This is a genomic window from Ruegeria sp. BG3, assembly GCF_056538485.1.
This window is the reverse complement of sequence record NZ_JBQFTE010000006.1, coordinates 169,449-281,270: the sequence shown is the minus strand read 5'-3', so window position 1 is coordinate 281,270 and position 111,822 is coordinate 169,449. Positions and strand designations below refer to the sequence as shown.

At 58.8% G+C, this 111,822-nt stretch carries 112 protein-coding genes, 2 tRNA genes, 1 pseudogene and 2 riboswitches (2 of these 117 running past the window's edge); of the genes and pseudogenes, 75 read left to right on the top strand and 40 right to left on the bottom strand.

Features of this window, described 5'->3' with window-relative positions:
* Positions 1 to 6,223, bottom strand: the 5' portion of a protein-coding gene (locus ACR0AI_RS11805) for a hypothetical protein (protein ID WP_480673832.1). The gene continues 4,796 nt to the left of window position 1, outside the view; 6,223 of the gene's 11,019 nt are visible here — the first part of the coding sequence; its start codon is at positions 6,221 to 6,223; its stop codon lies off the left edge, out of view.
* 638 nt (positions 6,224 to 6,861) lie between these two features.
* Between ACR0AI_RS11805 and ACR0AI_RS11800 the strand changes: the two genes are divergently transcribed.
* Positions 6,862 to 7,164, top strand: a complete 303-nt coding sequence (locus tag ACR0AI_RS11800) for a hypothetical protein (protein ID WP_480673834.1) — start codon at positions 6,862 to 6,864, stop codon at positions 7,162 to 7,164.
* Between the two features lie 140 nt (positions 7,165 to 7,304).
* On the opposite strand, the pseudogene ACR0AI_RS11795 reads toward ACR0AI_RS11800, so the two are convergent.
* Positions 7,305 to 7,559: pseudogene (locus ACR0AI_RS11795) on the bottom strand (integrase core domain-containing protein); the annotation flags it as partial.
* 242 nt (positions 7,560 to 7,801) lie between these two features.
* Here ACR0AI_RS11795 and ACR0AI_RS11790 point away from each other — a divergent pair.
* Positions 7,802 to 7,876, top strand: a tRNA-Gln gene (locus ACR0AI_RS11790).
* A 206-nt stretch (positions 7,877 to 8,082) separates the two neighbouring features.
* On the opposite strand, the gene ACR0AI_RS11785 is transcribed toward ACR0AI_RS11790, so the two are convergent.
* The 3 genes from ACR0AI_RS11785 to ACR0AI_RS11775 all read right to left on the bottom strand — a co-directional run bounded on the left by ACR0AI_RS11785 (position 8,083) and on the right by ACR0AI_RS11775 (position 9,093).
* A complete protein-coding gene (locus tag ACR0AI_RS11785; RefSeq protein WP_480673836.1) occupies positions 8,083 to 8,292 on the bottom strand; it encodes a DUF1194 domain-containing protein in 210 nt (69 codons plus the stop codon).
* A 258-nt stretch (positions 8,293 to 8,550) separates the two neighbouring features.
* Positions 8,551 to 8,626: transfer RNA gene (locus ACR0AI_RS11780), tRNA-Ala, on the bottom strand.
* A 140-nt stretch (positions 8,627 to 8,766) separates the two neighbouring features.
* Positions 8,767 to 9,093: a TIGR02300 family protein gene (locus ACR0AI_RS11775; RefSeq protein ID WP_170377607.1), complete on the bottom strand. Its 327-nt coding sequence runs from the start codon at positions 9,091 to 9,093 to the stop codon at positions 8,767 to 8,769.
* A 100-nt stretch (positions 9,094 to 9,193) separates the two neighbouring features.
* Between ACR0AI_RS11775 and ACR0AI_RS11770 the strand changes: the two genes are divergently transcribed.
* The 3 genes from ACR0AI_RS11770 (at position 9,194) to ACR0AI_RS11760 (ending at position 11,908) form a co-directional block, all read left to right on the top strand.
* Entirely contained in the window at positions 9,194 to 9,889 is a 696-nt protein-coding gene (locus ACR0AI_RS11770) for a M48 family metallopeptidase (RefSeq protein WP_480673838.1), read from the top strand.
* 30 nt (positions 9,890 to 9,919) lie between these two features.
* Complete coding sequence (locus tag ACR0AI_RS11765; protein ID WP_170377611.1) at positions 9,920 to 10,567, top strand: GntR family transcriptional regulator; 648 nt, start codon at positions 9,920 to 9,922, stop codon at positions 10,565 to 10,567.
* Between the two features lie 210 nt (positions 10,568 to 10,777).
* Positions 10,778 to 11,908 carry a lytic murein transglycosylase gene (locus ACR0AI_RS11760; protein ID WP_480673840.1) on the top strand — a complete coding sequence of 377 codons (1,131 nt, stop codon included), beginning with the start codon at positions 10,778 to 10,780 and terminating at the stop codon, positions 11,906 to 11,908.
* Between the two features lie 4 nt (positions 11,909 to 11,912).
* On the opposite strand, the gene ACR0AI_RS11755 is transcribed toward ACR0AI_RS11760, so the two are convergent.
* Complete coding sequence (locus ACR0AI_RS11755) at positions 11,913 to 12,875, bottom strand: acetyl-CoA carboxylase carboxyltransferase subunit alpha (RefSeq protein WP_170659867.1); 963 nt, start codon at positions 12,873 to 12,875, stop codon at positions 11,913 to 11,915.
* 123 nt (positions 12,876 to 12,998) lie between these two features.
* On the opposite strand from ACR0AI_RS11755, the gene ACR0AI_RS11750 reads away from it, so the two are divergent.
* Entirely contained in the window at positions 12,999 to 13,832 is an 834-nt protein-coding gene (locus tag ACR0AI_RS11750; protein WP_480673842.1) for an AraC family transcriptional regulator, read from the top strand.
* On the opposite strand, the gene ACR0AI_RS11745 is transcribed toward ACR0AI_RS11750, so the two are convergent.
* Entirely contained in the window at positions 13,833 to 14,429 is a 597-nt protein-coding gene (locus ACR0AI_RS11745; RefSeq protein ID WP_480673844.1) for a LysE family translocator, read from the bottom strand.
* A gap of 73 nt (positions 14,430 to 14,502) precedes the next feature.
* Here ACR0AI_RS11745 and ACR0AI_RS11740 point away from each other — a divergent pair, with 73 nt between their 5' ends.
* Together ACR0AI_RS11740 and ACR0AI_RS11735 are read left to right on the top strand one after the other, a co-directional pair.
* Positions 14,503 to 14,955 carry an Lrp/AsnC family transcriptional regulator gene (locus ACR0AI_RS11740; RefSeq protein WP_480673846.1) on the top strand — a complete coding sequence of 151 codons (453 nt, stop codon included), beginning with the start codon at positions 14,503 to 14,505 and terminating at the stop codon, positions 14,953 to 14,955.
* A gap of 107 nt (positions 14,956 to 15,062) precedes the next feature.
* Positions 15,063 to 15,641, top strand: coding sequence for a PA14 domain-containing protein (locus ACR0AI_RS11735; RefSeq protein ID WP_480673848.1), 579 nt, complete (start codon positions 15,063 to 15,065; stop codon positions 15,639 to 15,641).
* 53 nt (positions 15,642 to 15,694) lie between these two features.
* On the opposite strand, the gene ACR0AI_RS11730 is transcribed toward ACR0AI_RS11735, so the two are convergent.
* Entirely contained in the window at positions 15,695 to 16,657 is a 963-nt protein-coding gene (locus ACR0AI_RS11730) for an L-malyl-CoA/beta-methylmalyl-CoA lyase (protein ID WP_170377624.1), read from the bottom strand.
* Between the two features lie 296 nt (positions 16,658 to 16,953).
* Here ACR0AI_RS11730 and dgcN point away from each other — a divergent pair, with 296 nt between their 5' ends.
* The 11 genes from dgcN to rplQ all read left to right on the top strand — a co-directional run bounded on the left by dgcN (position 16,954) and on the right by rplQ (position 25,797).
* Positions 16,954 to 17,955, top strand: coding sequence for an N-acetyltransferase DgcN (gene dgcN / locus ACR0AI_RS11725; RefSeq protein WP_170691032.1), 1,002 nt, complete (start codon positions 16,954 to 16,956; stop codon positions 17,953 to 17,955).
* A gap of 66 nt (positions 17,956 to 18,021) precedes the next feature.
* A complete protein-coding gene (dgcA, locus tag ACR0AI_RS11720) occupies positions 18,022 to 18,987 on the top strand; it encodes an N-acetyl-D-Glu racemase DgcA (RefSeq protein ID WP_480673851.1) in 966 nt (321 codons plus the stop codon).
* Between the two features lie 10 nt (positions 18,988 to 18,997).
* A complete protein-coding gene (locus tag ACR0AI_RS11715) occupies positions 18,998 to 19,858 on the top strand; it encodes a D-amino-acid transaminase (RefSeq protein ID WP_480673853.1) in 861 nt (286 codons plus the stop codon).
* A 355-nt stretch (positions 19,859 to 20,213) separates the two neighbouring features.
* Positions 20,214 to 20,429 (top strand): DUF1127 domain-containing protein, encoded by a 216-nt coding sequence (locus ACR0AI_RS11710; RefSeq protein WP_480673855.1) that lies wholly within the window; start codon positions 20,214 to 20,216, stop codon positions 20,427 to 20,429.
* Positions 20,430 to 20,634: 205 nt separating this feature from the next.
* A complete protein-coding gene (gene rplO, locus ACR0AI_RS11705) occupies positions 20,635 to 21,108 on the top strand; it encodes a 50S ribosomal protein L15 (RefSeq protein ID WP_170377635.1) in 474 nt (157 codons plus the stop codon).
* 109 nt (positions 21,109 to 21,217) lie between these two features.
* On the top strand, positions 21,218 to 22,582 hold the full coding sequence (gene secY / locus ACR0AI_RS11700) for a preprotein translocase subunit SecY (protein ID WP_170555668.1): 1,365 nt from the start codon (positions 21,218 to 21,220) through the stop codon (positions 22,580 to 22,582).
* The gene (locus ACR0AI_RS11695) at positions 22,579 to 23,154 is read left to right on the top strand and encodes an adenylate kinase (RefSeq protein WP_480673857.1); all 576 of its coding nucleotides are present in this window, start codon (positions 22,579 to 22,581) and stop codon (positions 23,152 to 23,154) included. Before secY ends, ACR0AI_RS11695 begins: the two co-directional genes overlap by 4 nt.
* Before the next feature lie 201 nt (positions 23,155 to 23,355).
* Positions 23,356 to 23,724 carry a 30S ribosomal protein S13 gene (gene rpsM, locus ACR0AI_RS11690; RefSeq protein WP_170377641.1) on the top strand — a complete coding sequence of 123 codons (369 nt, stop codon included), beginning with the start codon at positions 23,356 to 23,358 and terminating at the stop codon, positions 23,722 to 23,724.
* A 15-nt stretch (positions 23,725 to 23,739) separates the two neighbouring features.
* On the top strand, positions 23,740 to 24,129 hold the full coding sequence (rpsK, locus tag ACR0AI_RS11685; RefSeq protein ID WP_008757289.1) for a 30S ribosomal protein S11: 390 nt from the start codon (positions 23,740 to 23,742) through the stop codon (positions 24,127 to 24,129).
* A 114-nt stretch (positions 24,130 to 24,243) separates the two neighbouring features.
* On the top strand, positions 24,244 to 25,260 hold the full coding sequence (locus ACR0AI_RS11680; protein ID WP_170377644.1) for a DNA-directed RNA polymerase subunit alpha: 1,017 nt from the start codon (positions 24,244 to 24,246) through the stop codon (positions 25,258 to 25,260).
* Positions 25,261 to 25,377: 117 nt separating this feature from the next.
* Positions 25,378 to 25,797 (top strand): 50S ribosomal protein L17, encoded by a 420-nt coding sequence (gene rplQ, locus ACR0AI_RS11675; protein WP_170334079.1) that lies wholly within the window; start codon positions 25,378 to 25,380, stop codon positions 25,795 to 25,797.
* Between the two features lie 103 nt (positions 25,798 to 25,900).
* On the opposite strand, the gene ACR0AI_RS11670 is transcribed toward rplQ, so the two are convergent.
* Genes ACR0AI_RS11670 through ACR0AI_RS11650 form a run of 5 tightly spaced genes read right to left on the bottom strand, consistent with a single transcriptional unit; the run spans position 25,901 to position 29,308 of the window.
* Positions 25,901 to 26,551, bottom strand: coding sequence for an energy-coupling factor ABC transporter ATP-binding protein (locus ACR0AI_RS11670; RefSeq protein ID WP_480673859.1), 651 nt, complete (start codon positions 26,549 to 26,551; stop codon positions 25,901 to 25,903).
* Positions 26,548 to 27,330, bottom strand: coding sequence for a cobalt ECF transporter T component CbiQ (gene cbiQ, locus ACR0AI_RS11665; protein ID WP_480673861.1), 783 nt, complete (start codon positions 27,328 to 27,330; stop codon positions 26,548 to 26,550). Before cbiQ ends, ACR0AI_RS11670 begins: the two co-directional genes overlap by 4 nt.
* Entirely contained in the window at positions 27,330 to 27,908 is a 579-nt protein-coding gene (locus tag ACR0AI_RS11660) for a cobalt ABC transporter permease (RefSeq protein WP_480540146.1), read from the bottom strand. Before ACR0AI_RS11660 ends, cbiQ begins: the two co-directional genes overlap by 1 nt.
* Positions 27,905 to 28,516, bottom strand: a complete 612-nt coding sequence (gene cbiM, locus ACR0AI_RS11655; RefSeq protein ID WP_170477725.1) for a cobalt transporter CbiM — start codon at positions 28,514 to 28,516, stop codon at positions 27,905 to 27,907. The genes ACR0AI_RS11660 and cbiM overlap by 4 nt, the downstream gene beginning before the upstream one ends.
* A gap of 6 nt (positions 28,517 to 28,522) precedes the next feature.
* Positions 28,523 to 29,308, bottom strand: a complete 786-nt coding sequence (locus ACR0AI_RS11650; protein WP_480673864.1) for a DUF4198 domain-containing protein — start codon at positions 29,306 to 29,308, stop codon at positions 28,523 to 28,525.
* A gap of 128 nt (positions 29,309 to 29,436) precedes the next feature.
* Positions 29,437 to 29,638, bottom strand: a riboswitch (cobalamin riboswitch).
* A 249-nt stretch (positions 29,639 to 29,887) separates the two neighbouring features.
* Here ACR0AI_RS11650 and ACR0AI_RS11645 point away from each other — a divergent pair.
* Positions 29,888 to 30,316, top strand: a complete 429-nt coding sequence (locus tag ACR0AI_RS11645; RefSeq protein WP_170377657.1) for an FKBP-type peptidyl-prolyl cis-trans isomerase — start codon at positions 29,888 to 29,890, stop codon at positions 30,314 to 30,316.
* 12 nt (positions 30,317 to 30,328) lie between these two features.
* On the opposite strand, the gene ACR0AI_RS11640 is transcribed toward ACR0AI_RS11645, so the two are convergent.
* Genes ACR0AI_RS11640 through fabA form a run of 4 tightly spaced genes read right to left on the bottom strand, consistent with a single transcriptional unit; the run spans position 30,329 to position 33,151 of the window.
* Positions 30,329 to 30,508 (bottom strand): hypothetical protein, encoded by a 180-nt coding sequence (locus ACR0AI_RS11640; protein ID WP_170640503.1) that lies wholly within the window; start codon positions 30,506 to 30,508, stop codon positions 30,329 to 30,331.
* A 59-nt stretch (positions 30,509 to 30,567) separates the two neighbouring features.
* Positions 30,568 to 31,359, bottom strand: a complete 792-nt coding sequence (locus tag ACR0AI_RS11635; RefSeq protein WP_170377661.1) for an enoyl-ACP reductase FabI — start codon at positions 31,357 to 31,359, stop codon at positions 30,568 to 30,570.
* A gap of 5 nt (positions 31,360 to 31,364) precedes the next feature.
* Positions 31,365 to 32,594 (bottom strand): beta-ketoacyl-ACP synthase I, encoded by a 1,230-nt coding sequence (gene fabB / locus ACR0AI_RS11630; RefSeq protein ID WP_480673866.1) that lies wholly within the window; start codon positions 32,592 to 32,594, stop codon positions 31,365 to 31,367.
* Between the two features lie 47 nt (positions 32,595 to 32,641).
* On the bottom strand, positions 32,642 to 33,151 hold the full coding sequence (gene fabA / locus ACR0AI_RS11625; RefSeq protein WP_170378117.1) for a bifunctional 3-hydroxydecanoyl-ACP dehydratase/trans-2-decenoyl-ACP isomerase: 510 nt from the start codon (positions 33,149 to 33,151) through the stop codon (positions 32,642 to 32,644).
* 187 nt (positions 33,152 to 33,338) lie between these two features.
* On the opposite strand from fabA, the gene irrA reads away from it, so the two are divergent.
* Entirely contained in the window at positions 33,339 to 33,758 is a 420-nt protein-coding gene (gene irrA / locus ACR0AI_RS11620; RefSeq protein ID WP_170477982.1) for an iron response transcriptional regulator IrrA, read from the top strand.
* Here the strand turns inward: irrA and ACR0AI_RS11615 are convergent.
* A complete protein-coding gene (locus ACR0AI_RS11615; RefSeq protein WP_480673868.1) occupies positions 33,733 to 34,656 on the bottom strand; it encodes a LysR family transcriptional regulator in 924 nt (307 codons plus the stop codon). The two genes, irrA and ACR0AI_RS11615, sit on opposite strands and share 26 nt — an antisense overlap.
* Positions 34,657 to 34,739: 83 nt before the next feature.
* On the opposite strand from ACR0AI_RS11615, the gene ACR0AI_RS11610 reads away from it, so the two are divergent.
* Positions 34,740 to 35,537: a phytanoyl-CoA dioxygenase family protein gene (locus tag ACR0AI_RS11610; RefSeq protein ID WP_480673870.1), complete on the top strand. Its 798-nt coding sequence runs from the start codon at positions 34,740 to 34,742 to the stop codon at positions 35,535 to 35,537.
* A 64-nt stretch (positions 35,538 to 35,601) separates the two neighbouring features.
* Here the strand turns inward: ACR0AI_RS11610 and ACR0AI_RS11605 are convergent, their stop codons facing one another.
* Positions 35,602 to 36,465 carry a hypothetical protein gene (locus ACR0AI_RS11605; RefSeq protein WP_480673872.1) on the bottom strand — a complete coding sequence of 288 codons (864 nt, stop codon included), beginning with the start codon at positions 36,463 to 36,465 and terminating at the stop codon, positions 35,602 to 35,604.
* A gap of 122 nt (positions 36,466 to 36,587) precedes the next feature.
* Between ACR0AI_RS11605 and miaB the strand changes: the two genes are divergently transcribed.
* The 11 genes from miaB to cmk all read left to right on the top strand — a co-directional run bounded on the left by miaB (position 36,588) and on the right by cmk (position 48,246).
* Positions 36,588 to 37,910: a tRNA (N6-isopentenyl adenosine(37)-C2)-methylthiotransferase MiaB gene (gene miaB, locus ACR0AI_RS11600; protein ID WP_480673874.1), complete on the top strand. Its 1,323-nt coding sequence runs from the start codon at positions 36,588 to 36,590 to the stop codon at positions 37,908 to 37,910.
* A gap of 284 nt (positions 37,911 to 38,194) precedes the next feature.
* A complete protein-coding gene (locus ACR0AI_RS11595; protein ID WP_480673876.1) occupies positions 38,195 to 38,833 on the top strand; it encodes an outer membrane protein in 639 nt (212 codons plus the stop codon).
* Between the two features lie 122 nt (positions 38,834 to 38,955).
* The gene (locus ACR0AI_RS11590; protein WP_170462382.1) at positions 38,956 to 39,978 is read left to right on the top strand and encodes a PhoH family protein; all 1,023 of its coding nucleotides are present in this window, start codon (positions 38,956 to 38,958) and stop codon (positions 39,976 to 39,978) included.
* 34 nt (positions 39,979 to 40,012) lie between these two features.
* The gene (gene ybeY, locus ACR0AI_RS11585; protein WP_480673878.1) at positions 40,013 to 40,507 is read left to right on the top strand and encodes an rRNA maturation RNase YbeY; all 495 of its coding nucleotides are present in this window, start codon (positions 40,013 to 40,015) and stop codon (positions 40,505 to 40,507) included.
* Between the two features lie 36 nt (positions 40,508 to 40,543).
* Complete coding sequence (locus ACR0AI_RS11580; RefSeq protein WP_170640489.1) at positions 40,544 to 41,425, top strand: hemolysin family protein; 882 nt, start codon at positions 40,544 to 40,546, stop codon at positions 41,423 to 41,425.
* On the top strand, positions 41,422 to 42,927 hold the full coding sequence (lnt, locus tag ACR0AI_RS11575) for an apolipoprotein N-acyltransferase (RefSeq protein WP_480673881.1): 1,506 nt from the start codon (positions 41,422 to 41,424) through the stop codon (positions 42,925 to 42,927). The genes ACR0AI_RS11580 and lnt overlap by 4 nt, the downstream gene beginning before the upstream one ends.
* A 41-nt stretch (positions 42,928 to 42,968) precedes the next feature.
* Positions 42,969 to 43,017: riboswitch (SAM-SAH riboswitch) on the top strand.
* Positions 43,018 to 43,022: 5 nt separating this feature from the next.
* Positions 43,023 to 44,204 carry a methionine adenosyltransferase gene (metK, locus tag ACR0AI_RS11570; protein ID WP_170707489.1) on the top strand — a complete coding sequence of 394 codons (1,182 nt, stop codon included), beginning with the start codon at positions 43,023 to 43,025 and terminating at the stop codon, positions 44,202 to 44,204.
* Positions 44,205 to 44,330: 126 nt separating this feature from the next.
* Positions 44,331 to 45,044: a tRNA (guanosine(46)-N7)-methyltransferase TrmB gene (trmB, locus tag ACR0AI_RS11565; protein WP_480673883.1), complete on the top strand. Its 714-nt coding sequence runs from the start codon at positions 44,331 to 44,333 to the stop codon at positions 45,042 to 45,044.
* A gap of 85 nt (positions 45,045 to 45,129) precedes the next feature.
* Entirely contained in the window at positions 45,130 to 46,203 is a 1,074-nt protein-coding gene (locus ACR0AI_RS11560; protein WP_480673885.1) for an amidohydrolase family protein, read from the top strand.
* A gap of 85 nt (positions 46,204 to 46,288) precedes the next feature.
* On the top strand, positions 46,289 to 47,635 hold the full coding sequence (aroA, locus tag ACR0AI_RS11555) for a 3-phosphoshikimate 1-carboxyvinyltransferase (RefSeq protein WP_480673887.1): 1,347 nt from the start codon (positions 46,289 to 46,291) through the stop codon (positions 47,633 to 47,635).
* Positions 47,632 to 48,246 carry a (d)CMP kinase gene (gene cmk / locus ACR0AI_RS11550; protein ID WP_480673889.1) on the top strand — a complete coding sequence of 205 codons (615 nt, stop codon included), beginning with the start codon at positions 47,632 to 47,634 and terminating at the stop codon, positions 48,244 to 48,246. Before aroA ends, cmk begins: the two co-directional genes overlap by 4 nt.
* Before the next feature lie 23 nt (positions 48,247 to 48,269).
* On the opposite strand, the gene ACR0AI_RS11545 is transcribed toward cmk, so the two are convergent.
* On the bottom strand, positions 48,270 to 48,746 hold the full coding sequence (locus tag ACR0AI_RS11545) for a YHS domain-containing (seleno)protein (RefSeq protein WP_480540131.1): 477 nt from the start codon (positions 48,744 to 48,746) through the stop codon (positions 48,270 to 48,272).
* A gap of 218 nt (positions 48,747 to 48,964) precedes the next feature.
* Here ACR0AI_RS11545 and ACR0AI_RS11540 point away from each other — a divergent pair, with 218 nt between their 5' ends.
* From ACR0AI_RS11540 to trpB, 9 genes are all read left to right on the top strand, one after another.
* Positions 48,965 to 49,501, top strand: a complete 537-nt coding sequence (locus ACR0AI_RS11540; protein ID WP_170659897.1) for a hypothetical protein — start codon at positions 48,965 to 48,967, stop codon at positions 49,499 to 49,501.
* A 262-nt stretch (positions 49,502 to 49,763) separates the two neighbouring features.
* Positions 49,764 to 51,449 carry a tryptophan halogenase family protein gene (locus ACR0AI_RS11535; protein WP_480673892.1) on the top strand — a complete coding sequence of 562 codons (1,686 nt, stop codon included), beginning with the start codon at positions 49,764 to 49,766 and terminating at the stop codon, positions 51,447 to 51,449.
* A gap of 290 nt (positions 51,450 to 51,739) precedes the next feature.
* Complete coding sequence (locus tag ACR0AI_RS11530; RefSeq protein ID WP_480701329.1) at positions 51,740 to 52,636, top strand: hypothetical protein; 897 nt, start codon at positions 51,740 to 51,742, stop codon at positions 52,634 to 52,636.
* A 230-nt stretch (positions 52,637 to 52,866) separates the two neighbouring features.
* Positions 52,867 to 54,543 carry a 30S ribosomal protein S1 gene (gene rpsA / locus ACR0AI_RS11525; RefSeq protein ID WP_170377709.1) on the top strand — a complete coding sequence of 559 codons (1,677 nt, stop codon included), beginning with the start codon at positions 52,867 to 52,869 and terminating at the stop codon, positions 54,541 to 54,543.
* A 269-nt stretch (positions 54,544 to 54,812) separates the two neighbouring features.
* Positions 54,813 to 55,097: an integration host factor subunit beta gene (ihfB, locus tag ACR0AI_RS11520; RefSeq protein ID WP_008758048.1), complete on the top strand. Its 285-nt coding sequence runs from the start codon at positions 54,813 to 54,815 to the stop codon at positions 55,095 to 55,097.
* Between the two features lie 7 nt (positions 55,098 to 55,104).
* Entirely contained in the window at positions 55,105 to 55,455 is a 351-nt protein-coding gene (locus ACR0AI_RS11515; RefSeq protein ID WP_170378121.1) for a lipopolysaccharide assembly protein LapA domain-containing protein, read from the top strand.
* A gap of 9 nt (positions 55,456 to 55,464) precedes the next feature.
* Positions 55,465 to 56,106, top strand: coding sequence for a phosphoribosylanthranilate isomerase (locus ACR0AI_RS11510; protein WP_480673896.1), 642 nt, complete (start codon positions 55,465 to 55,467; stop codon positions 56,104 to 56,106).
* Between the two features lie 47 nt (positions 56,107 to 56,153).
* Positions 56,154 to 56,489, top strand: a complete 336-nt coding sequence (locus tag ACR0AI_RS11505; RefSeq protein ID WP_480673898.1) for a hypothetical protein — start codon at positions 56,154 to 56,156, stop codon at positions 56,487 to 56,489.
* Positions 56,490 to 56,557: 68 nt separating this feature from the next.
* On the top strand, positions 56,558 to 57,805 hold the full coding sequence (gene trpB / locus ACR0AI_RS11500; protein ID WP_480673900.1) for a tryptophan synthase subunit beta: 1,248 nt from the start codon (positions 56,558 to 56,560) through the stop codon (positions 57,803 to 57,805).
* 49 nt (positions 57,806 to 57,854) lie between these two features.
* Here trpB and hmuQ read toward each other — a convergent pair whose 3' ends face one another.
* The 8 genes from hmuQ to ACR0AI_RS11460 all read right to left on the bottom strand — a co-directional run bounded on the left by hmuQ (position 57,855) and on the right by ACR0AI_RS11460 (position 64,262).
* Positions 57,855 to 58,175 carry a heme-degrading protein HmuQ gene (gene hmuQ, locus ACR0AI_RS11495; protein WP_480673902.1) on the bottom strand — a complete coding sequence of 107 codons (321 nt, stop codon included), beginning with the start codon at positions 58,173 to 58,175 and terminating at the stop codon, positions 57,855 to 57,857.
* 84 nt (positions 58,176 to 58,259) lie between these two features.
* The gene (locus tag ACR0AI_RS11490) at positions 58,260 to 58,637 is read right to left on the bottom strand and encodes a DUF2237 family protein (RefSeq protein ID WP_480673904.1); all 378 of its coding nucleotides are present in this window, start codon (positions 58,635 to 58,637) and stop codon (positions 58,260 to 58,262) included.
* Positions 58,638 to 58,647: 10 nt separating this feature from the next.
* Positions 58,648 to 59,811 (bottom strand): serine hydrolase domain-containing protein, encoded by a 1,164-nt coding sequence (locus ACR0AI_RS11485; protein ID WP_480673906.1) that lies wholly within the window; start codon positions 59,809 to 59,811, stop codon positions 58,648 to 58,650.
* An 81-nt stretch (positions 59,812 to 59,892) separates the two neighbouring features.
* Complete coding sequence (gene pth / locus ACR0AI_RS11480) at positions 59,893 to 60,576, bottom strand: aminoacyl-tRNA hydrolase (protein WP_480673908.1); 684 nt, start codon at positions 60,574 to 60,576, stop codon at positions 59,893 to 59,895.
* Between the two features lie 137 nt (positions 60,577 to 60,713).
* On the bottom strand, positions 60,714 to 61,367 hold the full coding sequence (locus tag ACR0AI_RS11475) for a 50S ribosomal protein L25/general stress protein Ctc (protein ID WP_170472082.1): 654 nt from the start codon (positions 61,365 to 61,367) through the stop codon (positions 60,714 to 60,716).
* 235 nt (positions 61,368 to 61,602) lie between these two features.
* Entirely contained in the window at positions 61,603 to 62,769 is a 1,167-nt protein-coding gene (locus tag ACR0AI_RS11470) for an alpha-hydroxy acid oxidase (RefSeq protein WP_480673911.1), read from the bottom strand.
* Between the two features lie 133 nt (positions 62,770 to 62,902).
* Positions 62,903 to 63,694: a tryptophan synthase subunit alpha gene (trpA, locus tag ACR0AI_RS11465; RefSeq protein ID WP_480673913.1), complete on the bottom strand. Its 792-nt coding sequence runs from the start codon at positions 63,692 to 63,694 to the stop codon at positions 62,903 to 62,905.
* A gap of 79 nt (positions 63,695 to 63,773) precedes the next feature.
* Positions 63,774 to 64,262, bottom strand: coding sequence for an acyloxyacyl hydrolase (locus tag ACR0AI_RS11460; RefSeq protein ID WP_480673915.1), 489 nt, complete (start codon positions 64,260 to 64,262; stop codon positions 63,774 to 63,776).
* Positions 64,263 to 64,461: 199 nt separating this feature from the next.
* Between ACR0AI_RS11460 and ychF the strand changes: the two genes are divergently transcribed.
* Entirely contained in the window at positions 64,462 to 65,559 is a 1,098-nt protein-coding gene (gene ychF, locus ACR0AI_RS11455; RefSeq protein WP_480673917.1) for a redox-regulated ATPase YchF, read from the top strand.
* A gap of 22 nt (positions 65,560 to 65,581) precedes the next feature.
* Here the strand turns inward: ychF and ACR0AI_RS11450 are convergent, their stop codons facing one another.
* On the bottom strand, positions 65,582 to 65,938 hold the full coding sequence (locus ACR0AI_RS11450; protein WP_480673919.1) for a YybH family protein: 357 nt from the start codon (positions 65,936 to 65,938) through the stop codon (positions 65,582 to 65,584).
* 160 nt (positions 65,939 to 66,098) lie between these two features.
* Here ACR0AI_RS11450 and ACR0AI_RS11445 point away from each other — a divergent pair, with 160 nt between their 5' ends.
* The 5 genes from ACR0AI_RS11445 (at position 66,099) to ACR0AI_RS11425 (ending at position 73,000) form a co-directional block, all read left to right on the top strand.
* The gene (locus ACR0AI_RS11445) at positions 66,099 to 66,980 is read left to right on the top strand and encodes a LysR family transcriptional regulator (protein WP_209254424.1); all 882 of its coding nucleotides are present in this window, start codon (positions 66,099 to 66,101) and stop codon (positions 66,978 to 66,980) included.
* Positions 66,981 to 67,065: 85 nt separating this feature from the next.
* A complete protein-coding gene (locus ACR0AI_RS11440) occupies positions 67,066 to 68,769 on the top strand; it encodes an NAD(P)H-dependent oxidoreductase subunit E (RefSeq protein ID WP_480673921.1) in 1,704 nt (567 codons plus the stop codon).
* Between the two features lie 14 nt (positions 68,770 to 68,783).
* Positions 68,784 to 71,570 carry a formate dehydrogenase subunit alpha gene (gene fdhF, locus ACR0AI_RS11435; protein ID WP_480673923.1) on the top strand — a complete coding sequence of 929 codons (2,787 nt, stop codon included), beginning with the start codon at positions 68,784 to 68,786 and terminating at the stop codon, positions 71,568 to 71,570.
* A 111-nt stretch (positions 71,571 to 71,681) separates the two neighbouring features.
* Entirely contained in the window at positions 71,682 to 72,467 is a 786-nt protein-coding gene (locus ACR0AI_RS11430; RefSeq protein WP_480673924.1) for a cyclase family protein, read from the top strand.
* Positions 72,464 to 73,000, top strand: a complete 537-nt coding sequence (locus ACR0AI_RS11425; protein WP_480673926.1) for a thioesterase family protein — start codon at positions 72,464 to 72,466, stop codon at positions 72,998 to 73,000. Before ACR0AI_RS11430 ends, ACR0AI_RS11425 begins: the two co-directional genes overlap by 4 nt.
* Positions 73,001 to 73,005: 5 nt before the next feature.
* On the opposite strand, the gene ACR0AI_RS11420 is transcribed toward ACR0AI_RS11425, so the two are convergent.
* The 4 genes from ACR0AI_RS11420 to ACR0AI_RS11405 all read right to left on the bottom strand — a co-directional run bounded on the left by ACR0AI_RS11420 (position 73,006) and on the right by ACR0AI_RS11405 (position 80,505).
* Positions 73,006 to 77,085, bottom strand: coding sequence for a translocation/assembly module TamB domain-containing protein (locus tag ACR0AI_RS11420; protein ID WP_480673928.1), 4,080 nt, complete (start codon positions 77,083 to 77,085; stop codon positions 73,006 to 73,008).
* Positions 77,082 to 78,887: an autotransporter assembly complex protein TamA gene (locus tag ACR0AI_RS11415; RefSeq protein WP_480673930.1), complete on the bottom strand. Its 1,806-nt coding sequence runs from the start codon at positions 78,885 to 78,887 to the stop codon at positions 77,082 to 77,084. The genes ACR0AI_RS11420 and ACR0AI_RS11415 overlap by 4 nt, the downstream gene beginning before the upstream one ends.
* 253 nt (positions 78,888 to 79,140) lie before the next feature.
* Positions 79,141 to 80,127 (bottom strand): type I glyceraldehyde-3-phosphate dehydrogenase, encoded by a 987-nt coding sequence (locus ACR0AI_RS11410; protein WP_480673932.1) that lies wholly within the window; start codon positions 80,125 to 80,127, stop codon positions 79,141 to 79,143.
* A 54-nt stretch (positions 80,128 to 80,181) separates the two neighbouring features.
* Positions 80,182 to 80,505, bottom strand: a complete 324-nt coding sequence (locus tag ACR0AI_RS11405) for a hypothetical protein (protein WP_480673934.1) — start codon at positions 80,503 to 80,505, stop codon at positions 80,182 to 80,184.
* Between the two features lie 210 nt (positions 80,506 to 80,715).
* On the opposite strand from ACR0AI_RS11405, the gene ACR0AI_RS11400 reads away from it, so the two are divergent.
* Entirely contained in the window at positions 80,716 to 81,066 is a 351-nt protein-coding gene (locus ACR0AI_RS11400) for a hypothetical protein (RefSeq protein WP_480673936.1), read from the top strand.
* A 6-nt stretch (positions 81,067 to 81,072) separates the two neighbouring features.
* Here the strand turns inward: ACR0AI_RS11400 and ACR0AI_RS11395 are convergent, their stop codons facing one another.
* Entirely contained in the window at positions 81,073 to 82,008 is a 936-nt protein-coding gene (locus ACR0AI_RS11395) for a 2-hydroxyacid dehydrogenase (RefSeq protein ID WP_480673939.1), read from the bottom strand.
* A 126-nt stretch (positions 82,009 to 82,134) separates the two neighbouring features.
* Here ACR0AI_RS11395 and ACR0AI_RS11390 point away from each other — a divergent pair, with 126 nt between their 5' ends.
* The 4 genes from ACR0AI_RS11390 to ACR0AI_RS11375 are packed head-to-tail and all read left to right on the top strand — an operon-like array spanning position 82,135 to position 85,850.
* Positions 82,135 to 83,370 (top strand): acyl-CoA dehydrogenase family protein, encoded by a 1,236-nt coding sequence (locus ACR0AI_RS11390; RefSeq protein ID WP_480673941.1) that lies wholly within the window; start codon positions 82,135 to 82,137, stop codon positions 83,368 to 83,370.
* An 8-nt stretch (positions 83,371 to 83,378) separates the two neighbouring features.
* Positions 83,379 to 84,182: a thioesterase family protein gene (locus ACR0AI_RS11385; RefSeq protein WP_480673943.1), complete on the top strand. Its 804-nt coding sequence runs from the start codon at positions 83,379 to 83,381 to the stop codon at positions 84,180 to 84,182.
* On the top strand, positions 84,121 to 84,903 hold the full coding sequence (locus ACR0AI_RS11380) for a DUF1007 family protein (protein WP_480701327.1): 783 nt from the start codon (positions 84,121 to 84,123) through the stop codon (positions 84,901 to 84,903). Before ACR0AI_RS11385 ends, ACR0AI_RS11380 begins: the two co-directional genes overlap by 62 nt.
* Entirely contained in the window at positions 84,888 to 85,850 is a 963-nt protein-coding gene (locus ACR0AI_RS11375; protein ID WP_480673947.1) for a nickel/cobalt transporter, read from the top strand. Before ACR0AI_RS11380 ends, ACR0AI_RS11375 begins: the two co-directional genes overlap by 16 nt.
* A 6-nt stretch (positions 85,851 to 85,856) precedes the next feature.
* On the opposite strand, the gene truA is transcribed toward ACR0AI_RS11375, so the two are convergent.
* Positions 85,857 to 86,621 carry a tRNA pseudouridine(38-40) synthase TruA gene (gene truA / locus ACR0AI_RS11370; protein ID WP_480673949.1) on the bottom strand — a complete coding sequence of 255 codons (765 nt, stop codon included), beginning with the start codon at positions 86,619 to 86,621 and terminating at the stop codon, positions 85,857 to 85,859.
* 107 nt (positions 86,622 to 86,728) lie between these two features.
* Between truA and ACR0AI_RS11365 the strand changes: the two genes are divergently transcribed.
* From ACR0AI_RS11365 to ACR0AI_RS11335, 7 genes are all read left to right on the top strand, one after another.
* On the top strand, positions 86,729 to 88,144 hold the full coding sequence (locus ACR0AI_RS11365) for a YcjX family GTP-binding protein (RefSeq protein ID WP_480673951.1): 1,416 nt from the start codon (positions 86,729 to 86,731) through the stop codon (positions 88,142 to 88,144).
* Positions 88,141 to 88,596, top strand: coding sequence for an N-acetyltransferase family protein (locus tag ACR0AI_RS11360; protein ID WP_480673953.1), 456 nt, complete (start codon positions 88,141 to 88,143; stop codon positions 88,594 to 88,596). The genes ACR0AI_RS11365 and ACR0AI_RS11360 overlap by 4 nt, the downstream gene beginning before the upstream one ends.
* The gene (locus tag ACR0AI_RS11355; RefSeq protein ID WP_480673955.1) at positions 88,589 to 89,578 is read left to right on the top strand and encodes a YcjF family protein; all 990 of its coding nucleotides are present in this window, start codon (positions 88,589 to 88,591) and stop codon (positions 89,576 to 89,578) included. The genes ACR0AI_RS11360 and ACR0AI_RS11355 overlap by 8 nt, the downstream gene beginning before the upstream one ends.
* A gap of 59 nt (positions 89,579 to 89,637) precedes the next feature.
* The gene (locus ACR0AI_RS11350) at positions 89,638 to 90,348 is read left to right on the top strand and encodes a VIT1/CCC1 transporter family protein (protein WP_480673957.1); all 711 of its coding nucleotides are present in this window, start codon (positions 89,638 to 89,640) and stop codon (positions 90,346 to 90,348) included.
* 216 nt (positions 90,349 to 90,564) lie between these two features.
* Positions 90,565 to 93,477 (top strand): isoleucine--tRNA ligase, encoded by a 2,913-nt coding sequence (gene ileS, locus ACR0AI_RS11345; RefSeq protein ID WP_480673959.1) that lies wholly within the window; start codon positions 90,565 to 90,567, stop codon positions 93,475 to 93,477.
* Between the two features lie 137 nt (positions 93,478 to 93,614).
* Complete coding sequence (locus tag ACR0AI_RS11340) at positions 93,615 to 94,070, top strand: methylated-DNA--[protein]-cysteine S-methyltransferase (protein WP_480673961.1); 456 nt, start codon at positions 93,615 to 93,617, stop codon at positions 94,068 to 94,070.
* A 76-nt stretch (positions 94,071 to 94,146) separates the two neighbouring features.
* The gene (locus ACR0AI_RS11335; protein ID WP_170377775.1) at positions 94,147 to 94,614 is read left to right on the top strand and encodes a hypothetical protein; all 468 of its coding nucleotides are present in this window, start codon (positions 94,147 to 94,149) and stop codon (positions 94,612 to 94,614) included.
* Here ACR0AI_RS11335 and ACR0AI_RS11330 read toward each other — a convergent pair.
* The 4 genes from ACR0AI_RS11330 to fsa form a co-directional block, all read right to left on the bottom strand.
* Positions 94,599 to 95,312, bottom strand: a complete 714-nt coding sequence (locus ACR0AI_RS11330) for a CDP-alcohol phosphatidyltransferase family protein (protein ID WP_480673963.1) — start codon at positions 95,310 to 95,312, stop codon at positions 94,599 to 94,601. The genes ACR0AI_RS11335 and ACR0AI_RS11330 overlap by 16 nt on opposite strands.
* Before the next feature lie 88 nt (positions 95,313 to 95,400).
* Positions 95,401 to 96,321, bottom strand: coding sequence for a tyrosine recombinase XerC (locus tag ACR0AI_RS11325; RefSeq protein ID WP_480673965.1), 921 nt, complete (start codon positions 96,319 to 96,321; stop codon positions 95,401 to 95,403).
* On the bottom strand, positions 96,318 to 97,025 hold the full coding sequence (locus ACR0AI_RS11320) for a DUF484 family protein (protein WP_480673967.1): 708 nt from the start codon (positions 97,023 to 97,025) through the stop codon (positions 96,318 to 96,320). Before ACR0AI_RS11320 ends, ACR0AI_RS11325 begins: the two co-directional genes overlap by 4 nt.
* A 198-nt stretch (positions 97,026 to 97,223) precedes the next feature.
* Complete coding sequence (gene fsa, locus ACR0AI_RS11315) at positions 97,224 to 97,877, bottom strand: fructose-6-phosphate aldolase (protein WP_050603155.1); 654 nt, start codon at positions 97,875 to 97,877, stop codon at positions 97,224 to 97,226.
* An 88-nt stretch (positions 97,878 to 97,965) separates the two neighbouring features.
* Between fsa and ACR0AI_RS11310 the strand changes: the two genes are divergently transcribed.
* From ACR0AI_RS11310 to ACR0AI_RS11295, 4 genes are all read left to right on the top strand, one after another.
* A complete protein-coding gene (locus ACR0AI_RS11310) occupies positions 97,966 to 100,161 on the top strand; it encodes a primosomal protein N' (protein WP_480673970.1) in 2,196 nt (731 codons plus the stop codon).
* 80 nt (positions 100,162 to 100,241) lie between these two features.
* The gene (locus tag ACR0AI_RS11305; RefSeq protein WP_170477551.1) at positions 100,242 to 101,474 is read left to right on the top strand and encodes an MFS transporter; all 1,233 of its coding nucleotides are present in this window, start codon (positions 100,242 to 100,244) and stop codon (positions 101,472 to 101,474) included.
* Positions 101,475 to 101,540: 66 nt separating this feature from the next.
* Positions 101,541 to 102,413, top strand: a complete 873-nt coding sequence (locus ACR0AI_RS11300; protein WP_170377786.1) for a 50S ribosomal protein L11 methyltransferase — start codon at positions 101,541 to 101,543, stop codon at positions 102,411 to 102,413.
* 108 nt (positions 102,414 to 102,521) lie between these two features.
* Complete coding sequence (locus ACR0AI_RS11295) at positions 102,522 to 102,866, top strand: hypothetical protein (RefSeq protein ID WP_480673972.1); 345 nt, start codon at positions 102,522 to 102,524, stop codon at positions 102,864 to 102,866.
* A 97-nt stretch (positions 102,867 to 102,963) separates the two neighbouring features.
* Here ACR0AI_RS11295 and ACR0AI_RS11290 read toward each other — a convergent pair whose 3' ends face one another.
* Positions 102,964 to 103,179, bottom strand: a complete 216-nt coding sequence (locus ACR0AI_RS11290; RefSeq protein WP_170472013.1) for a DUF1127 domain-containing protein — start codon at positions 103,177 to 103,179, stop codon at positions 102,964 to 102,966.
* A 332-nt stretch (positions 103,180 to 103,511) separates the two neighbouring features.
* Here ACR0AI_RS11290 and ruvC point away from each other — a divergent pair, with 332 nt between their 5' ends.
* The 11 genes from ruvC to ybgF form a co-directional block, all read left to right on the top strand.
* A complete protein-coding gene (ruvC, locus tag ACR0AI_RS11285; RefSeq protein WP_480673974.1) occupies positions 103,512 to 104,009 on the top strand; it encodes a crossover junction endodeoxyribonuclease RuvC in 498 nt (165 codons plus the stop codon).
* Positions 104,006 to 104,683, top strand: a complete 678-nt coding sequence (gene ruvA, locus ACR0AI_RS11280) for a Holliday junction branch migration protein RuvA (protein ID WP_480673976.1) — start codon at positions 104,006 to 104,008, stop codon at positions 104,681 to 104,683. Before ruvC ends, ruvA begins: the two co-directional genes overlap by 4 nt.
* Positions 104,684 to 104,687: 4 nt before the next feature.
* Positions 104,688 to 105,707 (top strand): Holliday junction branch migration DNA helicase RuvB, encoded by a 1,020-nt coding sequence (ruvB, locus tag ACR0AI_RS11275; protein ID WP_170462271.1) that lies wholly within the window; start codon positions 104,688 to 104,690, stop codon positions 105,705 to 105,707.
* A 63-nt stretch (positions 105,708 to 105,770) separates the two neighbouring features.
* Positions 105,771 to 106,394, top strand: a complete 624-nt coding sequence (locus tag ACR0AI_RS11270) for a hypothetical protein (protein WP_480673978.1) — start codon at positions 105,771 to 105,773, stop codon at positions 106,392 to 106,394.
* Entirely contained in the window at positions 106,391 to 106,774 is a 384-nt protein-coding gene (gene ybgC, locus ACR0AI_RS11265) for a tol-pal system-associated acyl-CoA thioesterase (RefSeq protein ID WP_170472006.1), read from the top strand. The genes ACR0AI_RS11270 and ybgC overlap by 4 nt, the downstream gene beginning before the upstream one ends.
* A 107-nt stretch (positions 106,775 to 106,881) precedes the next feature.
* Complete coding sequence (gene tolQ / locus ACR0AI_RS11260) at positions 106,882 to 107,577, top strand: protein TolQ (RefSeq protein ID WP_480673981.1); 696 nt, start codon at positions 106,882 to 106,884, stop codon at positions 107,575 to 107,577.
* Between the two features lie 2 nt (positions 107,578 to 107,579).
* Positions 107,580 to 108,050 (top strand): protein TolR, encoded by a 471-nt coding sequence (gene tolR / locus ACR0AI_RS11255; RefSeq protein ID WP_480673983.1) that lies wholly within the window; start codon positions 107,580 to 107,582, stop codon positions 108,048 to 108,050.
* Between the two features lie 15 nt (positions 108,051 to 108,065).
* Complete coding sequence (locus ACR0AI_RS11250; RefSeq protein WP_480673985.1) at positions 108,066 to 109,169, top strand: energy transducer TonB; 1,104 nt, start codon at positions 108,066 to 108,068, stop codon at positions 109,167 to 109,169.
* Positions 109,166 to 110,485: a Tol-Pal system beta propeller repeat protein TolB gene (tolB, locus tag ACR0AI_RS11245; protein WP_170377809.1), complete on the top strand. Its 1,320-nt coding sequence runs from the start codon at positions 109,166 to 109,168 to the stop codon at positions 110,483 to 110,485. Before ACR0AI_RS11250 ends, tolB begins: the two co-directional genes overlap by 4 nt.
* A gap of 84 nt (positions 110,486 to 110,569) precedes the next feature.
* Positions 110,570 to 111,076: a peptidoglycan-associated lipoprotein Pal gene (gene pal, locus ACR0AI_RS11240; RefSeq protein WP_170462258.1), complete on the top strand. Its 507-nt coding sequence runs from the start codon at positions 110,570 to 110,572 to the stop codon at positions 111,074 to 111,076.
* Positions 111,077 to 111,080: 4 nt separating this feature from the next.
* Positions 111,081 to 111,822, top strand: the 5' portion of a protein-coding gene (ybgF, locus tag ACR0AI_RS11235; protein WP_480673987.1) for a tol-pal system protein YbgF. It continues 83 nt past the right edge of the window; only the first 742 of its 825 coding nucleotides appear in the window; its start codon is at positions 111,081 to 111,083; its stop codon lies beyond the right edge, outside the window.

Below are 111,822 nucleotides of genomic sequence, written 5' to 3'. Positions count from 1 at the left end.
GCAAAGTCACGATCACGGCAAAGTTGTTAACCGGATCGACATCGACATCAAATGTCGCGTCGGATGCCTGATTGTCCGTGGTGACAGTATTGGTGTCTAGTGTGGTCAAGGTGATCGTCAGATCATTGCCAAAGAAATCCCCGGCAGAGGTAAAAGGATCCGTGTTGGTGCGGTCGATATCGTAGTCTTCATAGAGTGTTGGCTGAAGCTGCAGGGCTCCCTCAAAACTGGTCACATCGGGTACGAATGTGATCGTCAACTCACCCGTCGCCGTGTCGTAAGTCGCGCTGTCAATCTTGTCCAACTCCGACTGTGCCAATGGGCCAGTACCGTCAGAGGCGAAGAAGGCGGCAGGATCGACGTCGGCTCCATTTAGGAAATCCGCAATCCAGTCAGTTGGCACATTGCCGATGACCAATGTGCTGAACTCTTCGGACCCATCACTGTCGGGTGTCGAGGCATCCAGACCCACAAACAACTCGACCTGCCCGGGGCCCGAGCCGTCAGCGGTGCTTTCAAGCAGCGTCAAGATCTCGGACCCACTGACGGACCCGTCTTCGACACTGGCTGAGACCGATGTCGGGCTGCCCGACGCAACTTCAGCCGCCGTCAACACAAACACCGAGGCCGTCAGGTCAGCTTCGGCCCTTGGGTTTACAGTTTGGGTGATCTGGAAGGTGCCGGTGTTAAAATTGTCGGACGTGTCATCCTCGACATCACCCGTTGTGGTCTCGTTCCACGCCAGCGTGCCGTCTAGTGTCAGAACTCCGCTGAAATGCTGTGGCACAACCGTCTGCAAAGACTCGATGGCAGAGGTGAATTGCGCCTGCGTCGCTCCAGACGCGGGGCTCAGGCTGTAAGACACACTGTCTGCGGTCGATCCGGTCTGCGTGATCGTTACGAAGCCAGCCAAGGCTGAGTCGCTGACGCGCAGTTGCAGTTGGCTGGTGTCTGAAGGGTCGAATACGTCGCTCGCCGTGACAACGCTGATCGTCAGATCGAGCGCTGATATAGTTTCGGACCCATCGTTGTCCTCAAACGCTGTGCCTGAAATGTCGACATCAATCCGACGTCGACCATTGACGTTCTCACGTGCTGTGATGTCAGCTACCGCAAAGCTCAGATCGTCAACAATTGCGTCTACGTCTACGTCAACGCTGTCTGTTGCCGTTTGTGTATCTGTTGGCAGTGTCGCCGCCTGATCCACGGACGTTACCGTCGCTGTCAATTCCCCTGCGACGATGGTTTCGACATCTCTGTCGTCATTCTCCAATGGAGTGACCCGCAAGGCCCCATCGAAATCTGTAACGCCCGGTGCCAGCGCTATTGTCAGCGTCGTCCCCGACAGCGTAGCCGAGGTGATCTGGCCCGCACCCTGTTCGAACAACGCAAGATCGACCACCCCTCCGGTGTCAGCAACCCATCCAGTGGGCATGTTTTCGATCACGATCTGAGTCAACGCCTCGGAGCCATCTTGGTCCGGCGTTTCCGCGTCGATCAAAAGAAGGAACGAGCTGTCCTCATCAACAATGAAATTGTCCGGCCCAAGCTCGTCCACGTTCAGCGTGCTGTCGTCAACCGACAGGATGATTGTTGGCTCGGCAACGGGGGTCACGTTCAGTTGGAAGCTTTCGGTCGTGACGTTGGGATCACCTTCGTCGGTGTCTACGGTGACAGTAATGTCAATGACGCCGGAATAGTGCGTTGGCAGGCCGATTACGGCCAAGCTCTGCAGCTCGGCCACTGTTCCGGTCCACTGAGTGTTGCCCGCATTTAGAACCGTGCCATCGCTGAGCACGGTATCTCCGCTGGGCAGATTGGCGAAATCCAGTGTCAAAGAGGTGATCGATTCAGACAAGTCGATATCCGTAATATCAACGTCGAGATTGAGCGGGATCGGCGCGCCCAGATCCTCAATTACAGTGATGTCCTGAGCGGTGATTTCAACGTCCTGCTCAGAGTTTACCGTGACCGTGAAGGTTCCCGTTTCGATCCCGTCATCTGGGCCAGTATCCGTTTCACCGGCCAGCAAAGCCTCATCCGTAGTGAAGGTCGCACTGCCGGTGATTGGGGTTGTGGTTGAAAAATCATCGGGCAACCGGACGACCAGGTTTTCATAGTCGGCCAAGCTGAGACCCGTGAGAGTAAGATCCGGACCCGGCAGCGCCGCAAGGAACGACACTCCATTGTTGATGGAGTACTGTGTTCCAGGCGGTATGCCATTCAGTGTAACATCGACAGTCGCAACCGACTCAGATCCGTCTGCATCTGTTGCCTGCCCGGTAACGGCGTCGGCCAACCGAAACTCTAGTGGGGCAGAGGTCGTACTGTCTTCGTCAGTATCGCCGGGCGCGTCGTTTTCGTCCAGGACCAACGCTCCGGGACCGGTTAACTCAAGATCACCCTCGGCAGACAGGTTGATGACCAATATCCCGTCGTCGACCCCGCCTTCATTGGTGACCGCAACGATTAGAGCCTCAAGAGATGAAGCAGGGTTCTGTGTCGAATAATCAGCAGGAAGTTCGATCACTAGATTCTGATAGGTCGCCAGATCGCCAGAAAAGTTCAGTGTCGGGGACGCAGGTCCGAATGTTGAACCACCGTCGGTTGATACGCGCGCCCCCGTCGGCAGCACGTTGAAGACAACCAGTACCTGTTCGACCGTTTCCGACAGGTCGATATCCGTGGCGCGCGGCAGGATGAAACTGGCAGGCGTGACCAGCACAATGTCATCGGTTTCCGCCAGATCGACCGTAGCATCATCAACCTCGACATCGCCTTCGAAATTAACCGTGACCGGGATAAGGCCATTTGTAGTGCCTTGATTGGTCACGATATCCAGTGATGCCACAAGACTCACCAGCGGGCTTGTCGTAGAGTAGTCGGTCGGAAAGATCAGACGCACATCGCGGGGGTCTGTCCCGGTTCCGTCAAATTCGAACAGAAAGTCCACCGTCCCGTCGGGGTTGGTTGTAAACGAACCAACCGGATTGCCTGCTCCGTCAACTGCTTGCGTGCCGCTCGGCAGGCCGCCCAGCGAGAAATCCAGCGTTTGGATAGTCTCATCGCTTGGAATCTGTACGTCTATGAAAGCAGACAGCAGCACCTCTACTGGCGCATCAGTTTCGGTGGCAATGACCTCACCGCTGATAACGACATCCGAAACAGGCTCAACCACAATGATCTGCGGTGTAGCGACCTGGCCTTCAGGCGTTGTAACGGTGATCGTGCTGGTGATCGTGCCGTTGTAGTTTCCGGGCAGGCCGAGGCTTAGGGCTTCGGCATCGGCAACTGTACCTGTCCAGATACCTGTCCCTGTATCGTAGGCACCCGTTGTAAAGGTCGTGCTTGCTGGGATGCCCGTAAATGAAATCGAAACACTGGCCGAGAATGTGCTCCCGGGTGTCTCGGTTTCGGACCCATCTATGTCAGTGATGTCGATGTTGATCTGCAAGTCCACGTCAACACCGGCAGAGCTGTCGGGGACGCCACCATCTTCCTGAGCTTCAATCAGCAGAGGAGCGTTCAGCTCTGCGTCCAGTTCAAAGTCGATATCGACGACGCGGGTCGCGGTTGCTGTGCCGTCGATGGCTGTATCAGAACCGGGATCCTGATCTTCGTCCGTTTGCACATCCAGCGTGAAGGTCAGTGGCAAGGTGTTCGAGCCGTTGGTCAGATCGGCCCGGTTCGCAGTTGAGAAGTCCTGCGGCAAAGTCAATTCGAACGCGTCATACGCGGCCAGAATATCCGCGATAGAGGCCGAGCTCATCGTGAGCGTCAGCGTGGCTGCGCCAGTTGCCGGATCATCTGAAATCGCCAACACCGCCCCGGCCGGGGGTGTGATCGCCAACGAGGCCACAGTTGATCCTGCCGGAAGACCTTCGATTGTCAGGACCAATTCTTCCAGATCTTCCGAACCGTCCGCATCCGTTACAACTGGTTCTAGCAGGTCGGACGGAGTGATTAGAGTGGGAGAGTCTGTTTCATCTGGTACGGTGTCTGGCTGTGTGTCATCTATGAACACGTCCCCTTCGGCGCCGATGATAATATCGAACGTATCCGAAACCGGGTTGGTCAGAAGTCCGCCTTCCCGCGTGGTTACAGTCAGGTCGGCTGTTAACGTTGTTGGCGGGCTTTCGGTTGAGAAATCCGTCGGGAAGATCAAGCGTACGCCGGCAGGATCAAACGCCGACGTATCGACATCGTAGTTCAGTACCAAATCCTCGGTCGCACCAGCACCCGGCGTGATAGTTCCGATGTCATTGCCGTTCTCATCGACAAGGCGAGTACCTGTTGGCAGGCCGTTGATGCTCAATTCAAACTGCGCCAGATCCTCGTCGGGGTCATCAATGCGAATTTCGACAAAATCCGAAATTCTGACGTCCAAAGGCGCATCTGTTTCCTGGGTAATGATGTCGCCGACAATTTCCACATCCGAGGTCGGAGTGACCACGATCTCTTGGTCTATGGTTTCGCTACCCTCGCGCGTCGTCACAGTGACCTGAGTATTGATCTGACCCGAATAGTCAGGCGGAAGCGAAAGGATCAACGCTTCGGCTTCGGGGACTGTTCCAGTCCAAACTGTTCCGTTCAAAACGCCGCCGTTGACCGTTGTGCCCGGAGGCAGAGTGTCAAACCTCACTTCGACTGTTGCACCGAAGACTGGGTCAGTGGGGTCTTCAGTTTCCGAGCCATCCTGATCGTCGATCGTAATTTCGATCCCAAGATCCACATCAACGCCGACACTTGCATTCGGGTTGCCGTCGTCTTCCTCGGCATCAATGCGCGCTGGGCCCGACAGATCGATATCTTCCTCGAACCCGATATCGACGACTCGCGTGGCCGAAACAGTCCCGTCATTTGGGCCGTCAATCGCCGCCGAGATGTCTTCATCCGTCTGAATATTAAGCGTTAGACTGATCGGCAACTGCGTGCCAGCGGTCAGATCGGACCTGTTGTCAGTGGAAAAATCCCCCGGAACGGTGATGTCCAACGCCTCATACGCGGTTTGGATATCGGCAACTTGAGTGGCGTCCATCGTGATCGTCAGGGTCGAAGACCCATCAGTCGCGGCGGCGATCGACGCGGTGGCGCCAGCAGGGACCACGATCCCCAAGCCGGCAAGCGTGGACCCGCCTGGCAAACCAGTCACGATCAGCTCAAGCGTCTCGTAGTCTTCCGAGCCATCGATGTCGGTGACTTGAGGTGCAAGAAGATCAGCAGGACGGAACGTTATTGGATCGTCGGTTTCGTCGGGAACGGTGTCAGGCAGCGTGTCGTCGATGATCGCATCGCCCTCGGAAACGACGGTGATCTCAAAGCTGAGCTGTGCCGACCCCAGAAAATTGGTTTCAATAGCAACCGAGGCCGGTAGAGGACCCGGAGCCGTATCCGTACGGCTTTGCGTTGAAAAGTCAGTCGGATAGGTCAAAATAAGTGAATTGAATTCTGCTTCAGACCCGGAAAATGTCAGCGTTGCCAACCCACCGGAGGCTGAGACCTGTCCCACATTCGAGGTTGTACCCGCTGGCAGGTTGGTGACTTGAAATGTGACTAGCGTGACCGCCTCGCCCAAATTGGCCTGTTCAATATTGAACTGTATGAACGAGGATGGTCGCATATCAACCGGGGCATCGGTTTCTCGGGCTATCGGCAGGCCGGATAGCGTAATCGTGTTGTTCCCGGGTTCAGGAACGCCACCATCGTCGAATACTTCAGCGGCAAAGAACCTCTCATCCCGGCGCAACTCGGGCGGGTAGTCGGTCGGCGGCAAAAGCGGATTGTATTCTAGCCCGATCAGCGGATCACCAACGCGCACTGGCTCCTGCTCTCCGGTACCGGGACGAGCGCCGCCGAGGTTGATGATCTGGTCCAGCGTCAAGCTCGGAACGTCGCCCAGCTGAGTCCATTCACCCAAGGCTTCAATAGAGTCTTGCAATCGCGCCGCGCTGAAGGGAAAGCCGTCTGAAAGAATGACAAAGCCGTTATTGGCCCCTGACAACAGAGCTACAGCTTGTCCGTCTTCCGAGATCAGAAACAGATTTCCATCAATAACCACAAACCGCGTCGCGATGAATCCGTCTGGCAGGTTCACCGCCGTTAGGTCATTCGTATCGATGACAAGACGAAACAGGTCTGGCGTATCGACCAAAGCGGATGAAAGCTGCGCCGCCGTCGTTTCGTCGGCGAACTGGTGAGATTGCTCAATCGTGTCCTTGGCCATCGATACGCACCATCTTCAAAAAACACTACGCTATGAGCCGACTATAGTCTCAATCGAACTCAATTATCATTATGTTTATGTTTATTTGATCTCGGACGACGGTTTGGCTGGGCGCGTAACCCTAGGTCAAGATGCCGACCCGCAGAGCGAGGCGCTGCGGCGCGTATTATTTTGGAACGCCTAGAGTAGCCGGGTTCTGTCGTAAATTTCTTTGAGAACCGCATAGACGCAAATGGAGAGGCGGTTGTCCTAGCAGCTAGACAAACTGCTGAAACGGACGGAGGTTTACTACAGGCCCATCTGGTGCGGTTCTAGGATCGCATCCCAGTGCTTGCGAGCGGGTGTGTCCTCCGTAGCGCTAGCCATTTTCTTGGTGTCGAAAAGGTGGGGCGTCAGTTCATTGATAGCGGCGACGGCCAAGACCTTACCGATCATTCCGACAACGCTCGGCCGTATCTATCCGGGCGCGATAGTCCTCGGTGCTTTTGCGGTCCACTATCGCGTTGGCGAACTGCATGATGTCGAGCGGCTGAATAGGGCATCCCTAGATACCCTCAAAGAGCAATCCAAGCATTCGCGTTGGCGTTTGTCGGATGTAGTGGCGGTCGTTCGCGGCCCGCAGGAGGAGGCCGCTCGACGTGTTATATGCACCTTTAGGCAACTGCGAAACCGTTGCTGCGGATAACCGTCAGCTTCTTCGCTTTCTAGCTGAAATGCCTACACTGCAGCGGAGTTCGGGGTTGATGCCTCGTGCATCTGCCAAAAGTTTCTTCAAGTCAAAAATAATTGAAAACCCTGACAAGAAACCAACGGCAACCCAAACTGAAGTAGCTGAAAAGGTCAAAGCAAGGTTCAACATCCATTCGTCCCTCAATTTTCATTGCGCATTTCGGCCATCAGACTTTTTGGGCAAGGAATCAAAAGAAAGTGTTAGAGAGTAAGGTTGAACACGCGGAAAACAGGCTTTTCACATTCGGTTCACGGGTCCGTATCCGCAACCACGCTGCTTCTTACGCTGCATGGCCCTTGAAGCCGTCCGGAAAGGGCGCCACTGTTTAGTAAGCAGCGCCATCTGACTTGTCTAAATTGATTGTAGGTACATTTTTGGTCTGAGTTCCATCGGTTTGATTGTTTCGGGCGATGGCCCAAACGCACTGTGAAGGCGTTTTGTGTTGTAGTGTCTCCTCCGTTGTTCGATCAGGATTTGTGCATTGCGCAGGCTTTAGACGATTTCGCCGTTGAGTGGCTCGCCCCTAAATCGGCCATTGAAGCTTTCGCAATATCCGTTCTCCCGTGGGCTCCTAAGTTCAATGGAAGCCGCCTGCTCTCCGACGGCAGTATAGGTGACATTGTCAGAACGAATTTGCATTCAAAGGTTCTATGAGCCTAGGGGCCTTCGTGCCTTGGCTTGTTCAATCCGGTAAAGATACGTGGCAATATCGGTATCGAAAACAGGCCAAAGGAATCCCGCCGCAGACGCAGCAGCAAGCGCGGCCAAAATTTTTTCAAGAGGGCCCACTTTTTTAGCTGAAACCTCTTGAACCCTGTCTGCAACAATCGTAGACAGCCGCTCATCGATGGGGTGTAGCCAAGTGGTAAGGCAGCGGTTTTTGGTACCGTGTATCGTAGGTTCGAATCCTACCACCCCAGCCACCTTTTCCGGATGCTAATTAACCATAAGCGTGCAAATTTCATTCGGTTTGTGCAAATCGATGTCAATAAGTTTGTCTACTCACGCTGTGTCGAAGATCTACCATCATTTGTGCATTTCTATTGAAAGCGCAGAACACTAGCTTTCCTCAGATAATTGCTGCTGGCTTTTTGTGTCGAGCCTCGGGTGGTTAATGCAAAGGCCGCCTCTAGGGTTCGCTCCAGATTTGTTGGATCCGTTCGCAGATCTTCTCGCCAATCAGGTAGTCATAGTCTGAGGGTGAGGTGTACTGCGCCTTCATAACCTCTCCTGTTGCTGGCGCTGACCCAATTTCCAGTACCATTTTTCGACGTACGGCTTCGGCAAAGCCTTGCCAGTCAAGCACCGGGATTACGAACGACCCAAGTCCACCCGTCACACAGTTCTCGTACTAGACATCAAGATCATCGAGGTGCCACTGACTCCCCTTAGGGCATCTTGTACGCAAAGACACCCGAAGGGTCCTACGTGTGGTGCTTGGTCTAGTGTGGGGTTTTGGTCTTGTGTCGGGCAGTGGCCAACGGAAGTAGTAGATGCCGTGTCGGGACAGTGAGCGATACGCATGCAGCTTCATTTTGTGTCACACCTGTGTGTCACACCGCTCCAATGCTTGCTATCTAGTTGTATTGTTAGGTTTTGGTGGAGCCTAGGGGAGTCGAACCCCTGACCTCTTGCATGCCATGCAAGCGCTCTCCCAACTGAGCTAAGGCCCCTTCCAGGTACTGCCGAAGCAGTGGGCGGACGTTTATGAGACAGCGCGCATGAGTGCAAGAGCAAATTTTGAAATCTACAAAAAACTATGCGTCGCCTCGCGCAACGAAAAAGGGCGGCCACTGGCCGCCCCCGTTTCGGATCAGTTTTCGTCTTCTGACGACATGTCCTTGATGTCGTCCAGCGAAACATCATCGTTGCCATCGTCGTCATCATCCAGCAGATCATCATCCAGATCGACGTCGACATTGTCGTCATCATCCAGAACCAGATCATCCTCGGATGCGTTTTCGCGCGCTTTCTTGGTCGCTGCGTCCTCGGCATCGGCGGCGATCATCCGGCTCTTGCCGGTTTCAAGTTCCACGATCTCGCCCGTGTAGGGGCTGACGATCGGGTCTTTGTTCAGGTCATAAAACCGCTTACCGGTGGTCGGACAAACGCGCTTTACGCCCCATTCTTCCTTGGGCATGTCAAATCCCCTTGATATCAGGTGAGTCGTCTAAAAGATTCAGTTCACCTGCCACAGGCGGCGGGTGCTGTCAAAGCCTTTGCGCGGAAGAGGACGGGATATGGGGGAACACGCTTTGCCGGGCAGGCCGCCAGTGCCGCTGACGCTGCGCAAATCCGCGCGGGCGCGGCGGATCAGTCTGCGGATTTCTCAATTGGACGGGCGGGTTACCCTGACTTATCCAAACGGCGTGCCCGAGGTTGAGGCGTTGAACTTCGCGCGCAGCAAGGAAGATTGGATCCGCCAGAATCTGGCGGGCCAGCCTGAGAGGGAAGACGTTCGCGTCGGCGGCCTGATCCCGGTCGAAGGCGTTGAACGCCGAATCGTCCCGGCAACCGGTCGGCGCGTTCAGTTGGGCGCGGACACGGTGGCCGTCCCGGCCGGGGCTGAGGGACGTCGATTGGCTCGCTTCCTCAAGGAACTTGCGCGGGATCGTCTGAGCGGGGCCTGTGATGACTACGCGGCCATTCTGGGCCGGTCCTACACGACCCTGTCGCTGCGGGACACGCGGTCGCGCTGGGGGTCGTGCAGTTCCCACGGCAGGTTGATGTTCTCATGGCGCTTGATTCTCGCCCCGCCCGAGGTTCTGCATTATGTCGCTGCGCATGAGGTGGCGCATCTGGCCGAGATGAACCACTCTCCGGCCTTCTGGGCGCAGGTGGAGCGTATTTTTGGCCCCTACGATACCCCGCGTCGCTGGCTGAGAGACAACGGAGCTGTGTTACATCGGTTCCGATTTGACGGGTCAGCGAGTTGACGTCACCGAATTTTGTGATCACATGAGGGCATGATAACGACACGGCCCACGGACTCGAGTATCGCGACGCATGATCGGGTCTATCGCACCCTGAGATCGCGTATTCTGCACGGAGAGATTGCGCCGGGCGAAGCTTTGACCCTCAGGGGGATCGGCAAGGAATTCGGTGTCTCGATGACGCCTGCGCGCGAAGCGGTGCGCCGACTGGCGGCAGAGGGCGCATTGTTTTTGTCGTCATCGGGGCGCGTCTCGACGCCTGAGTTGACAAATGACCGAATTGAAGAGCTGGCAGCCCTGAGGGCGCTGTTGGAGGTTGAACTGGCTAGCCGTGCCTTGCCTCGGGCGCATATGGCGCTGATCGACCGATTGCAAAGCATCAATATGAACGTCGCCGAGATGGTGACCAAGCGCGATGCGGTGGGCTATATCCGAACGAACCTGGAATTTCATCGAACGCTTTACCTGCGTGCGCAGGCGCCTGCGATGCTGGCCATGGCGGAAACTGTTTGGCTGCAGCTTGGCCCGACCATGCGCGCGCTTTATGGTCGTCTTCGGCGTACCGAGCCACCGCATTACCACAAACTGATCATCGCTGCGCTGAAGGCGGGCGACGAGCCGGGCCTGCGCCTCGCGGTCCGTTCGGACGTGACACAGGGCTTGCGGTTGCTGGTCAGTTAGATCGCTTTGCGTTGATTTGAATCGAAATACGTTGCCTCGCCCTAGGGTCGACGCGCAATTCGATGGTCCTTCCTAAAGTGAAACGCAAAATGCTTTAGGCGGCCAATTGCCGACCTGCCCAGTCGGCGACCGAAGGGGTCAGTCGTTCTGGTTTGCGGGCGCGGACTGCGTTACGCTGGGGCAAATCACAAACCAGAGCAGATTTCAGTCATGATCAATAGACGCAGTTTTTCACTCGGCCTCGGTGCGGCGTTTTTGGCGGCGTGCAGTGATGCGACCATTCCGGCGCGCGCGCCTGCATCCCGAATGCAGCCGGTTTCCAATGCGGGTTACGATGCCTGGGTGGCGGGTTTCAAATCCCGCGCTTCTTCGCAGGGCATCTCACAATCCACGCTGAACCGCGCTTTTCAGGGGGCAGGCTATCTGCCCGGCGTGATCGAACGGGACCGCAATCAGGTCGAGTTCAAACGCTCGCTTGAGGACTATTTGGCCATCGCTGCCTCGGATGAGCGGATCAGTACCGGTAAAAAGATGCTGCAACGCCATAACGGTGTTCTGTCGCAGATCGAGGCGCAATATGGCGTCGACAAAGAGGTCGTCGTGGCCGTATGGGGGCTGGAAAGCCGCTATGGCGCGCGCCGCGGTGATGTGCCGGTGATCTCGGCAACCTCGACCTTGGCCTATGACGGGCGGCGCGGTGCGTTTTTCGAAAAGCAATTGATCGCGGCCTTACAGATTATTCAGGCGGGCGACACCTCGGCGGACAACATGACCGGCAGCTGGGCGGGCGCGATGGGGCATACGCAGTTCATTCCGACCTCGTATCTGGCTTATGCGGTCGATTTCACCGGTGATGGGCGACGCGATATCTGGTCCGAGGATCCGTCGGACTCACTGGCTTCAACCGCTGCCTATCTGTCGCGCGCGGGTTGGGTGCGTGGTCAGCCCTGGGGCGGAGAGGTCGGCACCGTTTCCGGCACGCCCGTCGCGGTCTTGCAGCCGCAGGTTCCCGGCCCAAAGATCGCCGTGTTCCGCAATTTCAACGTGATTAAACGCTATAACAACTCGGACAGCTACGCGATCGGCGTGGGCCATCTTTCCGACAGGATCGCCGGCGGCGTGCCGTTCAAGGCATCGTTCGGACCGGATGAAACAGGGCTCACTCTGGAAGACCGCAAAGAGCTGCAACGCCGCCTGACCTCGGCCGGATTCGATACCGAGGGCGCAGACGGGGTGATCGGCAAGAAATCTGAGGCCGCGATCAGCGGCTATCAGCGCGCCAATGGCTTGGCCGTAACCGGAAAGCCTTCGGTCGAGCTGTTGCGCCAATTGGGCGGCTAACGGTTTACGCCGCCAGCCCTTTTGAGCCGATATCCAGGAACTTCTGACGGCGATCCTTGATCAGGGCCGCCGCATCCTTACCGTCCAGCTCTTTCAGCATGGCCGCAATGGCGGAACGGACCGATTCAATTGCAGCCGGACGATCGCGATGGGCGCCGCCTTTTGGTTCGGTGATGATGCGATCGCAGACACCCAAATTGTAAAGGTCCTGCGCGGTCAGGCGCAGTGCCTCGGCGGCCTCACGCATCTTCTCGGCGTCTTTCCAAAGAATCGAGGCACAGCCTTCGGGTGAGATCACCGAATAGACTGAATGCTCCAGCATCGCGACGCGGTTCGCGGTGGCAAAGGCCACAGCCCCGCCAGAGCCACCTTCACCGATGATGACCGAAACCAGAGGCACTCCGATTTTCAGGCACATCTCGGTCGACCGGGCAATCGCTTCGGACTGACCGCGCTCCTCTGCGCCCTTGCCGGGGTAGGCCCCTGCGGTGTCGATCAGGGTCACGACCGGCAGACCAAACCGCCCGGCCATCTCCATCAGGCGGACGGCTTTGCGGTAGCCTTCAGGGCGGGCCATGCCGAAATTCCGCTCGATACGCGATTTGGTGTCAGAGCCTTTCTCATGTCCGATCACCATCACCGGCTGATCGTTAAACCGGGCCAACCCGCCGATCACAGCCAGATCGTCGGCGAAGTTGCGATCCCCGGCCAGCGGCGTGAACTCGGTGAAAAGCTCTTTGACATAGTCCTGACAATGGGGGCGCTCGGGGTGACGCGCGACCTGACATTTCCGCCATGGGGTCAGATCGGCATAAAGCTCATCCAGCAGCTTGGCGGCTTTAGCATCCAGAGCTGAGGCTTCTTCGGCCACATCCATCTCTTCATTGGCGCGGGCCAAGGCGCGCAGCTCTTCTGCTTTGCCTTCGATCTCGGCCAGCGGTTTTTCGAAATCCAGATACTGGGTCATGACGCCTCTCAACGCGGAAGTTCCCTGCTATATGACGCGTGGTCGCTTGGGATGCAACTCAGCAAGATTTGTGAGAGCCGATTATGCGACCACGATTGGGCAGAGAGAAGGAAGGGATGCCAAATGGCAACCAGTTACGAGGACCGCATCCTGCGGGTGCTGACCTATATCCACGATCACCCCGATGGGGATTTGTCACTGGATGCGCTGGCTGATATCGCCGCGATGTCGCGGTTCCATTGGCACCGCGTTTTCCGCGCATTGACGGGCGAGACCTGCGCCCAGGCGGTGCGTCGGATACGGCTGCACCGTGCGGCGGTCCAACTGGTCCGGTCAGACACTTCGGTGTCGCAGGTTGCGCATTCCGTTGGCTACCCCAACCCGAACTCTTTCATCCGGGCCTTTACCGAGGCCTATGGCAGCAGCCCCGCGGCCTTTCGCAAAGCCGGTCAGTTTCTGCCAGCCCATCCAAACTTCAAAACCGGAGGATATCCGATGCATCCCGTGACCACCCGAACCGAACCCGCCCGCCGCGTGATCGCCTTGCCGCACAAAGGCGCATATTCCGAAATTGGCAAAAGCTTTGAAGCGTTCGGCGCACTGTGCGAATCCCGTCAGCTTTGGCCGCAGGTTGGCCCTGTGCTTGGTATCTACTTTGACAGCCCGGATGAGGTGCCAGAGGATCAGTTGCGCAGCTATGCCGGGGCCGAATTCCGTGGGGAAGGTACCCCCGATGGGATGGTGGACGTGCAGATCGCCGGGGGAAAGACGGCGGTGTTAACTTACAAGGGACCCTATTCTGGCTTGGAGGCCGCCTACCACAGTCTTTTTGGAAACTGGCTGCCTGAATCAGGGGAAGAGCCCGCAGATCAACCCTGCTATGAGATCTACCTCAACGATCCGCGCGAAACTGCGCCCGAGGATCTGTTGACCGAGATCTGCCTGCCGTTGAAGTGATCAGCTCGGCCACAATACCGGATAGAGCGAGGCCACAAGCAGGGCTGCCATTGTCCAGTTGAACACCACCAACCGGCGCGGATTCGTCAGGAGCCGCGCCATTTGCTGCCCCAGGACCGTCCAGGTGCTGACTGAGGGCAAGTTGACCGCTCCGAACACAAGCGCAACGATGATGATGACATTGAGAGTCTGACCCGGCGCATAAGCCGTTGTCGCGGTCAGCGCCATAGCCCAGGCCTTTGGGTTGACCCATTGAAAGGCGGCGGCCTGTAGAAAACTCATCGGCGTGCCCACGTCAGCGCCATTCTCGGCCGGTGCGGCATGCGCAATCTTCCATGCCAGATACAACAGATACGCGACCGAGGCCGCCTTCAGCACCGTGTAGCTGACGGGGTATTGGTTGAAAACCTGCACCAGACCCGCGCCAACCAGCAGCACCATGAAGGTGAAGCCAAGCCCGATACCCAACATATGGGGAATTGTACGCCGAAAGCCGAAATTGGCGCCAGATGCCATCAGCATCAGGTTGTTCGGTCCCGGCGTAATGGACGAGACGAAGGCAAAGGCGATCAGGGCCAGAAGGATGTCGTAGGTCATGCGGGGGATGTTTACCCCACATGGCGCAAATGAAATTGCGTTATTGTGCGTGAATGATCTATTTTGGCAATTAATGACTAAGATTGATCGAATAAACCGCGAAATATTGCGCGAACTCTCGACGGACGGGCGCATCAGCAATCTTGAACTGGCAGATCGTGTTGGGCTATCTCCCTCGGCCTGTTTGCGCCGCGTGCAAGAGTTGGAGAAGGCCGGGGTCATCACCGGTTACCGCGCTGTTCTGGACCCGAACGCGCTGGGCAAGGGGTTTGTCGCCTATATCGGCGTTGGTCTGGGAGAACATACAAAGGCTGCTCAGGAAGGCTTTGAACGGGCCTTGCAGCGCGCGCCCGAAGTGGTGGAATGCCACAATATCACCGGTAAGATCGAATATCTGTTGCGTGTGGAGTGCGCGGACCTTCCTTCGTACAAGGTGTTTCACACCGATGTGCTGGGAACACTGCCCCATGTCACGTCGATCACGTCATATGTGGTGATGGGGTCACCCAAGGATTTGAGAGCGTAGCTTGCCTTTCGCGCTGGCATCACACCCTTGCGAGGTAAAAGCTCAGGTCTTAGGGTCTTTGGCAAAGACGCCCAAGACAAAATGGGCGCGTATACTGGGAGACCACTATGAACCATCTTCAAATTGGGTTGATCGCGTCCGCGCTCACCATTCTTGCTGGATACGTCGGGGCGGCGCCGCTCAAGCTGGAACCGGCTAACCCGCAACCTGGCAATGTGCAATCCGGCCTTAATGTGAAATATGCATGGAACGGAACGCAGCGCAAAATTCGCGATCTGAGCCACGCCAAGTCCCTATTGCCTAACGCTGAGGTCGGCACACCTCTGCTTGGATTGGACTACCGAGACACTAACAAGGGTGACCCTGTTCTGACTTTCGGTGAATCCGTCAACGTCGTGGCTGATATCAACGGCTACATTCGCTTTGATTCCCCAGGCATTTATGAGCTTGAAACCTGGTCCAATGATGGGCTCGAGGCATTTGTCGGGGGGCAACAAATCGGGTTTGTAAGGGGCATTCAGGGTTGCGAGGCCAACCAAAGAACCGAAGTCGAGGTTCCAAAAGCCGGATGGTATCCACTTAACATCGTCTACTTCCAGAAGCTCGGCACCTCTTGTTTGATGATGAAATGGGGCAAGCAGGGCGAAGACTTTACTTGGACACCTGATAGCGCATTCGGCCGCTGAAGGCAGAAACTGCGGTAGGAAGAGCGCCAAATTGGCGCTCTTTCATTTTTGGTTTAGCCGTTCGCTGCGATCAATTCGGATTGCGCTACGATGACCTCGGCTTGCTTGATCGACGCGATGTCTACCAGACGGCCTTTGTAGACAGTGGCCCCTTCACCATTGGCCTTGGCCTGTTCCATCGCGGCCAGGATTTCGCGGGCCTCGGAGACAGCCTCGTCCGACGGGGTGAAGACCTGATTGGCCAGCGCGATCTGCTTGGGATGAATCGCCCATTTGCCGACCATACCCAAAGTGGCCGAGCGTTTGGCCTGTGCGATATAGCCCTCATCGTCGCTGAAGTCACCAAAGGGTCCGTCGACCGGCAGAACGCCATGGGTGCGGCACGCTGCGACGATGGCCGCTTGCGCCCAATGCCATGGGTCTGACCAATGCTTTTCACCTTCGCGTAGCATGTAGTAATTCTCTTGAGTGCCGCCGATCCCAGTGGTCTGCATGCCCATGGAAGCGGCGAAATCCGCAGCACCCAAGCTCATCGCCTGCATCCGGGGCGATGAGGCTGCAATTTCCTCGACATGGGCAATACCAGCAGCGGATTCGATGATCACTTCGAACGAGATCGGCTTGCTCCGACCCTTGGCGCGCTCGATCGCGGTGACCAGAGCGTCGACGGCGTAGACATCTGCTGCGCAGCCGACCTTGGGGATCATGATCTGGTCAAGGCGGTCTCCGGCCTGTTCCAGTACGTCCACCACATCGCGGTACCAATAGGGCGTATCCAACCCGTTGATCCGCACGGACATGTATTTGTTGCCCCAATCGACGGTGTTCAGCGCCTCGATGACATTGGCGCGGGCGATGTCCTTGTCAGAGGGTGCAACCGAATCCTCAAGGTCCAGATTGATCACATCCGCAGCGGAGGCCGCCATTTTGGGGAACAGCTTTGTGTTCGAGCCGGGGCCGAACAACTGGCAACGGTTTGGCCGCGCCGGAGCGGCGGGTTGGATGCGGAAACTCATCGGGACCTCGCAAGAGTAATGAAGTTACGTTTTGGTTCTCGTTCGGGATATTAAATTGCGCAATGCGGCGCAAGGGTCATTGTGCAGATGCGGCAATGCGCACGCAGCATTTCTTGCGCAAGGCGCAGTTCGCGGGTGCTTAAAGTTTGTTCAGTTTAAAAACTTCGAAGAATTTTGCGACCAAACGTCAAAACGCGCGAAAAAATATTGGTGAGAGGACGTATGTAGTGAAAATTCGCGAAACGCTCGTTCACGTGGTTCTTTAGTTTGGCGCGGTATCAAAGGAGTGCGATGCAATGATCGAGACACCGTATCTGTTGTTTTTGGGCGATGCGCCTGACCAGTTGGCTGCCAAAGTTGCCATCGGCATCCGTGACTGGCGTCCGGAAAACGCTGTAGGCCAGTACCGCATGGAAGGCTGCAAGGCCGATCTGGGTATGACCGACATGACCTTGGCCGAGGCCAAAGAGGCCGGCGCGAAGACGCTGGTTATCGGTGTCGCCAATCGCGGCGGCGTGATCAGCGAGGCCTGGAAAACCGTTCTGATCGAGGCGCTCGAAATGGGCTACGACATCGCGTCTGGCCTGCACAACCTGCTGCGAGACGAAGGCGATCTGGTTGCGGCGGCCCAGACCCACGGTTGCACTCTGCACGATGTGCGGGTGCCAACCGTTGGATACCCAATCGCAAACGGCAAGAAACGCAGCGGCAAGCGTTGCCTGGCTGTCGGCACCGATTGCTCAGCGGGTAAGATGTATACGGCGATGTCGATGGATGCCGAGATGCGCAAGCGCGGCATGAAATCCACCTTCCGCGCCACGGGTCAGACCGGTATTCTGATCACCGGCCAAGGTGTTCCGCTCGACGCAGTTGTTGCGGATTTCATGGCAGGTGCGGTCGAATACCTGACGCCCGATAATGATGAAGATCACTGGGATCACATTGAGGGGCAGGGCTCTTTGTATCACGTGTCCTATTCGGGCGTCACCATGGCGCTGGTCCATGGCGGTCAGCCCGATGCGCTGATCCTGTGCCATGAGCCGACACGGACCCATATGCGCGGCCTGCCCGAGTATTCGCTGCCGACGCTGCAGCAGCTGCGCGACACGGCCCTGCCGCTTGCACGGGTTGGCAATCCGGCGTGTCAGGTTGTTGGCGTTTCGGTCAACACCCAGCACCTCAGCGAGGATGAGGCCACGGCCTACCTGGCCAAGGTCGAGGAAGAGATGGGCCTGCCCACTACTGACCCTTACCGCTTCGGTGCCGGAAAACTGGTGGATGCTCTGTCCGCTCTGTGATCAAAGAAACCCGCCGGAGGATCGCCTCCGGCGGGCGTATTTTTGAAAAGATGAAGGAGCGGGCGCGTGCAGGTTGAGGTCTCTCGTGATGTGTTTCGGCTGGCGCAGGTGTTCACCATCTCGCGCGGGTCGCGGACCGAAGCAAAAGTTCTGACGGTTCGAGTCTCGGACGGAACTCATCAGGGCTGGGGCGAATGCGTGCCTTATGCGCGCTATGATGAGACGCTTGAGTCGGTCGAAGCTGAAATCGCGGCGCTGCCTGCCGAGTTCACGCGGCAATCGCTGATGGACCTGCTGTCCGCCGGGGCCGCGCGGAACGCCGTGGACTGCGCTCTTTGGGATCTGGAGTGTAAGCGAGCGGGCAAACGCGTTTGGGACCTGGCCGGTCTGCCGGTTCCGGGGCCTGAAATCACCGCCTATACCCTGTCTTTGGCGACGCCCGAGGCGATGCGGAAGCAGGCAGAAGAAAACGCGCATCGGCCGCTTTTGAAGATCAAGCTGGGCACACCGGACGACATGCCCCGGTTGGAGGCCGTGCGTGCAGGCGCGCCAAAATCCAAGATTATTGTTGATGCCAACGAAGGTTGGTCGGCTGAGGTCTATTCGGATCTGGCACCTCATCTGGTGCGGCTGGGTGTTGAACTGGTCGAACAACCGCTGCCCGCAGGCGAGGACGACGCGCTGGTCGGTATGGAACGTCCGGTGCCTGTCTGTGCTGACGAATCCTGCCATGACCGGGCCAGCCTGCCCAAATTGAAGGGCAAATATGATGTGGTGAACATCAAGCTCGACAAGACCGGTGGTCTGACTGAGGCTTTGCTGCTGCGTGAGGCGGCGTTGGCTGAGGGCTACAAAGTCATGGTCGGCTGTATGGTCGGCAGCTCTCTGGCCATGGCCCCTGCTACATTGCTGGCGCAGGGTGCGATGGTGACAGACCTTGACGGCCCGCTTCTGTTGGCCGAAGACCGCAACAACCCGCTGATTTTTGACGACGCCGGAGTGCATCCGCCCAGTGCGGCACTTTGGGGCTGAGGAGAGTGACATGACCCGCACCGTTTATGTGAATGGCGAATACCTGCCCGAGACCGAGGCCAAGGTATCCATTTTTGACCGTGGTTTCCTGATGGCAGATGCCGTCTATGAGGTGACCAGCGTTCTGGATGGCAAGCTGATTGACTTTGAGGGCCACGCGGTGCGCCTGAAACGTTCGTTGGACGAACTGCAGATGGCTGAGCCCTGCACCAAGGATGAACTGCTGGAGATCCACCGCAAGCTGGTCGAGTTGAACGGGATTGACGAAGGTCTGGTCTATCTGCAGGTCTCGCGCGGCAGCGATGGGGACCGGGATTTTGTGTTCCCCTCCGCCGACACCAAGCCGACGCTGGTTCTGTTCACACAGAACAAGCCAGGTCTGGCGGATAGCCCTGCGGCGCAAAAAGGCGCCAAGATCATCTCGATCGAGGACATCCGTTGGGGGCGCCGTGACATTAAGACCGTGCAGCTGCTCTACCCGTCGATGGGCAAGATGATGGCCAAGGCTGCCGGGTGTGATGATGCGTGGATGATCGAAGGCGGTTATGTCACCGAGGGCACCAGCAACAACGCCTATTTCGTGAAGAACGGCAAGATCGTCACCCGCCCGCTGTCGAATGAGATCCTGCATGGTATCACCCGCAAGGCCGTTCTGCGCATGGCTGCCGAGGCGCAGATGGAGGTCGAGGAACGCCTATTCACTATCGACGAAGCGAAAGAGGCAGATGAGGCCTTCACCACCTCGGCCAGCGCCTTTGTCATGCCGGTGGTTGAGATTGATGGCGTGGCGCTGGGCGATGGCACCCCTGGCCCAATCGCCAAACGTCTGCGCGAGATCTATCTGGACGAAAGCCGCAAGGCAGCCATTTAAGCGCGCTGTATCAGGGCCTTTTGGGTAAGGCTCTGAATAATACACATTGGTTGGCCGTAGGTCGGGCCAACCAATCCGTGCAAGAGCTTTAATCGCTCTGAGTTCTGACCCGATCCACGATTTCCCTGTACTCTGAAGCTATCCTGCGCGAATTGCATGGTTAGTAAGGTCGGCTGGTCATTTCAGGGGTTTTTGCGCCGAACGCTTTCCAATCTGTGTCGGATATGTCCGCCTTGCATAGCGGCTAGACCGTAACTGGCGTTGTTGGCCGCATGACCTCTTCCTATCTGCTCGCTGTATCCAAAAGGAACACAAAATTTGCCGGGGAATACGCTTCGGTCTGAAAGGAAAGAAAATGGCACATACTGCAACACTCACCCCCTCGACCTTCAATTTCGGCGCACGCATTTCCGCACTTATTGAACGCATCAAAGTCGCGCGGGCTCGCGCGGCGGAATACCAGCGGACCTACTCCGAACTGCAGCGGCTCAGCAATCGCGAGCTGGACGATATCGGAGTCCGTCGCTGCGATATCGCTGATATTGCGCACAAGCACGCTTACTGCGGCTGAACTACCCCACCACTCACACGCGAAGAGGCGCCCTTTGGGGCGTCTCTTTTGCGTTTGGCGGGCTGCGCATTCACGCGCCACTTGCAACGAGAGCCACAAAGCTGTAGAGCGCCCCGGTGGCATTGCGTCCACGAGAATCAAAACCAAGAAACGCCGTGTTTGGCCCATCACGCTTCGGGGTCACATCCGGCTTAGGAGAAGCGATATGAAACTGAACGAATTGCGCGATAACCCAGGCGCCGCACCGAAACGGACCCGCGTTGGCCGTGGTCCGGGCTCCGGCAAGGGTAAAATGGGTGGCCGTGGTATCAAAGGTCAGAAATCCCGTTCGGGTGTGGCCATCAACGGCTACGAAGGCGGCCAGATGCCGCTGTACCAGCGTCTTCCCAAGCGTGGCTTCAACAAGCCGAACCGCAAGGAATTCGCCGTTATCAACCTGGGCCTGATCCAGAAATTCGTCGACGCCGGCAAGCTGGACGCCAAAGCTGCGATCACCGAGGACGCACTGGTTGCCTCGGGGCTGGTTCGTCGCAAGCTGGACGGTATCCGCGTTCTGGCCAAAGGCGAAGTTAGCGCCAAGCTGAACCTCGAAGTGACCGGTGCTTCGAAAGCTGCCGTTGAGGCAGTTGAAAAAGCGGGCGGCTCTCTGACGGTCACAAAAGCTGCTGCGGCAGAGTAAGCGCTTGTGAGCGGGCGAAGACCCGCTTACATAGAGCACTAAGTTTTCCCAGACGCCGCCCGAGCCGGAAAACGGTTCTGGGCGGTGTTTTCATAAGAGAGACCGATTTATGGTATCAGCAGCAGAACAAATGGCAGCCAACACAAGCTGGTCTGCCCTTGGCAAAGCCACCGATCTGCGCAACCGCATCCTGTTTACACTGGGTTTGTTGATCGTTTATCGCCTGGGCACCTTCATTCCGGTGCCGGGGATTGACGGACAAGCCCTGCGTGAATTTATGGAGCAAGCGGGGCAAGGCATCGGCGGTATGGTTTCGATGTTCACCGGCGGGGCGCTGGGTCGGATGGGTATCTTTGCCCTCGGCATCATGCCTTATATCTCTGCCTCGATCATTGTGCAGCTGCTGACTTCTATGGTTCCCGCTCTCGAGCAACTCAAGAAGGAGGGCGAGCAGGGCCGCAAGAAGATCAACCAATACACTCGTTTCGGTACTGTGGCGCTGGCCACCGTGCAGGCCTATGGTCTGGCCGTTTCGTTGGAATCGGGTGATCTGGCGACCGATCCGGGCTTGTTCTTCCGCATGTCGACCATGATTACTCTGGTCGGCGGCACCATGTTCCTGATGTGGCTGGGTGAGCAGATCACCGCGCGCGGCATTGGCAACGGTATCTCTCTGATCATCTTCGTCGGCATCATCGCCGAGGTTCCGGCCGCTCTGGCGCAGTTCTTTGCTTCGGGTCGTTCGGGTGCAATCAGCCCAGCCGTGATCGTTGGTGTGATCCTCATGGTCATCGTCGTGATCACCTTTGTGGTGTTCATGGAACGGGCCCTGCGAAAGATCCACATTCAATACCCGCGCCGTCAGGCCGGTATGAAGGTTTACGAAGGCGGCTCGAGCCACCTGCCGGTCAAGGTCAACCCGTCGGGCGTTATCCCTGCGATCTTTGCAAGCTCGCTGCTGTTGCTGCCGGTGACGATCTCGACTTTCTCGTCGGGTGCGGCAAACGGTCCGGTCATGTCGTGGCTGCTGGCGAACTTTGGCCCGGGACAGCCGCTCTATCTGCTGTTCTTCGCGTCGATGATCGTGTTCTTCGCGTATTTCTATACGTTCAACGTATCTTTCAAACCCGACGACGTTGCGGACAACCTGAAAAAGCAGAACGGTTTTGTGCCCGGCATCCGCCCCGGCAAGAAAACCGCCGAGTATCTGGAATACGTGGTCAATCGCGTTCTGGTTCTGGGTTCGGCCTACCTTGCGCTGGTCTGTCTGTTGCCCGAAATCGTTCGGAACCAGTTCGCCATCCCGTTCTACTTCGGTGGCACCTCGGTACTAATTATCGTCTCTGTAACCATGGACACGATCCAACAGGTTCAGAGCCACCTGCTGGCGCACCAATATGAAGGGCTTATCGAAAAGTCCCAACTGCGCGGCAAAGGCAAGAAACGCGGCAGAAAGGGAGCTGCTCGTCGATGAATATCATTCTGCTTGGCCCCCCGGGCGCCGGTAAAGGAACGCAAGCCGGTCATCTGGTTGAAACACGCGGCATGGTGCAGCTAAGCACCGGTGACATGCTGCGCGAAGCCAAGACTTCGGGCACCGAAATGGGCCAGAAGGTTGCGGCGATCATGGATGCTGGCAAGCTGGTCACCGATGAGATCGTGATCGGTCTGATCCGCGAAAAGCTGGAGCAGGGGGCCGAAGGCGGTTTCATCTTTGATGGCTTCCCGCGCACGTTGGCGCAAGCGGATGCGCTGGGTGAATTGCTTGCCGAAAAGGGCGAGACGCTGGATTGTGTCGTCGAGCTGCAGGTTGACGATGAGACGCTGGTCAAGCGTATCGTCAATCGCGCCGAAGAAGCGCGCGCTGCGGGTCAGCCTGTTCGGGCCGACGACAACGAAGACAGCGTTCGCATTCGCCTGATGGAGTACTACAAAAAGACTGCTCCGCTGATTGGCTACTATCATGCCAAAGGCAATCTGAAGCCTGTCGATGGCTTGGCAGAGATTGCGGATGTGAGATCGGCGATCAAGTCAATTCTTGGCTGACTCAAGGTTGGGGCTTGACGGCCCTACCAAAAGCCCATATCGACCCCCATCCCTATTGGGAATCAAGTCTGCGTGAGGGATTCGTCCCAAACGCCCCGACCACCTCGAATGATGCTGAACCCTCTGGCGACACTGCCACGGTTAGGCGTTGTGAAAAAAGGTTCTGGAGTTACGGAACCGCAACGAAAAGGAAAGTGACACGTGGCACGTATTGCCGGCGTAAACATCCCGACTGCAAAGCGGGTACCAATCGCCCTCACATATATCACCGGAATCGGCAACACCTCGGCCAAAGCGATCTGCGAAGCCGTGGGCATCGAAGCGACCCGTCGCGTCAACGAGCTGTCCGACGCCGAAGTTCTGAAAATCCGCGAATTCATCGACGAAAACTTCACCGTCGAAGGTGACCTGCGTCGTGAAGTTCAGATGAACGTCAAGCGCCTGATGGATCTGGGCTGCTACCGCGGTCTGCGTCACCGCCGCAACCTGCCGGTTCGCGGTCAGCGCACCCACACCAACGCTCGTACCCGCAAAGGCCCCGCAAAGGCCATCGCTGGTAAGAAGAAATAAGGGAGGGTCTGACTGATGGCACGTGATAAGACTCGCGTTAAGCGCAAAGAGCGTAAGAACATCGCATCGGGCGTCGCCCATGTGAACTCGACCTTCAACAACACCAAGATCCTGATCTCGGACGTACAGGGCAACGCCATCTCGTGGTCGTCTGCCGGTACCATGGGCTTCAAAGGGTCGCGGAAATCGACACCCTACGCCGCTCAGATGGCTGCAGAAGATGCAGGCAAGAAGGCGCAGGAACATGGCGTCAAGACGCTGGAAGTCGAAGTTCAGGGCCCCGGTTCGGGTCGTGAATCGGCTCTGCGTGCACTGGCTGCCGTGGGCTTCAACATCACGTCGATCCGTGACGTGACTCCGATCGCTCACAACGGCTGCCGCCCGCCGAAGCGCCGCCGCGTCTAAGCGATTTTGAATTCAGCTGGGGCTGCGTTTTTGCGCGGCCCCAGCATGTCATTTTGAACCTCGGGCGTCTGCACCTTGTTGGTCATGGGGCGCGGACAGGAATGGAGGGATTACATGATCCACAAGAATTGGGCAGAATTGATCAAGCCGACCCAGCTGGACGGCAAGCCGGGCAACGACCCTGCGCGTCAGGCAACCCTGGTTGCTGAACCGCTGGAGCGTGGCTTTGGTCTGACACTGGGCAACGCGCTGCGCCGCGTTCTGATGAGCTCGCTGCAAGGTGCGGCCATCACCAGTGTTCAGATTGACAACGTCCTGCACGAGTTCTCGAGCGTGGCGGGCGTGCGTGAAGACGTCACCGACATCATCCTGAACCTCAAAGGCGTGTCGCTGCGCATGGAAGTCGAAGGCCCCAAGCGCCTGTCGATCAATGCCAAAGGCCCCGCAGTTGTCACCGCAGGTGACATCAGCGAAAGCGCGGGCATCGAGGTTCTGAACCGCGATCACGTCATCTGCCACCTGGATGATGGCGCCGACCTGTTCATGGAACTGACCGTCAACACCGGCAAGGGCTACGTCTCGGCTGAGAAGAACAAGCCTGAAGATGCACCCATAGGCCTGATCCCGATCGACGCAATCTACTCGCCGGTCAAAAAGGTTGCCTATGACGTTCAGCCGACCCGTGAAGGTCAGGTTCTGGACTATGACAAGCTGACCCTGAAGATCGAAACTGATGGCTCGATCACTCCGGAAGATGCACTGGCCTATGCGGCTCGTATCCTGCAGGATCAGCTGTCGATTTTCGTCAACTTCGACGAGCCGGAATCGGCTGGCCGCCAGGACGAAGACGATGGTCTGGAGTTCAACCCGCTGCTGTTGAAGAAAGTCGACGAGCTGGAGCTGTCGGTCCGTTCGGCAAACTGCCTGAAGAACGACAATATCGTTTACATCGGCGATCTGATCCAGAAGACCGAAGCCGAGATGCTGCGCACCCCGAACTTCGGCCGCAAGTCGCTGAACGAGATCAAAGAAGTGCTGTCCGGTATGGGTCTTCACCTTGGCATGGATGTCGAGGATTGGCCGCCCGACAACATCGAAGATCTGGCAAAGAAATTCGAAGACGCGTTCTAAGCGCGTCTTCACAAATGCCCGGGCGTCCGGGGACTATACGGGCACTTCCGCCCCAAGGAGAGCCGGTGACACGCATCGCCGGCCAGACAAAGCAAAACGCAAGATAGGAACTGAAAAATGCGTCACGCACGTGGTTACCGCCGCCTGAACCGTACTCATGAGCACCGCAAGGCTCTGTTTGCAAACATGGCTGGCTCGCTCATCGAGCATGAGCAAATCAAAACAACTCTGCCCAAGGCAAAAGAACTGCGCCCGATCATCGAAAAGCTGGTCACTCTGGGCAAGCGCGGCGACCTGCACGCACGTCGCCAGGCCGCAGCACAGCTGAAAGAAGACAAAGACGTCGCAAAGCTGTTCGAAGTTCTGGGTCCGCGCTACGCCGAGCGTCAGGGCGGTTATGTCCGCATCCTGAAAGCTGGCTTCCGTTATGGCGATATGGCCCCGATGGCGATCATCGAATTCGTTGATCGTGACGTCGACGCCAAAGGCGCGGCTGACAAAGCCCGCGTTGCAGCCGAAGAGGCCGCAGAAGAATAAGAAAGCCTAGAGCTTTCAAAAAAGAACCCCGTGTCCTCGACGCGGGGTTCTTCTTTGCGCAGTTGCAAACTGCTTGCATCGGCGCGACCAAAAATAAGCTTTCTCACACAGAGACAAGCTTACCGTCTTGCAATTCCAGCCTGTCCGGGGCCAGCGCATCGCGAAATGCAGGAGAATGGCTGACCAGAAGGATAGCCTGAGGCAGCGACTGAAGGATCTCGAGCAATCGCGCCTCGTTCTTGGTGTCCAGCGCATTGGTCGGTTCATCCAGCAGCAGGGCTTGCGGCTCCATCGACAACACAGTTGCCAGCGTGATCAGGCGTTTTTCGCCGCCTGATAGCTTATGCGTGGTCCGATCCTTCAGATGCATGAGGTCGAGATCACCCAATACTCGATCCACAATTGCTAAGGCCTCGGCGCGCGTCTTGCCGAGGTTCAACGGACCAAAGGCAATGTCCTCGGCCACGGTGGGGCAGAACAGCTGGTCGTCGGGGTCCTGAAAGACAAGCCCGATATGGCGGCGCACTTCATGGAAATCTGCCTCAGCCTGTCTTGGTTTGCCAAAAACGGACACCGCACCCGAAGACGGCCGCTGCAACCCAAGTGTGATATGCAGAAGCGTGGATTTCCCAGCCCCGTTCGGGCCGGTCAATGACAGGCGTTGTCCGGCCTCCAGCCGCAGGTTTGCGCCGTTCAGAACCGGTGCTTGTCCGGGATAGGCAAAGCAGATGTCGTCCAGCGCGATAAGTGTCATGCGAATTCCACTAGGATCAGGGCTAGGCAAAGGGCTCCAAACCCGGCAGCGAAGACAATATCTCGTCGGGTGAGGCTATAGTCTTGCAGCAACAGCATCTTGCCTGAAAACCCCCGACATTTCATCGCGCCGAGGATGCGCTCGGACCGTTCGATTGCCCGGACCAGCATCATCCCGACCAGGTAGCCGAAGCTACGGTAGGTGTGCCAGTTGGTGCCGGGGCGGAAGCCTCGGACTTTCATCGCGGCGCGGAGGCGTTGATATTCCTCATGTAGGACATCGATGTAGCGGATGGTGAACATCAAAAGATGCACGAGTGTTTCCGGGCAGCGCAGCCGGTGCAGGGCGTGGCCCAGAGTGACAGGCTCCATTGTGCCGACCAGAACCATTACGGTCAGGATCACGGCGTTGGCGGTCAGCGCGATTTCCACAGCTTTCCAGAGCCCCTGCCAGCTGGCTGGAAACCCCCAGATGGTAAACATCGGGTCGCCGGGCATCGTGAAGGGCAGGAGGACCAGCATGAAGATGATGAAACTGTCCATCATCGCCATCCGCTTGAGCGTTTTGCGCCAAGGCAGTCGGGATAGCACCAGTAGAGCCAGCGCGATCATCAACGCCGCCGCAAGCGCGGGCAGGGAGGATAGGGAGACCACAACGACCGCAAACAAAACAGACATGACGATGCGCACGCGCGGATCAAGCGAGGTAATCAACCCTTGTTGACCGATCGTGCCAGCCTCGGCCAGCGTCCGTTCCTGTGGTTCCAGTACGTGTGCCATCAGCCTGCGAGTTTCCTCCGCGCCGCGAGGTAGAAGCCCAGCCCGAAGAGGCCAAAGATGTATCCGATGCCGCCCAGAATGGTCTGGAGGTCGTTATGTTCGCGATAGGCGGCGATTTCCCGGCGCAGGGGGCGTATTTCGTCACGAACGGCTGCTGCGATAGCTTGACGCTCCTTATCACTGAGAGAGGCCACTGTGACGCCCTCCGAGGAGGGCGTAGGCGTGGGTGACGCTGCAGGCTTGTTCTTGATGGCGACGCCCATGATCTTGGCAACGTCATCGGCGGGCATGGTGACCTCGGCCACGTGACCGGCGCCGAGGTCGGCAAAGAAGGTATGGGCGACGGCTGTGGTGGGCGTGTAGATGAAGAACCCGTCTGCGTTGGTCGTGGCCCGGCCCAGCTCGACCCCGTTTGGATCGGTCACGACAACCTCGGTATCGGTCGCCATGGTGCCGTTGGAGAAGCCGATTTCCCCTTCGATCGCATCGCTGGATGCAAAAACACCGGCAATCACCTTGTGGGCCAACGCGGGCAGAGGGGCCGCGCATAGGGCCAGGATGAGGGCAATCTTTCTCATGTGGCGGGCCTTGTCAGGAACAGTTCAGGTTTGACTTTTCGTGCCAGTAGAACGGCAAATCCGGTCAGAACGGCCTCGATGATCATCACGGGGATATGCGCAAAGAAGACCAGCTTGGCAGCGGGGAGGAATTCGTCCCCTGACAGGGCCAGTGAGATGCCCACCATGACGGTCGTGGCCGCAATGGCAAAGGCGCCGCCTATGCCGCCCCAGATCGCGCCATGAACAGGTGAGCCGCGACCGATCAGGGGTCGGAACAGCAGCCCCGCCAGTACGGCCGGAAAGGCGATGTTGAGCGTGTTGATCCCCAGTACCGTCAGCCCGCCGAAGCCGAAGAAAACGGCTTGCAGGAGCAGGCCCACAAACAGGGCCGGGAAGGCGGCCCAGCCGAGCAGCAGCCCGGCCAGACCGTTGAGGATCAGATGCACCGACGACGGCCCGATCGGAACATGGATCAGCGAGGCCACGAAGAAACTGGCCGCCAGCACCCCTGCTGTGGGGATGCGGTCCAGATCCAGCGACCTGAGGCCCATTGCGACCCCACCAGCGGCGGCAACGGCTCCGCCGATGACGACCGGGTTGGACAGGGCTCCGTCGACGATGTGCATCGGGGGTTACTCCATGTCCCAGGCGCGGATCCAAATCACCGCGTCCTGGCTCAGCTCTTTGCCTTCATGTTCGGTTTCAGGACCAGCACCGAGGGCGGCAAAGCCCCAGTAACCAGCTTTCGGCACACCGAAGGAAAAATAGCCATTGGCGTCAGAAATTGCGACAACAGCACCACCCGGCATCGGCGAAACGGTAGGCTCGGACGAGGCTTGGTTGTCAAAACTGGGCTTGGCGGCCATGTATTCGATCTCGATCTCAGCGCCGGCAACCGGTTCGCCATTTGCCAGAACCTGACCGGTGAAGGTCGAGCCAGCGATGATGTTGTAGGGCTTGTGCAGAGGCACGATCTCGGTCGCCAGACCCGCGGGGTTCATCCAGTCGGTCGGCAGTTCGTTGCGGTTCAGGAACGCCTTCGTGATCTGTTGGATATAGATATCCTCGGCCTCTTCGTAATAGGGCTGAGGCACCGTGACCATCACGTAGTCGCCCGAACGCTTGACCGGAACAGATCCCTGAAAGGCCGCGCCTTCGTTTTCGGGGCTCGAAAACCGGATGGGCTCCAGCGTGTCCAGCAGGTCGGTCTTTTCGCCATTGTGGATCACGTAGAATTCCTGCGGCTTTTCCAGATCCATGACATGGCCGTTTTCAAACGGGTGCCAGAAGATCAGCTTGACCGGCACGTCGCCCGGCGCCTCGATCAGTGTGTCGGTGGTGTATTCCAGCAGAAAATGTGCGTGCGCCATCGCTGGAATCGCCAGCGCAGCCGCAGCCGTGCAAAATAGTTTCTTCACAAGGTCTTTCCTTAGTCCTTCGTGCCAACCCCGGCACGTTTCTTGCTTGATATCGGGGCGAACGAGACCATGTACCCGAAATAAGGGCATCGGCCCAATGCACACCCCGGCATCGGTGACACACCCCTTCCGAGGGTGCATATCCGGCAGGTCTCCTGACTTGCGGGTCAAAGCATCGGGCTGGCCTTCCCGGGTGGAACCCAGTGGCGTGTCAGCCCTGCTCACCGCCTACAGTTGCGGGGGCAGTTGCGGCATTGGGTGGATCAGAATTCCCCGCACCGCATTCCCTTTTCTCCGGGCGAACCCGGAACCGGACATGAAGACGCTGATGGCAGAGATTCCCATCACCGGTCAATCTCTATTTAAGACTGTAGCGATAACATCTTGTCGATAGGATCGGATGTTCCTGTTCTGCCCGCTCGGTATTGAAGGCGCGCGTGTAAGCGACGACCAGAGGACGCGCACGCCTGCACCGTAATCTGGACATCAGAATCAGATGCATGCATCCTGCACTGCGTCAGACTCCGGCGTGGCGCGCTTGTGTTCGGCGCCTAATTTCCCACAAGCCCCGGAGGCCCAATGTCTGAGATCAAACAAGGCGACACAGTTCGCATCCACTATACCGGCACGCTGTTGGACGAGACCGTCTTTGACAGCTCAGACGGGCGCGATCCGTTAGAGTTTGTTGTCGGTTCGGGCCAGATCATACCCGGCCTGGACAGCGCGATGCCAGGATTGGCGGTTGGCGACAAGAAGCGGGTCGAGATTGCCTGTGTCGACGCCTATGGTCCGATCAACCCGGCGATGCGGCAGGACATCCCGCGTGAGGGTATTCCGGATGACATCCCACTAGAGCCGGGAACCCAGTTGCAGATGCAGACCCCGGACGGTCAGGCGCTGCCGGTAACGGTTGTCGAGGCGAACGAGGCCACGGTGACGCTAGACGCCAATCACCCGCTGGCTGGTCAGGACCTGATTTTCGATATTGAGGTTGTCTCGGTGAACTGAAGGCTTGGGGTTTTAGCCCCAAAGCCCGTCAAGCGCTGCACGGACCTGCGGTTGCGTGAAGAACACGAACAACACCAGCAATGTGGTGAGCGTCAAAAGCAGAACACGGGCGCGGGGGCTTAGAAATCCCGTTTTCCGTTTGGTCTGGGTGCCGCGCGTATTGCTGGCAAGGATCTGGTCAGTTTTGCTCATGCCCATATCCCTGACGCCGAAAGATGGTCAAATCTTGGCGGCGTCAGGGAAAGATATGGTCACATGAAATCCGGCTGTGGCATTCCAAGCACGTGGAAACCGCCATCCACGCGGATGATCTCGCCCGAGGTGCATGCCCCGGCGTCCGAGGTCAGGTAAACCGCTGTGCCGCCAACGGCCTCAAGCGTAGCGTTCGAGCGCATCGGCGCATTCTGGTCGCAGAACTTGTAGGTCTTGCGCGCACCGCCGATTGCAGCCCCGGCCAGGGTCTTCATCGGACCGGGCGAGATTGCGTTCACACGGATGCCTTCGGGGCCGAGGTCGTTGGCCAGATAGCGTGTCGCCGATTCCAGAGCGGCTTTGGCAACGCCCATAACGTTGTAATTCGGAACTACACGATTCGAGCCTTGGTAGGTCAGCGTCAGCAGCGAGCCACCATTGTCCTTCATCAGCGGATAGGCACGGCGGGCGACCTCGATGAACGAGTAGGCCGACACATCCATCGAGTGCTTGAAATTGGCTCGTGTGGTGTTCAGGAACCGACCCGTCAGCTCGTTCTTGTCCGAATAGGCGATTGCATGGACAACAAAGTCGATGGTTGGCCAGCGTTCACCCAACTCGCCAAAGGCGCGGTCCAGCGAGGCGTCATCGGTGACATCCGCATCCACCATGAAGTCGCTGCCGAGGCTTTCCGCCAACGGCTGCAGACGTTTCCCGAACGCATCGCCCTGATAGGTGAAAGCCAGCTCAGCCCCTGCTTCGTGCATCGCTTTCGAGATACCCCAGGCAATCGACCGGTCATTGGCGACACCCATGATCAGGCCGCGTTTCCCTTTTAGAACTTCCGACATCTCGTTCACCCGTTATACTTTGACAGGATCATGGATCCGTTCGTGCCACCAAAGCCGAAGCTGTTGGTCATGACCGAATCCAAACCTGCATTTTCAACCACTTGAGTTGCAATTTCACCGGGCTGGATGCCTTCGGCTAGTGTGTCGACATTGATCGACGGTGTTATGAAATCATTGTCCAGCATGAGCAGGCAGAAGATCGCCTCGAGCGCGCCAGCCGCGCCCTGTGCGTGCCCGGTCATCGACTTGGTGGATGAGATCGGGGGCACCTGACCTTCGCCGAAGATGCGACGCACGGCTTCAACTTCGCCCACATCTCCGACCGGGGTCGAGGTGCCGTGCGCGTTGATGTAACCAACCTTGCGGCCTTCTGGCAGGGTCGACAGAGCCAGACGCATCGCGCGCTCACCGCCTTCGCCGGACGGCGCCACCATGTCATGACCGTCCGAGGTCGCAGCATAGCCGGTCACCTCGGCGTAGATCTTGGCACCGCGCGCCAGCGCATGGTCCAGATCCTCAAGCACGACAATGCCGCCGCCACCCGAAATCACGAAGCCGTCGCGGTCCTGATCGAACGCGCGCGATGCTTTCTGCGGAGTGTCGTTATACTTGGACGACATCGCGCCCATCGCGTCGAACAGGCAGGACAGGGTCCAGTCCAGCTCCTCGCCGCCACCTGCGAACATCACGTTCTGTTTGCCCAGCATGATCTGTTCCGCCGCGTTGCCGATGCAATGCAGAGAGGTCGAGCAGGCCGAGGTGATCGAGTAATTGATACCCTTGATCTTATAGGCGGTGGCAAGGTTCGCGGAAATCGTGGAGCACATGCATTTCGGCACGGCAAAAGGCCCGATCCGCTTGGTGGCGCCGTTCTTCAGCACCGTCTGGTGCGCGGTCAGCATCGCGCTGGTGGACGGTCCGCCAGAACCAGCGACTAGTCCGGTGCGCGGATTGACGACCTGATCCTCGGTCAGCCCCGAATCTGCAATAGCCTGTCCCATCGCGATATGCGCGTAGGCCGCACCCGGTCCCATGAAACGCAGGGTACGTTTGTCAACGTGTTCGGACACGTCAATCTTGAGCGACCCGGCGATCTGGCTGCGAAAGCCATGTTCGACCATCTGCTCATTGGCCTCGATGCCGGATTTACCTGCTTTGAGCGAGGCGAGAACCTCTTCGGCATTGTTCCCGATCGAGGAGACGATCCCCAAACCGGTGACGACGACGCGACGCATATGCGTTCTCCTGTGTTCCGTTCCTGTTGGCGTAATGTCCGCTGGCGTCAGCTTTCGGACAGTGCAACCTTCATATCTTTGACTTGGTAAATCACTTCACCATCCGCTTCGACACGGCCATCCGCGACCCCCATGGTCAGACGGCGTGTCTGTACGGCTTTGGTAAAATCAACATAATAGGTCAGCATCTTACGGTCCGGACGCACCATGCCGGTTAGCTTGACTTCGCCCACGCCCAACGCATAGCCGCGCCCCTGCCAGCCGCGCCAGCCCAGGTTGAAGCCCGTCAGCTGCCACAGACCATCCAGACCCAAGCAGCCCGGCATGATCGGGTTGCCGGGGAAATGGCAGTCAAAGAACCAAAGATCAGGCGTGATGTCGAATTCTGCGACAACATGGCCTTTGCCATGGGCGCCTCCGTCACCCGAAACGTCGGTGATCCGGTCCATCATCAGCATCGGAGGGGCAGGCAATTGCGCATTGCCGGGGCCAAAAAGTTCGCCTCGCGCGCATTTCAGCAGATCCTCTTTGTCAAAACTGCTTGGGAATTGGGCCATTCTTGCCGCCTCTTCTGCCTTGGGTCCGTTCATTACATTTGGCCTCACCTAGCACCCGTATGCAAGGTCCTGCAAGAGCGGCGGTCAGATGATGTTGCGTCCCGACGGTCTTTGCGAATGAATTTCATTTGAAATTGGTATCCCTGCGCCCCTATATATAAAAGCAGCAAAAATGGGTATCGGATTCATGACACCTCAGAGCCGTAAGATAGCTACAGACTGGTTGGAGAGCGCCGGATTGCGCCCGACGCGACAGCGTGTTGCGCTGGCCGAGTTGCTTGTGGGCGATGGTCGTCACCGGCATGTCACAGCGGAAAGCCTGTTTGACTCGGCCAAGACCAAGGGTGATGCTGTTTCGCTTGCGACCGTCTACAATACGCTGCGCGCGTTCTGCGATGCGGGCGTCCTGCAAGAGATCACGGTGGATGGGTCGAAAAGCTATTTTGACACCAACACCCATGATCACCCACATTTCTACTGGGAAGACGAAAGCCGGCTGAGCGACGCTCCGTCCGAAGAGTTGGTGATCCAGCGCCTCCCGCAGGCACCGGAAGGGGTCGAGATCGCCTCGGTCGACGTGGTTATCCGTCTTCGCAAGAAACCTTAGTTCTATCCTCGGACAACGCATCAAAGAGGATACGCTCCGCTGAGGTCAATGTGGCTTCGACGGGGCCGGTTCCGTGGCGCGCCAAGACGACAGGCTCAGTAGCGTCCTTGTCTAGGATCGGCAGGCGGGTCAGCATACGATTGTCGTAACTCATCGAATTGTTTGGGCTGGCATAGCTGATCGCGATTCCCTCGCCATGGGCTGCGAGGCTGCGCTGAATCTCAAGCGTAGCGGCCCTGTGGGCGACCGTTGGGTTAAGGCCCTTGCGCCGAAACAGGTTCAAGACGTGCTGCGCCGACAGCCCCTCTTTTGACAGGATCAGGGGTTCCTGTTCCAGATCGGTCAAAGTCACACTGTGGGCTGTTGCAAGCGGGTGATCAGGTGGGACCAAAGCGTGCGGGACACTGTCGAACAGCGCTTGCCGGGTATACCCTGCATCCATGCCAAGGTCATATGTGATCGCGATATCCGTCTGACCGTTGATCAGACCGTCCAGCAACCCCTCGAAACTGTCCACGTGATAGGTGATGGTCACATCGGGCAGGGCAGTTTGCAGACTGCGCAAGGCCGAGGCCAGATGAAACGGCGCCAGATCAATGAAACAGCCCAACCGCAGGTGTGAAGACCCGTGCGGCGCATCTGTCGGATTTTCGATCTGCGCGGCAGAGTGCAACAGCTTTTCCGCCTGTTCGATGAAAAGGCGCCCCTGAGGGGTTGTGGTCATCGCCGCCCCGCGTCGACGCATGAACAGCGGATATCCCAGAAGCGACTCAACCCGCGTCAGGGCCGTCGATAGGGCAGGTTGCGAAACGTTCAGCGCATGGGCTGCAGCAGACAAGCTGCCATGGCGGCCGATGGCGCAGACATATTCGTATTGGCGCAGTGAGATATATAACATCAGGTTAATTATTACTTCGAAAGATATGATTTGAATAGATGGCTTTGTTGTCCTTTAAACGGGTCAAGCACAAGGAGAACGCCATGCCACACCCTCTTGTTTCTCAGGACATGATCGACACCTATCAGACTGACGGGGTTGTCCTGATCAAAGGGCTTTTTGCCGACCACGTGGACGCGCTGCGCCACGGGGTTGCCGCCAATATGGCTGAGCCGGGACCCTATGCCTCGGACAACAAAAAAGAGGGGCAGACCGGGCTGTTCTTTGATGACTACTGCAACTGGACCCGTATCCCGCAGTTCCGCGAGGTGATCGAGACCTCTCCGGCGGCTGAGGTCGCAGCGGATCTCATGCAGTCGAAAACCGTGCAGATGTTTCACGACCATGTACTGGTGAAAGAGCCGGGCACTTCGATGTCGACGCCCTGGCATCAGGACGGGCCGTATTACTTTGTCGAAGGGCAGCAGACGATCAGCTTCTGGTCGCCCTTGGACCCGGTGAAACAGGCCACCTTGCGCTGTGTTGCGGGATCGCACAGGTGGGAGAAAGAGGTGCTGCCGACCCGCTGGGTAAGCGAAGAGGGGTTCTTTGCTGATGAAGGTCAGTACATTCCGGTCCCCGATCCGGATGCGGAAGGGATGAAAGTGGTCGAGTTCGAAATGGAACCCGGCGACGCGGTCGCGTTCAACTACCGTACCCTGCACGGGGCGCGAGGGAATCACTCGGACAGTCGTCGCCGGGCGTTTTCACTAAGGCTGGTCGGGGATGATGCGCGCTATGTCGAGCGTCCGGGCCGCACGTCGCCTCCGTTTCCGGGGCATGATATGGTCCCCGGTCAGCGTTTGCGGGAAGACTGGTTCCCGATACTGCTGCAGCGATAGGGGGCTCTGCCCCCGCCGCCTGCGGCGCCTGCCCCGGGATATTTTCAGCCAGATGAAGAGCGGATCAGAACCACTGGCCGGGCTCGATCAATCCCAGATCGAGCAATTGGCGCGATGTCCATTCGAACGAGACGGAATTGTGCCAACGGAAGCTGGAGATGTCGAAGGCCGAACCTGCGTTGCTTTTCAGAGCTTTTGCCGCCCGGAATGAGCAGATCGCAGCCGTTAGATTGTGATGCCATGGGCAGGCATAGGTGTTGTATTCGGCCTCGTTGAACGTGTGGTCGGGCTGCAGGATCAGGTCTTTGCGGGAATTGAAGAGCGCGATTCTGTCAATACGGCGGCGTTCATAGGGGATGTGATCTTCGAACCGCCAGCGCAGGCCGCCGGACATGTCCAATTGGCGCTCGACCGGGCGGCCCGTGGGGTCGTGGCGGGTGTGGGCATAGTAACCGGTGCTGTCCAGCATGGCCTGGTCAGGGGCTACGCCGTTCGGGAACTGGGTCAGATCACCGGCATAGAGGTCGATCACGTGACACAACATTGCGTTTCGGCGTTCCTCGGTGTGGAAGGCCAGCAATTCCCCTATGCTGCGCGTTTCACAGAAAGGGTAGAACAGGTACTCGGCGTTGTAGCAGTAGTACATCCAGACGCTGGGTGCGACTTTTGTGATGCGGTTGATCGCGTCGAACACCACGGTCCGGGGCGCGCATCTGAGTGTCACGCGATGTATCCGCGCGGTCAGGTCCTCGCTGAGGGTGAACTCGGCGGGCATGAAAGCCACGACGGACTTGAAGCCGAGGTTTAGATGGTGGTGTAGCGTACTTTCAACCTCGGTCTTGTCTTCGGCGAAAATCAGGGCCACGGGACCTTTGAACAGGGCGGATTGGCCTGAATTCAGAAAGCTGTCGAGGGATTCGTACTGCATCGCCGGTTTTCATTCGCGTCTTGCTGGAAAGTTTCGCCAAATTCGGGTAATTGCGCCGGCATTGCAAGCGGCGTTCGAAGCATATAGATGACGCCGATCCAGCGACTGCAAAGGCCCGATCCATGTCTGAACCTAAAAAGCTGTTTATCAAGACCTATGGCTGTCAGATGAATGTCTACGACAGCGAGCGTATGGCCGAGGCCTTGGGCGGGCAGGGATATGTCGAGACCAAGTCGCCGGACGATGCGGATATGATCCTGCTGAACACCTGCCATATCCGCGAAAAAGCCGCCGAAAAGGTTTATTCCGAGCTTGGCCGGTTCAAGGGATTGAAAGCGGAAAAGCCCGATCTCAAGATCGGGGTGGCGGGTTGTGTTGCGCAGGCCGAGGGTGAAGAGATCATGCGCCGTCAGCCTCTGGTCGATCTGGTGGTTGGACCACAAAGCTATCACCGTTTGCCGGAGATGGAGGCCAAGACCCGTGAAGGGGCCAAAGCTTTAGACACGGATTTCCCCGAAGAGGACAAGTTCGAAAAGCTCAAGAACCGTCCCAAGGCCAAACGCGGCCCGACGGCGTTTTTGACGGTACAGGAGGGTTGCGACAAGTTCTGCGCCTTCTGCGTTGTGCCCTATACCCGCGGGGCCGAGGTCAGCCGCCCGGCCGACCGCATCATTCGTGAAGCGCAGGATCTGGTCGAACGCGGCGTGCGCGAGATCACTCTGCTTGGTCAGAACGTCAACGCCTATCACGGTGCCGGTCCCAATGGCGACATGACGCTGGCCGGGCTGATCTGGGAGTTGAACAAGGTCGACGGGCTGGAGCGTATCCGTTTTACCACCTCGCATCCCAATGACATGGCAGATGATCTGATTGAGGCGCATGGTACCTGTGACAAGCTGATGCCTTACTTGCATTTGCCCGTGCAGGCGGGGTCGGATCGGATTCTCAAGCGGATGAACCGCAGCCACACGGCGGACAGCTATTTGCGCCTGGTCGACCGTATCCGCGCTGCGCGTCCGGATATCGTGATGTCGGGGGATTTCATCGTCGGCTTCCCGGAAGAAACCGAAGAGGATTTCCAGGCGACTTTGGATTTGGTCGAGCAAGTCAAATACGGCTATGCCTACTCGTTCAAGTACTCGACCCGTCCGGGCACTCCGGCGGCGGAGCGCGCCCAGGTTGACCCGGCGGCGGCGGATGACCGCTTACAACGCTTGCAAGCTCTGATCACCAAGCATCAGCGCGAGATTCAGGATTCTATGGTCGGTCGCACAGTCGGTGTTCTGTTTGAGAAACCCGGGCGGCTCGAAGGGCAAATGGTTGGAAAATCAGACTATCTTCACTCGGTGCACGTGGTTGGGTCTGACCTGAACGTGGGAGACCTGCGGAAGGTGCGTATCGTGAAGTCTGGCGCGAACTCTTTGGCCGGGGAACTGTTGCAATAAGGTGGTTCTTTGCGGGCACGTCGTGCCCGTACGAATATATCTAAAATTTACCCTTGATTTATGAATTGGAACTATGTTCCGAGAGGAGCCAAGTTTTCTGATGGGCCTCGACCGCTTGCGGAAGGTTTGTTTTTGCCGATCACGAAAGTGGCGTCGATGGAGGGTATTGAGTGGTAGTTCTGAAGTGCAGAGGTCTCTGGTCTGTGTCGGTCGCAACTTTGGTGGCTTTTGGAGCCAGCGCGACGTGGGCGAGTGATCAAACGGGGGACATATCTGATCCCGAGGTGATCAGTAATAAGCGCTTCAGCGACGATGTCAGTGCTTTTTATCTCGGTTTGACAGCAGGTTATGGCGGCGGAGGCGATGACCGGTTCGGTCTGACCACACCAACCGATACTTTTGCAATTGGCGATCAGGACATCAGCGGAAGTTATGGCGGTGTGCGTGGTGGCTGGCGCGGTGTCCTGCCGGCTCGGGGCGGTCGTGACTATGTATACGGATTTGAGCTGGGATATGATTTTGGATCTCTTGACGACAGTGTATCCACCGTAGTCGGCTCTGAGACGGTTCAGGGTGGTTCAGAAGTCTCGGATATTGTCACCTTGCGGTTTCGGAATGGCCTGACCAACCGCAGCGGGCGAATCCTTTATTTCGTCAGTGTCGGTTACCTTTGGGGTGACGTAGAGACGACAAACAGTATTTCGTCCACCACTGGCACACAGTCGTTTGAGGCCTCGGATCGCCGCAACGGGTTCTCGCTAAGTATTGGTGCGGAACACTATCTGACGGAAGACTGGTCGATCACAGGTGAGTTTGAATATGTCCAGTTCGACTCCAAGGATATTGAATTCTCTTCGGGTTTTTCGACAAAATCCACACCGAACTATCGCGGTCTGAGGTTCGGTTTGAACTACAAGTTCTAAACCGGGGCAAAGCGCCCGATCGGCGCTTTTGTCATCGCCGTGCGAATTTTTGAAACTGTGGCTTGCACCTGGTCCGAGTTCTTGTCTACGCTCAACGTGAAACGCCAAGACAGGAGAACGGATTGGCCATCGGTGCCCTGACCCCACCGCAAGATGAGATGCCCCAGCGCGAGGCATTTGTAGAATTCCCCGACAACCGCTTGTTGATTGATTTATGTGGCGAATATGACCGCAACCTGACCGAGATTGAGCAGAAGCTCTCGGTCCAGATTGTGCGCCGCGGCAATCAGTTGGTGGTGATGGGTGAAGAGGATTCGCAGAAAACCGCCATTGAGGTTTTGCAGGCCCTTTACACCCGTCTGGAAGGCGGGCGCGATGTCGAAGCCGCTGATGTGGACCGAGAGCTGCGCATGGGTGGCTCGGAACAGGGGACCGGTAGTCGAGACGGCGACCAGCTTGAGATGTTCAAGGGCGGTACCGTTGAGATCAAGACCCGCAAAAAGCTGGTCGAACCCCGCACAGATGCGCAAAAAGCCTATGTGCAGTCGCTCTTCCAGAATGAGCTAGCCTTCGGAATTGGCCCGGCGGGTACTGGTAAGACCTATCTCGCTGTTGCCGTTGGTGTGTCGATGTTTATCGGCGGCCACGTAGACCGCATCATCCTCAGCCGTCCTGCGGTCGAGGCCGGGGAAAAGCTGGGCTATCTGCCGGGCGACATGAAGGACAAAGTCGATCCGTATATGCAGCCGCTCTACGACGCGCTGAACGACTTTTTGCCCGGCAAGCAACTCGCCAAACTGATCGAGGAAAAACGAATCGAAATCGCTCCGCTGGCGTTCATGCGAGGGCGGACGTTGGCCAATGCTTTTGTTGTGCTGGATGAGGCGCAGAACGCAACGACCATGCAGATGAAGATGTTCCTGACCCGTCTGGGCGAGGGCAGCCGCATGGTCATAACGGGTGACCGGTCGCAGGTCGATTTGCCGCGTGGGGTTCAATCTGGGCTGGCAGATGCCGAACGCCTGCTGAAAACGATCCCGAATATCAGCTTCAATTACTTCACTTCGAAAGATGTGGTGCGGCATCCGCTTGTCGCCGCAATCATCGAAGCGTATGAGGCCGATTCAGGGCGCGAGACAGGATAACTCAAGGCCCGACATCAGGCTTTGAGGCGACAGGATGAACCTTGAACTTACCGTGGAAGACGACCGCTGGCAGGGGCTCGAGTCTCTGTCCTTGCGCGCGGTCGAGGCGGTTCTGCACCATTGCGGGCTGGATCCGGATTTGTGTGAGGTTAGCCTGCTGGCCTGCGATGACACCCGAATTGCCGAACTGAACGCCGAGTTCCGGGAAAAACCAACACCGACGAACGTTCTGAGCTGGCCCGCCGAAGACCTCGCGGCCGATGTCGCAGGGGAAACGCCCGAACTGCCGGAACCCGATTTTACCGGCGAAATCGCCCTTGGGGACATTGCGATCTCATACGACACATGCGCGCGCGAGGCCGCTGAGGCGGGCAAATCCATGTCTGATCACGTGACGCATCTGATCGTTCACGGCACGTTGCATTTGCTGGGGTATGATCACATTCGTGACCCCGATGCTACCTTGATGGAAGGGATTGAGGTCAAGATACTTGGCAAACTGGGTATCAATGACCCATATAATAGGTGAAGCGGGTTATTTCACCCGATCAATTGGAAGAGGACAATGGGCGATACAGACGGCAGTTCTAGGGCGGCGCAAAGCGCGCAGTCTGAGAATTTGGACATTGAAGAGAAAAGCGGTTTCTTTTCGCGGATTATGGATGCCATTTCAGGGGCCGAAGAGGAGCAAAGCGCTCCGGTCAACGGGCATGAAATAGCCGACAATCAACATCGCGGCATGGTTAACCTGCGTCGCAAGCGGGTTGAGGATGTCGCCATTCCGACCGTTGAAATCGTCTCGGTTCCCTCAACGATTTCCAAGGATGAGCTGGCGCAGGTCTTTCGCGAAAGCGGCCTGTCGCGGATACCCGTGTATGAAGGTACGCTGGATACGCCGCTGGGTTTTGTCCACCTCAAGGATTTTGCTCTGACCCATGGGTTCAATGGTGGCGGAGCCGAGTTCGACCTGACCTCGATGCTGCGCACGCTGCTGTTTGTGCCGCCCTCGATGCCTATCGGTGTTTTGCTGACCAAGATGCAGACCGAGCGTCGCCACATGGCGCTGGTGATCGATGAATATGGCGGCGTTGACGGGTTGTTAACCATCGAAGACCTGATTGAGCAGGTCGTCGGCGAAATCGCGGATGAGCATGACGCGCACGAAGATCAGCTTTGGTTGCAGGAAAAGCCGGGTTGCTACGTCGTTCAGGCCCGCGTTCCGCTTGAGGATTTCGAGGCCGAGATCGGACGTTCTCTGACCAGCCACGAGGATGTGGACGAGGAAGAGATCGAAACTCTGGGCGGTCTGGTCTTCATGCTGTCGGGCCGTGTTCCGGCGCGGGGTGAGGTTGTACTGCATCCCGAAGGCCCGGAGTTCGAGGTGATTGATGCTGACCCGCGCCGCATCAAGCGTCTGCGCGTCATGTTGCCGGACGTCGCTGCATGATCCCTGTCCGGGGTTGGCCTTTGTGGCTTAGACTTGGTGCCGCAGCTACCTTGGGGGCGCTGGGCGCTTATGGCTTGGCGCCGTTTGGCTACTGGCCGCTGACGCTGATTGCGCTGACCCTAATTCCCGCGTTCTTTCTCGCCTGCGAAACCCGCGCGCGGGCCGCGTGGTTGGGCTGGGCCTTTGCCACCGGCTACTTCGCCCATGCGCTGAGTTGGATCATCGAGCCTTTCCAAGTGGATGCCGAGCGCCATGCTTGGATGGCTCCGTTTGCGCTTGTCTTTATGGCTGGCGGCCTGGCTTTGTTCTGGGCGGCAGCATTCTGGGCGGCGCGACGGGTCGATACCCCGTCTGTACGACAGGCTGTGTTGTTGGCCCTGACAGTGTCACTGGCCGAGTTTGGTCGCGGTTATCTTCTGACCGGCTTCCCCTGGGCCGGGGTTGCGCAGGTCTGGGTCGACACGCCGGTTGCGCAGCTTTTGTCTTTGATTGGCCCCTATGGGCTAGCTGCGCTGACCTTCGCGGTGACGTTTTCGCTTGGGGCCGCGATGGTGCAACCTGTGGCTCTCCGTTCGCTTTTGATTCCGTTCGCTGGGTTCGTCGGTGTCGCCGTTCTTGCCATGGTCTACGCCTCCAGCAGGCCGGTGATTGAATATGGTGAAAATACGGTCCGACTGATCCAGCCGAATGCGCCTCAGCATCAGAAATGGGATCCTGCATATGCGCCCCTTTTCTTCGCGCGCCAGATCGAGTTCACCGCGGCGGAGCCACCTCCCGACCTGATCGTCTGGCCCGAGACTTCAATTCCGGCGTGGCTCAGCAGCGCCCATCCTTATCTTGAGGCCGCCACGGACGCGGCTCAGGGCGTTCCGGTTATTCTGGGCATTCAGCGAGGGGACGGGCCGCGCATCTACAACTCGATGATCTATCTGGATGAGAAAGGGCAGCAGACGGGTCTGTATGACAAGCATCATCTGGCCCCATTTGGCGAATATGTCCCGTTCGGAAACCTGATGGCCCGTTTCGGTATTCACGGCATGGCCACAACGGCTGGTCATGGGTTCAGTTCGGGGCCGGGGCCTGCGGTGATGCAGGCAGGTAAGCTGGGGCAGGCTCTGCCACTGATCTGCTACGAAGCCGTCTTTCCGCAGGACGTAAACGGCGCGCCGGAACGCGCCGATTTCATCTTGCAGATCACCAATGATGCTTGGTTCGGAACCCGTTCCGGCCCTTACCAGCATCTTGCCCAGGCCCAGATGCGGGCGATTGAGCAGGGGCTGCCGCTGATGCGGTCCGCCAATACCGGCATTTCGGGGATGATCGACCCTTTGGGTCGGATTACCGCATCGCTTCCTTTGGGGCAGGCGGGGTTCGTAGACGCCGATCTGCCGTTGCCTCTCGCGCCGACGGTCTATTCCCGCATGGGGGACCTGCCCGTGTTCGCCGTCTTGCTCTTGTTGGCCGTGTTGCTGTGGCGCATGCCGCGGCCGCGCAGCGCCTAGTTTCCGATTGACGTCATTTCGCAAGGCGCGTATGCCCTTGGTGCCTGTCACAACGGCTTCCTGGCGTGGCAGAGGAACTTCAATGGAGCACATTTATGTCCCGACAGAACTACACTTTTACTTCGGAATCCGTTTCCGAAGGGCACCCGGATAAGGTCTGTGACCGGATTTCGGACGCTGTACTTGACGCATTTCTGAATGAAGAACCCGAAGCGCGCGTGGCGTGCGAAACCTTTGCTACGACCGATCGGGTCGTCATCGGTGGCGAAGTAGGTCTGTCTGATCAGGAAAAGCTGCACGACTATATGGGCCGCATCGACGAGATCGCGCGCGCCTGTATCAAGGATATCGGTTACGAGCAGGACAAGTTTCACCACGAAACAGTCGAAGTGACAAACCTGCTGCACGAACAGTCCGCTCATATCGCTCAGGGCGTTGATGCCTCGGGTGACAAGGATGAGGGCGCGGGCGATCAGGGCATCATGTTCGGCTACGCCACCACGGAAACCCCTGCGCTGATGCCAGCCCCGATCCAGTATTCGCACGCAATCCTGCGTCGTCTGGCCGAAGTGCGTAAAAACGGCACCGAACCTGCGCTGGGCCCGGACGCGAAATCGCAGCTGTCCGTTGTTTACCGCGATGGCAAGCCGGTTGGCGTTAGCTCGATCGTTCTGTCCACGCAGCACCTGGATGAGGCGCTGACCTCGGACGACATCCGCGCGATCGTCGAGCCTTATATCACTGAAACCCTGCCCGAAGGGTGGCTGAGTGCCGATACCGAATGGCATGTGAACCCGACCGGCAAGTTCGTGATCGGCGGCCCGGACGGAGATGCGGGCCTGACCGGCCGCAAGATCATCGTCGACACCTATGGCGGCGCAGCCCCTCACGGCGGCGGAGCGTTCTCAGGCAAAGACCCGACCAAGGTGGATCGCTCGGCTGCTTATGCCGCGCGTTACCTGGCCAAGAACGTGGTTGCCGCCGGTATGGCAGAACGCTGCACCATCCAGTTGAGCTATGCGATTGGCGTCTCCAAGCCGCTGTCGATCTATGCCGACACCCATGGAACAGGTCAAATTGCTGACGCCGTGATCGAAAAAGCCGTTGGTCAGGTTATGGATCTGACCCCGCGCGGCATTCGTGAGCATCTGCAATTGAACAAGCCGATCTACCAGCGCACTGCAGCCTACGGTCATTTCGGCCGTGAACCCGATGCCGACGGCGGCTTCAGCTGGGAACGCACCGATCTGATCGAGGCCCTGAAAGCGGCTGTCTGACAGCTATCGAAAGGTGCGCCCTCGCGGGCGCTCTCTTCTTCTGTTCATAAATACCTCGGGGGTGTGGGGGCTGGCCCCCACCTCCACCCCTTGCCACTGGCCCATCGTCACAGTAAGGGCACGACCATGAGCAACCAGACACCCCAACGCCCCCGCAGAAACTTCTATGGCCGCTTCAAGGGCAAAACCCTTAAGCAAAGCCAGAAGACGTATCTGAACGAAGACCTGGACGCCCTGTCGCCCGGTGCTGTCGATTGGGAGACGAACCCTGAACGCCACCCGCTGGACCTCGACGCGCTGTTTGGCGGTAAGGATGTCTGGCTTGAGGTCGGCTTTGGCGGTGGTGAACATCTGGTGCATCAGGCCGCGAACAACCCCGATATCGGGATCATCGGGGCCGAGCCATACATCAACGGCGTTGCCATGCTGCTTGGTAAGATCCGTCAGGCTGGGGTCGAAAACCTCGCGGTGCATCCCGGTGATGCACGCGACCTATTCGATGTGCTGCCCGAGGCCAGCATTTCGCGCGCCTTCCTGCTTTATCCCGACCCGTGGCCCAAAACACGCCACCATCGCCGCCGCTTCGTGACGCCCGAGCATCTGGAGCCTCTGGCCCGCGTCCTGAAGCCCGGCTCCATCTTCCGCGTGGCCACCGACATTCCAGACTATGTACGCCAGACGCTTGAGGAAGTCTCTCGCGCTGGTTTCGAATGGTTGGCTGAACGCCCTGCCGATTGGCGCGAGCCTTGGGACGATTGGATCTCGACCCGCTATGAGCAAAAGGCCCTGCGGGAAGGGCGGACCCCGCACTACCTGACTTTCCGGCGGACAGACGCCTGATCGGTTTCAAATTTTTGTAATCCTGCACGCTATGCTAGGCTGCGCGCGTTACGCGTTTTCAGCATAGCTTATTTCAAGGATTACCATGTCTGACCTTCGGATTACCAACTGCCACACGCATCTGTTTCACTCGCGCCATGTGCCCGAGGACTATCCCTATCCGGCACTAAAACCGTTCAAGAAGATGCCGTGGTTGATCAAGGCTCTGGCTTTTGGTGCCAGACTGATCGGCCAGCCTGGCGTCGCCGACAAATTGGATCGGCTCTATCGTTTTCAGCAGGAAACGGATGAGGGCAGCCAGCGCGAGATTCTGGACAACCTGCGGCGACATTACCCCAGCAATACCCGCTTTGTCGTTTTGCCGATGGATCTGTCGGCCTTTGGCTTCGGCGCGCCCGAGGTGCCGCTACGCGACCAGCATGACGAACTGGCGCAGCTCTCCACTGACCCTGAGGTTGGCCCGTCGGTGATTCCCTTCGCAACGATCGACCCGCGGGCTGATCCCAATGCCACCGAGCTGTGGCGCGCCATTAACGATCTGAGGTTTCGCGGGGTCAAGCTCTATCCCCGTTTAGGCTTTGCGCCGAATGACCCGGTCCTGATGCAGCATGTCTATCCGCGCTTGCAGGACAAGAACCTGCCGGTAATGTCGCATTGTTCGCGAGGCGGTGTTCAGGGGCGGCATCTTTCCGACTATTGGGCCGACCGCTATACGGAACCAGAGGCGTTTATCCCGGTAATGCGAGATTTTCCCAACCTGCGGATTTGTCTGGCACATTTTGGTGGGCAGCGAGACTGGCATGCCTATGTCAATCCCGATCACACCGACTCATTAGACGATGCATTCAACCGGAATTGGCTGAGATCCATTCGCACTATGATCGGCAGCGGCGATTTCTATGGCCTGTGGACGGATATCTCCTACACTCTTTTCCAATTCGAAGACTATGCGCCGTTCCTGCGGCTTTTCCTGATGGGTGAGGATGAGGAAAGCGAACGCCTGCGGTCGCGCGTTTTGTTCGGGTCGGATTACTACATGACCCGGCAAGAGGCGCTGTCGGAAAAGGCGGTCTGTATCCGGTTGCGCAACGTTCTGGGCGAAGAGATCTTTCGCCAAATCGCCGAGGAAAACCCGGCAAAATGGCTGGGAGAGACCTGAGAGACACCCATACCCTTATTGCCGCTGGACCAACTGGTCCCAATTCGCTAATCGGCATGGACTGATAGCGAAAACAGGAGCCCCCATGTCCGGACACGGCACGCCCATCCCGATGACCTCGCATCCCTGCGGCCCGTTGAACGGAACGGCTGAGGTGCCCGGCGACAAGTCGATCTCGCATCGGTCGCTGATCCTTGGCGCGATGGCGGTTGGGGAAACCAAAATCTCGGGCCTGCTTGAGGGCGAGGATGTTCTGGACACGGCCAAGGCCATGCGCGCATTCGGGGCCGAGGTGACGGACCATGGCGGCGGTGAATGGACCGTGCATGGCGTGGGTGTAGGCGGCTTCGCTGAACCCGATCAGGTGATCGACTGCGGCAACTCGGGCACCGGCGTGCGGCTGATCATGGGCGCTATGGCAACCACTCCGATCACGGCGACCTTCGCGGGCGATGCCAGCCTGAACAAGCGCCCGATGGCGCGGGTTACCGATCCGCTTGCGCTGTTCGGCGCGCAGTCGGTTGGCCGTTCGGGCGGGCGCCTGCCAATGACTATCGTGGGCGCGGCGGATCCGACCCCGGTCCGCTATGAGGTTCCGGTTCCTTCGGCGCAGGTGAAGTCAGCCGTCCTGCTGGCGGGCCTGAACGCACCCGGCAAAACCGTTGTGGTCGAGAAAGAAGCCACCCGTGACCATTCGGAACGGATGCTGGCCGGTTTTGGCGCTGAGATCACTGTTGAAGATACAGATGAGGGTCGCGTGATCACGCTGACCGGTCGGCCTGAGCTGAAACCTCAGGTCATTGCCGTACCGCGTGACCCGTCGAGCGCGGCTTTCCCGGTTTGCGCGGCGCTGATCACGCCCGGTTCGGACGTGCTGGTGCCCGGCATCGGTCTGAACCCGACCCGCGCGGGCCTCTTCACCACTCTGTGTGAGATGGGCGCGGACCTGACCTATGAAAACGAGCGCGAAGAGGGCGGCGAGCCCGTTGCCGATCTGCGTGCCAAATACTCGCCCAATATGAAGGGGATCGAGGTCCCGGCCGAGCGCGCCGCCTCGATGATCGACGAATATCCGGTTCTGTCCGTGGTGGCGGCCAATGCGACCGGCACCACGATGATGGGCGGCGTGAAAGAGCTGCGCGTCAAGGAAAGCGACCGGATCGACGCGATGGCGCGCGGGTTGCGAGCCAATGGCGTGGCCGTGAATGAAGGCGATGATTGGTGGTCGGTCGAAGGGCTGGGCATCGGCAACGTCCCCGGCGGCGGCACCTGCGAGAGCTTTCTGGACCACCGGATCGCGATGTCCTTCATGGTGATGGGCATGGGCGCGAAAACGCCCGTCTCAGTCGATGATGGCGGACCAATCGCGACCTCTTTCCCGATCTTCGAGCCGCTGATGGCCTCGCTGGGTGCCAAGGTTGAACGGACATGAGCTTTACCGTCGCCATTGATGGCCCAGCGGCGGCGGGCAAGGGGACAATCTCGAAAGGCGTCGCGGCGCATTTCGGGTTTGCCCATCTGGATACGGGGCTTCTGTATCGTGCGGTGGGACGGCGCGTGTTGGATGGGGTTGATCCTGTCGCTGCGGCCCAAGCCCTGACCGCAGAGGAACTGGAGCAAGGCGATCTGCGCACGGCTGAGGTCGCGCAGGCGGCTTCGAAAGTTGCTGTCATCCCTGAGGTGCGGGCGACGCTGGTCGATTTCCAACGTGCCTTTGCCCGACGTTCGGGCGGGGCCGTATTGGATGGGCGCGATATCGGGACGGTGATCTGCCCCGAGGCCGAGGTGAAGTTGTTCGTAACCGCCAGCGCCGAGGTTCGGGCCGAACGCCGATTTTTGGAGCTTGGCGCCAAAGGGTCTGATGTAACGCTTGATCAGGTCCTGGCCGATGTGCGCGAACGGGACGCGCGCGATGCGGAGCGTAGCACCGCCCCCATGAAACCCGCCGAAGACGCCGTTCTGCTGGACACGTCTGAATTGAGCATTCACAACGCTTTGGCAAAGGCTGTCGAAATCATCACACAGAAAAGACCCGCAGCGTAGCTGCGGGCCGTTGTTTTAGGAGATCAGAGTTCGCCGACGGCGATGCTCTTGATGTTTGCCCACTGGTCGTCGGCGGTTTTGGCAGTGCCAACCACGTCTTTCAGGAAGGCTGCGCGGGTTTCGGCGTTCAGGAACAGGAACAGTTTGCCGTCCGAGATCAGGTACTGATCCGGGTCGCCGTCAAACTTCTTACCAACCGAAACACCGAACGAGCAGAAGCCGCCGTGCTGGGGCAGGTAGGCTACTGGGTTGGCCTCGAACGCCTCGCGGTTTTCGGCGGTGGCGAAGTAGTAGGACGCGCCATCATAGGTGGCTGAGTGGGTGGCAAAACCCTCGACCGGGTTGCCGCTGTTGACCAGTGCGACCAGATCAACCCCATGCGCAGCAAGCGGCGCGCCAGCCGCCGAGATGCCTTTGGAGACATTGATTTCATCCGCAGCAAAAGCCGGGGCCGACAGGGCAAGCGCAGCAACAAAAGCAGTGAAGACGAGCGATTTCATTTGGGTCATCCTTTCATTTTCAGATCCTGGCTGAGGTATCCCTCCGCCGATGTGACAAAGTTAGGACAGGAGTTTTGTACGTGTAATCGCAGATAGGCCGCGAAACTGTGCAGATCGTTCAAACATCTGGATTACACGCAAAAACACTTCACACAGCTTTGTTTGGCCAGTGACCCGGTTGCTTTCTAAGGTAGGGGGGCAACTATGGGAGCGGCCTCATGATCCGACTAGCTGTGATTTTGTTCCTCATCGCCGGCAGCGTGAGCGCGCAACAGGCCGAACCGCCCGTGCCTGAGGGCGAACCTCCGATGACATATGAGCGGTTGGGCAGGATTCTCTTTGCGCTTGATCCGGAGACGCAGCCCAGCGGGCCAGGGTTCCAGATCACCATTGCGGATGTGCCGGTTCTGGTGATCACCGATGTAGTGGCCGATCGAATGCGCGCTATGGTGCCCATCAGCAGCACGGCAGATCTGTCTGTGGAGGATCTGCAACGGATGATGCAGGCCAATTTCGACAGCACGCTGGACGCGCGCTATGCGATTGCCAACGGAACCCTGTGGGCCGTGTTCATCCACCCGCTGTCGCCGCTGAAAAAGGATCAGCTGATCTCGGGCCTGGCGCAGACGGTGAACATCGCAAACACTTATGGCACTCTGTATTCGGGCGGAGCGGCTGAGTTCGGAGGGGGTGACAGCGGCGATCTGCAGCGTGCGCTGATCGATGAGCTTTTGAAAAAGGGCGAAGAGATCTGAACCTGGAACGTGGTCGAGTTTCAATTTGACACACCTCGCCGTTACCGGATTTTTATCGCCATCAAATTGGGGCTATAAGATCAAGTGAAACCTAGTAAGCATCTGCGCAAGAAGGGTAAAATAGCCACATCGACAGGACCCTAGCCAGATGTAACAAAACTGTTATGCTCCCCTCACAAGCAATAAAGGGAAGGCCGCCGTAAACCTCCAAAAAAGGGGGAAGTAGCCACAAAATTCCCTAAGCCAACAGGGACAGACAAACATGACCAAACGTTTGCGCAAAATCACCATCGTGGGTGGTGGGACCGCGGGCTGGATGACCGCGTTGATTTTAGAGATGGTGCTGTCGCGCACCTCCGCGCCGAAGGATCGCCCACGTATCTGCCTGATCGAAAGCCCCAATATCTCGACCGTCGGTGTGGGTGAGGCAACGGTTCCGAGAATGCCGGTTACGCTGAGGCAAGCGGGCATTTCCGAACGGGACTTTTTTCGCGAAACCAATGCCTCATTCAAGCTGGGCGTGAAGTTCTGCAATTGGAACAAGGACGCCAAGGGCAATCGCATCGACTATGTGAACCCGTTTGCCCATGGTCAGATGCTGGAGGGGTTGGAGACGGCCGAGTATTTTCTGCGTTTTGGCAACGGAGATCGGGATTTCACGCAGTCCATCTCACCGCATGATGATCTGGGACGGATGTGCAAAGGCGCGCGGCCCTTGGGGGCACCGGAATTCGAGCAGCGCTTTGGTTACGCCTATCACCTGGACGCCGTGAAGTTCGCGGGCATGCTGACCAAGGTGTGTACCAAGCGCGGTGTTGAGCATATTCAGGATGAGGTGCAATCGGTCGAGCTGGATGAGCAGGGCAATGTCAGTCACCTGATGCTGGAGCGGAAAGGCCGTCACGACATCGAAATGGTCATTGACTGCACAGGGTTCCGTGGTCTGATCATCAATCAGGCTCTGGGTGAGCCCTTCATGGATTACTCGGACTTTCTGCCGAACGACCGGGCCATGGCGTTGCAGATTGAACATCCAGATCCAGAGAAGATCGAAAGCCTGACCCGCTCAACCGCGCTTGGGGCGGGGTGGACATGGCGCGTGCCGCTCTTCAACCGAGTGGGTACTGGTTATGTGTTCTCATCTGCGCACCGGACGGATGATCAGGCGGCAGATGAATATCTTGAGTGGCTGGGCGACAGCGGCAAGGGTCTGACGCCGCGCGTGATCCCGATGCGTGTTGGGCGCGTGCGTAACGCGTGGGTCAAGAACTGCGTGGCGATCGGCCTGTCTGGCGGGTTCATCGAGCCGCTGGAAAGCACCGCGATCCACATGATCGACCATGCCGTGCGCTGGTTTGCCGAGCATCTGCCGACGCAGGACATCGAACCAGCCTTGCGGACACGCTACAACCGGCAGATGGACAAGCTTTATAACGAGGTGTTGGAGTTCATCTGTCTGCACTACCGCCTCGGCAATCGCACCGATGACCAATACTGGATCGACGCTCGGACTGAAATGAAATTGCCTGACCGGTTGGCCGAGAACCTTGAACTCTGGCAGCATCGCTTGCCTATGGAACATGATATCGAGTTCGTCTCACTGTTCGATCACCGCGTCTACCAGACGGTTCTGTTGGGCAAACAGGTCTATGATACGGGCTATGGCGAAGGAATCCGCGATCGTCTGCGTCCATTGAAGAAACCGATCTGGTTCCATTGGTGGAAGGGCGCGCGCATGCACCTCAATGAGATTCTGCAAACAATGCCGGATCACAAAACGCTTCTGCGCGATATTCGGGGTGAACTGAAGAAGCCAGCTTTTGGCAAGGCGGCAGCAGTGAAACCCACTGTGGCCATGCCGGGCGCAAAGCCGGCTCCGGTTGTGGTTCAGAACATGCCGAACCTGGCCGAAATCCAAAGCGGCGCGAAGGATCTGCAATTGTTCTAGAGAATGTTGGAACTGATTGTTGGAGCATTTCCAAGGCAGGAGCTTGCTCCAATAATTAGGCTTTTCTATCTGGAAGGTGAGATGCGGGCGCAATGCAAACGGACACTGTTCAAGTGCCTTCGGCCCGCTAGACAAATATCGTTGAGTAGTCGTGGGATCATAGTAGCCAGTGTTGCGCGTCTACCACGGCTGAGCATTAGTTAACCAAATGTTAACTACCGCACAGTCCTGACTGATTTCACTGATATAAAACTACCAGTGTTTCGATCATCGGTAATGTGTGTGCTGTCATGAGAATGCTTTTTTTAGGCGCCTTTGGCGCATTGGTCCTTGCATCGAGCGCTTGGGCAGAGACGAAGCTGACGCTTCGAGGCGGGTACAGCACATCTAGTTCGGACTACCCGTACGCCTATGACGAATTGGACCAAACGCTGATAGATTCCAGCTATGGGGATGGTGTCTATGGCTATGTCGGTCTTTCAAGGGGGGATTTGTGGGGCGGATACGGGGGTGAGATTTCATTCACATACAACCGTATAACTGACAGTGATAACTACAGTGACGGCGGTCGGTGCAGTACCTTAGACGTCATTTCATTGTCTCATGCACTTTGTATGGAAGGTGCTGAAACTGCAAATGCCACTCGCTTTTCTCAAATAAGAGTTTTGGCGACCCGAGAACTACCTTCCAGTGGTGTGGAAGTCATCGGAGGATTGGGGGTTCTTGACTTTTCTTCCGTTTCGCGTGGAATGATGTTCTTTCCAGGAGAATTGTCTGCTCAGCGGCGAGAGACGGACTACACAGGTGTCGGTCTCGTCCTAGGTGCACGCAAGGATTTCGCTATTTCAGGCGCAACCGTGTTGCGTTTAGAAGGTTTTGCTGGCGTATACACTGGGGATAGGGATCTTAATATCGACGATGTCTGGACGTCCGAAGTGGGGGACCTTTCGCGCAGTGATCGCCAGACAGTTTATTCGTTGGACCTGACGGCGAGTGTTGCCGTTCCGATCGACCGGGTCCTGGCGGGCGGCGCGTTCGAGTTTGGTGTTGCCTATACCAAGTTGTTCAACGTTATGGACACGACCAACTACAACTCGGTTACGCGCGCATCGATTGGTGAGACAGGATCTCTGGACAGTGACGTGGACGCATTCTCGGTCTTTGTCGGTCTGCAAATTCCGCTGTAGGCAGAACATCGCTTGAGGCCTTGCCTGTTTGGGACGAAGTCTCTATAGACGCAGCGTCCACAAGGTGAAAACACCGGAAAATAGAGAGAGCGAGCAGGGTCGGAACAACCGACCCTCTTTGTTTTGCGGTAACCGAGACCAACTAGTCCCATCTTAGATGGGCGCCAAACAAGACCGGCGGAGACAACCGCTCGGCCAGTAAAAACGTATGTAAAGGAAAACAACGCCACATGGCTAACGCATCCATGGAGGAATTCGAAGCCCTCCTGAACGAAAGCTTCGAAATGGACACGCCCGAAGAGGGCTCTGTTGTCAAAGGTAAGGTTCTGGCGATCGAAGCCGGCCAAGCCATCATCGACGTAGGCTACAAAATGGAAGGCCGCGTAGATCTGAAAGAATTCGCAAATCCCGGCGAAGCCCCTGAAATCGCTGTGGGTGACGAGGTCGAAGTTTACCTGCGCGCCGCAGAAAACGCCCGTGGCGAAGCCGTCATCTCGCGCGAGATGGCCCGCCGTGAAGAGGCATGGGACCGTCTGGAAAAAGCATATGCCGACGACCAGCGCGTCGAAGGTGCAATCTTTGGTCGCGTCAAAGGTGGCTTCACCGTCGATCTGGGTGGCGCAGTTGCGTTCCTGCCCGGCTCGCAGGTTGACGTTCGCCCCGTGCGCGACGCTGGCCCTCTGATGGGTCTGAAGCAGCCGTTCCAGATTCTGAAAATGGACCGCCGCCGTGGCAACATCGTTGTGTCGCGCCGCGCTATCCTGGAAGAATCGCGTGCCGAACAGCGTGCCGAAGTTATCGGCAACCTGTCCGAAGGTCAGACCGTCGAGGGTGTTGTTAAGAACATCACCGAATACGGTGCATTTGTTGACCTGGGCGGCGTTGACGGGCTGCTGCACGTCACCGACATGGCATGGCGCCGTGTGAACCACCCGTCCGAGATCCTGACGATCGGCGAAACCATCAAGGTTCAGGTCATCAAGATCAACAAAGAGACCCACCGCATCAGCCTGGGCATGAAGCAGCTGCAAGAAGATCCGTGGGATTTGGTTGCTGCGAAATACCCGCTGGGCTCGGTCCATCAGGGACGCGTCACCAACATCACCGACTACGGCGCGTTCGTCGAGCTGGAAGCCGGTGTCGAAGGTCTGGTGCACGTCTCCGAAATGTCCTGGACCAAGAAAAACGTCCACCCCGGCAAGATCGTTTCGACCAGCCAGGAAGTTGACGTCATGGTTCTGGAAATCGACGGCGCCAAGCGTCGCGTTTCTCTGGGCCTGAAGCAGACTCAGCGCAACCCATGGGAAGTGTTTGCAGAAACACACCCCGAGGGCACCGAGGTCGAAGGCGAAGTCAAGAACATCACCGAATTCGGTCTGTTCATTGGCCTCGAAGGCGACATCGACGGCATGGTTCACCTGTCCGATCTGTCCTGGGACGAGCGTGGCGAGGATGCGATCCAGAACTACCGCAAAGGCGATATGGTTTCGGCCGTTGTCTCGGAAGTTGACGTTGAGAAAGAGCGTATCTCGCTGTCGATCAAAGCCCTGGGCGGTGACAAGTTCGCCGAAGCCGTGGGCGGCGTGAAGCGTGGCTCGGTTATCACCGTTGAAGTCACCGCGATCGAAGATGGCGGCATCGAGGTCGAGTACGAAGGCATGAAGTCGTTCATCCGTCGTTCGGACCTGAGCCGTGACCGCGCCGAGCAGCGTCCTGAGCGCTTCAACACCGGCGACAAGGTCGACGTCCGTGTCACCAATGTCGACAGCAAGACCCGCCGTCTGGGCCTGTCGATCAAGGCACGCGAGATCGCCGAAGAGAAAGAGGCCGTGGAACAGTACGGTTCCTCCGACTCGGGCGCATCGCTGGGCGATATCCTGGGTGCAGCGCTGAAATCCGGCGACTAAATCCGGTCTCTGACCCGATACAATTCAACGGCCCCGTACATATGTGCGGGGCCGTTTTTGTTGCGAATCAACAAGTTCTCAAACGGGACGCTAAAATGTACATACTATGTGCATGAACGGGATTTTGGGTGTTCAAGCTAAAAATCATGCGAGTTTGCCCGAAATAGCAGCTACAACACACAGAGTTTACGTTCCCCCGAACCGGGTTTTTTTCTATACTGTCCAGAACACTAGAGATGGTAAACCGGTCGCCTGGGAGGGTAGCGCGCATGATCCGTTCTGAATTGATTCAAAAAATTGCTGATGAAAACCCGCATTTGTATCAACGCGATGTCGAGCGGATTGTGAATACAGTTTTCGAGGAAGTCACCGACGCGATGTCGCGTGGCGACCGGGTCGAGCTTCGCGGATTTGGCGCGTTCTCGGTGAAAAAGCGCGACGCTCGTGTGGGTCGCAATCCGCGCACCGGCGAAACTGTGCAGGTCGAAGAAAAATGTGTACCGTTTTTCAAGACGGGTAAGTTGCTTAGGGACCGATTGAACGGTAAAGCCTGACCTTATGATGCGCTACATTCGATATGCTTTTCTGGGGGCACTGGGGATCATCTTGGTCTCGGTCTCCCTTGCCAACGTAGAATCCGTTGAACTCAAGCTGATGCCCGACCCTCTGGCCGAGCTGCTGGGTTTCAACCTGTCTACCTCGCTACCGTTGTTTCTGGTGGTGCTGGGCGGCGTTGTGGCCGGTCTGGTCATCGGGTTCTTGTGGGAATGGATGCGCGAGCATAAGCATCGCCGTGATGCGACCGTCAAAAAAGGCGAAGTGCGCAAGCTTGAGCGCGAGGTCAAGAAGCTCAAGAAAAAGCAGAATGAAGGCAAGGACGAGGTTCTCGCCATTCTGGATGAGGCAAGCTGAGCCAAAGCAATGCCTGATGTGTCTGTCAAAATCTGCGGTTTGACCGCCCATGATCACGTGCGCGCTGCTGTTGATGCAGGCGCGCGGTATCTGGGGTTCAACTTCTTTGCCAAATCCCCCCGCTATGTCTCGCCCCAGCAAGCCGCCGAGTTGGCGACCCATGTACCGGCGGGCGTGGCCAAGGTAGCGTTGGTGGTGAATGCCTCGGATGAGGTGCTGGACGACATCACGCAGAATGCCCCGTTCGATATCCTGCAACTGCATGGGGGCGAGTCGATTGAGCGCGTGCAGCAAATCAAGGACAGGTATGGCTTGCCGGTGATGAAGGTAATCGGGGTGGCCGATGAGGCTGACCTGGCTACCATTGATGCGTTCAGTGACGTGGCGGATCAGCTATTGATCGACGCCAAGCCGCCAAAGAATGCCGTTTTGCCCGGCGGCAATGGCTTGGCGTTTGACTGGCGTCTGCTGGCGGGCCGCAAATACTGGCGCAAGCCGTGGATGCTGGCCGGTGGTCTTACCCCCGAAAACGTGGCCGAGGCGATCCGTATGACGGGCGCGCGTCAGGTTGATGTCGCATCCGGCGTCGAAAGCGCGCCGGGGGTGAAAGATACCGCCCTGATGAAGGCATTTATCGACGCGACGCGGTGATCTGATCTCGTATTCGCGCCGTATCTCTCGACGGAGAGGTACAAAACATGCTGGCGGCAATAGGCGGCGTTTCTCTAAAACACTGGTACAACGCGCCAGAGTTTTTCTGGCGAGCGGGGCAGGCTTTGCGTCAGGCGCGGGGCGATCCGCTATGTCTGTATGCGGCGACTTTCCGTCAAGACGGTCTCTATTTCTCGCTCAGCGTCTGGCACGATATAGAGGCGATGCTGACCTTCGCCCAATCAGGTCCCCACCGTCGCCTGATGCAGGAGGCGAACCGCTTGGCGGATGTGAACCAGTTCCACCATTTCCCTTGCATAGGGGTCCCAACGACTGAGCAAGCGCTTGAACTTTGGCGGCATCATACCCTGGCTGCTGAATGAGGCGTTTTGCCCATGGCAAAACCTGCCGCTACCTCCTATGAACAACGGATACGACGCGGGAGACTTCCATGGCCAACGATCTTTTCAATTCCTTCATGTCCGGCCCTGACGAACAGGGGCGTTTTGGCATTTTCGGCGGGCGTTTTGTCAGCGAGACGCTGATGCCGCTGATCCTGTCGCTGGAAGAGGAATATGACAAAGCCAAGGATGATCCGACGTTCTGGGCCGAGATGGACGATCTGTGGGCAAACTATGTGGGCCGCCCGTCGCCTCTGTATTTCGCAGAGCGCCTGACCGAGCATCTGGGCGGAGCGAAGATTTACCTCAAACGTGATGAGCTGAACCACACCGGCGCGCATAAGATCAACAATGTGTTGGGCCAGATCATTCTGGCGCGCCGCATGGGCAAGACCCGGATCATCGCGGAAACCGGGGCAGGGCAGCACGGCGTGGCCACCGCCACCGTCTGCGCCAAGTTCGGCCTGAAATGTATTGTGTATATGGGCGCTCATGACGTGCAACGACAGGCGCCGAACGTGTTCCGCATGCGTCTGCTGGGGGCCGAGGTGATTCCCGTGACCTCGGGCCGTGGGACGCTGAAGGACGCGATGAACGACGCGCTGCGCGACTGGGTGACCAATGTGCGCGACACGTTCTACTGCATCGGCACGGTTGCTGGCCCGCACCCCTACCCGGCCATGGTGCGCGATTTCCAGTCGATCATCGGCAAGGAAGCCAAAGAGCAGATGATGAAGGCCGAGGGCCGTCTGCCCGACACGATCATCGCTGCCATCGGCGGTGGCTCAAACGCGATGGGCTTGTTCTACCCGTTCCTCGACGACAAAGATGTCAACATCATCGGCGTCGAAGCCGGTGGCAAAGGCGTGAACGAGAAGATGGAGCATTGCGCCTCATTGACCGGTGGTCGTCCGGGCGTGCTGCATGGCAACCGGACCTATCTACTGCAGGATGATGATGGTCAGATCCTCGAAGGCTATTCTATCTCGGCCGGTCTCGACTATCCTGGCATCGGGCCCGAGCATTCCTGGCTGAACGATATCGGTCGTGCGAACTATGTCGCCATCACTGACAAAGAGGCGCTTGAGGCGTTCCAGCTCTGCTGTGCCACCGAAGGCATCATCCCGGCGCTGGAGCCCAGCCACGCACTGGCTCATGTGATGAAGATCGCACCGGATCTGCCGAAGGATCACCTGATCTGCATGAATATGTGCGGACGCGGCGACAAGGACGTGCAAACCGTCGCCAAATACCTGAACTTCGACATGTCGGACACCGAAGGCCGCACGGCGGACTAACAGTCGGTCAAGCGGATGGAACCGGCCCCGAGCAAGGGCCGGTTTTTCTTTAGCCTTCTTGCAGGACGGTCTCGAACCCTTCGAACTGCGGCGGGCCCATCAAGGCGGATTGAGTCTTACTGTTGCCTGCATTCTTATGCGCGTGGCGGAACTGTTCCGATTTGGTCCAGGCTTCGAAGTCTTCGCGGCTGTCCCAGATCACATGGCTGGAATACAGGCGATATCCGTCGCCTTCGGGCCCTTTGAGCAGGCGGAATTCCTGAAACCCTTTCAGCTCATTCAGACGGCTCTGACGTTCTTTCCAGACGTTTTCAAAATCAGCCTCACTGCCGGGCCGGACCTTGAAACGGTTCATTGCGATAAAGTTCATGGCTTTCCCCATTCTGTCGTGATTCAGGCTGGCGAAACGAAATGTCGGCTGGCTGTTGGTATAGAGAGTATTCCCTGCCCGTCGTCAATTGGCGCGGCCTGCGTGTTGGCGCAGGATGTCTAGCGGCACGATCTCAAGCGCCCGCTGATGCGTCGCCTCAAGATGGACCTTGGGCGCACAGCCTTCGTCATGCGCCTGAAGAAAGCGACCGGCACAGAGACACCAGCTGTCCCCGGGGTTGAGGCCCGGAAAGTTGAACTCGGGCCGAGGGGTGCTGAGGTCGTTGCCAACGTATTTCGAATAGGCAAGAAATTCGGCCGTCATGACGGCACAGACGGTGTGACTGCCCTGATCCTCGATGCAGGTGTTGCAGGCCCCGTCCCGGAAGAACCCGGTCAACGGGTCTTTCGAGCAATCGGCGAGGACGCCTCCGAGAACATTGATGCTGTCTTCTTTCTGCATAAGGCTCACCCTACAGGCTTTGCGCAATACTTCGGAACATTTCGACATTCTGTTCGTTCACGCCGGGATCACGGAATTTGCGATCCGCGCCGGTTGTCATGATCAGAACGCCACGAGGCTGGTCGAAATACATATATTGCCCATAGACCCCGCGGGCCAGAAATTCTCCTTCATGCGCGCCAATAGGGATCCACCACTGATAGCCGTAGCCGATCTTTCCCGGCTCGGTCGGGGCGCTGGGCCAGGTTGATTCCTTGATCCATTCCGCGGGCACCAGTTGCTTGCCGTCATGCTCTCCGCCTTGCAGGATCATTTGGCCAAAGCGCGCAAAGTCGCGCGTGGTGAAGTTCAGGCCACCCAGCACAAAAGCCACGCCAGCGCCGTCGGTGACATAGTAGCCGTCACGTTCCAGCCCCAAGGGCTGCACGATCTTCTCGGTCATCAACTCCGTGACACTGCGCCCGGTCGCGCCCCGGATCACCATGCCGATGACATGGGTGTCGATCGACACATATTGCCAGCTCTCTCCGGGTTCGATGAAGCTGTCCTGTAGCGCGATGGTGAAATCATCCAATTCACCCCCGAGGGCCAAAACGCGGCCCATTCGGTTGATGTCAGAGTTCGGGTCAAAATAGTCCTCGTCAAAGACCACCCCGCTGGCCATATTCAGCACATTGCGGATTGAGGCGGTCTCATAGGCGCTGCCGGTCAGATTGGGCGCGTATTTCACCACCGGATCATCAAGCGATGTGATCGCGCCTTCGTCCAGCAGAATGCCCAGAAGCGCCGAAAGATAGCTTTTGGCCACCGACCATGAGATGCGGCGATCATCGGGACCTGTCCCCAGATAGTATTCCTCGAACCTGATCTGACCGTCCTGCATCACCAGAAGCGAGGTGACCGCGCGATCCTCAATCCAGTCATCGGTCCCTTCGGGAAGGTCAAAGCCGGCGCCGTAGGGCAGCTCCCACGTCGGGCCGTTGCCTCGGGGCAGATTGGCGGTCAGGAACGCCTCATCCATATGAGAAAAATTCTGGACGATCTTCTCTTCGGAAAACAAAGAGTTCACGGCCAAGAGGCGCTGAATTTCTTCGCGTTTCCAGACGCCGACAACCACTGCGGCCAGGACCAATGCCAGAGTGATCCGCAACACCCATTTGAACAGAGCTTTCATGAAATGCCTCCCTCTTGGTTGATATAGGAGCGCGAGATGCCGCATTCCGCAATCAAGACCTTACGGCACCAAGGGCGCTGGTTATTTGAACTTGTCCAGCAGCTTTTGCATGGCCGAGCGGTTGTCGTCTTCGGGCACAGGCTTCGCCTCAGGTTTTGGGGCCGTTTTTTCGGGCTTTGGCGAGGTGGAGGAGCGGGGCGGGGCAGTACGCAAAGCAACGGCATTCATGAACTTGCCGCCGTCTCCGCCAGCTAGATGGCCCGCGCCGTCTGCAACGCCGCGCAATACGTCTTCCAGCCAGTCCCCATCTGCTTTGGCAAAGTCACCCAGAACATAGGGCGAGACCATCTCTTTCCGCCCCGGATGCCCGATGCCCAAACGCACGCGATCATAGGCTGGGCTAATATGCTCATGAATAGATCGCAGCCCATTGTGCCCGGCATGACCACCGCCCGCCTTGACCCGTACTTTGCCGGGCGCAAGGTCTAGCTCGTCATGGAAAACGGTCACGTCGGTCGAGTCGAGCTTGTAGAACCGCATCGCCTCGCCCACGGATTGACCCGAGCGATTCATGAAAGTCTGCGGCTTGATCAGAAGCACCTTTTCGTGCCCTAGACGCCCCTCGGCAATCTCTGCCTGAAATTTGGATTTCCATGGGCCAAAACCATGATCATCGGCAATTCGGTCCAGTGCCATGAAGCCGATATTGTGCCGGTTGCGGGCATATTTCGATCCCGGGTTCCCCAATCCGACAAATAGCTTCATGCCACAATCCTTTTTCGCATGCCTTCAGCGCAGAGGGGTGATGGCATGAAATGGCATCCGTTTTCTAGCCCGGTGCCAAAAGAAAACGGGGCCCGATGTTGGGCCCCGTTTCACAATCCGACAATTCGAATTCGGATTTATTCTTCAGCTTCTTCCTGGCCGACGACTTCTACTTCGTCCGCGGCCACTTCTTCGCCTTCTTCGTCGTCGCTGGTCGACAGACCGGTCGGTGCCGAAACGTTGGCGATCACGAAGTCGCGGTCGATGGTCGGCTTGGTGCCTGCGGGCAGGTCAACCGACGAGATGGTGACAACGTCGTTGATCTCCATGCCTGTCAGATCAACGGTGATCTTCTCAGGAATATCGCCAGCGGTGCACATCAGTTCGACTTCCGGACGGACAACGGTCAGAACGCCGCCCTTCTTGATGCCGGGGGCCGCTTCTTCGTTGACGAACTCAACCGGGATGAACAGCGCGATCTTGGTGGTCCGACGCAGGCGCATCAGGTCCAGGTGGGTCGGCAGGTCTTTGACGACATCACGCTGAACGTCGCGGCAGATAACGCGGACGTCTTCGTGGCCTTCAACCTTCAGGTTCCACAGGGTCGACTTGAACCGGCCAGCTTTCAGGCGCTTGAATAATTCGTTGAACGGGATCTTGATTGCCAGCGGATCTTTGTCGCCACCAAATACAACGCCCGGAACCATGCCTTCGCGGCGGGTCTGACGAGCGGCGCCCTTGCCTGTCCCCGTCCGTTCCAGAGCTACGAGATCAGGAATCTCTCCAGCCATGATATATTCTCCAATGTTAGGGCGGGCATCCTCCAAGGCTGTATGCCCGCGTGAAGCCGCGTCCTTAGCTTGTTTCTTACGGTTTGAAAAGCGGTAATTTGCGAGGCTCTGCCTCGCGCTCCGAGGTATTTTCAAACAGAAGAAGATGCGAAGCGTCCGTTGCTTCTTCTGTTCAAAAAATACCTTGGGGTGGTCGCCGCTTCAGGGCGGCGGGGGCAGCGCCCCCTAGGACGGTTCAGCTTTGCCAGCGCCCGCCGAAATCTTCGGGCACAAGCAGGTTGTGGCGGCCCAGTTCTGCAACATTGCGCTCGCCGCACAGGGCCATTGTAGTATCAAGCTCCTTCTGAATGACGTCCAGGGCGGTCGTCACGCCGGATTGACCCATCGCGCCCAGCCCATAGACGAAAGCGCGGCCGATATAGGTGCCCTTTGCCCCCAGCGCCAAAGCCTTGAGGACGTCCTGACCTGAACGGATGCCGCTGTCCAGGTGCACTTCGACATCGCCGCCGACAGCGTCCATGATCTCGGGCAGCATGCGAATTGAACTCAGCGCACCGTCCAATTGGCGGCCTCCGTGATTCGACACAATGATGGCGTCAGCTCCGAGTTTGGCGGCCATCCTGGCATCTTCGGCGTCGAGTATGCCTTTCAGAATCACTTTGCCGCCCCATTGCTCCATCAGCTTTTCAACCTTTGCCCAGTCGAGGCTGGGGTCGAATTGCTCAGCCGTCCACGCGCCCAGTGAAGAGGCGTCAGAGATACCTTCGACATGACCGACGATGTTGCCGAACTCACGCCGTTTGGCTTGCAGCATTTCGATTCCCCATGACCATTTGGTCATCAGGTTGGCGATGGTTTTGGGTGTGAGTTTCGGTGGGGCGGAAAGGCCGTTCTTCAGGTCTTTGTGGCGTTGCCCCAGAATCTGCAGATCCAGCGTAATCACTAGTGCGGAGCACTTGGCATCCTTGGCCCGCTGGATCAGGCGGCTGACATAGTCTTCGTCCTTCATCGTGTAGAGTTGAAACCAAAACGGTTTGTTTGTGTATTCCGCCACATCTTCGATTGAGTTGATCGACATTGTGGAAAGAGTGAAAGGAACGCCGAATTCCTCGGCTGCTTTGGCTGCCTTCATTTCCCCGTCGGCGTGTTGCATTCCGGTCAAGCCGACAGGGGCAAGCGCAACGGGAAGCGCCACGTCCTCTCCAATCATCTGCGACGCGGTCGACCGGCCCGCCATATCCACGGCTACCCTTTGGCGCAGGCGGATTTTTTCGAAATCCGAGCTGTTTTCGCGAAATGTCTGCTCGGTCCAACTGCCACTTTCCGCGTAGTCGTAGAACATGCGCGGCACACGGCGTTCGTAGATCCGGCGCAGGTCTTCAATCGTCGTAATCACGGGCATGTTTGGGAACCTTCCTTGTATTGTCCCGAACTGTGTAACCGGCCAGAGGGCAGTTTCGCAACGGCATCGCGAGATCAAAAAACGCGGCTGTCCCATGTCAGCCGCGCCTAAAAAGCAACCTGATCGTCAGGGTTTATGCGGAATGGGCACCATCCGCGAGGGACTTCACGAAATCCAGAACCTCGGCCACTGGCTTGCCCGCGCCGATTTGGCTGACGATGGCCGAGCCAACAACAGCCCCATCCGCGACAGAGGCGATGGCTTGCGATTTCTCGGGCGTGTTAATGCCAAAGCCAACGATGACCGGCAGGTCTGTGGCGGATTTGATCCGGGCGACCTCGGGGCCGACATTGGTGGCCTGCGCCTCAGCCGCTCCGGTGATTCCGGTGATCGAGACGTAATAAACAAAGCCCGAGGTATTCTGTAGCACGCGGGGCAGGCGTTTGTCGTCGGTGGTTGGCGTCGCGAGGCGGATGAAGTTCAGACCCGCGGCTTGGGCGGGCAGGCAAAGCTCCTCGTCTTCTTCGGGCGGCAGGTCGACGACGATTAAGCCGTCGATGCCCGCAGCTTTGGCCTCTTCCAGAAACGCATCGACGCCACGGTTGTAGATCGGATTGTAGTAGCCCATCAGAACAATCGGGGTCGTGTCATCGGTTTCCCGGAATGTGCGCGCCAGATCCAGCGTGCGCTGCAGGGTCATACCGCCATCCAAGGCGCGCTGACCTGCAAGCTGGATTGTCGGCCCATCTGCCATCGGGTCGGTGAAGGGCAGGCCAAGCTCGATCACATCCACGCCCGCACTCGGCAATCCTTTGACAACCTCAAGCGAGGTCTCATAGTCCGGGTCGCCTGCCATCACATAGGCGACAAAGGCCTTTTTCCCCTCGGCTTTCAGAGCGGCAAACTTGGCGTCGATACGGGTCATGGCATGTCCTTGCAGTCAGGTTCGGATCTGATGTGCAGAAAGTTTTGCCGAAAATCAATCCCGCCTGAGCTGCAAAGCCTCAGAACGCGAAGTGATAGCGGAAAAGCAGGGCGTTGACGCCCGGATTATCCTCTTGCGTGCTGGCGTTGGATTTGTGGGTGATCGCCAGCGACACCTTGTTGCCATTGTCCAGTGTGTAACCCACCCCAAGAAGACTGCGGATCTGAAAGCTGCCACCCAGATCGTTCAGCTCGTCGGCTTCGGAAAAGTAGCCTGGCATAACGCTGCCTTCCAGAAACCAGCGGTCGTTCAGAGAATAGAGACCAACCAGACCCGCGCCGATATGGGTATCGCCCGCTTCGTCGATCGACAGTGCTGCCCCCCACCCAACGCTGAACCGAGTGGCCTGATGAAAAGGGCGGTGCTGATACTCCAACGCAATAAGCGCATGATCATCCGAGTCGCTGTCCGAGAAATCTGCGAAACCAGCCCCTAGAATAATGGACTGGGCATGCGCCATGCCGGCGCTTAAGGCCAGAACAGCCGATAAAGCGAGGATTTTCTTCATAGGAACATTTCCGTTTAGTCTTCGATGTTCCTTTTGACGTGCTTATTCCCGATGTCTCTTTTCAATGCGCCCAAGAACACAACAGTGGAACAAAACCGTGAGAGCAGCGTGAGGGTGAAGGGTGCCCATCACCCACATTGGCTTGCGCATTCACCCCGACCCGCCTAGAAGCAGCCGCGAAAAGCATCAGGAGACCGTCATGGGCTTTAAAATGGGAATCGTGGGTTTGCCGAATGTGGGCAAGTCGACCCTCTTCAACGCGCTGACCAAAACCGCAGCCGCCCAGGCCGCGAATTTCCCGTTCTGCACCATCGAACCCAATGTGGGCGACGTGGCTGTGCCTGATGACCGGTTGGACAAGCTGGCGGCGATTGCGGCGTCGAAGCAGATCATCCCGACGCGGATGACCTTTGTGGATATCGCCGGTCTGGTGAAGGGGGCCTCGAAAGGTGAGGGGCTGGGCAACCAGTTTCTGGCCAATATCCGTGAGACCGACGCTATCGCCCATGTGCTGCGCTGTTTCGAAGACGGTGACGTGACCCACGTAGACGGCCGAGTTGACCCGGTGGCCGATGCCGACACGATCGAGACCGAGCTGATGCTGGCCGATCTGGAAAGCATCGAAAAGCGCCGCGCCAATCTGGTGCGCAAGCTGAAAGGCAATGACAAAGAGGCGCAGCAGCAGGACCGTCTGCTGGCTGAGGCGCAGGAGATGCTGGAAAACGGCAAGCCCGCGCGTCTGGTTGAGGTCTCGGACGAAGACGCCAAGGCCTGGAAGATGCTGCAGCTCCTGACGACAAAGCCTGTGCTTTACGTCTGCAACGTGTCCGAGGAGGAAGCGGCTGAGGGCAACGAGTACTCCGCCAAGGTCGCCCAAATGGCTGCCTCGCAGGGGAACGCGCACGTCATCATCAGCGCTAAGATCGAAGAAGAGATAAGCCTGTTGGAAGAGGACGAGGCTGAGATGTTCCTAAGTGAGATGGGTCTGGAGGAACCTGGCCTCGATCGTCTGATCCGCGCCGGTTACGATCTGCTCAAGCTGGAAACCTATTTCACCGTCGGCCCGAAAGAGGCCCGCGCTTGGACTATCCGCACCGGCACAGCAGCGCCCCAGGCCGCAGGTGTCATCCATGGCGATTTCGAAAAAGGCTTCATCCGCGCCGAGACCATCGCCTATGACGACTACATCGCTGCCAATGGCGAGCAGGGTGCGAAAGAGGCAGGCAAGATGCGGGCTGAGGGCAAGGGATACATCGTCAAAGATGGCGATGTGATGCACTTCCTTTTCAACACGTAAGTCAGTAGGTCACGGTAGGTTTTCAAAGCGCTTCGTTCAAGCTGCACTGGGCGATCAACCACTTACCATCTGCCTGTTGATACAAAACGTTTAGGGATGTGCCGCTGGCGGCACTTCCTTCACTAAAGCGAGCTAGACACCAGCCAAAGCGGCCTTCAGCATCCGCGTGCAGGACCTCGATTGCTTTGTCCTCGCCTTCTTCTTCAACCCACTCCTCGTGCGTCGTCTCGATTGCTGGCCGACCAATGGCTGCCGGGCTATAAGGCGAATAGAGTTCCGCATTGTCCGTGAAGTATGACGCACATCCTGCTGCATCCTTGGACCGATAACTTTGAACGTACCCGTCAAACACCTGCTGAAAAAGGTCTTTGGCTTCCATTTTGAACCTCGCCAATTTGCAATCCTTTTCAATATAAGTCTCGGTGAACCTGCGCGACAACAACGCAATTCCGTCTCTATCGACGGACGAGCAGACGGCGCTCTTTCTTTAGGCTACAACGGCGTGAGCGACCTTGAGCCTCAAAGTGGACGACCAGCGCATGATCGAAATCCGAGACCTCCAACTCCTCAGTGCCCTCGCGCGGCATCGGCATTTTGCCAAAGCGGCTGAGGAATGCGGGATTTCCCAGCCCGCCTTCTCGATGCGCATCCGCAATCTTGAGGACCGGTTGGGCGTTTCGATTGTCCGACGCGCCAATCGGTTTCAGGGCCTGACTGAAGAGGGTGAGATGATCGTCCTGCGGGCGCGACGCATTCTGGATGATGCCAAGGCGTTGGAGCAGCAGGTGCAGGCCGCAAAGGGCGAGATCACCGGCACGTTGATGCTGGGTGTGATACCGACCGCCATCGCCTTTACCGGACGACTGACGAAACATTTGCGTAAGGCGCATCCGCGGATTGTGACCCGGATCGAGACCATGTCGGCCTCGGCCATTCAGCATCGGTTGGACGAAGGCAGCCTGGATGCGGGCGTGACTTACGGCGACAGTATCGGCACCGATCTGCGGCAGGTGCAGCCTCTTTACGAAGAAACCTATGTCCTCCTCGCCCCTGCGCATATGGTCGAGGATACCGGTCCGATCCCTTGGGCCAAGGTCGCTGATTTCCCCCTCAGCCTGCTGGTGCCGCAGATGCAAAACCGGCGTATTCTGGATCGGATCTTTCTGGATCAGGGGCTGCACCCGGATGTGGTGGCCGAAACTAGTGGCTTTACCGCATCGATGGTGATGGCGCGTGAAGGGTTGGCGGCCACTGTGGTTCCGCGTGTTCTGCTGCGATCTCTGGGCGATCTGAAGGGGACCAAAGTGCTGCCCTTGGTTGACCCTGTGGTCAGCAAACCGATTTGCCTGGCGACCCTGACCCGAGATCCGGAATTGCCAACGGTCGAGGCCCTGAGGGCGGTTGTGACGTCTTTGCGGTGATAAGGTGTCGTTATCGTGCGATTGCATAAGACTATTTGACGATATCCTCCTCTGATGAGACACGGAGCCTTAATCGGAGGGCATCATGGCACCATTAGATACCAAGCCATCAGGCGCACCCAAGGGCGTTTGGAAGTCAGGTAAAGGCAAAGGGCGGCACACGCCCAAAGGCCGTCAGTATACAGATGAGGCACAGGCGGAGATAGCGCGCCTGTTGGGGGATCGCCCGCGCCGCCGCGATCTGCTGATCGAATTTCTGCATTTGCTTCAGGACGAACACGGCCATATCAGCGCCGACCACATCGCCGCCTTGGCGGTTGAAATGCGCATTGGTCAGGCCGAGATCTATGAAACCGCGACCTTCTATGCCCATTTCGATGTGGTGAAAGAGGGCGAGACGCCTCCTCCGGCGTTGACTATCCGCGTTTGTGATTCCCTGTCCTGCGAGTTGGCCGGTGCGCAGCAATTGCAAAAAGCGCTGGAAGATGGGCTGGACCCCGCCGAGGTTCGTGTGGTCCGCGCCCCTTGCATGGGCCGCTGTGACACCGCCCCGGTGCTTGAGATCGGTCACAACCACATCGACCATGCGACCCCTGAAAAGGTGCAGGCTGCAATTGCTGCCGATGACACCCATGCGCATCTGCCTGACTACGAAACCTTCGCCGCCTATGAAGCCAATGGCGGTTACGCCAAGCTGAAAGAGCTGCGCGAGGGCGGCGATTGGGAGAAGGTGCAGGAAGACATTCTGTCCTCGGGCCTGCGCGGTCTGGGCGGCGCTGGCTTCCCGTCGGGCAAGAAATGGGGCTTTGTTCGCATGAATGAAGGCCCGCGCTATCTGGCTGTCAACGGCGATGAGGGCGAGCCTGGCACGTTCAAAGACCGTTTCTATTTGGAGCGCACGCCGCATGTCTTCCTGGAAGGCATGCTGATCGCCGCTTGGGCAGTCGAGGCGGAGACCTGCTTCATCTACATGCGCGACGAATACCCGGCCGTGCTTGAAATCCTGCGTCGTGAGATTGCGGCGTTGGAGCAGGCAGGGATTGTCGAAGAAGGCTACATCGACCTGCGCCGGGGTGCTGGTGCTTACATCTGCGGTGAAGAATCCGCGATGATCGAGTCGATCGAAGGCAAGAAGGGCCTGCCGCGCCATCGCCCTCCGTTCGTGGCGCAGGTTGGCGTGTTCAACCGCCCGACTTTGGTTCACAACGTTGAGACGCTGTATTGGGTCTCGAAAATCTGCCGCGAAGGGCCGCAGATCCTGAGTTCGGTTGAAAAGAATGGCCGCAAGGGCCTGCGCAGCTACTCGATCTCGGGTCGTGTGGCGAAGCCGGGTGTATACCTCCTGCCCGCTGGCTCGACCATTTTGGATGTGATTGAAGCTGCCGGTGGCATGACCGAAGGTCAGACCTTCAAGGCGTACCAGCCGGGCGGTCCGTCCTCGGGTCTGCTGCCTGCGTCGATGGATGATATCCCGCTGGATTTCGACACACTGCAACCGCATGGCACCTTTATCGGCTCGGCCGCCGTGGTGGTTCTGTCCGAACAGGACACTGCCCGCGATGCTGCGCTGAACATGCTGCGCTTCTTCGAAGACGAAAGCTGCGGTCAGTGTACGCCATGTCGTGCTGGCTGCGAAAAGGCCGTGAAACTGATGCAAGCTGACAAGTGGGATCGGGACCTACTGGAAGATCTGTGCCAGGTTATGGGCGATGCCTCGATCTGTGGTCTGGGGCAGGCTGCTCCGAACCCGATCCGCCTTGTCATGAAACACTTCGCCGACGAAATCTGAGGGGAGACAGAGCCATGCTAGACGCAAGCCCAACCAAGACCGTCACCTTCAACCTGAACGGCGAAGATGTCACCGTGCCCGAGGGCTGGACCATCTGGGAAGCCGCCAAGGGCCAGGGGTTCACCATCCCGCATCTGTGCCACAAGCCGCAGCCGGGTTATCGCCCGGACGGCAACTGCCGCGCCTGTATGGTTGAGGTTGAAGGCGAGCGCACGCTGGTCGCATCGTGCATCCGCCCTGCGGCGGACGGTATGGTGGTGAAGACCGACAGCGACCGCGCCGAGAAATCGCGCGCCATGGTCATGGAACTGCTGGTCGCCGATCAGCCGGAAGAGGCCCATGACACCTCCAGCCATTTCTGGGACATGGCCAAGCTGAACGATGTCAGCGAAAGCCGTTTCCCGGCGAAAGAGGCTGAAAAGATCCCGCTGCTGGATGACAGCCACGTTGCGATGCGCGTCAATTTGGACGCCTGCATCAACTGTAACCTCTGCGTCCGTGCCTGCCGTGAAGTTCAGGTGAATGACGTGATTGGCATGGCCGGTCGTGGTCATACAGCGCAGGTGGTGTTCGACCAGAACGACCCGATGGGCGATTCAACCTGTGTGGCCTGTGGTGAGTGCGTTCAGGCTTGCCCCACCGGCGCGCTGATGCCCGCCACCGTGCTGGACGACCAGCAGAAGGGTGACAGCAAGGATTACGACTCTGAAACCGAAAGCGTCTGCCCGTTCTGCGGTGTGGGCTGCAAGGTCTCGCTGAAGGTCAAGGACGGCAAGGTCAAATATGTCGAGGGCATCAACGGTCCCGCAAACGAAGGCCGTTTGTGTGTCAAAGGCCGCTTTGGCTTCGACTATATCCACCACCCGCACCGCCTGACCAAGCCGCTGATCCGTCGTGAGGACGCACCGGCCAAGGGTCTGAACGTTGATCCGGGCAATCTGGACACCCATTTCCGCGAAGCGACCTGGGAAGAGGCGATGGATCTGGCCGCCACCAAGCTGATGGAACTGCGCGAAGAAGACCCGCGCAGCGTTGCGGGCTTTGGTTCGGCCAAATGCACCAATGAAGAAGCCTATCTGTTCCAGAAGTTCATCCGTCAGGGCTTCCGCCACAACAACGTCGATCATTGCACCCGTCTGTGCCACGCCTCGTCAGTTGCGGCCCTGATCGAGAACGTGGGCTCGGGCGCGGTGACGGCGACCTTCAACGAGATCGAAAACGCAGATGTGGCGATCATCATCGGCTCGAATCCGATCGAGAACCACCCCGTCGCGGCGACTTACTTCAAGCAGTTCGCCAAACGTGGCGGCAAGCTGATCGTGATGGACCCGCGCGGCGTCGGCATGCGCAAATTCGCCGACGAAATGCTGCAGTTCCGTCCGGGGGCGGATGTCTCGATGCTCAACGCGATCATGAACGTGATCGTCGAGGAAGAGCTCTATGACAGCCAGTATATCCACCGCTGGACCGAGAATTGGGAAGCCGAGAAAGAGCATCTGCGTGCCTTCACGCCCGAGGCGATGTCGCCGATTTGCGGCATCGAGCCCGAGCAGCTGCGCCGCGTCGCGCGCACCTTTGCGCAGGCCAAGGCCGGTCTGATTTTCTGGGGTATGGGCGTCAGCCAGCACATTCACGGGACCGACAACTCTCGTTGCCTGATCAGCCTTGCGCTGATGACCGGCAATGTCGGCAAACCCGGCGCTGGTCTGCACCCGCTGCGGGGTCAGAACAACGTACAGGGGGCCTCGGACGCCGGTCTGATCCCGATGTTCCTGCCGGATTACCAGTCGGTCATGGATGATGACATCCGCGCCAAGTTCAACAGTGTCTGGAACGACGAACGTGACTTCTCGAACGAGAAGGGCCTGACGGTCACCGAAATCATTGACCAAGCTTATGCGGGCAACATCAAGGGGATGTATATCCAGGGTGAAAACCCGGCCATGTCCGACCCCGATGTTGGCCACGCCCGCGACGCTCTGGCCAAGTTGGAGCTGATGATCGTGCAGGATATCTTCCTGACGGAAACGGCAAACTATGCCGATATCATCCTGCCTGCCTCGGCGCTGTATGAGAAGAACGGCACCGTGTCGAACACCAACCGTCAGGTGCAGCGTGTGCGTCCGGCCGTGACCCCTCCGGGTGAGGCGCGTGAGGATTGGAAGATCACCGTCGAGCTTGGGCAGCGCATCGGGCTGAACTGGGACTACACCGATGTGTCGCAAGTGTTCAACGAGATGAAGTTGACGATGAACTCGCTCAACAACATCACGTGGGAGCGTCTGGAGACCGAGACCATCACCTATCCGTCCCTGTCCGAGACAGACCCGGGTCAGGCGATCGTGTTCGGTGACGGCTTCCCACGTGCGGACGGCAAGGCCCGGTTTACTCCGGCCAGCGTCATCCCGCCGGATGAGGCCCCGGATGAAGAATACCCGATGATCGCCACCACCGGTCGTCAGTTGGAGCATTGGCACACCGGGTCGATGACTCGTCGCGCCAAGGTGTTGGACGCGGTTGAGCCTGAGGCGAACTGCTCGATGAACCCGCGGACGCTGAAACTGATGGGGATCCAGCCGGGCGAGATGATCCGCCTGACCACGCGGCGTGGCTCGATCGAGATCATGGTTCGTGCTGACCGTGCGATTGCCGAGGATATGGTGTTCATCCCGTTTGCCTATGTCGAGGCAGCGGCGAACATCCTGACCAACTCGGCCATCGACCCCTATGGCAAGATCCCCGAGTTCAAGTTCTCGGCCATTCGCGTCGAAAAGATCGAAGACGCCATCGCGGCAGAGTAAACCACACCCCAGACACTCGGAAAAGGCGGCCCATTGGGTCGCCTTTTTCGCGTCTTGACAGCGGCTTACACGCGGCCAACCCTGTCACCGTCATTCATGATGGAGTTGCCGATGCCCCGCCGTTTCGTCGATTTGTCCGTTCCGCTGGAAACCGGGATCGTGTCAGACCCGCCGATCATGCTGCCTGAGATCGAGTACATGACCCATGATCAAACGGCCGAGCAGGTCATGTCGTTCTTTCCCGGCCTGCAAAAGGATGACCTACCTGGCGGAGAGGGTTGGGCTATCGAACGGTTACAAATCGCGACCCATAACGGGACCCATCTGGACGCGCCCTATCATCATCATTCCACAATGGGCAAAGGTGAGCGGGCGATCACCATCGATGAGGTGCCGCTGGAGTGGTGTATGAATCCCGGCGTTAAACTGGATTTTCGCGATTTCGAGGATGGCTATGTGGTCACAGCAGCGGATGTCGAAGCTGAACTGAAACGGGTCGGCCATACGCTGAAACCGTTGGATATCGTAGTCGTCAACACTTCTGCCGGGACGCAATATGGTCAGCCCGACTATCTGATGAAGGGCTGCGGCATGGGGCGCGAAGCAACCCTTTATCTGACAGAACGCGGCGTGCGCGTCACAGGCACGGATGCCTGGAGTTGGGACGCGCCCTTCCCGTTGACCGCTCAGGAATACGCTGAAACCAAGGATGCCTCGATCATCTGGGAGGGGCACCGCGCCTCGATGGAGATCGGTTATTGCCACATGGAGAAGCTAACCAACCTCGAAACTCTGCCCGCGATGGGGTTTGAGATTTCTTGTTTTCCCTTCAAGATCAAAGGCGCGTCAGCCGGGTTCATCCGCGCCGTCGCGATCTTTGAGGACCCCGAGGAGTGAAAATCACCAACATGTCGCAAGATACACAACCCTTTGGCGGCCATGATGGCCCGTATGATGCGCCGATCGAAATTCACGGCTTTGCCTTGCAGCCGGACTGGATCGACTACAACGGGCATATGAACGTCGGCTATTATGGCGTGGCGTTCGACATGGCTTTTGAACGTCTGCTGGTCGATCATCTGGGTCTAGGTGAGCCGCAGGTCGCCGCGATGGGGCAGGGGCCTTATGTGCTGCAGTCGCATATGCAGTTCCTGCGTGAGGTCACCCCGGACATGACGATCCACTTTCGGTTTCGGCTGCTGGATGCAGATCAGAAACGAGGGCACTATTTCGGGCAGATGGTCTCTATGCCGGATGAAACGGTGTGTGCCACGCAGGAGGTGCTGTTCATAAATGTCAGCCACAAAACGGGGCGGTCTGCGCCTTATCCGGATTGGGCGGTCAGGCGGCTGGCGCGGATGGTCTCCGATCACAAGGCGCTTCCCGCGGCACCACAAATCGGCCAGCCGATTGGTATTCGCCGAAAGTAGTCTGGTTAGTAGTCGCGCTCGAAAAACAGCCCGATCCCGGTTTCTCCCCGCCCGTCAACAGTGCCTCGGACAGTGAAGCTGTCCGTGACGTCCAGATTCAGGTTTACCTCGGTATCGCCGTCTGTGTTGACGGTGAAATCCGTGTACAGATTGTCCCCAAGATATGCTCCTGCGCCAAAGCGGCCCGCGCCGCCTTCGGTCGCACCGATATCCACCGTGTCAACACCGGTCGAGTCCCGCAGGCCCTTGGTCGCATCGCCGCCGGCCCCGCTAAGTTGTGCCAGAGAAGCCGCCATCTGTGCGATGACAAAAGGTGAGAGTTCCGAGAACCGATTGCCAAACAACAGCATGGCCAGCGCCTCTTCGGTCGGGCGTTCGGGGTCTGAGAAAACATTGACTTCGGGCGAATCCAGAGGCCCGGCGATCTCGATCGTGGCGGTTCCGTCAGAAGTGCTGCTCGAAGATTCGAACTCGATATAGGGCGTCAGGTCCCCTTGCAGCGTGACGATCCCTTTGGTCAGGGTTAGCCTGCGCCCCAGAATGTCCAGATTACCGCGCAGCAGTTCGATCTGGCCCGAAGGGACAACCGATGTTGTGGTGCCACCGATTGAGATGTTCCCACCCAGTTCCGCGTTCACGCCGCGCCCTCTTACAAAGACGGCTTTTGGGGCCAGCAGACTGATATCCAGCGCAATGCGCGAGTTGCTTTTGCTTTGCTCTTCCTTGGGGATCAGTTGCGCCCGTTCGCGGGTGACATAGCCCAGGCGGCTTTCGTTGATATGCTGTATTTCGGGGATCGGAGCTGCGCCGACGGCGCCCGATGCAGCGGCGAGGTTGATGTTAGTTTCACCAAATGTGATCTGCCCCGCCAGGTTGCTATTGCCTGTCAGAGCGCCCGCCAGCACGATCTGACCGTTCAGCGTGGTCTCGTAGAGCAGCTGGTCGGTCAGCACGAGGTTGTTCAACGTCGTTGTGATCTGCGCGTTAAACGGCGGGGTCAGGTCGACGGGTCCGCTGACGGTGAACCCCCCACCCGCGCGCATAGCCCCGTTCATCGATATCGTGGCGCGGCCTTGGGCCAGATCGACCGACCCGCCAATCCCAGTGATCGTTTGCCCTGCAGTCGGTATCGCAAAGGACGTGCCCGAGGTTGTGATCGTCCCCGACAGAGCCTCCAGCCCGGGTTGACCCTTGAGCGCCAGGTTGTATCGGGCTGAGCCTTCAATCTTGTTAGGCGTGATGAATGCATTGGCGATACCCAGATTGATCCCACCTTGGGCAGTTACATCTGCCAGACCCGTACCCTCATCGAACGTTCCGGACAGCTCGGTGCTGAGATCCGCGGGGCCTGTCGCGTTTGAGGAGATCGTCCAGACTCCATTGTCGCGTTTCGCAGTGCCTTCGGCCGTCACTGTGCCGGGGAAGTCCGGTACAAAGCGTTCGATCCGGTTGAACTTGGCGTCGTAGTCCAGATCTGCCGAGCCATCCGTCTCAACCGTTCCGACAACGTTTACATACGAGCTGTCAGGCCCTTGCAGGCGCGCGGTGCCTTCGAGCCCCGACTGAGTAGGCGCGACATTGCCATCCAGTTTCAAAGGACCGGACAACGTAGTGGAAAGGCGGCTGAGGTCATCCAGCATCGCCGAAAAGTTCAGCCCGCCTGATTCACGATCAAGCTGGCCCGAGGCATTTGCCGTCAGCGCCGTCCCGTTTAGCCGGAACGTGCGGATGTTCATACCGGCGTCAGTGTTTTCGGCATCCACGTTCAGAGTCGTGTGACCCGAAACCAGCGCGTCCAACTGGTCGATCCCAGTGCGAATGTCATTGGCCTCGACCGTGCCCTGCACATCGAACAGCTTGCTGCCCATAGCGCCTTTGCCCTGCATATCGGCCTTCACAGACCCGGCCAGATCACGCCCTGCAAGGCCTGAGAACAGCGATAGGTCGGGCACGTTCGCCTTGGCCTGCCCGTCGACGGCCAGATCGCCAGTGGGGTCGGTGATCGTCGCAGCGACTTCAGCCGTCAGGGCGCGCCCGTTGATCGTGGCCTGACGAATCTCGATCTGCTCTTGCGACAAGGCTCCGTCGAATTCGATTGAGGTCTGCCCGGCCAGAAGCGGATCCAGATCATCCATCCCGGTCTTAATATCCCGCGCGGTCACACTGGCCGTGCCGTCAAACTCCAGCGTTTGGACTGTGCCCTTGCCGTCCAGACTGGCCTGTACCGAACCGCCCAGATCACGCTTGGCGAGGCCTGAGAAAACCGACAAATCTCGGGCGCTGACCGTAGCTTGCCCGTCAATGGACAGGTTCCCATCGGGCGTGGTCACGGTTCCTGCAGCCTGAGCCCGCGCGGCATCTGCAATCAATGTGAAGTCTCGGATTGTCACGCCGTCCGAGCCGCGTTTTGCGTCCAGCGTGATCGTGGTCTCGCCCGTGATCACCGGATCGATGTCGTCTCGACCCGTGGAAAGATCGCTGCCTTTGACGGTGACTTTCCCGTCAAAACTGCGCTCTAGTGGCGACCCGCTGCCTTCGACGGTGGCCGAGACCTCTCCGCCGAGGTCAAGCTTGGCCAGATCCGAGAACCGCGAAAGGTCGGAGGCGTCAAGCTTCGCCGAACCGTCGATGTTCAGGCCGCTGGTCAGCCCGCTGATCAGCGCGTCGAGATCAAGCGTGTAGTCCGCCCCGATCAACTCAAACCCGGAAAGGTTCAGCGTCTCGTCGCTGCCGTATTCGAACACGCCGTCCAATGTGATCCGGTCGCCAATCGCGGTGTTCAGGGCCGGATCAGCCAGATCTAAACCGTCAAGCGCGGCTTGCAGGTCTCCATCGAGGCTGAGGGTATCCCCTTGTTCCAAGCTCCCCTGCGCCGCAATTTGCGCGCGCCGCAGGCTGATCTGGTCTGTGGTCAGCCCATTGGCCGTCAGGCTCAGGTCCCACAGATTGCCGTTCTGCTGGTCGAACAGGGCCGAGATTTGAGCTGCCTCGATCGAAGTGCCCCCGCCTGACACAGGTAAGACCACTTTGTCGCCCTCAGGTGGGGTGATGCGGCCCTGCAGAGCGGCCAGTTGCAAGGTGCCGCCCGAGGCCAGTTCCAACTGACCTTCCAGTTTCAGTGCCTGAGACGTGAATTCCAGATCATTGATGTTCAGCGCGCCTTCCGGCTGGGTCTGGCCATCGACAAAGAGGCGCGTGTCGGAGCCAAAGAACACATCCATATCGCTGGCGACAAAGGGCGTCAGGTCACCGCCCAGATCGGCGGTGAACGCGATCCCATCCGCTGCACCGCTTTCGGCGGCACGCAGACGCACCTGACCCGACACACGCGGCTGGTTGTCACTGCTCAGACTGATATCTGCGGTGAAGTCTGTAACCGGGCCAGAGCCTTTGGCCGTCAAACCAATGGGAGGGCTGTCGGGGATTTTCAGCGCGGTTGAGATGAGACCGCCCGAGGCTTCGACAACACTCAGGTCCAAATCAATCTGACTACTGGCGTTCTGGAAGCCGGCTTTGAGGGTGATTTCGTCTCCGGCGCGGTCCAGGCGGGTGATGTCGAGGCTGGTATCCAAGGTTCCATCGGCCAGCGACAGGTTGCCGGAGACGTTCAGGTCAGCGGCGACGCCGATCAAGGGCTCGCCCAAGGCCAGTTCATTAATCCGAAGCTCTCCGATTTCAATGGCAACGGGCAGTTCGGGCAGTTGGAACGGTGTGGTCTCGGCCGAAGGGGGGGGAGCCTCCGTGGTTGTGGTGCCAGGGGCACGGGCAATGTCGATTTCCTGAGCGGTCAACGCGTTGACCGAGAACCGCCCCCGGATCAGCGCCAGACGGTTCCAGTCAAGCTCGGCATCCTTGATGGTCAGCCAGACGCCTTCATCATCGGCCACCGTGATCTCGGCAATGGTGGCACGGGAACTCAACGCGCCTTGTAGGCCCGTGACGGTGACGTTCTGGTCATCACCCGAAAGCGTATCCTGCAGGAACCGCTCGATCATGCTGCCGCCTTCGTCCTCTTGGGCGAGCAGGGCTGGGGGCACACAGATCAGCGTGCCGATCAGCAGCGGATATGCGAGGTAGCGTTTCAAAATGCCTGTCCAATCCCGATATAGAATTGCAGCCCGTTGCCGGTATCGCCCTGAACTGGGTAGGCCAGATCAAAGCGTAGTGGTCCGAATCCCCCCAGATCATAGCGCACACCCAGACCGGCACCGGCGTGATTTTCGGCATCGCTGCCGATGAACGAAGATGTATCCACGGTACCGTAGTCGTAGAACCCGACCAGCGACAGGCTTTCGGTGATTTTACCGCGTACCTCGCCGGAAAAGCCCAGAAACGATTTGCCGCCTGCGATGCCGGTACCTACCGGAATACCGAGGCTTTCAAACGGTTGCCCGCGAACGGTTCCCGCACCGCCCGAGAAGAACAGGAAGTCCGGCGTTACCCCATCCGCTGACGGGCCGATGACTGACCCGATTTGAACGCGCCCGGCCAAGACCAGTTTTCCGCCAGTACCCAGACTGGTGTAGGCCCGTCCGTCTCCGAAGAGGCGAATGCCACTTTCGGTTCCGGAGAACCCGGCGAAGGGAGTGGCCTGCGCGTCCAGGTAAAACCCGCGTGTTGCACTGATCTTGCTATCGCGCTCGTCCCATTCTGACCGAAAGGGGATTATGAAGTATCGGAATTTTCGCCCATCTCCGTAGGCGTCATCGGCATCGGACCACTGAAAACCGACAGACGCTTCGGCATAGAGCCTGTCTGAAAACGTGCGCCGCGCACCATAGGCCAGTGAGGCTACGGTGACGTTGTAGTTTTCCGTGTTGCGTCGTTCCAGCAGAGCGTTCCAGAACGTGTTGTCGTCGGGTCCTAGTCGGTCAGGTTGGTCCAGCCTTAGACCGATCCGCCCGTCCAAATCCTCGGCCCCGCCGATATTGCGCAGGGCGGCCTCAAATCGTAGCCGCTCGGCCCGGCGGAAAACGTTACGGTGGGTCCATGTGGCCGTCACATCCAACCCATCGCGAGAGGCCAGTTCGACCCCGAAGGTCAGGCGGCGTTTAGGCAAGTCTTCGAAGGTGGCATCGAAATCCAGTGTGCCGTCGGGGTTGGGGGTTTCGCGCTCTGTGATCGAGACAACGCTGAAGGTACCGGTCCTGCGCAGGCGCGTCCCGACTTTCTGGATTTTGGCGGGAGAGTAGACCTCACCGCTTGGGAAGCCTGCGATATCTTCGATGGAACGGTGTTTGACGTCAGTGTCGCCCTTGATGAACATTCTGCCGAAAGTCAGGCGACGCCCCGGGTCCAGATCAATCTGTGCGTCCAGTTGGGCCTGCGCATGGCGGGCGATGATGGTTTGGTTCGCAAGTTCGGCCTTTGCGTGACCAGCGTCTCTCCACCCCTGCAACCCGGCCGAGGTTGCCTGTTGGATTGCCCCTGTAGTGGCCAGTTTGCCCGGCGCGAACTCTTCCGGCAGGACGGTGTCCGGGGCGACGGGCTGTACGATTGCCTTTCCGAACCGGAAGCTTGGGCCAGTTTCGACGGTTATCACGGCGCGATTGATTTGCGCGGGAACGCTCAGGGTGCTTAGGTCCGCGGCCTCTTTGCCGTCGAGTTTGATGCTGACCACGGGGCTGAAAAAGCCTTCGTCGTATAGAATCTGAACAATGGTGCGATAATCGGAGAGGGCGGCCGAGAGGATTTCCAGAGGTGTGTCCAGACCACGGGAGTCAGCGGTCGTGACGGACGAGGTTTCCTCGATGCGTTCTCTTAACTCTTTTGAGGCCCCTGGAGCGACGAGACTGGTTTCAAGGGCCATAAGGCCGGTTGGGGCCAAAGCTGTCATTGCGGCCAAAAGCCAACCCGTCAGACGGCGTTGCGGTCTGCTGCCCTGCATTAAATGGCTCCAACTGCCTCAACTCGAATACTATTCGACCGCGCTGTCGGATCGCGGTCGATTAAATTCATGTTAGAGCATTTGAGGCCGTTCAGGAAAAGGCTTTTGATGTGTGGCTAGTGAATAAGGTCCACAGTTGTGTTGCGTCGAGGTCGACGGCTTGGGGCGGCTCCCGCCCGGTTTGGTCGCATCGTAGATTCACCCAACCCGGTTGGGCCAGGCAGCGCGCGGGGCGCGCTGCGGTTGCGACGGGTCAGGCGGCGGTCATCAGGCGAGCGACGTCCAGCATACGCGCCGAGAAGCCCCATTCATTGTCGTACCAGCCAAAGACGCGGACCTGGTTCGCGCCGACCATGCGGGTCTCTGGTCCGGCGATGACCAGCGACTCGGGCCGGGCGCGCAGATCAGAGGAGACAAGTGGCATGTCGGTCCATCCTAGAACCGGCGACGCGCTGACCTGATCGCGCAGAGCCTTGTCGAAGGTCTCTGCGTCAAGGCTGCGGTCCAGCGTGACGATCAGGTCAATGGCCGAAACACTGGCCGTTGGCACCCGTACCGCCGCGCCTGAGATGCGCCCGGCAAGATGCGGCAGTACGACGTCGATCAGGTGGATCGCGCTTGAAGTCGTTGGGACCATCGACAGCGCACCTGCGCGCGAGCGGGCAAGGTCACCGCGCGGGGCATCCACCATCGGTTGGCTGTTTGTGTAGCAATGGATGGTCGTCATGTGACCTGTGGAGATCCCGCCGATGTCATCCAGAACCCGGACCAGAGGCGCCAGCCCGTTGGTTGTGCAGGACGCGTTCGAGACGACATGAGCGCCGCCCAGTTGATCCTCATTTGCGCCAAGGACCACGGTCACCTCGGCGGCTGGAGAGGGGCCGGAGATCAGCACTTTGCCCGCCCCGGCGGCCAATCCACGCCTTGCCACGTCGGATGTGCGGGCGATGCCGGTGCAGTCCAGCAGGACATCGACGCCGGACAGGTCGATATTCGCCAGATCAGAGCTGTGAGTCATGGGGATGGGCTGCCCATTCACGACCAGTTCGCTGTTTCCCTCAGAAACCTCTCCGGCATAGGGGCCGAAGGTGCTGTCGTATTTGAACAGGTAAGCACAGGTTGCCAGCGGTGCGATGTCGTTGATCAGCACCAGCTCAATATCTGACCCTTGCGGCAAGGCCAGAACCTGCCGCAGGATCGTGCGGCCAATACGGCCGAATCCATTGATTGCGAGTTTCATGCGCAAGCTATGGCAGGCGCGTCAGGCGACCTCAATGAAAGTATTGTACCAATTTCAGTTGCAGCTGACCTGCGAGAAAAATTGGCCCGAGATGTTCTGATACATGCTGGCCACGATGGGTCTGCAACCTGTGGCCTGCTGAATCGCGGCAATGGCCTGCAGGGTCCGCAGGCGCGGTGGCGGGCCGAACGGGTTGAGATTGTTGTTGTCCCGCGTGGCGCGGTAGATCACCGGCTCGTCTGCGACTTGGGTCACCGCCCATGTGCGGCTGAGAACCACGACGGACTTGGTCTCTTCCTTGGCGACGGCAGGGGCGCTTGGCGCGACGGTCAAAGTGGCAGCCGCGGCCAGGGCCAGAAGGGGCAGGCGCAGGGTCATAATGCAAACTCCTACATTCAAATGAGAATTTCCCTGATTTCACCAGATTTAGGCGCTGCTGTGAACCCTTTCGGGTCAAATTCGCAGAACCTTGGCGCGTTTCAGGCGCTCAATTTGGATTTTCTGAAGGTGCAACCGCTCGGGGCTTGGCCCGGCCCGCGCTGGGGTATATCCTTGAGGACAAATTGATTTCAGTCATGTGAGGCACGGATGAAAGCCCGGATTTTTTTGGTTTTGGCAGCTGTAGTTCTGACGGTTGGGGCGGTTCAGGCCAAGCCTCTGTCACGGATTATTGCGGAAATGGGCCTCAGCCCGCAGGATTTCGAAGTGCTGAGCGCGGCCTCGACCGCGTTGTTGACCAGCGGCGCTCCGTCCGTTGGGCAAGAGCGCGCATGGACCAATGATGCAACTGGTTCGAAAGGCACCGTGCGTATCGCTGCGGTACAGGGGAATTGTGTCTCGTTGCAGCATTCCGTTGAACCGGGCGGAGATGAGCAGAACCGACAGATTCGAACGCGCCGGTGTAAGGACGCCAGTGGGAACTGGTTGCTGACGCCCTGATTCGCTTCAATAGCCTCTGCCTCGATCGATTTCGTGCAGCAGGGGCTGGCCCGAGGATAGCCGCTCGAAATTCCTGGCCACGTCTGCAAGCGCGTCCCCCAGATGCCAGCCCGAGACATGCGGCGTGATTGTCACGCCGGGATGTTGCCAAAGGGGGCTGTCCTTCGGCAGAGGCTCCTGAGAGGTTACATCCAGAACGGCATGGCCGGGCGTGCCCACGTCCAACGCAACGATCAATGCGGTCTCATCAATCAGATCGCCGCGCCCTGCGTTCAGCAGATGGCCGCCGGGCTTCATCGCCGCCAAAATGTCGGCACCAAACAGTCCAACGGTTTGCGGGGTCGAGGGTAAGATGGCGCAGACGTAGTCACACTGACCAAGTAGCTCGGGCAGCGCATCTTGTCCGTGCAGGCAGGTCACGCCGTCAATTTGCTTGGGTGACCGGCTCCATCCTATGACCTGAAAGCCAAGCTCGTTTAGCATGAGGGCCGTGCGCGTGCCGATCGTGCCAAGACCCAGTACACCGACCTTTGTGTCTGACGTGATGCGTGGCGCTTTGGGGGACCATTCGGACCGGCGCTGAGCGGCTTCGTAGTCTCCCAAATGGCGCTGGGCACGGAGGATATGGGCCAGAAACCACTCTGCGATTTCTTGCGCTGGGGCGTCCGGTCTCAGGCGAGCGACGCGGATATGATCGGGCAATTTGGGGTTGCCGACGATGGTTTCCACGCCAGCGCCCAGTTTTTGCACCAGTTTGAGGTTGGGCAGGCGCTCAATATGCGCATCCTGCAGCGTGCTGACCGCCACCATGGTAATTTCAGTCGGATTCCCGATCGTGTCTGGGGTGCGGACATCAGCGTCGGGCGACTGGTGCAGGACCTCTTTGGCCAAATCCGCATCGCTGATCCAGTTGGACAGGCCGGTTTCGATCAAAAGTGCCATGGGTGCCTCATGTATTGGAAATAGATGGAGGTGACGTTCCGTCACGGAACTGGACAGGGTCCGGGCAGCTAAGCCATTCTTCAGGCGAAGGTAAAGCCCGAACCGATGGGCAACGGAGGAGCGTTCATGAACATGTCATTCGGTCTGCGCGAGGAAAACCGCGCCCTTTTGCAGCGCGTTGCAGATATGATCCGCGATGATATCATGCCGCTGGAAGAGGAATATCAGACCGAAATCGGCAAGGGAGACCGTTGGCAGTACACCGACCGTCAGGCGGAGATCCTTGAGGGGTTGAAAGCCAAGGCCAAAGCGGCCGGGCTGTGGAACTTTTGGCTGACCGACAGCGAAAAAGGTTTTGGTCTCACAACGGTCGAATACGCTTATTTCGCTGAAGAGATGGGCAAGACGCCCCTTGGGGCCGAGGTATTCAACTGCTCGGCCCCCGACACCGGAAACATGGAGGTGTTCGAGCGTTACGGCACAGAGAAGATGAAAGAGCAATGGCTGACGCCTCTGCTCGAAGGTCAGATTCGCTCAGCCTATTTGATGACTGAACCAGACGTGGCCTCATCTGACGCGACAAATGTGTCGATGTCCTGTGTGCGGGACGGGGATGACTATGTTCTCAATGGTGAGAAATGGTGGTCCTCGGGTGCGGGTGATCCGCGCTGCAAGGTCTACATTGTGATGGTCAAAACAGGGGGCGAGGATCAGGCGAAGCATCAGCGCCAGTCCATGGTTGTGGTGCCAGCTCATGCACCGGGGATCGAGATCCTGCGGCCGATGGAAGTCTATGGCCACGACGACGCCCCGCACGGGCATATGCACATCCGGTTCAACAACGTCCGCGTCCCCGCGGAAAACATCCTGCTTGGTGAAGGTCGTGGGTTCGAAATCGCGCAAGGCCGGTTGGGACCGGGCCGCATTCACCACTGCATGCGCGCCATCGGGCAGGCCGAAAGCGCGCTTGAGCAGATGTGCAAGCGGTCGCTGCAGCGTGAGGCGTTCGGCAAGAAGCTGGCGCAGCTTGGGGCCAATTACGACATCATCGCCGAATGCCGGATGGAGATCGAAATGGCCCGTCTGCTATGCCTGAAAGCAGCGTGGTACATGGATCAGGGCGATGCGCGGGCGGCGGCGCCATGGATTAGCCAGATCAAGGTGATTGCGCCTCAGGTCGCGTTGAAAGTCATTGATGAGGCGGTGCAGATGTTCGGGGCGCAGGGGATCAGTCAGGATACCCCGCTGGCCAATGCCTGGACCCATGTCCGCACATTGCGCCTCGCTGATGGACCGGACGCGGTACATCGCCGTCAGGTCGCGCGTGCGGAGCTCAGGAAATACACTCAGGAAAAGGTCTGACGCCCCAGATGGCTACCTATGATTTCGAAGATCTCTCCTATTTTCATCAGCGAGAGGACGGGGCTTTTATTGGCAATGACCCGGCGCGCGGTCCGTGGTCGGCGGAGCATTGTCACGCAGGGCCGGTGAGCGGCCTGATCGTGCGCGCGGCTGAAACCGAGATCGGGCCCGAGAAGATGCTGACTCGCCTGACCGTTGATCTGCTGCGCCCTTTGCCCTTGGCCGGGCTGCGCGTGGCGGCCGAAACCACGCGCCATACCAGAACGCTCGGGACCACACGAGTGACGGTGCATGATCTGGACGACACCCTATGCGCAACCGCAACCACGATGCATGTGGTGCGTCGGTATTTGGGCGATGTGCCCAATGTCGAAACGCCGCCATTGCGGTTCGAAGATGCGGTGGAAGGCCCTTTCCCGATCGGAGAGCTGCGTCATGACCTGCCTGGTTTCGCGCACTATAGCGACATCAGATACGGGGCGGGGGACAGGCACGACGTAGGACCGAAAACCGTTTGGATGCGGACCCCGAACTTGTTGGAGGGCGAGGTGCAATCCCCCATCCAATCACTCTGCGCCTTGGGGGATTGCGGCAATGGAATCTCTTGGAATGCCCCGACGGCTGAAATGGGGTTCATGAACACCGATCTGACCATCAACATCCACCGGGAGCCCACCTCGGACTGGTTGGCCTCGCAATCAATTTCACATTGGCAGCCCTCAGGGATCGGGATGTCTCAGTCGGTGCTGCATGACAGGCAGGGGCCTGTCGGAACGGCCCTACAAACGATTGTTCTGTTCCCGCCCAAGTGATCGGTCGGCCAGTTTCTGCATCGAGACCGGAAATCGCATTGCCGATGCGTACTTCGACGCCTATCTTGCCCTTATGCGATGGTTGTTCCCATTCCTGACCTGCTGCCTGCCGATCCCGGCCTTGGCCCACCCGCATGTCTTCATTGACACGGGGTTGGAGTTCATCGTGGACGAGGCCGGACAACTAACCCATGTCCGCGTGACCTGGGCCTATGACGAGCTGTTCTCGCTGCTGCAACTGGAGGACATGAGGTTGGATCAGGATGGCGACGGCGCGCTGACCGATAGTGAGCAGCAGTTCCTGACCGGTTTTGATGCGCAATGGATGGAAGGCTATAACGGTGATCTGGTTGTGACCGCCGCCGGTGCCCCGGTTGTCTTGTCTGGCCCGTTGGAGCCGTATGCCACGACCGAGGATGGCCGCATCGTCACCACTCATCTGCGCGCCGTCGAAGGCGGATCTGTTCCGGCCGAGGCGATTTCGGCAAAAGCCTTCGATGAAACCTATTACACCGCCTACGACGTCACCCGTCCGGTCACCGTGTCCGGCCCGGCGACTTGTCTGCTCGAACGGATTGATCCGGATATCGACGGCCAATTGGCGCAGATGCAGGCCTTTCTCCTGACCCTGGATGCGGAATACGACCTTGAGGAAAACGATATCCCGCTTGTCGGCGAAAGCTTTGCGACCGAGATTTTGATTTCATGTCCAAATACCTGATTGTTCCCGTCGCTATCGCCTGTGGCCTGCTTTTGTGGTTCTGGGGCAGCGGCGGGTTTGACAGCCTAGCTGCTTGGGCGGCTGGCGAACAACGCGAATTCCAGAACCAGATCGCGCGTGCCCTTCGGGCGGCCCGCGCCGAACAACCTCAGGCGGTGGCAACACTGCTAACCGTTTGTTTCGCCTACGGGTTCTTTCATGCCATCGGCCCAGGGCACGGTAAGGTCCTGATCGGAGGCTACGGTCTGGGCCGTCAGGTCGCCTTCTGGCGCTTGTCGGCGATCAGCGTGCTGTCGAGCCTCGGGCAGGCCGTAACAGCAGTTGTTCTGGTCTATGCCGGGGTTCTGATATTCCAGTTGTCACGTAAGACACTGGTGGGCACGACCGAGCAGGTTATGGCGCCAATCAGCTATGCGGCTATCGCGGCCATTGGTTCGTGGCTGGTTTTTCGCGGGATGCGCAGTTTCGCGCGACGGTCCCGCAGCGATGCCGCGCATGGGCATTCTCACGACCATGAGCATCACCACGACCACCACCATGAGGAACACGAGCACCACCATCATCATCACCATGATGAGGTCTGCTCGGATTGCGGCCATCGCCATGGCCCCAGCGCGGAAGAGGTCGCCAATGTCGGGTCACTGCGTGAGGCGCTCGTGCTGATCGCGGGCATCGCTGCGCGCCCCTGTACCGGGGCATTGTTCGTGCTGATCCTGACCTGGCAGATGGGAATCGCCATGGTCGGAATTGCCGGAGCTTTCGCGATGGCGCTGGGCACCGCGACTGTCACAACGCTGGTCGGCTGGACGTCCTTTGGCCTGCGGGGCGGTTTGCTTGCTTCGGCCTCGGCCACGCGATTTGCGTCGATACTGGCCCCGACCATCGAACTGGTGGCAGGGCTAGTGATTGTCGTGATCGCCAGCGGTCTCTTGTTGCGCGCGATTTAAAGCGATCTAGAAAACCGGATCAGGGTAACCGACCCGCGCCAGATAGAGCCCTTGCGGCGGGCAAACCGGCCCGCAGGCGGCGCGATCTTCAGCCTCCAGCGCGTCGCGCACATCCTCGGGCGACCACGACCCCGCGCCAACACGTTCAAGCGTTCCTACAAAGCTGCGCACCTGATTGTGCAGGAATGACCGCGCCCGAACGTGAAAATGCACCTCGGGGCCGGAGAAACCCTGCACCTGCTCCACCCGCAACTCATCCAGAGATTTCACCGGACTGGCCGCCTGACAGATCGAGGATCGGAAAGTGGTGAAATCATGCCGCCCGATCAACATATCCGCACCCGCCTGCATAGCCTCGACATCCAGCTGATGGTTGATCTGCCAAACCTGCCCTTTGTCGTGGGTCGCAGGCGCGCGGCGCATGAGAATGCGGAACAGGTATTGACGTTCAACCGCCGTAAAGCGCGCGTGCCAGTCATCATCGACCCGCGCAGTCTGAACAATCGCCACCGGCTGCGGCTTAAGGTGATAGTTCAACGCCTCGGACAGGCGGAACGGATCCCACTCCTTGACCAGATCGCAATGCGCCACTTGCCCCAGCGCATGCACACCCGCGTCGGTGCGCCCGGCGGCAGCAATGGTGTGATCGCCCGGCTGGATGCGGGACAGGGCCCTTTCGATGGCCCCCTGAACTGAAGGCAGCTCTTTCTGCCGCTGCCACCCGGCAAACGGCTCCCCTTGGTATTCGACTTTCAAAGCATATCTGGGCATGGGCCGCTGGTAGCGCGCGGCGCGCGAACGGGCAAGGGGGCGAAAGCGCTGGCATGTCCGGCAGCGGCTACCTATCTTGGGCGAAACGATTATTGCGGGGCGACAATTTGGTCATCTCATCCCTGGCAGACAGTCTTGTGCGCGGCGTCGAATCCATCGGCGACAGCGTGTCCGAGACGTTTTTCGAGCCGGTCATCCGTCTGGGCGTCACCGGTCTGGCGCGCTCCGGCAAGACGGTTTTCATCACGTCGCTGGTGGCAAACCTGCTGGACCGGGGCCGCATGAGCGGCCTGGTTGCGCAGCAAGAGGGGCGCATCAACGCGGCTTACCTGCAACCGCAACCTGACGACACGGTCCCGCGGTTCGACTACGAATCCCACCTCTCCGACCTGACTGGCCCACAGCCGCACTGGCCCGAAAGCACCCGCGCCGTGTCCGAGCTGCGCCTGTCGTTCAAGGCGCGACCGGCCGGGTTGCTGGCAGGGCTTCAGGGACCGCGCACCGTACATCTGGACATCGTGGACTATCCTGGCGAGTGGCTTCTGGACCTTGCGTTGCTGGACAAATCCTACGCCGACTGGTCGCAGGAGACGTTGTCGCGCATCGAAAACCGCCCCGAAGCGGCCGAGTTTCTGGCGCAAGCCCGTGGCACCGATCTGACAGCGGAGCATGACGAGCCGACCGCGCAGGCTCTGGCCGCAGCGTTCACGACCTATTTGAATACCGCGCGGGATGCTGGTTTCTACGACTGCACGCCGGGTCGTTTTTTGTTGCCGGGCGATCTGGCAGGCTCTCCGGTTCTGACCTTTGCGCCTTTGCCAGTCTCCGACCCCTCGCGCCGTCGCACCCAGCAACGCGAGATGGAGCGGCGCTACGAGGCTTATAAATCTCAGGTGGTGAAGCCGTTTTTTCACGATCATTTCTCTCGGATCGACCGTCAGGTTGTGCTGGTCGATGCGTTGGGCGCAATCCACAAAGGCCCGCAAGCGGTCGAGGATATGCGTCGCGCCATGGGCGATATCCTCTCGGCCTTCCGTCCGGGGCGCAACGCGTGGCTCAGTCAGTTGCTGCTGGGCAAACGGGTCGAACGCATTCTGTTTGCAGCCACCAAGGCCGACCACCTGCACCACACGCAACACCCCCGCCTGACCGCGATCATGGAGGCCCTGACCCGTGAGGCGCGAGATCGGGCGAGCTTCGCTGGCGCTGAAACGGCAGCCCTGTCACTGGCCTCGCTGCGTGCCACGACCGAAGAAATGCGCAGCCACAACGGAACCGAGCTGCCCTGCGTCCGAGGCACCTTGCTGGACAGTGGTAAACAAGCCGCGTTCTACCCCGGAGAGCTTCCGGATGATCCATCCCATCTGCTCGGCCCAGCGCGGAACGGGGCCGAGGCGTGGCTTGGCGACGACTATGGTTTCATGTCCTTCGCTCCGGCCCAGTTGACGCTGCGCCCGGGCGACGGCCCGCCGCATATCCGGTTAGACCGGGCCGCGCAGTTTTTGATCGGAGACCGGCTTTGACCGCTACCCTCCGCTCCGCCCGCAGCACCGATGCCGGTGCGACCGGGGAAATCCTGCACGGGTTTTCGCGCGAGAACGACTGGATGCCTGATCTTTACAGTTGCGCTGAAACCATCGCCTTTTGTGGCCATATGATTGATCAAAGCTGGGTTACAGTCGCTGAGGTCTCGGACAAAGTGGTTGGATTTCTGGCCCTGAACGGATCGGATGTGCATTCACTGTATCTTAAGCCCACTGCGCGCGGGCAAGGGATCGGCAAACGATTGCTCGATCATGCGAAGGCGCAGAACTCTTGCCTGACTTTGTTTGCCTTTCAGGCCAACACCGGCGCGTGCAGGTTCTATGAAAGCAACGGCTTTGCCGAGGTCGCCCGAAGCGACGGGGCGGACAACGATGAAAACCTGCCTGACATCAAATATGTCTGGCGTAGTGAAGGGGCAGAGAATGGCTAAAGGCCCGGTCCTGATCGACCTCGAAACAGATGAGCCCGCTGCCGATGTAGCCAAGGCCCCTTCGGTACCCGATCTGGTGCCGCCGCAAGGGCAGGCCATGCAAGGCGCGGCGCGATTTGCCGCCAGCAAGCCCTCGGCCTTGGCGCGTTGGTTCTGGGGGTTGGCGCTGGCGGTAGTCGGGGCTGCGATTTCGGTCGCCGCATGGGATTTCGCGACCTCGCTGATCGCACGCGCGCCCATTCTGGGCTGGGTTGTCACCGGTTTGATCGCAGCTTTGGTCCTTGTTGCGCTGATCATCGCCGTCCGGGAACTGGCCGCAATTGGCCGCCTCTCCCGCGTCGACGGATTGCGCCGTGCGGCGGATGAGGCCTTGGCGGATGCCGATCTGACCAAGGCGCGCGCGGTCACGACTCGCCTGATTGCTTTCTACAAGGGCCGGGATGAGACCAAGTGGGGCCGTGATCGGCTGTCCGAGCGAATGTCAGAACAATTCGACGCCGCTGGTCTTTTGGCTTTGGCCGAGGATGAACTGCTGGCCCCGTTGGACGCCGCCGCCAGTCGCGAGGTTGAGGCGGCAGCCCGTCAGGTGGCCACGGTCACGGCTTTGGTGCCTCTGGCCCTTGCGGATGTGGTCACGGCCCTTGCGGCGTCACTTCGAATGATCCGGCGGGTGGCCGAGATCTATGGTGGGCGGGCCGGATTTCTGGGCAGCTGGCGCCTGACGCGCGCCGTTTTCGTGCATCTCGTGGCGACCGGTGCGGTGGCCGTCGGCGACGATCTGCTGGAGCCTGTTCTGGGTGGATCGGTCCTCAGCAAACTGTCGCGACGCTTTGGCGAAGGGTTGGTAAACGGTGCCCTCAGCGCCCGCGTCGGAGTGGCTGCGATGGAGGTGTGCCGACCCTTGCCCTTCTCAGATCGTCACAAGCCGTCGGTCCGCACAATTATCAAAAGGGCGTTGCAGGGGCTATTCAGTAAGACTTGATCTGACGCAAAGCGGAATGGCACGCCATTCGTCACAGTGAATGTGACAGAAAGCGAGCCATGACAGATCACGGTCACAGCCAGCAGGAAATCGAACAGAGAATTAGCGACCCGCCCGGGCGGGGTGTTTTGCGCGACATTGTTTATGGCGGCATCGACGGGTCGGTCACCACATTCGCGATCGTTGCTGGCGTTGCAGGTGCCGGTTTGTCGTCGTTCGTAATTGTCGCTCTGGGCTTGGCCAATGTGCTGGCCGACGGGTTTTCGATGGCCGTTGGTAACTATTCGGGCACCAAGGCCGAATTGGACAATATCCAACGAATTCGAGCCATCGAAAAGCGTCACATCGCGCTCTACCCAGATGGCGAACGCGATGAGGTGCGCGAGATTCTTGCGCAGAAGGGTTTGTCCGGGCAGGTGCTGGAGGACGCGACGGAGGCTATCACCGCGGACCGCGAAAACTGGATCAACCTGATGATCGAGGGCGAATACGGGCTTGGCAGCGTCGATCCGCATCCCGTGAAGGCCGCGATGGCCACGTTTCTGGCCTTTCTGGTGGCCGGGATGGTTCCCTTGCTACCGTTTCTGCTGGCTCTGGACAACGCTTTCATTCTCTCTGTCTGCATGACAATGGGGGTGTTTTTCGCAATTGGAGCGCTGAAAAGCCGATGGTCACTGACCCCGTGGTGGCGCTCGGGTCTGGAGACGTTCGCAATCGGTGGTGCGGCGGCTATGATTGCCTATTTTGTGGGGTCGTTGTTTCACCCTTAGCCCGATGATGTAGCGCCATTCGTCGCATCGGGCGGAGCCTCTGGACCATCGGGCATGGGCGGCTTATAAGCGCCCCCATGTATGACCAGATGGCCATCATTATTCGAATTATATCCCCGGCGCTCTGACCCTCTGAGACGCCGGGCAAAGGTGTTTGAGACTTCGCACCGACCGCTTCGATCCTAGTACGACCAGATCATCCAAAGGACGCCCCAAATGTGCGCCGACACGATCCAGACACCTGACTACAAAGACACGCTGAACCTGCCCAAGACCGAATTCCCCATGCGCGCCGGATTGCCCAAGCGCGAACCCGCATGGCTGGAGCGTTGGGAAAAGATCGGCGTCTATGACCGCCTGCGCGAGAAAGAGGGCCGTACGCCCTTTACCCTGCACGATGGCCCACCTTACGCAAACGGCCACCTGCATATCGGCCACGCGCTGAACAAGACGATCAAGGACATGATCGTGCGGTCCCATCAGATGATGGGTTTCGACGCGCGCTATGTGCCCGGCTGGGACTGTCACGGCCTGCCCATCGAGTGGAAGATCGAGGAACAGTACCGCAAGAAGGGCAAGAACAAGGACGAGGTGAACATTGTCGATTTCCGTCAGGAGTGCCGCAAGTTCGCCGAAGGCTGGATCGACATCCAGCGCGAAGAGTTCAAGCGCCTGGGTATCACTGGCAACTGGCCCGATCCCTACATCACCATGGACTACCATGCCGAGGCGGTGATCGCGGACGAGTTCATGAAGTTCCTGATGAACGGCACACTTTACCAAGGCTCAAAGCCGGTTATGTGGTCGCCCATCGAGAAGACCGCTCTGGCCGAGGCCGAGGTCGAGTATCACGACAAGGAAAGCTTCACCATCTGGGTGAAGTTCAAGGTCGTGAATGCCGGCGATTTGGATGACGCTTTTGTTGTGATCTGGACGACGACCCCATGGACCATGCCGTCGAACAAGGCGGTCGTGTATGGCAAGGACATCTCTTACGGCCTCTACGAAGTCATCGGCGCGCCCGAGGAATGCTGGGCCGCCGTTGGTGACAAGTTCCTGCTGGCTGACAATCTGGCCGCGGATGTGCTGGGCCGCGCGCGTCTGAACGACGACCAGTGGACCCGCGTCCGTGACGTGACCAGCGATGAGCTGGCAGGCGTGCAACTGACCCACCCGCTGGCCGGGGCCGAGGGCGGCAACGGCGAATGGGACGACATCCGCGACTTCCGCGCAGCTGAGTTCGTGACCGATACCGAAGGCACCGGCTTTGTCCACTGTGCGCCGTCGCACGGGATGGAGGAATTCGAACTCTATCGGGATCTGGGCATGCTTGAGCAGGTCATTACTTACAATGTGATGGACGACGGCTCGTTCCGCGCTGATCTGCCGTTCTTTGGCGGCAAATACATCCTGTCCCGCAAGGGTGGTGAAGGTGACGCGAACAAAGCGGTCATCGACAAGCTGGTCGAGGTTGGCGGGTTGCTGGCGCGTGGTAAGATCAAGCACAGCTATCCGCATTCGTGGCGCTCGAAAGCTCCGATCATCTATCGCAACACGCCGCAGTGGTTTGCATCCGTAGACCGCAAGCTGGACGACGGCATGGGCGAGATGGGCGACACCATCCGCGAACGCGCCCTGCGGTCCATCGACGAGCTGGTGAAATGGACGCCGCAGACAGGCCGTAACCGTCTGTATTCGATGATCGAGGCGCGCCCGGACTGGGTTCTGTCGCGTCAGCGCGCCTGGGGTGTGCCGCTGACCTGCTTCACCAAGAAAGGTGCTTTGCCAACCGACGCGGATTACCTGCTGCGCAATGCCGATCTGAACGCGCGCATCAAGGCGGCGTTCGAGAAAGACGGCGCGGATATCTGGTACACCGACGGGTTCAAAGAGAAGATCCTCGACGGCATCGCCAATCCGGATGACTACGATCAGGTCTTCGACGTGTTGGACGTGTGGTTCGACTCTGGGTCCACCCATGCCTTCGTTCTGCGCGACCGTGAGGACGGCACCGAAGACGGCATTGCGGACGTCTACATGGAAGGCACCGACCAGCACCGCGGTTGGTTCCATTCGTCGATGCTGCAGGCCTGCGGCACCAAAGGCCGTGCGCCCTACCGCAACGTGGTGACCCATGGTTTCACGCTGGATGCCAAGGGCAACAAGATGTCCAAATCTCTGGGCAACACCATCGTGCCGGAGGAGGTCGTCAAGCAATATGGCGCCGATATCCTGCGTCTGTGGGTGGCTCAGACCGACTATACCGCCGACCAGCGGATCGGGCCGGAAATCCTGAAGGGCACCGCCGACAGCTATCGCCGTCTGCGCAACACCATGCGGTTCATGCTGGGATCATTGGCCGATTTCACCGAGGCCGACCGCGTCGCGCCCGAGGATATGCCGCGTCTGGAACGCTGGGTCCTCAGCCGTCTGGCCGATCTGGATGAGCAGGTCCGCAAAGGCTATGCAGAGTTCGATTTCCAGGGCGTGTTCAGCGCGGTCTTCACCTTTGCTACGGTTGATTTGTCATCCTTCTACTTCGACGTCCGCAAGGACGCGCTGTATTGCGACGGTGACAGCCTGCGCCGCCGTGCGGCCCGTACCGTGCTGGATATCCTGTTCCACCGCCTGACCACATGGCTGGCGCCGGTTCTGGTCTTCACCATGGAAGAGGTTTGGTTGGAGCGGTTCCCCGGCGACGACAGCTCTGTCCATCTGGTGGACTTCCCAGAGACACCGGGCGATTGGCGTGATGCCGCGTTGGAAGAGGCCGTTGCCAAGGTCCGCCGTGTTCGCCGCGCCGTGACCGCCGCGCTGGAGGTTCAGCGTCAGGACAAGGTGATCGGATCGAGCCTCGAGGCGGCTCCGATCGTGCATGTCGAAGATCAGGACACTGTTGCGCTGTTGGCGACGTTTGATGTGGACGATCTGTGCATCACTTCGGGTTTGACGGTCTCCGAGGATCCGGCCCCGGCCGAAGCCTTCCGCGTGCCCGAGATTGAGGGCGTTGGTGTGGTTTTTGAGAAGGCAGAAGGCGACAAATGTCAGCGCTGCTGGAAGATTCTGCCCGACGTGGGACGGCATAGTCATGCGGGCGTCTGTGGGCGCTGTGATGAAGCGCTGAGCTGAAGTACCCCTTGAGTGCGGTGGGCGGAGTCCTTTGCGAGGCTCTGCCTCGCGCTCCGAGGTATTTTTGAACAGAAGAAGAGGCGGGCGCGGCGCGTTATGGGTTGCGCTTTGCCTGCAAAGGCTGGCAGCCTTCCGTCATGCCGATGATTGCAGTACAGACCCAGTTTGGGTGTCTTGGGGTTGAGGAACAGGACGGGGCGATTACGCGTCTTGTCTGGTACGGCGTGAGCGACGGGCCCGAGACGCCGTTGTTGCGTGAAGCGGCGGCGCAACTGACGGCCTATGATGACGGGCGGCTTGAGCGGTTCGATCTGCCCTATCATGTCTCGGGGTCCGAGTTTCAGCGGCAGGTCTGTGATTTAATGTATGCGATTCCGCTTGGCGAAACCCGCACCTATGGTGACATCGCCAAGGAACTGGGGCAGCCGCCTCAGCCGGTGGGGCAGGCCTGTGGGGCGAACCCAATCCCTGTCATCATTCCGTGCCATCGTGTTCTTGCAGCCAATGGTTTGGGTGGGTTCTCGGGCGATGGCGGGATTGAGACCAAAGTGGCTCTGTTGCTGCACGAAAAGGCGGCGGGTCTGTTGATCTGATCGGTGAAAACCTGTTGCATTCCAACGTCTCGAGCCTCACCTTGTTTCAAAAGGAGAGTTCAAAGGATACCATTGAATGACCGACCAAGCAGAACGCGCCGCAGAAAAGAAAGCCATTATTGACCGCCTGATGTCTCTGGAGGCGCAGGAACTGGCCACTGCCCAGGCGCATTACGACGCCTTTCTGAAAGATGCCCAACTGGATGATCGAGAGGGGCATGACAAGGATGATATCGCCGCCTCGCGCGAGAATGCAGACCTTGCTGCAGCGTTCGACGCGCCGGTACACGCGCATCATGCTAAGATCGACGTGATCGAGAACACTAATTTCGGTATCACCGATACGGTTCAGCCCGGCGCGGTCATCAAGTTCAACAATCGCCGTTTTGTTGTCTGCGTCTCGACCACGCGGTTCGATGTGGACGGTAAGACCTATATGGGTATCTCAACCCAGAGCCCGATTTATCTGGCCATGATTGGCCTGCAGGCGGGCGATGTCTTCACCCATAACGGGACCGAGTTTGAGGTTCAGGACGTTTTGTAATCCGCTCTTTTGCGTTGCGGAATGATCTGCTGCGCAATGCCTGCGAAGACCAGATACAAGCTGGTCACAACCAGCCCCCAATGCGCCCAGCTTTCGGGGTGGAAATCTACCCAGGCTGCCCAACCAGCAAAGAAGGTCCAGGCCAGAGCCATGGGCAGAGTCACGTTGCGCCAACGCTCAGTGCGGACGGGGTGGACGAATTTCAGAGGTAGGAACATTGCGACGGCCAAAAGGGTTACCAGAACGAGGCTGACCCAGAAGTTTGGCTCGAGCGCGAAGATCACGATGACAAACATGTTCCAGCATCCGGGAAAGCCGGAGAACGAGTTGTCTTTGGTCTTCATCCGCGTGTCGGCAAAGTACATGGCGCTGGCAAAGGTGATGACAATGATCGCAAACCAGCCGGTCCAGCCATCCATCAAGCCGGATTTGAACAGCGCATAAGCCGGTATGAACACATAGGTCAGGTAGTCGATGATCAGGTCCAACAGGACACCATCAAACTCGGGCGCGTTCTTCTTGACGTGATAGTGGCGGGCCAAGGGGCCGTCGATGCCGTCGACGATGAAGGACACCACAAGCCACAGGTACATCAGGCTCCATTTTTCATCCACCGCCGCCAGCATGGCGAGCATTGCGAAAACGGCTCCGGTTGCGGTGAAAAGATGAACGGCAAGCGCTTTGAATCTAAGTGTCATGCCCGTGTCATGAAGGATGTGGGGGGCAGATGCAAAGCAAAAAGACAGTTTGGTTGCAAGGACATTGAGGATGCTGTGCTTTTGAACCTCAGGCCTTTGGGTGGGCGCGGTTGTACACCTCCATCAGGTGGGCAGTATCGACGGCCGTGTAGGTCTGGGTGGTGGATAACGAGGCGTGGCCCAGGAGCTCTTGAATAGCGCGCAGGTCCCCACCGGCTGAGAGCAGATGCGTGGCAAAACTATGCCGCATGGCATGTGGCGTCGCGGTCGAGGGTAGGCCGAGCTGCATGCGGGCCTTCGACATAACCTCTTGTATCACGCGGGGATTTAGCGCTCCGCCCCGGACACCGCGAAACAGGGCAAGGTTGTCTGATTTCGGGTGCGGGCAGAGTTGGAGATAGTGGTCCACCGCTTCGCGGGCGGCAGGAAGGACAGGGACGATCCTCTCTTTGTCGCCTTTGCCTGTAATGCGCAGGGTTGCCGGCAGGGGGGCATCTGCACCGGTCAGAGACAGCGCCTCGGAGATGCGCAATCCGCAGCCGTAGAGCAGCGTGACAACAGCCACATCACGGGCTGAGACCCAGTCATTGCTGGATTGCAACTCAACCGTTTCAATCATGGCGCGAGCTGCGTCCTCGGCCAAAGGGCGGGGGAGCTTTTTGGTGAATTTCGGCGCGCGGGTCGAAAGGACGGCTGTTGGCTCGAACCCTTCACGCTCGGCAAGCCAGCGGTAGAAGCTCTTGACGGCTGACAGCTTTCGGGCCAGCGATCGCGCGCCCACGCCGCTTTGGCGTTGATCGGCCATCCAGGCGCGCATGTCCGAGACGGTGATGCGTTCGAGCGCGGCGATGCCTTGACGGTCTCCGTGGTGGAGGGTCATGAACGACAGGAAGTCAGTGACATCCCCGCGATATGCGTTTTGGGTGTTCTGAGACCGCCCCGCCAGCGCACCCAAGCTCTCCAACCAGTGTTGGAGGGCGTCACGGCAGGCTGGCGAGATCAGGCTCACGACAGCCAGTGGCGCATCGAGCGTTCAAACACACCAGCAAAGAACGACAGCAGATCGGTACCAAGTTGCGGCGTGAAATGCCTCGGGTCCGAAGCCCCCATGACAATCAGACCGGGCAGGCGACCGGGGCCGAGATCCAGCTTGAGGCAGGCCTCTGACCTGAGTTGAGCGGCAAGAGTGCCGAATACCCGTTGGTTGGGTCTATCGATTTCGCGCAAGATGACATCGCGCGCGGGGCCGCCGCGATCATAGGTGAGGTATTGGTCGACAAAGCCCGGTTCGACAACGGTCAGCGTGCCGTCCAGCTTGTCGATCGCGGGGTCGTCCATAAGGGCGGTGGTTTCCAGCACCAGAGTGATGCGCTGGACCCGCAGGATTTCGGCGATATCATGGCCAAGCACGCGCAGGAAGTCTTCGAAATCGAACGGTTCCAGAAGACGCAGAATGGCGCGGTGGACCTGATTGGTCCCTGCCAGGTTTTCATAGGCTGCGGCGATGACGGACCGGTGCGTGTCTTCCAAGCGGTCCAGTCTGGCTTCGAGCCGTTGCATAGCAATGCCGCGCAGGTCGATGACGTTGTCGCCTCGGGCCTGTTCATTGGCGTCTACCAGTGCCTGCATCAGATCTTTATCATCCAGCAAAGCATCAGGCTTGGCCAGAATCGCGGCTCTGAGGTTGTCCTCGAGTTTTGGGTTGCTGCTCATGTCCCGTCCGGTCGTTTTTTGTTTTGGCGGCTTATAGCACGGCCAACCGGAATTACCTTGGGAAAAATGCACGTCAGGGTGGATTTCGTTTTGCGCTGTGTCCCGAGCGCTCCCGCCTGTTTGGCGCTGCTCTGAGATCAGCCCCGCACAGTTGGGCCGGGCGCGGCGCCTATCGGCACCGCGCGGTCGTGCAAAGGATCAGAGGATTTTCTGACCGGTTTTGGCCCAGTCTGCCAGGAAGGTCTCAAGGCCTTTGTCCGTCAGCGGGTGGTCGGCCAGTTTCTTGATGACGGCGGGCGGTGCGGTGATCACGTCGGCACCAATGCGCGCGCTGTCGGTCACGTGGTTCACGGTGCGGATCGACGCGGCGAGGATTTCTGTCTCGAACCCGTAGTTGTCATAGACCTGACGGATATCGGCGATCAGGTCCATGCCGTCGAGGTTGATGTCATCGAGACGGCCAATGAAGGGCGAGATGAAGGTCGCGCCCGCCTTGGCTGCCAAAAGCGCCTGGTTGGTCGAGAAGCACAGGGTCACGTTGACCATCTGGCCTTCGTCGCTGAGGGTTTTGCAGGTTTTCAGACCGGCCCATGTCAGCGGTACTTTCACGGCGATGTTTGGCGCGATCTTGGCCAGTTTGCGGCCTTCGGCGATCATGTCGTCGGCCTCGGTGGCGACAACTTCGGCGGACACGGGGCCGTCGACCAGATCACAGATCTCTTTGGTAACTTCCAGAATATCGCGGCCTGATTTCAGGATCAGCGAAGGGTTGGTGGTGACGCCGTCCACCATGCCCAAGTCGTTCAGTTCGGCAATGGCGTCGATCTCGGCAGTGTCTACGAAGAATTTCATGCGGGCAGTCCTTTGATGGGTTGGCCTTGGTCGCGGATGGCTTTACCTCAAAGAGACCCCTGCTGGAACCCCCTGCATAGGATATGCTGTGAGCGCTAACGGATTTTTCGACGAAGGAGAGCTGGTTGCGGTGTTGACCACGCAGCCTCTGGACCGGACGTTGGACTACAAAGCGCCCGAGGGCGGGTGCTTTCTGGGTGCGTTTGTAGAGGTGCCATTGGGGCCGCGCAAGGTGCTGGGCGTGGTGTGGGGGCCGGGGCAGGGCGGGTTCGATCTGGCCAAGGCGCGGTCCGTGATCCGGGTGTTAGAAGTAGCGCCCATGCGCGAAGAGATGCGGGTGTTTCTAGGGAAAGTGGCGGACTACACGCTGACACCGATGCCTGCGATGCTGCGCCTTGCGACTCGCGCGCCGGGCCTGGGTGATCCGCCGTCTATGCGCAAAGTCTACCGGTTGGGTACTTCTGAACCGGATCGGATGACCGATGCCCGCACCCGGGTGCTTGAGGTGTTGAAAGAGTATGGTGGGCTGGCCTTCACTTTGAAGGAGCTGGCCGAGCAGGCCGGGGTAACCACCTCTGTCGTCAAAGGGTTGGTCAAACTGGGCGCGGTTCGGGAAGAGGACAGTCCACGCGATTTGCCGTACCCCCATCTCGATCCCGATTTGCCCGGCAAAGACTTGACCGAAGATCAGGCGGCGGCCGTGGCACGGCTGCAGGCGGGCCAGCGGACGGGCAACTATGGCACAACGCTGCTAAAAGGTGTGACGGGTTCGGGCAAGACCGAGGTCTATCTTGAAGCCGTCGCTGAAGTATTGCGCATGGGGCGGCAGGCGTTGGTTCTGTTGCCCGAGATTGCACTGACCGCTGAATTCCTGACCCGAGTCGAGGCCCGGTTTGGTGCCCGCCCGGCCGAGTGGCACTCAGGGGCCACGATGACCGAACGTCGCCGGGTCTGGCGGATGGTCGGGCAGGGTGATGCGCAACTGGTGGTGGGCGCGCGCTCGGCCCTGTTCCTGCCATTCCGTGATTTGGGCTTGGTTGTGGTCGATGAGGAACACGACACCTCATATAAACAGGAAGACGGCGTGCACTATAGCGCGCGAGACATGGCGGTTCTGCGCTCGGCCATTTGCGGCGGGCGAGTGATTCTGGCTAGCGCGACGCCCTCGTTGGAAAGCTGGGCCAATGCCGAGGCGGGCAAGTATGAGCGGCTGGATCTGACCTCACGCTTCGGGGCAGCGGTGCTGCCCGAGATGAAACCGATCGATATGCGGGCCGAGCAAATGCAAACGGGGACGTGGATTTCCCCGTCCTTGCGGCAGGCAGTGCGGCAACGGATCGAAAAGGGTGAACAATCACTGCTGTTCATCAACCGCCGGGGCTATGCGCCAGTGACCTTGTGCCGGGCTTGTGGGGAACAGATTGCCTGCGATCACTGCGACGCGCGGATGGTAGAGCACCGGTTCCTCAAGCGCCTGATGTGCCATCAATGCGGCGAGACCAAACCGATGCCAGATACTTGCCCGTCTTGCGGGGTCGAAGGGAAACTGGCCCCGGTCGGCCCGGGGATCGAACGGCTGGCGGAAGAGGCCGAGGCGACTTTCCCCGAGGCCAAGATCGCAATGCTCAGTTCCGACCTGTTCGGCTCGGCCCGCGCGTTGAAAGCCAAGATTGAAGAGATCGCCGAGGGCGACGCCGATATCGTCATCGGCACGCAGCTGGTGGCCAAGGGGCATAACTTTCCCAAGCTGACGCTGGTGGGGGTCATTGATGCCGATCTCAGCCTGCATGGAGCGGATTTGCGCGCGGCAGAGCGGACGTTTCAATTGATGCGGCAGGTGGCCGGACGTGCTGGGCGCGCAGACAAGCCGGGGCAGGCGCTGTTGCAAACGTTTCAGCCCGAGCATCCGGTCATCCGCGCCATTCTGTCGGGTGATGAGGAAGGCTTCTGGAAAGCCGAGGCCGCCGGTCGCCAAGCCGCTGGTGTGCCGCCTTATGGGCGTATGGCGGGGATCGTGCTGTCTGGTCCCGAGGTCGCTCCGGTCTTTGACATCGGTAACGCGATGGCGCGTAATGATGCGCCGTTGCGTGAGATTGGAGGTCAGGTCTTTGGTCCGGCCCCTGCGCCGATTGCCCGCATCCGGGGCAGGCATCGCGTACGCCTTTTGGTCAAGGCCCCCAAGGGCGCGCCCATTCAGGACGCCATCGCCCGCTGGATCGCGCCGCTGCGCCTGAAAGGGGATATCCGCCTGACCGTCGATATCGACCCGCAGAACTTTTACTGACCTCTGCATAGGCGCAGAGCGGATGTGCGCCGGGATCTCGCCTCTCGCCAAAGCGCAAAAATCGGCGTAGAGGGAGTCGCATGTTGAAACCAATGCCACTTTCCGAGGCGCAAAGCCTGCCGTTTTGGCGTCGCCCGATCACGCTGCTGTTCATGATGGCGCTGACTATGCCCATTGCGTTCAATGGGTGGAGCGCGCTGTTGAACAACTTCGTCATCGAAGTGGCGAATTTCGATGGCGCGGATATCGGCTTGCTGCACACGGTGCGGGAAATACCGGGTTTTCTAGCCGTAGGTGTGATCGCTGTGATCATCTTTGTGCGGGAACAGGTTCTGGCCATGATCTCGCTGATGATGCTGGGTGTGGCGACGGCGGTGACTGCATGGTTCCCAAGCCTTGGTGGGCTACTATTCGTAACGCTTTTTAGCTCGATCGGATTTCACTACTACGAGACGGTCAATCAGTCGCTGCAGTTGCAATGGCTGCCGAAGGACCGCGCGCCGCAGATTCTGGGATGGCTTGTGGCAATGGGCTCGGCGGCCACGGCGGTGGTCTATGGGCTGATCGTCCTGACATGGGACCGGTTCGACCTGTCCTATAACTTCGTCTTCATGATGGCGGGCGGTGCGACGGCGCTGTTGGCTCTGTTCTGCCTGTTGGCCTATCCGCAATTCGACGCGCCGACGCCTCAGACCAAGAAGCTGATCCTGCGCAAACGCTATTGGCTGTATTACGCGCTGCAATTCATGGCAGGCGCGCGCCGTCAGATCTTTGTGGTGTTCGCGGGCTTCATGATGGTTGAGAAATTTGGATTCGAGGTGCACGAACTGACCAGCCTGTATCTGATCAACCTCGTGATCAATATGGCCGCGGCTCCGATGCTGGGCAAAGCGGTGTCCAAATTTGGCGAGCGTCGGACATTGATCTTCGAATATGCCGGACTAGCCATTGTTTTCGCAGCATATGGCGGCATCTATTGGTTTGGGTGGGGCGTGGTTCTGGCGGCGACCCTCTATGTGATCGACCATGTGCTGTTCGCGCTGGCTTTGGCCTTGAAAACCTACTTCCAGAAAATCGCCGATCCCGCCGATATCGCACCGACGGCCGCTGTGGCGTTTACCATCAACCATATCGCGGCGGTGTTCCTTCCCGCGCTGCTTGGGTTGCTTTGGGTGGCCTCACCCGGCGCAGTGTTTGCGCTGGCGGCGGCAATGGCGATGATCTCGCTTGCTCTGTCTCTGTTGATCCCGCGCCATCCTGAGCCGGGCAATGAGACCATCCTGACCAAATACGCGCCGGCACCCGCCGAATAGGCGCAAGAGCTTGACCTTGGCGGGCCCACGCCCTAGGCGCTGTCCTGACCCAGACAGGAGGCCCCTATGCCCACATTCACCGCTCTTACTACGCTGACTGGTAAGAAACCCGCCGAAGGTCTTGGCGAAGCGATGGAGCGTCTGGATCCCGAACCCACTGGCGTTGGCGTTTTCGAGGTCGAAGATGGCTCGGGCCTGTGGGAGGTTGGTGGGTATTTCACCGAAGCCCCCGATGAGACGGCGCTGGCCGTACTGGCCGCGGCCTTTGAGGCCAAGCCCTTTGTGGTATCCGAGCTGCCCGAAACCGATTGGGTTGCCCATGTGCGCCGTGAACTGGCCCCGGTCGAGGCGGGCCGTTTCTTTGTCTATGGCAGCCACGACGCCGACAAGCTGCCCGAAGGTCGGATCCCCCTGTTGATCGAGGCCGCGATGGCCTTTGGTACCGGCCACCACGGAACGACTCTGGGCTGTCTAAAGGCGCTTGATCAGTTGCTGGACGAAGGGTTCTCGGCCAGCAAGGTCGCCGATATCGGGTGTGGGACTGCCGTGCTGGCCATGGCAGCTGCGCGTGTTTGGGAAGGGGACATCATCGCCAGTGACATTGATCAGGTTGCCGTCGATGTGGCCGAAGCGAACCTGAAGGCCAATGGCATGTCCGGTCAGGTTCACTGTGTCGAGGCCGCTGGCTTCGATCACCCGGACCTGAACGCGCACGCGCCCTATGATTTGATTTTCGCCAACATCCTGAAGGGTCCGCTGGTCGCTCTGTCGCCGGAAATCTCGGCGAATCTGCGGGCGGAGGGCTATGCAATCCTGTCGGGAATCCTGAACGAACAGGCCGATGATGTGGTGAATGTTTATTCCCAGAATGGCTTCAATCTGCATCATAGAGGTGAGATTGGTGAATGGACGACGCTAATCTTAAGTAAACAGGGCTAAATCAGGGCTATTTACAGGAGTTTTCTAGAGTCGCGCCACGTTTTTGTCGCAATCTATGCTTACCCTTTTTTAATCATTTTGATGGGGGGCGGTTTTGTGGAGGCTGCCATGGCGGGAAAACAACTGGAATTTGATCAGCGCGTTCAGCGTCTGAACAAGAAGCACTCGAAGCTCAGCAAAGGCTATCGCGCGACGATGCGCAAAGATGGTCTGGTGGTGATGAAGCCGCAAAGGGTCCGCTCGGCGGTTCCGGCCAAGGTGCTGCTGTTTACCCTGCTGGCGGTTTTTGCGTTCAAAGCGTTTCTTTTGTCCAGCCTCGGCCCTTCAGGGTATCAATACCGCATCGACAGCCTGAAAGAAGGCACCCAGGTCGAACAGGCAGGCGCTTGGATCATGCAGATCGACCCGGTTTCACAGTTTCTCTCGGTTCAGCTCAACAAAATTCTCTACTAAGCACCAGCTGAAACAGAAAACACCGCGGCCTTTCGGCTCGCGGTGTTTCTTTGCGCCCCACAGGGAGGAGAAAGGGGCGTATAGCGAGTGGGTCGTCTTACCGGCGGCCTTCGGCGATAACGTCGATGTCGCCGCGGCACAGGCCGATATCATCCAGTTCGCGGTCGCTCAGACCGGTCAGCACGTTGCGTGTTACGCGGGCGTCATTCCAATCGACGGCGGCATGTGCAACCGATGTGAAAAATGCGCCGATACGGCCAACGAGGCCGAATGAGCCAGTGGTGGCGATGCGGGTCGAGTCCAGTGCAGCCATATCCTGTTTCCTTCTGGTTTGTGTGAACATTTGATCTTGCGATCTGAGCGGCATCTAGTGTCGAAGATTTGCCCGCGCAATAGCATTTTTTGCATGTGTCCTATGCAGTTTTTGCAACGCTTGCCGAACCTGTAAGCACTTTAAAAACATGGTTAAAACGGGTTAATGAAAGTGTCGATTTCAGACTTTTTGAAGTCGCAAACCGTCCTTCGTGTCGCGCGTAGGATGGCGGTGTCGTTTTCAGACTTAGGGTCAATTCGCTTGGAAAATGTTCACGCTTCGTGCTATCCGTTGAAAAAAGATCACAAAACCCGAGCGGGCTGAGGCGAAGCATGCGAATTCTGGGCATTGATCCGGGGCTTAGGACCCTGGGATGGGGCGTCATCGAATCAAACGGCAGCCGGTTGAGCCACGTTTCGAACGGTTTGTGCAAATCTGACGGGGATGATCTGGGCGAGCGGCTGCTGTCTCTTCACAATCAGATTGTCGAGGTCATCGCCGAATACAGGCCCGACCAAGCTGCGATTGAACAGACTTTCGTGAACAAGGACGGTGCCGGGACGCTCAAACTCGGTCAGGCGCGTGGCGTGGCCTTGCTGACGCTGGCGCAGGCCGGGCTGCCTGTGGGGGAATACGCTCCGAACCGGGTCAAGAAAACCGTCGTTGGCGTTGGGCATGCAGAGAAAGAGCAGGTCCTGCACATGGTCAAGCTGCAGCTGCCGGGTTGTTTGCCCAAGGGCGCGGATGCGGCGGATGCATTGGCGATCGCGATCTGTCATGCGTATTACGGCAAGACACAACAGCAGCGTGTGAAAGAGTTGAGGGCATGATCGGTAAACTGACAGGGCGACTGGACTATCGCGCCGCAGATCACATCCTGATCGACGTGCGGGGCGTGGGCTACATCGTCTACTGCTCTGACCGGACCATGGCTGCCTTGCCGGGCGTAGGTGAGGCGGTTTCGATATACACCGACATGGTCGTGCGTGAAGACTTGATGCAGCTTTACGGGTTTCTCTCCTTGATCGAGAAGGAATGGCATCGGCTGTTGTGTTCGGTTCAGGGCGTTGGGGCCAAGGTCTCGCTGGCTATTCTCAGCGCGTTGGGGCCGGATGGGGTAAGCCGCGCGATTGCTCTGGGCGATTGGGGCGCGGTGAAGGCTGCCAAGGGTGTGGGCCCGAAGACCGCTCAGCGCATTGTGTTAGACCTTAAGGACAAGGCCCCGGGGGTTATGGCGATGGGCGGCACTGTGACCGAGGCGACGGATGGTCCAGCGTTGGAGGTTGTTGAGACCATCGAGCCGCAGCCAGCACCGAAACGGACCGCAAAACCGGCTTCGGGTTCGGCGGCGGCCTCTGCGGGGGCGTTGTCGGCCTTGTCAAATTTGGGATATGGCCCGTCCGAGGCGGCCTCGGCGGTGGCGGAGGCGGCGGCCAATCTGCCTGACGCGGGTGAGGCTGAGTTGATCCGCGCGGCGCTCAAGCTGCTGGCTCCGAAAGGGTGATTGAATGGTAGACGCCGATCCCACGCTGCGGCCAGACCCTCTGCCAGAGGATAACGACCGCGCCTTACGCCCGCAGGGGCTGGATGAGTTCATCGGTCAGGCCGAGGCGCGTGCAAACCTGCGTATCTTCATCCAATCCGCCAAGCAGCGCGGTGAGGCGATGGATCATACGCTGTTCCATGGTCCTCCGGGTTTGGGGAAAACCACGCTGGCACAAATCATGGCGCGCGAGTTGGGCGTGAATTTCCGTATGACCTCTGGTCCGGTTCTGGCGAAGGCGGGCGACCTGGCGGCGATCTTGACCAATCTGGAAGCGCGGGATGTGTTATTTATCGATGAAATCCATCGCTTGAACCCGGCGGTCGAGGAAGTTCTCTATCCCGCGATGGAGGATTTTGAACTCGATCTGGTGATTGGCGAAGGTCCAGCGGCGCGAACCGTTCGGATCGAGTTGCAGCCGTTTACGCTGGTTGGAGCCACCACGCGGATGGGTCTGCTGACCACGCCGCTGCGCGACCGTTTTGGTATTCCGACGCGGTTGCAGTTCTACACGGTTGATGAGTTGCACGAGATCGTCACCCGCAACGCGCGCAAATTAGGCGCGCCAGCAGACGACGACGGCGCGCGTGAGATTGCGCGCCGGTCGCGTGGGACGCCTCGGATCGCAGGCCGTTTGCTGAGGCGCGTGGTGGATTTTGCCATCGTCGAGGGCGACGGGCGGATTACGCGCGAATTGGCCGATGGGGCGCTGACCCGTTTGGGCGTGGACCATCTCGGGTTGGACGGTGCAGACCGCCGTTATCTGAAACTGGTCGCTGAGAATTATGGCGGTGGTCCGGTTGGGATTGAGACGATGTCGGCGGCCTTGTCAGAAAGTCGCGACTCGCTTGAGGAAGTGATCGAGCCCTATTTGTTGCAGCAAGGGCTGATCCAGCGCACGCCGCGTGGGCGGATGCTGGCGCAGAAGGCGTGGACGCATTTGGGCATGGCTGCACCAAAAGGTCAGAGCGATCTGTTTGGTTGAAGGCAGCACCCAGAGATTTTAAGCCTTCAGTGAGAGCATTTTTAAAAAGATGAAAGGCTGGGCGTGACACCGGAAGAGATCGAGGCGCTGTTTACGCGCGAAAGCGGAGAGTTCCTGTTCGCGCGGTGGGGTCGCCCCATCGTACCGATCGTTTTCGGTGTCGAGGATGAGACGCTGGCAACCGTCAAAGGCGCGTTCGAGGCGGTGGTGACGCTGGCCGGTCACAAGATGGCCGAAACGGACCCTGAATTCGGCGCCAATTGCATGGTCTTTTTCTTCCGCGACTGGCAGGAGCTGCTGGAGGTTCCGGATCTGGATCGTCTTGTCCCCGATCTTGCGCCTTTGGTTGAGCGTCTGGTTGCGGCGGGCGCCAATCAGTACCGCATCTTCCGGTTCGAAGAAGACGGCGCGATCCGCGCAGCCTTTGTGTTCCTGCGTATGGACAATGAGCTGTCTAAAGTCCCGGCCGAGACTCTGGCACTCAGTCAAGTGGTACAGACCATTCTGCTCTGGTCGGATAAGGCGTTCCGAAAACAATCGCCTCTGGCTGTGGCGGGTGAGGCGACGATCCTGCGCCCTGATATTGCAGGCCTGGTCCGGGCCGCTTACGATCCGATCTTGCCGGGGGCGGCGCAGGACGCCTCGCACGCGCTGCGCCTGTTTGCCCGGTTGGAGCCGCCGCAATGAAGCACATCTTTCCGGTTCGCGTTTACTATGAGGATACCGACATGGGCGGTGTCGTCTATCACGCGAACTACCTGCGTTATATCGAACGGGCGCGCTCGGACTGGGTGCGCCGTTTGGGCAATGACCAGAACGCCATGCGGGATGAGGGGATCGTTTGGGTCGTACGGCGGGTCGAGGCGGACTACCTTTCTCCCGCCAAGTTTGATGACGAATTGATCGTCGAAACAGAAGTGACCGAGATTTCCGGCGTGCGCCTGACCATGGCGCAACTGGTGAAACGGGGTGAGACCGATATTTTCCGCGCTTCGGTCACGGCGGTTTGCATCAACAAAGACGGAAAGCCGATCCGCCTCCCGGCAGAGATTCGCGCATTGATGTAACATTTTCGCAGCCGGGGGTGGTTCTGTTGGCTTTTCAAACCCAACTGCGTTAGCGTTTGGCAAAACAAGGCCAAACAAACGGCCATCAGGCAAAAAAGAGCAGGTTCATGGAAGCTGAAACGCTGGCGCTGGCGCAGGAGATCGATTTCTCCATGTGGGGGCTGTATGCCCGCGCGACCTTTATCGTAAAACTGGTGATGCTGATGCTGATCGCGGCGTCGATCTGGTCTTGGGGCATCATCATCCAGAAACTCATCAACTATCGCGCCGCCCGGCGTGAAGCGCAGAAGTTTGATGAGAGCTTCTGGTCTGGCAACCCGCTGGATGAGTTGTTCGAGCAGATCGGCTCGCAGCCCGATGGCAGTTCCGAGAAGATATTTGCGGCCGGCATGATCGAATGGCGCAGGTCGCATCGCACGGATGGCGGCTTGATCGCCGGGGCAACGGCCCGGATCGACCGGTCGATGGATGTGGCCATCGCGAAAGAGGCGGAGATACTGCAGAAGGGTCTGCCGATCCTTGCGACTGTCGGCTCAACCGCTCCGTTCATTGGTCTGTTCGGTACGGTCTGGGGCATCATGAACGCCTTTATCGAGATTGCTGAGCAGCAGAATACGAACCTCGCCGTTGTGGCCCCCGGCATTGCCGAGGCACTGTTGGCCACTGGTCTTGGCCTGCTGGCCGCGATCCCAGCGGTGATTTTCTACAACAAGCTGAGCGCGGATAGTGACCGGATCGTTGGAGGCTATGAGGCCTTTGCCGATGAATTCGCCACCATCCTCTCACGCCAGTTGGACAGCTAACCATGGGGGCAGCGGTTCAGCAAAGCTCGGGCGGGAACGGACGCAGGCGCGGACGGCGGCGCGGTCGCGCCCAGCCGATGGCTGAGATCAACGTAACGCCTTTTGTCGACGTCATGCTGGTGCTGTTGATCATCTTCATGGTCGCTGCACCTTTGCTGACCGTTGGCGTGCCGGTTGATCTGCCCAAGACTGCCGCAAGCGCTTTGCCTGGCGATAGTGAGGAACCGCTGACCGTCACGCTGACCGCCGATGGCCGAATTCAGATCCAGACGACGGACATCGCGCGCGAAGAGCTGATTGGACGGCTGCGCGCCATCGCGGCAGAACGCAGCAGTGACCGTGTCTTCCTGCGGGCGGATGGGGCAATCCCCTACGCGCAGGTGATGCAGGTGATGGGCGCGTTGAATGCGGGCGGGTTTTCGAATGTGGGTCTGGTGACGGATACCGGCGGGCCGACGCTGGACGATGAGTAAAGGTGGGGTTGCGCGGTGGATACCGGCACCAAGATTTCAGCGATTGCGCATGTCAGCCTGATCGGCTGGGCGTTGTTCGGCGGCACCTTCCGATCCGAGCCACTGCCGACGCAAGTGCAGGATGTGTCCGTGATTTCGGCTGAGCAATTCGCAGCGCTCACGGCGCAGCGCGATGCGCCTGAGCTACCGGAGTCTCCGGGTACTTTGGAACAACCCGACGCGCCTGAGCCTGAGGTCGGCATTCCTGAGGTGGCACCGGAAGAACAGCCTCGTCCTGAACCCGTGACACCCGAAGAGCCGGAGCCTGAGACTGTCCCCGAAACGGTCGAGGTTCCGCCTGAACCTGAGCTACCCGAAGAACCTCCGACATTGACGGAACCGGAAACGGCCGCCTTGCCAGTGCCACCGGGACCTGAAGCGCAACCCAGCCCGGCTGAGCGTGTCGCCCCCGAGGCTATCGCGCCGCCTCCGCCCGAAGCTGAGCCGGATGAGGTGGAAACACCTCCGGTTTCACTGGACGAAGGCGCTGAGACGCAGCAAGAGCAACAAGATCAGACGGCCCCTGAAGAAGCCGCGCCCGAGATTGTGACTGAGGCCGAAGAGACAGACGAACCAGCGCCTCTGACCTCTCCGCGTCCGCGTGTGCGGCCCAACCGTCCTGAACCCACGCCTGAGGTTGCGGAAACCCCCGAACCGGCCCCGGAAACCCCCACGCCCACGCCCGCACCGGACAATAGCGACGCCATCAATGATGCTTTGTCCGAAGCCTTGGCGGGCGGAACGGAACCCTCCGGCCCACCGCTCACCAGCGGTGAAAAGGACGCGATGCGCGTTGCGGTCTCGCGGTGCTGGAATGTTGGATCGCTGTCGACCGATGCGCTGAACGTGGTGGTGACGGTTGCGTTCTCACTCAATCGAGATGGCACGATTATCGGCGAAAGCATACGCTTGCTGAATAGCTCTGGCGGTGCTTCGGGTGCCGAAAATCAAGCCTATCAGGCGGCCCGACGCGCAATTTTGCGCTGTGGCGCGCGTGGATATGATCTGCCTGCTGACAAATACGATCACTGGCAGGATATTGAGATTACATTCAATCCCGAGAGGATGCGGATCAAATGATGAAACTTCTGACCAGCCTCTTTCTTGGGCTGACCCTGGTGTCGGCTCCGGTTTACGCTCAGAACAGCCCCCTGCGGTTGGAAATCGACGAAGGCATCATCGAGCCGATGCCCTTTGCGGTTCCCAACTTCGTGCCCGACGGCCCGGCAGCGACGCAGTTCGCCAACGATATCTCGCGTGTCGTTGCGGCGGATCTGACCGGAACGGGGTTGTTCCGCGAAATCTCCTCGGACGCGTTTATCAGCCGGGTCAGCAGTTTCGACGCTCCAGTCCAGTTTGCCGATTGGAAAGCGATCAACGCGCAGGCTTTGGTGACAGGGGCGGTGAATGTCTCGGGCAAGCGACTGACGGTTCGGTTCCGGGTCTGGGATGTGTTCTCAGGGCAAGAGCTTGGAAACGGCCTGCAGCTGGCGGGCACCACGGATGGCTGGCGGCGTATGGCGCATAAGGTTGCTGATCAGGTTTACAGCCGTATCACCGGTGAAGGCGCCTATTTTGATAGTCGCGTTGCGTTCGTGTCAGAAAGCGGCCCGAAGAACCAGCGCCTCAAACGATTGGCGATCATGGATTATGACGGGGCCAATGTTCAGTACATGACGGATAGCGCGGCCATTGTTCTGGCCCCGCGCTTTTCCCCGACTGGTGAGCAACTGCTCTATACCAGCTATGAAAGCGGTAGCCCGCGGATCTACATTCTGGATGTCGGTCGTGTGCAACGGCGCGAGCTGCAAACGCAGGACGGCACCATGAGCTTTTCTCCGCGCTTTTCGCCGGATGGGCGATCGATTGTGTATTCACTGATTCAGGGTGGCAACACCGATCTGTGGCGGATGGATCTGGCTTCGGGTCAGAGTACCCGCCTGACCAACACGCCTGCGATCGAAACCGCGCCCAGCTATTCGCCGGATGGCAGCCAGATCGTGTTTGAAAGCGACCGTTCAGGCACGCCGCAGCTTTACGTGATGGCGGCAAACGGTGGTGAAGCGACGCGGATCAGCTTTGGCCAGGGGCGGTATGGTACGCCGGTCTGGTCGCCGCGTGGTGATCTGATTGCCTTCACCAAGCAGAACAAAGGACGGTTCCATATCGGTGTGATGCGCACCGACGGCAGCGAGGAACGCCTGCTGACATCGTCCTTCCTGGACGAAGGCCCCACCTGGTCGCCAAACGGCCGCGTCATCATGTTCACCCGCGAAACACAGGGCGCAAGCGGACGTGCGACGCTCTATTCCGTGGATATCTCGGGTCGGAACCTGCGCCCCGTGCGCACGCCGGATGGCGGCAGCGATCCGTCTTGGGGACCATTGCAGAATTGATCGCCGCCACTGCGCGGCAAAGTTCACAAGAAACAGTCGCTGTGATAGACAGGCGGCAACAAACAAAACAACGAGGCACTTGAGATGAACGTATTGGGCAAAATCCTGGCCTTGGGCGCGCTGAGCGTGGTCGCGGCCTGTACCAACAATGATCCTTCGGCTTTGGGTGGCAGCGGCGCTGGTGGTAGCGGCTCGATTGTCGCTGGCTCTCCTAGTGATCCGCGCTCGCCCGCCTATTTCCAGCAGACGGTCGGGGATCGTGTCCTGTTCGCGGTCGATCAGTCCACCCTGTCGCCGCAGGCGCAGACCGTCCTGCAAGGGCAGGCGGAATGGCTGCTGGCCAACCCGGACTATGTGGCAACCATCGAAGGCCACGCGGATGAGCAGGGCACGCGGGAATACAACCTTGCGCTGGGCGCACGCCGGGCCAATGCCGCGCGCGAATACCTGATTTCGCGTGGCGTGGCGGGCAATCGTCTGACGACCGTGAGCTTCGGAAAAGAACGCCCGATCGAGATTTGCAGCACCGAAGACTGCTATTCCAAAAACCGCCGCGCGGTGACGGTGCTGACTGGTTCAACCTTGGGGTAAGACGATGAGAGTTGCAGGATGGGTTCTGGCCGCAGTTGTGGCAACAGCAGGCGTCGCGCAAGCGCAGGATCAGCAGACCCTGGCGGATATCCGGCAGGAGTTGACAGTGCTGCATGTCGAGATACAGCGCTTGAAACGTGAGTTTTCGACCACTGGCTCTCCTGCGCCCAACCTGTCTGGCAGCTCGATCCTTGAACGTGTGGATGCGATTGAGGCCGAGTTGCAGCGCCTTACCCGTCAGACTGAGCAGCTGAACCAGCGCGTCCAAAACATCGTGACCGATGGCACCAACCGGATAGGAGATCTTGAATTCCGACTGGTAGAGCTGGAAGGCGGCGATTTGTCGACACTGGGTGAGACCTCCACTTTGGGCGGCGAAGGGGAATCCACCGCTGCGGTAACACCCGCGCCGACGGAGCCGAACAACTCGGACCAGGGCGAGCTGGCTGTTGGCGAGCGAGCGGATTTCGACGATGCGTCGCAGGCATTGGCCGATGGTGACTTTCAGACAGCTGCCACGATGTTCGCACAATTCGACACTTCCTATCCCGGCAGCCCGCTTGCGCCCGAGGCGCATTTGAACCGCGGCAAGGCGCTCGAAGGGCTCGGGGACACGCGCGAGGCCGCACGTGCATTCCTCGCCAGCTTCACCGGAGATTCCGAAGGCGCTGTGGCCCCCGAGGCGCTGTTTGAACTTGGCGCAGCTTTGGGTCGTTTGGGACAGACCGATCAAGCCTGCATAACCT

Excerpts from the sequence above, each read along its gene's own strand:
- ACR0AI_RS11775 (WP_170377607.1), bottom strand. The coding sequence starts at position 9,093 with ATGCCCAAGGAAGAATGGGGCGTAAAGCGCGTTTGTCCGACCACCGGT.
- ACR0AI_RS11770 (WP_480673838.1), top strand. The coding sequence starts at position 9,194 with ATGGGGGAACACGCTTTGCCGGGCAGGCCGCCAGTGCCGCTGACGCTG.
- ACR0AI_RS11765 (WP_170377611.1), top strand. The coding sequence starts at position 9,920 with ATGATAACGACACGGCCCACGGACTCGAGTATCGCGACGCATGATCGG.
- ACR0AI_RS11760 (WP_480673840.1), top strand. The coding sequence starts at position 10,778 with ATGATCAATAGACGCAGTTTTTCACTCGGCCTCGGTGCGGCGTTTTTG.
- ACR0AI_RS11755 (WP_170659867.1), bottom strand. The coding sequence starts at position 12,875 with ATGACCCAGTATCTGGATTTCGAAAAACCGCTGGCCGAGATCGAAGGC.
- ACR0AI_RS11750 (WP_480673842.1), top strand. The coding sequence starts at position 12,999 with ATGGCAACCAGTTACGAGGACCGCATCCTGCGGGTGCTGACCTATATC.
- ACR0AI_RS11745 (WP_480673844.1), bottom strand. The coding sequence starts at position 14,429 with ATGACCTACGACATCCTTCTGGCCCTGATCGCCTTTGCCTTCGTCTCG.
- ACR0AI_RS11740 (WP_480673846.1), top strand. The coding sequence starts at position 14,503 with ATGACTAAGATTGATCGAATAAACCGCGAAATATTGCGCGAACTCTCG.
- ACR0AI_RS11735 (WP_480673848.1), top strand. The coding sequence starts at position 15,063 with ATGAACCATCTTCAAATTGGGTTGATCGCGTCCGCGCTCACCATTCTT.
- ACR0AI_RS11730 (WP_170377624.1), bottom strand. The coding sequence starts at position 16,657 with ATGAGTTTCCGCATCCAACCCGCCGCTCCGGCGCGGCCAAACCGTTGC.
- dgcN (WP_170691032.1), top strand. The coding sequence starts at position 16,954 with ATGATCGAGACACCGTATCTGTTGTTTTTGGGCGATGCGCCTGACCAG.
- ACR0AI_RS11715 (WP_480673853.1), top strand. The coding sequence starts at position 18,998 with ATGACCCGCACCGTTTATGTGAATGGCGAATACCTGCCCGAGACCGAG.
- ACR0AI_RS11710 (WP_480673855.1), top strand. The coding sequence starts at position 20,214 with ATGGCACATACTGCAACACTCACCCCCTCGACCTTCAATTTCGGCGCA.
- rplO (WP_170377635.1), top strand. The coding sequence starts at position 20,635 with ATGAAACTGAACGAATTGCGCGATAACCCAGGCGCCGCACCGAAACGG.
- secY (WP_170555668.1), top strand. The coding sequence starts at position 21,218 with ATGGTATCAGCAGCAGAACAAATGGCAGCCAACACAAGCTGGTCTGCC.
- ACR0AI_RS11695 (WP_480673857.1), top strand. The coding sequence starts at position 22,579 with ATGAATATCATTCTGCTTGGCCCCCCGGGCGCCGGTAAAGGAACGCAA.
- rpsK (WP_008757289.1), top strand. The coding sequence starts at position 23,740 with ATGGCACGTGATAAGACTCGCGTTAAGCGCAAAGAGCGTAAGAACATC.
- ACR0AI_RS11680 (WP_170377644.1), top strand. The coding sequence starts at position 24,244 with ATGATCCACAAGAATTGGGCAGAATTGATCAAGCCGACCCAGCTGGAC.
- rplQ (WP_170334079.1), top strand. The coding sequence starts at position 25,378 with ATGCGTCACGCACGTGGTTACCGCCGCCTGAACCGTACTCATGAGCAC.
- ACR0AI_RS11670 (WP_480673859.1), bottom strand. The coding sequence starts at position 26,551 with ATGACACTTATCGCGCTGGACGACATCTGCTTTGCCTATCCCGGACAA.
- cbiQ (WP_480673861.1), bottom strand. The coding sequence starts at position 27,330 with ATGGCACACGTACTGGAACCACAGGAACGGACGCTGGCCGAGGCTGGC.
- ACR0AI_RS11660 (WP_480540146.1), bottom strand. The coding sequence starts at position 27,908 with ATGAGAAAGATTGCCCTCATCCTGGCCCTATGCGCGGCCCCTCTGCCC.
- cbiM (WP_170477725.1), bottom strand. The coding sequence starts at position 28,516 with ATGCACATCGTCGACGGAGCCCTGTCCAACCCGGTCGTCATCGGCGGA.
- ACR0AI_RS11645 (WP_170377657.1), top strand. The coding sequence starts at position 29,888 with ATGTCTGAGATCAAACAAGGCGACACAGTTCGCATCCACTATACCGGC.
- ACR0AI_RS11640 (WP_170640503.1), bottom strand. The coding sequence starts at position 30,508 with ATGAGCAAAACTGACCAGATCCTTGCCAGCAATACGCGCGGCACCCAG.
- ACR0AI_RS11635 (WP_170377661.1), bottom strand. The coding sequence starts at position 31,359 with ATGTCGGAAGTTCTAAAAGGGAAACGCGGCCTGATCATGGGTGTCGCC.
- fabB (WP_480673866.1), bottom strand. The coding sequence starts at position 32,594 with ATGCGTCGCGTCGTCGTCACCGGTTTGGGGATCGTCTCCTCGATCGGG.
- fabA (WP_170378117.1), bottom strand. The coding sequence starts at position 33,151 with ATGGCCCAATTCCCAAGCAGTTTTGACAAAGAGGATCTGCTGAAATGC.
- irrA (WP_170477982.1), top strand. The coding sequence starts at position 33,339 with ATGACACCTCAGAGCCGTAAGATAGCTACAGACTGGTTGGAGAGCGCC.
- ACR0AI_RS11615 (WP_480673868.1), bottom strand. The coding sequence starts at position 34,656 with ATGTTATATATCTCACTGCGCCAATACGAATATGTCTGCGCCATCGGC.
- ACR0AI_RS11610 (WP_480673870.1), top strand. The coding sequence starts at position 34,740 with ATGCCACACCCTCTTGTTTCTCAGGACATGATCGACACCTATCAGACT.
- ACR0AI_RS11605 (WP_480673872.1), bottom strand. The coding sequence starts at position 36,465 with ATGCAGTACGAATCCCTCGACAGCTTTCTGAATTCAGGCCAATCCGCC.
- miaB (WP_480673874.1), top strand. The coding sequence starts at position 36,588 with ATGTCTGAACCTAAAAAGCTGTTTATCAAGACCTATGGCTGTCAGATG.
- ybeY (WP_480673878.1), top strand. The coding sequence starts at position 40,013 with ATGAACCTTGAACTTACCGTGGAAGACGACCGCTGGCAGGGGCTCGAG.
- ACR0AI_RS11580 (WP_170640489.1), top strand. The coding sequence starts at position 40,544 with ATGGGCGATACAGACGGCAGTTCTAGGGCGGCGCAAAGCGCGCAGTCT.
- lnt (WP_480673881.1), top strand. The coding sequence starts at position 41,422 with ATGATCCCTGTCCGGGGTTGGCCTTTGTGGCTTAGACTTGGTGCCGCA.
- metK (WP_170707489.1), top strand. The coding sequence starts at position 43,023 with ATGTCCCGACAGAACTACACTTTTACTTCGGAATCCGTTTCCGAAGGG.
- trmB (WP_480673883.1), top strand. The coding sequence starts at position 44,331 with ATGAGCAACCAGACACCCCAACGCCCCCGCAGAAACTTCTATGGCCGC.
- ACR0AI_RS11560 (WP_480673885.1), top strand. The coding sequence starts at position 45,130 with ATGTCTGACCTTCGGATTACCAACTGCCACACGCATCTGTTTCACTCG.
- aroA (WP_480673887.1), top strand. The coding sequence starts at position 46,289 with ATGTCCGGACACGGCACGCCCATCCCGATGACCTCGCATCCCTGCGGC.
- cmk (WP_480673889.1), top strand. The coding sequence starts at position 47,632 with ATGAGCTTTACCGTCGCCATTGATGGCCCAGCGGCGGCGGGCAAGGGG.
- ACR0AI_RS11545 (WP_480540131.1), bottom strand. The coding sequence starts at position 48,746 with ATGAAATCGCTCGTCTTCACTGCTTTTGTTGCTGCGCTTGCCCTGTCG.
- ACR0AI_RS11540 (WP_170659897.1), top strand. The coding sequence starts at position 48,965 with ATGATCCGACTAGCTGTGATTTTGTTCCTCATCGCCGGCAGCGTGAGC.
- ACR0AI_RS11535 (WP_480673892.1), top strand. The coding sequence starts at position 49,764 with ATGACCAAACGTTTGCGCAAAATCACCATCGTGGGTGGTGGGACCGCG.
- ACR0AI_RS11530 (WP_480701329.1), top strand. The coding sequence starts at position 51,740 with ATGAGAATGCTTTTTTTAGGCGCCTTTGGCGCATTGGTCCTTGCATCG.
- rpsA (WP_170377709.1), top strand. The coding sequence starts at position 52,867 with ATGGCTAACGCATCCATGGAGGAATTCGAAGCCCTCCTGAACGAAAGC.
- ihfB (WP_008758048.1), top strand. The coding sequence starts at position 54,813 with ATGATCCGTTCTGAATTGATTCAAAAAATTGCTGATGAAAACCCGCAT.
- ACR0AI_RS11515 (WP_170378121.1), top strand. The coding sequence starts at position 55,105 with ATGCGCTACATTCGATATGCTTTTCTGGGGGCACTGGGGATCATCTTG.
- ACR0AI_RS11510 (WP_480673896.1), top strand. The coding sequence starts at position 55,465 with ATGCCTGATGTGTCTGTCAAAATCTGCGGTTTGACCGCCCATGATCAC.
- ACR0AI_RS11505 (WP_480673898.1), top strand. The coding sequence starts at position 56,154 with ATGCTGGCGGCAATAGGCGGCGTTTCTCTAAAACACTGGTACAACGCG.
- trpB (WP_480673900.1), top strand. The coding sequence starts at position 56,558 with ATGGCCAACGATCTTTTCAATTCCTTCATGTCCGGCCCTGACGAACAG.
- hmuQ (WP_480673902.1), bottom strand. The coding sequence starts at position 58,175 with ATGAACTTTATCGCAATGAACCGTTTCAAGGTCCGGCCCGGCAGTGAG.
- ACR0AI_RS11490 (WP_480673904.1), bottom strand. The coding sequence starts at position 58,637 with ATGCAGAAAGAAGACAGCATCAATGTTCTCGGAGGCGTCCTCGCCGAT.
- ACR0AI_RS11485 (WP_480673906.1), bottom strand. The coding sequence starts at position 59,811 with ATGAAAGCTCTGTTCAAATGGGTGTTGCGGATCACTCTGGCATTGGTC.
- pth (WP_480673908.1), bottom strand. The coding sequence starts at position 60,576 with ATGAAGCTATTTGTCGGATTGGGGAACCCGGGATCGAAATATGCCCGC.
- ACR0AI_RS11475 (WP_170472082.1), bottom strand. The coding sequence starts at position 61,367 with ATGGCTGGAGAGATTCCTGATCTCGTAGCTCTGGAACGGACGGGGACA.
- ACR0AI_RS11470 (WP_480673911.1), bottom strand. The coding sequence starts at position 62,769 with ATGCCCGTGATTACGACGATTGAAGACCTGCGCCGGATCTACGAACGC.
- trpA (WP_480673913.1), bottom strand. The coding sequence starts at position 63,694 with ATGACCCGTATCGACGCCAAGTTTGCCGCTCTGAAAGCCGAGGGGAAA.
- ACR0AI_RS11460 (WP_480673915.1), bottom strand. The coding sequence starts at position 64,262 with ATGAAGAAAATCCTCGCTTTATCGGCTGTTCTGGCCTTAAGCGCCGGC.
- ychF (WP_480673917.1), top strand. The coding sequence starts at position 64,462 with ATGGGCTTTAAAATGGGAATCGTGGGTTTGCCGAATGTGGGCAAGTCG.
- ACR0AI_RS11450 (WP_480673919.1), bottom strand. The coding sequence starts at position 65,938 with ATGGAAGCCAAAGACCTTTTTCAGCAGGTGTTTGACGGGTACGTTCAA.
- ACR0AI_RS11445 (WP_209254424.1), top strand. The coding sequence starts at position 66,099 with ATGATCGAAATCCGAGACCTCCAACTCCTCAGTGCCCTCGCGCGGCAT.
- ACR0AI_RS11440 (WP_480673921.1), top strand. The coding sequence starts at position 67,066 with ATGGCACCATTAGATACCAAGCCATCAGGCGCACCCAAGGGCGTTTGG.
- fdhF (WP_480673923.1), top strand. The coding sequence starts at position 68,784 with ATGCTAGACGCAAGCCCAACCAAGACCGTCACCTTCAACCTGAACGGC.
- ACR0AI_RS11430 (WP_480673924.1), top strand. The coding sequence starts at position 71,682 with ATGCCCCGCCGTTTCGTCGATTTGTCCGTTCCGCTGGAAACCGGGATC.
- ACR0AI_RS11415 (WP_480673930.1), bottom strand. The coding sequence starts at position 78,887 with ATGCAGGGCAGCAGACCGCAACGCCGTCTGACGGGTTGGCTTTTGGCC.
- ACR0AI_RS11410 (WP_480673932.1), bottom strand. The coding sequence starts at position 80,127 with ATGAAACTCGCAATCAATGGATTCGGCCGTATTGGCCGCACGATCCTG.
- ACR0AI_RS11405 (WP_480673934.1), bottom strand. The coding sequence starts at position 80,505 with ATGACCCTGCGCCTGCCCCTTCTGGCCCTGGCCGCGGCTGCCACTTTG.
- ACR0AI_RS11400 (WP_480673936.1), top strand. The coding sequence starts at position 80,716 with ATGAAAGCCCGGATTTTTTTGGTTTTGGCAGCTGTAGTTCTGACGGTT.
- ACR0AI_RS11395 (WP_480673939.1), bottom strand. The coding sequence starts at position 82,008 with ATGGCACTTTTGATCGAAACCGGCCTGTCCAACTGGATCAGCGATGCG.
- ACR0AI_RS11390 (WP_480673941.1), top strand. The coding sequence starts at position 82,135 with ATGAACATGTCATTCGGTCTGCGCGAGGAAAACCGCGCCCTTTTGCAG.
- ACR0AI_RS11385 (WP_480673943.1), top strand. The coding sequence starts at position 83,379 with ATGGCTACCTATGATTTCGAAGATCTCTCCTATTTTCATCAGCGAGAG.
- ACR0AI_RS11380 (WP_480701327.1), top strand. The coding sequence starts at position 84,121 with ATGACAGGCAGGGGCCTGTCGGAACGGCCCTACAAACGATTGTTCTGT.
- ACR0AI_RS11375 (WP_480673947.1), top strand. The coding sequence starts at position 84,888 with ATGTCCAAATACCTGATTGTTCCCGTCGCTATCGCCTGTGGCCTGCTT.
- truA (WP_480673949.1), bottom strand. The coding sequence starts at position 86,621 with ATGCCCAGATATGCTTTGAAAGTCGAATACCAAGGGGAGCCGTTTGCC.
- ACR0AI_RS11355 (WP_480673955.1), top strand. The coding sequence starts at position 88,589 with ATGGCTAAAGGCCCGGTCCTGATCGACCTCGAAACAGATGAGCCCGCT.
- ACR0AI_RS11350 (WP_480673957.1), top strand. The coding sequence starts at position 89,638 with ATGACAGATCACGGTCACAGCCAGCAGGAAATCGAACAGAGAATTAGC.
- ileS (WP_480673959.1), top strand. The coding sequence starts at position 90,565 with ATGTGCGCCGACACGATCCAGACACCTGACTACAAAGACACGCTGAAC.
- ACR0AI_RS11340 (WP_480673961.1), top strand. The coding sequence starts at position 93,615 with ATGCCGATGATTGCAGTACAGACCCAGTTTGGGTGTCTTGGGGTTGAG.
- ACR0AI_RS11335 (WP_170377775.1), top strand. The coding sequence starts at position 94,147 with ATGACCGACCAAGCAGAACGCGCCGCAGAAAAGAAAGCCATTATTGAC.
- ACR0AI_RS11330 (WP_480673963.1), bottom strand. The coding sequence starts at position 95,312 with ATGACACTTAGATTCAAAGCGCTTGCCGTTCATCTTTTCACCGCAACC.
- ACR0AI_RS11320 (WP_480673967.1), bottom strand. The coding sequence starts at position 97,025 with ATGAGCAGCAACCCAAAACTCGAGGACAACCTCAGAGCCGCGATTCTG.
- fsa (WP_050603155.1), bottom strand. The coding sequence starts at position 97,877 with ATGAAATTCTTCGTAGACACTGCCGAGATCGACGCCATTGCCGAACTG.
- ACR0AI_RS11305 (WP_170477551.1), top strand. The coding sequence starts at position 100,242 with ATGTTGAAACCAATGCCACTTTCCGAGGCGCAAAGCCTGCCGTTTTGG.
- ACR0AI_RS11300 (WP_170377786.1), top strand. The coding sequence starts at position 101,541 with ATGCCCACATTCACCGCTCTTACTACGCTGACTGGTAAGAAACCCGCC.
- ACR0AI_RS11295 (WP_480673972.1), top strand. The coding sequence starts at position 102,522 with ATGGCGGGAAAACAACTGGAATTTGATCAGCGCGTTCAGCGTCTGAAC.
- ACR0AI_RS11290 (WP_170472013.1), bottom strand. The coding sequence starts at position 103,179 with ATGGCTGCACTGGACTCGACCCGCATCGCCACCACTGGCTCATTCGGC.
- ruvC (WP_480673974.1), top strand. The coding sequence starts at position 103,512 with ATGCGAATTCTGGGCATTGATCCGGGGCTTAGGACCCTGGGATGGGGC.
- ruvA (WP_480673976.1), top strand. The coding sequence starts at position 104,006 with ATGATCGGTAAACTGACAGGGCGACTGGACTATCGCGCCGCAGATCAC.
- ruvB (WP_170462271.1), top strand. The coding sequence starts at position 104,688 with ATGGTAGACGCCGATCCCACGCTGCGGCCAGACCCTCTGCCAGAGGAT.
- ybgC (WP_170472006.1), top strand. The coding sequence starts at position 106,391 with ATGAAGCACATCTTTCCGGTTCGCGTTTACTATGAGGATACCGACATG.
- tolQ (WP_480673981.1), top strand. The coding sequence starts at position 106,882 with ATGGAAGCTGAAACGCTGGCGCTGGCGCAGGAGATCGATTTCTCCATG.
- tolR (WP_480673983.1), top strand. The coding sequence starts at position 107,580 with ATGGGGGCAGCGGTTCAGCAAAGCTCGGGCGGGAACGGACGCAGGCGC.
- tolB (WP_170377809.1), top strand. The coding sequence starts at position 109,166 with ATGATGAAACTTCTGACCAGCCTCTTTCTTGGGCTGACCCTGGTGTCG.
- pal (WP_170462258.1), top strand. The coding sequence starts at position 110,570 with ATGAACGTATTGGGCAAAATCCTGGCCTTGGGCGCGCTGAGCGTGGTC.